The sequence below is a fragment of the Parazoarcus communis SWub3 = DSM 12120 genome, from assembly GCF_003226565.1.
GTDB lineage: Bacteria > Pseudomonadota > Gammaproteobacteria > Burkholderiales > Rhodocyclaceae > Parazoarcus > Parazoarcus communis.
This window is the reverse complement of the sequence record NZ_QKOE01000006.1, coordinates 1-112,033: the sequence shown is the minus strand read 5'-3', so window position 1 is coordinate 112,033 and position 112,033 is coordinate 1. Positions and strand designations below refer to the sequence as shown.

Sequence of the window (112,033 nt, the reverse complement as noted above, 5' to 3'; positions counted from 1 at the left end):
CTTGCCATGACAGCCACTGGTGCGCCGGTTTGCCAGCCATGAACATGCAGATAATTGGCGACGCTTCCGATGGCATCCAGCGGCGAACTGTCAAAATCGATCTTGCCGTCGGCGTCAAAATCCACTGCGTAGTGCCGCACGCTGCTGGGCAGGAACTGCGGAAAACCCAGTGCGCCCGCGTAAGAGCCCAGGTAGCTCTCGGGGGGGCGGTTCTGTTCGCGTGCGAGCAGGAACAAATTTTCCAGTTCGCGTCGGAACAGTTCGGCGCGCGGCGGATAGTCGAAGGCGAGAGTGGTCAGTGCCGAGAGCGTTTCGAAGTTGCCGGTATGGCGGCCATATACGGTTTCGACGCCAATGATGGCCACGATCACTTCGGCGGGTACGCCGTAACGCTCTTCGGCCATCTTCAGGATAGGGGCATACTCCGACCAGAAAGCCAGGCCGCCCTCAATGCGTGTCTTGTCCAGGAAGCGCGCCCGGTACCGTTGCCAGGAGCGCACGCCTGGCGTGCTGGGCGGGCGGATCAGACTGATGACGCGCGGTTCGTGGCGAGCACGGCTGAGGCTGTCGAGTAGCAGGGCGTGATCAAGGTTGTGGCGTGTCGCAATGTCCTCGACGAAAGTCCGCACCTCCTCGCGGTCGACGAAGCTGGCCGATGCGCTGGGTATGGTGGCCAGCGCAAACAGGGCGATGGAGGTGAGGGTCAGGATCTGGCGGGTCGGCAAAGTCATCGAAGGTTCAGCTTCCGGATACGTCGTTTCAGTTCAAGCACCTCATGTACGGGTGCAGGTGGTCGGTAGCGCAATGCGGCATAGCGGCTGGTGATTTCCTGCAATGCGCTGGCATCAAGCGGACGGGCACGGGCCAGGCGAGCACCGTAATCCAGCGGCCCCTCTGCAGGATGGCGCTCCAGGCCCACGTGCGCAAGTTTGCGTGAAAAGGCGGCCCAGGCTTTGTCCAGTGCATCCGCAGGGTTGCGGTAATGCATGGCCCAGGCGAGCAGCGCTGCCATCACCACCAGGACGGCCAGCATCATGCCACCGATCAAGACCTGCCAGTGGGGGGTGTCGAGGCCGAGTTCGGACAGCAACTCGAGCTGACGTGCCTGATTGTAGCCAAGAACCCACTGATTCCAGTGATTCGATGCCGCGTCCCATTGATGGCGAAGCGTACGCAACCAGGCCATTTCCGGGCGCATCAGCAGTGGCAGTGCCTCACCCGCGGGCAGGGCGGCGGACAGCCCGGATTCGATACGCTGGGGGGCGGCGAGCGCGGTCGGGTCGACCCGGACCCAGCCTCGACCGTCCAGCCAGACCTCGGCCCAGGCGTGGGCATCGGACTGGCGGACCACCAGACTGCCATCAACCGGGTTGATCTCGCCGCCCTGGTAGCCGGTGACCACGCGCGCCGGAACACCTGCTGCACGCATCAGGAAGACGAAGGCCGACGAGAAGTGTTCGCAGAATCCCCGTTGGGCCACGAACAGGAAGGTATCTACGCTATCCTCGCGCATCAATGGCGGACGCAGGGTGTAACGCAACTCGCTCTGACGCAGGTAATCGATGACGCGTTCGAGCAAGATTGCCGGTGTCGGCGTGTCGGCACTCAATTCGGCAACCAGTTGTCTGCTCCGCGGGTTGCCATCCGCCGGCAGGCGCCGGGCGCTATCGAGCACCCGGGATGATTCGTCGACACCGACCGGGGTTTCGGGGTAGGCGTTGAGTTCGAACCGGCTGCGGGTGCGCACGGGTTGTACGCTCAGCGCCTGATAGTCACTACCAAAGCGTATGCCATCGACTGGTCCGCCTGCGAAATCCATTGCCAGCAGCCAGTGCTGGTTATGCGCTTCCAGCGTCAACTGGTAGCGCAACTGGGGCCCCGCAGGGGTGTAGTAGGGGTGCTCAGCCCGCTCGTGACGGCTGGCGCGCCAGGTGCTGCCGTCGAAATGTGTCAGTACCGGCCCCCGCCAGTAGCGCAGGTGGGGGGGCGGTGGAGCCTCTTCGAATGCTGCCCGAAAGGCGATCTCGCTTGATTGGCTGAGCTCGGCAATGGAACCGGGGCTCATGCTGTCGGATAGGCCGGTGACTGCACGGTGTGCATCGGCGGGCAGGCCCCACAACGGACCCTGTACTCTTGGAAACAGCACGAACAGGGTCAGCATGAAAGGCAGGCCCTGCACGAGCAGCAGAGCGCTGGTGCGCAGGCGTTCGCGCTGGCTGGCATGCGGATCGGTGAGTGCGAGCAGGCTGCCGATGGACAGCAGGCAGGCGCCAAGCGCAAGTAGTGCAAATAGGGGGGATTGATTCTCCAGGAACACCGCGAGCTGGAGGAAGAAGCACAGCAGGACGGCAGCGTGGATATCGCGCATGGTGCGCGTTTCCAGCAATTTCAGGCCAAGCAGGATGGCGAGCAGGGCGACGCCCGGATCCTTGCCAAAAAAATGACCAAACTCGAATCGGACGGCGATGCCCGCGGCGAGCGCAAGCATCAGCACAAGCCACTTGCTGGTGGCCATGCGTCCTCGCCATAGCAGCGATGCGCGCCAGCCGAGCAGGCCGAATGCCAGCACCGCAACCCAAGTGGGGAGCGTGTCGACATGGGGGGCCAGGGTCAGCGCTGCTGCACCGAGCAACCAGCTGCCTTGATCCCTGCGCAGGCTGTCTGTCGCTGTGTCAGGGTGCATGGCGTGCGCCTTCAGCAGGGGAGGCGAACAGGGCCAGTGCGCGCAGGCAGCGATGCAGGTGCGTCGTGCCGTGTGCAGCCGGGATGTTCTGCATCGGCAGGCGCAAGGCGTAGCGTGCGCCGGACTGCTCGGCGGCCAGCAGCCACGCGCTCAGTCGTGACAAACGGGCTTCATCGTCCAGGTGGTCCGGTGTGGCCTGCCAGTCGAGCTCGACCTCACCACCCTCGACGGCGGCGAACTGCTTGGTCATCAGTGGCCCACCACGGGCATAGGCCTTCCACGCCAGATGGCGGGGAGAGTCTGATTGCTGATGACTGCGCAGTCCGGTGAAATCGTCATCACCCCCACCCGTGCTGCGCATTCCAGTGCTGCTGTTGCCCGCTGGGCGCGCAGGGAGAGGAGGCGGTGTCGGCTCTGGAGCAGGATAGACGATGGTTTCGATGGCAGGGATGAAGACACTCCATGCCCGGATCAATCCGAGGGGCCAGGTGGTTTCGATCCGGGTGCGGCCGAGCGGCAGGACGCCGCGTTGGTGGGTGGGCAGTGTCAAGCTGACTTCGGAGCTCTCATCTGCGGCAAGGTCGAACAGCGTGGCGCCGTCGCGGGTGCTCAGGCGCAGCGCTGGGCGGCGGCGGTGACGTGGATTATCGACCCTTAGGTGGAATATGGCGTTCTCTCCTGCGAAAGCCGGTTCCCCACGACCTGCGCGAAGGCTGATGCCAAGCAGGTTGCGGAAGGCGTGGATGATGCTGGCGATAGCCATGCCGCCCAGCAGGAAGGTGAGTGCATAGCCCAGGCTGAGGTTGTAATTGAGTGATGCGATCAGCATCACCAGCAGGGCGAGGGCGAAGCCGTAGCCGGCACGGGTCGGTAGTACGTAAATTCGGCGCTGGCGCAGTACGATGGGCTCCGTTTCCGGGGCCCCAAGGCGGAACAGCCAGCGATCGACAGCCTGGTTCATGCGGTGGCGCAAGGTGGGACGCGGCACCATCAGCGCAAGGGTACGGACTGCAGCAGGCGCGCCAACTCGGCTGGGCCAGGGTGGCGGCCGTCCCCCGCGCGCTGTAGCCGATGAGCTGCGATGTGGGGGAATACACGCTGGATGTCCTCCGGCAGCACGTGGTCGCGCCCTTCGATCAAGGCCCAGGCACGTGCGGCGGCGAGCAGGCCAAGTCCGGCGCGTGGGCTCAGGCCGCCGAGGTATTCCCCTGCCTGGCGTGTCGCTGCGAGCAGATCCTGTACATAGTCAATCAGGCGTTCAGCGATCAGCAGGGATTGTGCCTCTTCCTGAAGGGCAAGCAGGTCATCCGGGGTGATCACCGGTGGTTGATGTTCGATGATTTCCCGTCGGGCCTTACCCATCAGTAACGCGCGCTCGGCGCTGCGGTCGGGGTAGCCGAGCTGGATGCGCATCAGGAAGCGGTCGAGCTGGCTTTCGGGTAACGGAAAGGTGCCGATCTGCGACGACGGGTTCTGCGTTGCCATGACGAAGAAAGGTTCGGGCAGGGGCATGGTGCTGCCGTCGGCGGTGATCTGCCGCTCCTCCATGGCTTCAAGCAGCGCGCTCTGGGTCTTGGGTGTGGCACGATTGACTTCGTCAGCCAGAATCAGTTGCGCGAACACCGGTCCGGGGTGGAAACGAAAGTGACTGGTATCCCGATCGAAGATCGACACGCCGACGATGTCGGCGGGCAGCAGGTCGCTGGTGAACTGGATGCGCTGGAAGTGCAGGCCGATCAGGCGCGCCAGGGCGTGGGCCAGGGTGGTCTTGCCGACACCGGGAACGTCCTCTATCAGCAGATGACCGCGCGCGATCAGACAGGAGAGTGCGAGTTGAAGTTCGTGGGTCTTCCCCAGAATGATCTGGCTGGCGGCCTCTAGAAGCCGGTTTGCAGGGCGCTGGGGCATGTTGGCTCGTACTGTGAAATTGGACGGGAAGCGGTGATAATAGACGACAAAGATCGCGAGCCCGTACCATGGGCCATCACCGCAGGGCTGTTTGAAACAGTCCGCAACAGAAAGTTCGCCCTTATCGGGAGAGGAGGGGTATGACGACAACGGCATTCATCACGCACCGCGATTGCTGGTTGCACGACATGGGAGCACACCATCCGGAGTGTCCCGACCGGCTGGCTGCGATCAACGATCGCCTGATTGCGGCAGGGCTGGACCTGTATCTGTCTTTCTACGACGCGCCGCTGGCGACTGCCGAGCAGGTGGTGCGTGCACATGCCCAGAGCTACTTTGACGAGTTGCAGGCCAGTGTGCCCGAGCACGGCATCCGTCACCTCGACCCTGACACCGCGATGAGCCCCAATACCATGAAGGCGGCCTTGCGCTCGGCTGGTGCCGGGGTGCTGGCTACCGATCTGGTGCTCAAGGGCGAGGTCGAGAACGCTTTCTGTGCCGTCCGCCCGCCCGGTCATCATGCCGAGCATGGCAAGGCCATGGGGTTCTGCTTCATCAACAACGTTGCGGTTGCGGCCCGCCATGCCACTGAAGTGCACGGTCTGGAGCGGGTGGCGATCATTGATTTCGATGTCCATCACGGCAACGGTACCGAGGACATCTTCCGCAATGATCCGCGGGTGATGATGGCCAGCATCTTCCAGCATCCCTTCTATCCCTATAGTGGTGCAGACAACCCGCCTGCGCACATGTGCAATGTGCCGGTGCCCGCCGGCACCCGGGGCGATGCGTTCCGCCAGGTGGTCAGCGATATCTGGATTCCGAACCTGCGTAATCACAATCCGCAGGCCATCTTCATTTCGGCCGGGTTCGATGCCCACTACGAGGATGACATGGGCTCACTGGGTCTGGTCGAGTCCGACTACATCTGGGTGACCCAGCAGATCAAGGCGCTGGCCGAAGACTGCGGTCACAAGCGGATTGTCTCGATCCTCGAGGGGGGGTACTCGCTCAGTTCGCTGGCGCGGTCGGTGGTTTCGCACATCAAGGCGCTGGCTGACCTTTGAGCCTGCGCAGTTCTGTCCCGCCGATCTGCGCGCGGGACTAGCCGACTGGCGACGATCGGTTAGAATCGTGTTTTTATCGTTTTGGCCATAGCCATGATTACCGGATCGATTGTCGCCATCGTCACGCCGATGCATGAAGACGGCAGCCTTGATTTTGAACGCCTGCGCAGCCTGGTGGACTGGCATGTCGCCGAAGGCACTGACGGCATCGTCGTGGTGGGTACCACCGGTGAGTCGCCTACCGTCAATGTCGATGAACACTGCGAACTGATCCGGGTGTGTGTCGAGCACGCTGCCGGACGCATCCCGGTCATCGCCGGCACCGGGGCAAACTCGACTGCCGAGGCGGTGGCCTTGGCTCGTTTTGCGCAGAAGGCAGGGGCCACTGCCCATCTGTCGGTGGTGCCGTATTACAACCGGCCCACTCAGGAAGGGCTGTACCAGCACTTCCGCACCATCGCCGAGGCGGTGGAGTTGCCGCTGATCCTGTACAACGTGCCGGGGCGTACGGTGGCAGACCTGTCCAACGACACCACCCTGCGGCTGGCTCAGATCCCCAACATCATCGGTGTCAAGGATGCGACCGGCAGCATTGATCGTGCCTGCGACCTGATCGAGCGCGCACCGAAGGACTTTGCCCTGTATAGCGGTGATGACATGACGGTGGCTGCTTTCCTGCTACTTGGCGGGCACGGCACGATCTCAGTCACTGCCAACGTTGCGCCGCGTGCCATGCACGACATGTGCGCTGCCGCACTGTCGGGGGATGCCCGCACGGCACGTGAGATCAACGCGCGTCTGGTTGGTCTGCACCGGCAGTTGTTCTGCGAAGCCAACCCGATTCCGGTGAAGTGGGCAGTGGCGCAGATGGGGCTGATTGGCGGTGCGCTCCGGTTGCCGCTGACGCCCTTGGCCGAGGCCTGTCACGAACGTGTTCGTCTCGCCATGCGTCAGGCTGGCATCAATATCTGATCCGTTTTTCCCCTCAGGAACCTCATGAATCGCTCCCTGCGCACTTCCGCTTCCCTGCTTGCCGTGTCGCTGACGTTGGCCGGCTGCTCGGGTTCATTGCTTGAATCAAAGCGTATCGACTACAAGAGTGCCCGTCAGGTCGCTCCGCTGGAAATCCCGCCTGATCTCACCGCTCCGACGCGTGACGATCGCTTTGCCGTGCCGGACGTGTCGCCGCGTGGCGTGGCGACCTATTCGGCCTATAACGCCGATCGCGCGGGACAGCCGGCGGCAGGCGCTGCCAACACGGTGATGCCACAACCCGAGAACATGCGTATCGAGCGTGCAGGCACCCAGCGCTGGCTGGTGGTGCCGGGTAATGTGGAAACCCTGTGGCCGCAGGTCAAGGATTTCTGGTTGGAGCTTGGCTTCATCCTCAATATCGACAGCCCCGAGATCGGTGTGCTGGAAACCGACTGGGCTGAGGATAGAGCCAAGATCCAGCAGGATTTCGTGCGTTCGGCACTGGGTCGGGTGTTCGATGGTCTGTTTTCCACGCCGGAGCGCGACAAGTTCCGCACCCGACTGGAAGTGGGGCGTGACGGCACGGTCGAGATCTACATCAGCCATCGCGGCATGATGGAGATCTACCCCACCGAGGCCAAGGATTCCACCATCTGGCAACCGCGTCCGGCTGATCCCGAACTCGAGGCCGAGATGCTGCGTCGGCTGATGATTCGCCTTGGGGCTGACGAAGCGCGCGCGCAGGCTGCACTGGTCAGTGCTCCGCCTGCTGGCGAGCGCGCCAAGGTCACTGCCACCGAGGGGGGCGAGGTGGCGCTGCAGGTTGACGAAGCCTTTGATCGCGCCTGGCGGCGTGTCGGTCTGGCGCTCGATCGTATCGGCTTCACCGTTGAGGATCGTGATCGCACTCAGGGACTTTACTTCGTTCGCTATGTTGATCCGGATGTCGACAACAACAGCAAGAAGAGTGAAGGCTTTTTGTCCAAGCTGGCCTTCTGGCGCAGCAGTGACAAGCCTGCCGAGTCCGGCGGCGAGTATCGTCTGAGCCTGAAGGGGCAGGGCAATGCGACCACAGTAACCGTGTTGACGCGCGAAGGCGGTGTGGACAAATCCGAGACTGCACGCCGCATGCTGGGTCTGCTGCAGCAGGAATTGCGCTGAACCACAGGTTCCCGTCTGTCGTGGATGGGCGGGACTAAACAACAACGCCGGCCCCTGGAGGCCGGCGTTGTTGTTTGAAACGTGGTACTGCGTGTTTCAGCTTACTTCTGGACGGCGTCCTTGGCGGCTTCTGCGCCTTCCTTGACAGCGTCAGCAGCGGCAGCAGCACCTTCCTTGGCAGCTTCGACGGTTGCATCCGCAGCTTGCTTGGCGGCGTCAACCGCTGCATCAGCGGCTTGCTTGGCTGCATCGACAGCGTCAGCAGCGCCTTCCTTGGCAGCATCGACCGCAGCGGCGGCTTCTTCCTTGGCGGCTTCGGCAGGCGTGGGCTCTGCCGGGGTTGCGGCCGGTGCCGCTTGTTGTTCGACAGGGGCAGGTGCCTGGGCCGGAGCAGCAACTTCTTCCTTTTTGCCGCAAGCGGACACGGCGACGGCGAGCAGGGCAGCAACGAGGATGGAATGCTTCATTTCCAGAGTTCCTTTATTTATTGGAGTGAGGACAGCACTTGACCGGCATGATGCTATGAAGGATCACTACCGGAGGCAGCCGAATGCTACCACGCCAGCGCCGGACGGGTTCGCCAAAATGGTGCATGGCAAAAACTGCTCACAATTCGGATGGAGGCTTCAGCCGGGGCGCTCCGAGTGCGGGATAGGCGCAAACGCCAGCTGACGTCACGCTGCCGAATGGGTATTCGAAGTCGATGAAGCAAGCGCTTGGCGCATGGTTGAGCGGCTGGATGCGTTACGCGCTCGGTGGCAGCATGTGGGCGCGTCGTTCAGAGTCCCAGTGGTGCTCCCGTCGGGCCGGGCATTGCGCCTGGCCAGAGTGTCTCGAATTGTGCTTCGCACACTGCGCCTGCCTGTCCGCCGGGGGCCAGACGCTTGCCGCGCGGGCGCTCGTGATGAAAGCGGATCAGCAACTGTGAGTCGGCGATGCAGAATGAGGTGTCGGGGGGGGTCTGGCCTTCGGCAACACATTTGATGTCGATCCGGTGGCCGAAGCGGGAGAGCAGAGTCATGAGTCGTGGACTATGGTGTGCCAACCGGTCACCGTCGCGCAGCAGGACCCGGATGGCGTCCGGGCGGGCAGCGCGCTGCAGGAAGGCTGTCAGGCAGTCGATGCCTTGCGGGCTTTCCAGCCCGGATTCGGCAAGGTCGGTATCCAGAATCAGCAACCTTGATTGCGCGGCGTCGATCAGTTCCAGCACGGCGGCTTGCCAGTCCGCCCGGCTGTCGATCGCGCGCTCCATACTGTCTTCCATTTCGTCTGCTCACTCCTGCAGGTGGATGAAGCCATCCTCGTACCACTGATAGAACTGCTCAACCAAGGCTGGCGACAGGACGGCGTTTGCATCCAGGCGGCGTTGATGTGCCAATGCTGACAGGGTTGGGATGTCTGCCTCGTCGGGGCAGAGAGGCTCGCCATTAAGATGAAAGCCCGCTTCAGACCAGAGGAGCAAGGTGCGTGCATCCAGCGTACAGCCCTTGTTGCCCAGTGCGCGGGTAAAAGCCTTCTGCGTCAGCGGCGCTTCAGGTGACTCAAAAAAGACATGCGCCTTGGGCTCGGTCAGGTAGGTGCCAAGAAAATCGGCGATGTCACGCCGGGTCCAGCGGATGCCGGCCAGCATGCGTTCGACCTGGTCGATCATCGCGGGGCCGATCTCCGCCGAGTTGTCCTGCAGCGCGAGCTCAGGGTCGGCGTACATGCCCTCGAGCTGGATGCGCTCCTGCAACCATTCCAGAAAGCTGACACCAAGCTCCTGGGCGGTGGGCGAACGGAAGCCGATGGAATATGTTGTACATTCGCCGATCGCGATGCCGTTGTGCGCCCAGTGAGGGGGCAGGTACAGCATGTCACCCGGCTCCAGCACCCAATCATGGGTCGGGGTAAAGTGCTTCAGAATGCGCAACGGGGCATCCTCGACCAGGCTGCGGTCGGTCTGGTCGGCGATCTGCCAGCGGCGCTGGCCGATGCCCTGCAGCAGGAATACATCGTAGTTGTCGAAATGCGGCCCAACGCCGCCACCATCGACCGCATAGCTGACCATCAGGTCGTCCAGGCGCGCTTGCGGGATGAAGTCAAACTGATGCAGCAGGGCGTCGCCTGCCGGCACCCACAGGTTCAGCCCCTGCACCAGCACCGTCCAAGGCTGGCGTTTGCCGCGCAGCCGGCCGCGCGTCTGCGGGCCGCGTTCCAGCGTCCAGCTGCTGCCGGGCGTGTCGGCCTGGTAGCGTATGTGGCGTGACTCCACATCCGGATCGCAGGCAAGGTCGAACAGCTCGTCACGCGACACCACACCGGTAAAGCCCGGTACAGCCTGGCGGACAAGCAGGGGTTTTTTCTGCCAGTACTCTTCGAGAAACTGGCGGGGGCTCATGCCCCCAAGCAGGGTCGTCATCATGAGGCGCATTATAGATGGGCTGAGCACGGGCGCAGCAGTGCTTGTCGCGTCGTCATCCTGGTTGCGATGGAGGCGCATCGAACGGTGTCAAGTTTGCGGGTACGACCGGTGGCAGGGCAGAACCGCACGGCCTTTCGGTTAGAATCGCGGCTCTTTTAGCCCCGCTTCCGTATCATGCCCATCGCAGTCATCGAGTCGCTTGACCATGAAGGTCGCGGCGTCGCCCGGGTCGACGGCAAGGCCGTCTTCATCGAAGGCGGTTTGCCGGGCGAGACCGTCGAATACACCGTCTATCGCCAGCGGCCCACCTATGAGCAGGCAGAGGCAGTGCGTGTCCTGCGACCGAGCGCACAGCGAGTCAACCCGCGGTGTTCGTCGTTCGGGACCTGTGGCGGCTGTTCCATGCAGCATCTCGATGCCGATGCTCAGGCGGCGGCCAAGCAGCGCGTGCTGGAAGAGGCGCTCAAGCGCGTCGGTAAGGTCCGGCCCGAGATGATCTACCCCGCGATCCACGGCCCGGCATGGGGTTATCGCTATCGTGCGCGCATCGGCGTGCGCATGGTGCCGAGCAAAGGGGGCGTATTGATCGGCTTTCACGAGCGGCGCTCGAGTTATATTGCAGACATCCAGTCCTGCTCAGTGTTGCCACCGCATGTCTCCGCCATGCTGCCACGCCTGCACGAGCTGATCGGTGCCCTGTCGATCCCCGATCGCCTGCCGCAGATCGAGATTGCGGTCAGCGAGCACACCACGGTGCTGGTGTTCCGCAACCTGTTGGCCTTCAGCAAGGCCGATGCTGCCCTGCTGGAGAGCTTTGCCGAAGCCGAGTCGGTACAGGTATGGCAGCAACAAGGTGGGCCGGAGACTGCGCGCCTGATGTTTCCGCGCAAGGCCCCGGGCCTGGCATACACGCTGCCCGAGTTCGGCGTCAGCCTCGACTTCCTGCCGACCGATTTCACCCAGGTCAACGTACACATCAACCGCTTGTTGATCCGGCGTTCGATGCAATTGCTCGATCCACAACCGGGTGAGCGCATCGCAGACCTGTTCTGCGGTCTGGGCAACTTCAGCTTGCCGATTGCCCGCCGCGGCGCCCAGGTGATTGGTGTCGAAGGTAGCGACACGCTGGTCGCCCGCGCGCTCGACAACGCCCGTCGTAACGGGTTGGCGCAGCTGACTGCGTTTCACGCTGCCAATCTGTTCGACACTACGGAAGACAGCCTGGCCGCGCTCGGCCCTCTGGACAAGTTGCTGATCGACCCGCCGCGTGAGGGCGCCATCGCGGTGGTCAAGGCCATCAGCGAGCAACAGCGCCCGCGGCGCATTGTTTACGTGTCCTGCAATCCAGCGACACTGGCGCGGGACGCAGCCGTGCTGGTTCACGACAAAGGCTACGTGCTGCGCGGCGCCGGCATCGCCAACATGTTCCCGCAGACCTCGCATGTCGAATCCATTGCGCTGTTCGAGCAAGCGTGAAGCAAGCATGCTGAGAAGACAGCACATCCGGTGATATACTGCGCGCCTTCCGTAACGTGACCAAGAGGGTTTGCGTTGCGGCAGTCGTGGTAAGTGCAGGAGGTGTGGCAGAGTGGTCGATTGCACCGGTCTTGAAAACCGGCAACGGGCAACCGTTCGTGAGTTCGAATCTCACCGCCTCCGCCAATGGCTACTAGGTGGCTGATGTCGTAAGAAGAACCGGCCAAAGGCCGGTTTTTTTGTGCGTGGGTTCTTCTGATTACCGCTCTTTTCTGCGGGCTGAGTCTGGTATCGTCAGGTGATTCTGAAAATCTTTGAGTACCAGTAACAGGTTGAACGGGGATCAGGATTTCGGTCGGGACGCGCGCAACGACTTCTAGTCGAATGACGGCTTTGCCTTCTGCCCGGATGCCCATGCAGGCTTGTTCGAGGTAGGGGCACGCGTTGACGACGTGCTCTTTCTGGTGCCGGCGCAGGTATGCTTTCCGACGTTCGCCCAGTTGCTGTGTGGGCTAATTGGTGCGCAGGTACAGTTCCCTTGCTTCCATGTTCAACCGTCTCCCGGCCTCCAAGACGCTGATCTGCGTCGACAGCAAAAGAAATTCTCGAAGTCTGCTTTGAGTTTCATTCCCGTCCAACTCGCGCTGAGCGGCTCGGGGTTGGGGGTGGGGAAGTTTGGGCACAAGCTGCTGTTCGGGTTGAGGACACACCCCGTCGGACAAAACCCCGGTCAGGGGCTGCGTCAAGCTTGCTCTGCTCTGAACTGCGGTTTTCAGACTGGCTTCCAGGGTTGGCGTTAGTTCGGACCGTTTAAGGCTCTCTATCAAAGCTAAATGGCAACTCGGGATGATTGTGAAATCCGGCTCCATCATCTCCTGCCCTCTGCAACCTGAACGGCATACGGGATTCACCTCGATGTGCTTCGTTTCCAACGATGACCTCCTTGCTAACGAGGGGGGGTAGTTCCTCGTGTCGCCAGGGGGAAATTTACGGTGTCGCCTGACACACGTCCTTGAACGCCAGGCTTGTCGTCTTGATTCCTTCGTGGCTTCCTGGCCCGTAACGGGCCTGATCGCGCAGCGGTCGATGTAATAGAGGGTGCGGGCCAATACCCCTCCGGGGCCGCGCAATGGGGCTTGATCGTGTCTCGGGGCGTGCACCAAGAGGCGTCAGTAGAATTCGCCTCGATGCTGCCCGCGCAAAGTGCATGTTGGGCGTTCTGGCCGTCCGGTCAAGCTTTGACGGGCACGTGGCCAGCGATCGTAGGGAGGCAGCGCACGGTCCATCAGTCCTGCTTCGTGACTTCCAGCTTTTTCAGGTCAAATCCTTTCTGCCGTAACCTGGTCAAGAGTGTGTTGTAGCTGACGGGATCGACTTCGGGTGTCCGGGAGAGAATCCAGAGGTAGTCCCGGTCGGGTTCGCTCACTGCGACCAACTGGTAGTCGTCATCGAGTTCAACGACCCAGTAGTCACCCCACACGAATGGCAGGAACGACAGCCATGCGGGGGCGAATCGGACCTCCAGCTTGGGTGAGGTACTGGCGCCGATCTGTCTGGCTTCCCCAATCGCTTCACTCAGCGTGCTCTCCGTGGTCTGACAGCGGTTGACGACCCTCACACGTCCATCGTTCATCAGGCTGTAGTCCGCCTTGACGTTTCCGGAGCATTTCTTTTGAAACCAGTTGGGATACTTTGCGATTTCGTACCAGGTGCCCATGTAGCGGGCGACATCCAGGGCAGGAATCGTTTCCAAGGGGCGAGTCGAGGCGTCGCGCTGCGCGGTGCTGTCGCTGGCGAAGGCGGTCAGGGCGCTGATGCAGAACAGGGTTGCAAGCAGATTATTCCGTATCACTGGGTTTCTCGATAGAAGCGTGATCGTGCTGGGGCAGCAAGGTACGGCGTATTGTCGTCAATAATCGAGAACGTGAGTAGTCTGGAACAGAATGGGATCAACGTCGGAGATCACGTGGAGCTTGAGGTTCTTGGCAAGCGGGTAAGCGCCAGGATTGCGGCTGGACCTCGATACAAGCTTACTGACTTGCTGGCCGGAGTGCCGGATGGGCTGCCCCATTTAGAGGGGTGGGAGGAGATGCGGTGCGTCGGGTTGGAAAGAAATAGAATTGTCGTTCAGCAGGCAGGGGGGCGGAAATGTCTTTCTTGGCAGGCGGCTTGGACGGTTCGAACTCAGGCCGGCCCCGTCGGTATCGACGGGGTTTGGTTTGGCCGCGACAAGGCAGGGGCCGGCTTCGATGAGCGTAAGGTAGTGGTAGAAAGTCGGTTTTCCTGAATATTCATGAAGTGCTAAAAAGGTGCTGGAGCAATCGCCGGTGCCGGTGCTGCTCGTGCCATGATCTGGTCGTGGCAGTGGTGCTTGCCAGCGAGTGTGAGTGTCGCCGGCTGCATCGCTTTATGGCGCACGCAGTGGTGTGCGGTCTTTGTTCTTCCGGAGAATTGTGATGGCGGGTGCTAGTCTGCTGACCTTGCTCGACGATATTGCCACCGTTCTTGACGATGTGGCGCTGATGACCAAGGTGGCTGCCAAGAAAAGTGCTGCGGTGGCCGATGACGTCGCCGCCATGACCAAGCTGGCAACAAAAAAGACGGCCGGTGTCCTCGGCGACGATCTGGCACTGAATGCCCAGCAGGTCACTGGTGTGCAGGCAGACCGCGAATTGCCGGTGGTGTGGGCGGTGGCCAAGGGCTCCTTGATAAACAAGATGATTCTGGTGCCTGCCGCGCTGGCCATCAGCTTCTTCCTGCCCTGGCTGATTACGCCGCTATTGATGTTGGGCGGTGCCTTTCTGTGTTACGAAGGCGTGGAGAAGCTGGCCCACAAATTTCTGCACAGTGCCAGTGACGATGCTGCCGTCCACGCGGCGCATACCACGGCGAATGCCGATGCGACGCGTGACATGGTGACGTTCGAGCAGGACAAGATCAAGGGCGCGATCCGTACCGATTTCATCCTGTCGGCGGAAATCATCGTCATCGCTCTGGGAACGGTCGCCAGCGCGCCCTTACTGCAGCAGGTCGCCGTGCTGGTGGGTATTGCCTTGCTGATGACCGTGGGGGTGTATGGTCTGGTTGCCGGTATCGTCAAGCTCGATGATCTAGGCCTGTGGCTCAACGGTAAGCGCAGTGCAGTGGCGCAGGCCTGCGGGCGAGGTCTGCTGGTGGCCACACCGTGGCTGATGCGCTTTCTCTCGGTGGCCGGTACTGCAGCCATGTTCTTGGTTGGTGGTGGCATTCTGGTGCATGGGGTGCCGTTCCTGCATCACGCCGTTGAAGCTGTCGGGGCTGCGGCAGCAGTGGGTTCCTTTGCCGGACTGTGGTCGGCGGTGACCACCAATGGTCTCAACGGGCTGGCGGGCATTGTCACCGGCGCAGTGCTGCTGGCGGTAGTGACGCCGCTGCTCAAATGGCGTGCCGGTAAGGCGTGACGAGTTGTTCTTCGTATTGCTGTGGCATGTGGGGGAGGGCTAGGCAGACTGCTCGCCTGTGCAGTGCTGCTTCCACTCCGCCACACCCAATGCCATCCTGTCGCCGACCAGGTAGAAGTCACCGACGGGAACGATGTTGATGAGCGGCCCGGTGTGGATGCCGGCAAGGATGCACGGTACGTAGATGCCGCCTGCGAAACAGAGCATACGAGGGTAAACAGACCGCCTGCCAGATTCAGCCAACCGGATGGCGCTTGACGTGACCAGAGGGCGACGCCGAACAGGGCCAGGGGGTAAGGTAGAAGGCGCAGGTTGGCAGCGCGGGCGCATTCGGCGGCCACCGTCGGTTGCTCGGCAGGAATGAAACTTATCAGACCATGCGTACCCCAAGCGGCGAGAGCAACACCGATGGCGCCGAACAGACTGACCGGTTTGATCCAGGTACGGAACAGGGCATGTCCGAAATTTTGTGTAAAGCAGCCATTGATCAACATGCTGCCGATAGTTAGCTTTGGCCGAGCAGCCGCCATACGCTGCAGGCACCAAGTAGTATCTTGGTGCTTCTGAGGTGCTCCGCATGGTTTGGCAATGCCGTCGGCCAGTGGTCCAGTAAAGGCCCGCCAGTCTTGGTGATCAGGCCTTGAGTCGGTGTTTGATGCGTCGGCAGGTTCCCCCGTCAGGTGTCGAAGCCCCTTAGCAGTTGTGCCGGAGACACGCGCAACTGGCGGATCAGATGCCGGGCCCCGAGGCTCAGGGCAGTAGTACTCACCATGATCGCCACCAGGCCGCCACTCCACCAGGCGTGACCAAGATCCAGCTCGAGGCGGTACTGCAGCAGCAGGCTTGCCAGGGCACTGCCGATAGTGGCTGCGAACACGGCTGTGACCCCTGCCAGAAGCAGGTGCTCGATATACAAGGCGCGTTGGATTGCAGCAACGCGCGCCCCTAGCGTATGCAGGACGGTGGCCAGATAGATTTGCCGTACCCGACTCGCTGCAATGACGCTGACCAGCACCAACAGACTGGCCAGCAGCGTGATGGCGCCTACTGCCGTCAGTGCGGCTGCCGCACGGGTCAGGATGGCCCGTGCCTCGTCAAGAATTGTGGAGGTTCGCACGGTCACCACGTTGGGCTGGACGGCGGCAATCCGGTTTTGTGTGGTGGCGGCGTCGGAGCCATCCATATAGGCCATGCCGACGTAGCGACTGATGAAGGGGTCGAGCACGCCGTCCGAGAAAATCGCCTCAAGCCACAGACGGGACTGGAGGCGTTTCTGTGCATAGATTGCTGCCAATTCGGCGGTGACGCTGTGGCCCAGTATTTCGAACGTCAGCGTATCTCCAATCTGCAGCCCCAACTGGTCTGCCTCACGATCCTCCATCGCGACCCGCGCAGGTCCCTGATAGTCTGCTGGCCACCACGTGCCACGCGTCACGACGACCTGGTCAAAGTTGTTCTGCAGGGTGCTCATCTTGTGCTCGTCACGCGCTTCGATCTGGCGCTCGAGATCGGCACTGTCACGAAGCGATTCGTTGCCGACTTCGACGAGCCTGCCGAGCACCAGCGGCGCGAGATCCAGCTGGGTGAGACTGGGTGCCCCCCCGACCACCGCCTCGAAGTCTGCTTTCTGTGTGGCGCCGATGTCGTAAAAAACCAGTGCCGGGGCACGCTGGGGTACGGTTTCCTCAATGGTCAGCAGCAGTGTGTGGACGACCAGGGTCGAGGCAACCAGCAAGGTGAGCGCTGAACCGAGCGACAGCAGGGTGGGGCGCAGTGCGGAGTCGGGGCGATAGAGGCCCGACAAGGCGATACGCAACGCAAACTGGCCGGCGATGCGGGGGTGTTCGGCGACACGGCGGGCGATTGTGCGTAAGGTGCGTACCAGCACTTCCAGGCTGCCCATGACCAGTAGCAGCGCCAGGATGAAAGCCAGCCCGAAGACCCGGTCCGGCATCACTGCCAGCAACAGGGCCGCGACGATGAGCGCACAGAAGAAGGTCACCCAGCGGGCCTTGGCGGGCACATGGGTCGCCGCACCCATCGCGCCCCGGAACAGCGTGGCCGGATTGACCGTCAGCGCGCGCCCGAGTGCGGGCAGGGCAAACAGCAGCGCGATGGCGACGCCACAGACCCAAGCCAGCGCGAGTGGCGCGACCAGCAGTGCCCCGTCGGAGGCGACGGGCAGCCGGTCACTGACCAATGCGGTCCCGACCAGCGCAAATCCGCCGCCCAGTACGGCGCCTGCCAGCGACGAAGCGCCCGCCAGGATCAAGATCTGCAGTAGATAGACGCTTGCGAGCCGGCCATCGCGCAGTCCGATGGCACGCAGGGTGGCCAGCGTACCGAGTTTGCCTTGCAGATAGGCCTGAACACTGTTGAACACGCCCATGCCACCAATGAAGAGCGCGCTGAAGCCGATCAGCAGCACACCCGAGCCAATCTGCCCCAAAACCTCACCCAGTCGCGCATTGCGCTCAATGAAGGTACGCAGTTCGGCCTCGTGGTCTGGATACGCTGCCATGAACGCCTCACGCCATGCCTGAGGTTCGAGGTCGGTGCGCACACGATATCGATACACCGGCCGGCTACCCGGTTGCAGCAGGGCGGTCTCGCTCAGCGCCGCGGCAGAAATGAGCACCGGCGGCCCACTCCAGTCGGCACGCAGACTACGGTCTGGCTGGCGCACGGTGAGGGCGCGCACGTCGAGTTCGATCTCGCCCAGTGTGATCCGGTCACCGACCGTCAGGCTCAGGCGCTCGGACAACACCGGATCCAGCACGATACCGTGCCGACCATTGAGGACCGAGGTGGCCTGGGCGAGCGGCTGCGGAGGATCGAGCGTCAGCGTACCGTAGAGTGGATAGCGCTCGTCGACGCTCTGGAGCTCGACCAGATGGGTGTCACCAGCGGCGGTCATCAACATCGTGCGAAACTCGATCAGTCTCGAGACCGTGCCGTTGGCCGCGATCCAGGCTTGCACCTCATCGGTCAGTGGTGCCCGCGTGCGAACTTCCAGGTCGCCTCCGAACAGCGTACGTGTATCGGCCAGCAGGCTGGCGCTGACCTGGCGGTACAGGCCACCGCTTGCCGCAATCAGGGCTACCCCCAGCATCAGACAGACGCAGAACACCCAGAGTGTTCGTCCGCTGCCACGCAGATCCCGCCAGGCAAGCCTAAGCAGGCTGCGCATGCGTATCGTCCGATTCAAACTGCATTTCGGTGAGCGCTCCACCGGAAAGGCGCAAGACCCGGTCACAACGTCGAGCAAAAGCCATGTCGTGCGTCACCAGAATGAGCGTGGTACCGGTCTGGGCGTTCAGGTCCAGAAGCAGTTCGCCAATGGCTGCACCGGTGCGATCGTCCAGGTTGCCCGTGGGCTCATCGGCCAGCACCAGCTTGGGCTCGTGCACCAGTGCGCGGGCAATCGCCACGCGTTGTTGCTCACCGCCGGACAACTGCCCTGGATAATGATCCAGCCGGGCGCCGAGTCCCACCTTGTCGAGCAGCACCCGTGCCCGCGCACGCGCATCACGGCATCCGGCGATCTCCAGCGGAAGTGCGGCATTGTCGAGTGCGGTCAGGCTGGGCACCAGGTGGAACGACTGGAAGACAATACCCATGCAGTCACGGCGCAGATCTGCAAGCTGGTCGCGATCGAGTTCGCCAAGTGATCGATCGTCGAAGCGTACGGAACCCGCGGCCGGCCGTTCGAGCCCCGCCAGCAGTAACAGCAGCGAGGTCTTGCCGGTCCCGGATGGGCCGGCAATCGCCACCCGTTCGCCGGCCGTGATCTCCAGGTTGACCTCGTGCAGGATATCAATACGGCTCTCACCCAGCATGTAGTGCATGCTGAGTTGATTCAAACGGATCATGGCTGAACGTGTGTCGTGGCGGAGTGGAGAAGACTGCTGGATCCGGTTGAAGTTCTGATTGTCCGGGGTGAGCGATCACGGATACGGTAATAGATTTCTATGCAGGCCCCACGTTGTGTGGGCTCGGCGCTGGATGTCTCGGTCCGGCCAGTGGCGGCCGGGTCGGTTCCTATCTGCAAATTCCGTACAGGCTCCGGCGCCACCCTCATCGCCGATGATCTGTTCATCAACTGTGACGACCGTCGCACGGCTGCTGGCCTGAATGTGCTGGGGCGGCAGTGCTCCACACCCCCCATCCTATTGTCCCAGCGCTGGAGAAGCATCACTTCGTCTCTGCCCATGGGGCCAAACAGATCAGTGTTGTCTGGGTAAGGTCAGGCGGACGTGCAGCCCACCGCTTGGTGCACTTTGGAGTTCGAGGCGGCCTTGGTACAGCCCGGCGAGTTCGTCAACAATGGCGAGTCCGAGGCCGGAGCCGGTGATTCTCTCGTCGCCGCGCTGACCTCGCTGCAGCAGAAGGTCGCGCTGACCGGCCGGAATGCCGGGGCCGTCGTCGGCGATGTCCAGGAACACATGCTCCGCGTCTGCGCAAATCGCGACACGTATTTCGGCTCTGGCCCATTTACCGGCATTGTCGAGCAGATTGCCGAGCATTTCCTGAAGATCCTGGGCTTCCCCCCGGAAAAGCAGTTCACGGTCTTCGTCGCTGGGTGCAAAACCGAAGCGACGTTCGGGGTGGATACGTTGCATGACGCGGATCAGCCCTTCGACCACCGGGGCAACCTGACAGCGTAGCCCCTTATCCTGGGCAGCGGCGGCGACTCGGGCCAGCGCCAGGTGACGGTCTATCTGCTGGCGGGCGCTGACGACCTGGGTACGCACCAGTTCGGCGAACGGGCCTTGCTCTTCGGCGGCTGCGTTGGCCATGACCGCCAGCGGAGTCTTGACCGCATGGGCAAGGTTGCCGGCCTGGTGACGGGCACGGGCAACGAAATCCGCCTTGCGAGTCAGGACGGCATTCAATTCGTCGACCACCGGCTGGATTTCACTTGGGTGATCCTGGCCCAGCGTCGCCCGCCGGCCGTCGCGCAGTCGCGATAACTCGTTGCGCAGGCGCTTGAGCGGACGCAGGCCGGCCACAACCTGGAATCCGGCCGCGCTCATCAGGCCGGTTGCAAGCAGGGTCAGTGTGCCGATCAGCAAGGTGCGGAAGCGATCCACGGGCTCGGAAAGCAGGCGTTCATCCACCGCGACGATCAGACGCCAGGCCTGCTCCGGATGTTCTGCTGGCCGCATGGCCTGTTCGAGCATGCGCAATGCTTCCCCGTCCGGGCCGGTGACGCGATGGGTGTGGCGCTCGCCATCGGCCAGCCTGTCGCCGGGTACTTTTAGTTGGGCATCCCATAGAGAACGGGAACGCAGGATGATCACGCCACGGCTGTCGGAAGTCATGCGCTCGACTTGCCAGTAGAGGCCCGAGTAGGGGCGCTCAAGGCGGGGGTCGCTGAGTGGTCGGGCAAGTACGGGATTGCCGCCGGTATCGGTTTCGAGGTTGGCGGCCAGTTGGGCAAGATGCATGCTCAACTCGTTGTCGAACTGATGTGACAGGTGTTGTTCGAACATGCTTTGCAACATCCAGCCGGCAATGCCGACGGTGGCCGCCACCCAGATCAGCGTGCCAGCCAGCAGGCGCAAACGCAGCGATGTGCTGCCTGCCTTCATGAGGGCTGACCCAGGCGATAACCGAATCCGCGCACCGTTTCGATCATCCCGGCTGGCAGTTTCTTGCGTAGCCGGCCAACGAAGACTTCGATGGTGTTGGAGTCGCGGTCACTATCGTGTGGGTAGATGTGCTCGGACAGTTCGCTGCGCGAGACCACCTCGCCGCGTCGCTGCATGAGGTAGGCCAGCACCTTGAATTCGTGGCTGGTCAGCGACAGGCTCTGGCCATCGATAGCCGCTTCTGCCCGCCGGATATCCAGGCGCAAGGCGCCGCAAACCAGTTCATTGGAAGCCTGACCGGCGCTGCGCCGGATGAGCGCGCGCAACCTGGCCAGCAGTTCTTCCATGTGGAAAGGTTTGACCAGGTAATCGTCGGCACCGGCGTCGATACCGGCTACCCGCTCATGCCAGTCGCCGCGCGCGGTCAGGATCAGTACCGGCATGTTGCGCCTGCTCGCCCGCCAGCGGCCCAGAACCGAAAGCCCGTCGAGTTGCGGGAGTCCAAGGTCGAGGATCACCGCATCAAAATCATTTTCCATCCCCAGATGCAGGGCGTCGATGCCGTTGACCGCGATGTCGACGATATAGCCTTCGGACTTCAGCTTGCGGGTGATCTGGAGATTCAGCGTTGGCTCGTCCTCGACCAGCAGGATACGCATCAATTGTCCCTCCCAAGCTGCCTGCCATGCCGCCCCTTGATTTCCAGCACCCGGCCGTCGCGCGCGTCGATGATCAGTTTGTTGATGCCGCCATCGCGGCGCAGCATCTTCACTTCGTAGATCCAGCGCTGGTCTTCCTGCTCCAGTTCGACTTCAAGCACCTGGCCGTGATGTTCGCGTTCGATGCGCTCCAGCACCTGGCGCAGCGACAGGATCTCGCCGGCCTCCAACGCCCGCCGGGCGATCTCGTGATCCTGACGGCTGTCGGCCTGAACCGGCGCAATGCCGATGCAGGCCGACAGCAGGATCACGCGGAGCAGTCGCAACAACATCATCGATCTATTGACGACCGCGGCCGGGACCCATGCCCTGGCCACCGCCATTCGTTCCTGGCCCCATACCGCCACGCGGGCCGGCAGAGGGCCTTTGTTCGGGCGGTGTCGCCGGCAGGGTGACGCCCCGCTCCTGCGCGCGTTGCACCATCTGTTCATGATGTCTGGCGCGTACGGCGGCGCGTTCCTCTTCGGTGCGGGCGGCACGCATGGCGTTGCGGTGCTCGATACGCTCCTGCTCGGTCATCAACTGGCTGCCAAAGATCGGTTCGCCGACGGGGTCGGCCGCAAACGTCCCGCCTGAGCCCAGGAGCAGGCCAGCGGCGACGAGACTGATCAGCAATTTTCTTCGGGACATGATGGACTCCTTCATGAATTGAATGATGTCACAGGCTTGTTCCCTCCCTGGTTTCTGTTTTACGCCGGTTGACCTGAACAGGAGATGAATCCGGGCTTCAGGTTCTGTTCAGGCGTGCGGCGGCATAGTTCGCTTCATCGCTGATCTGGAAACCATCCGCCATGAAACTCCGTCTCGCCCTTTCCTGTATTGCGCTCTCGTCGTACTCACTGCTGACCAGTGCCGGCCCGCTCGAGCAACAACTGGCCGCCTACGCCACTGAAGCCAAAACGGCCAATCCGGCGTTTGCCGGCTTTTCTGCAGCCCGCGGTGAACAGTTGCATATCACCCGCTTTGGCCTGGGAAAGCCGGAGACGCCTGCCTGCACCACCTGTCACGGCAACGATCCCCGAACATCGGGCAAGACGCTGACCGGCAAGCACATCGACCCGGTGGCGCTGTCGGTTTCTCCCGGGCGTTATGCCGATCCGGCCAAGGTCGAGAAGTGGTTCAGGCGCAACTGCAACGAGGTGCTCGGCCGCGAATGCACCCCGCTCGAGAAGGGCGACTGGCTGGCATTTGTCGGCAGTCGCTGAAACTGACCGGAGGAAACGAACATGAAATTCCCGACCCGACCCGTGGTCCTCGGCTTGCTCGCCCTCGGCTTCTCGGCCCTGATCCTTAGCCGGGCCCAGGCCGGCGGCGGTCACTACTATCCGCCGGTCGCCGATTCGGTGGTCAAGGAAGAATGCGGTAGCTGCCACCTGGCTTTCCCCCCATCGATGCTGCCGGCTTCTTCATGGAAACGCATGATGGGCGAGCTCGACAAGCATTTTGGTGACGACGCATCTGTCGATCCCGAAGCCGCCCGCAAGATCACCGCCTACCTCGTGGCCAATGCCGGTGATACCGGCGGTCAGCGCTACGGCGGCAAGTTGCTGCGTGGCGTTGATCCGGCCACTGCGCCGCAGCGCATCACGACCTTGCCCAAATGGGTGCGCGAGCATCGCGAAGTGCAGGATTGGGAATGGCGGCACAAGGATGTCCGCAGCAAGGCCAACTGCACCGCCTGCCACGCTGACGCCGAGCTTGGCTACTACGAGGATTGAACATATTTTCACGGAGTTGGCACCATGACTTACTTGCGCCGGATGTCTTTCTTTGCCGTGGTCGTTGGCGTGCTGGCCCTGGCCTGGGGCTGGAGTGTGCAGCAGATGCCGGCCTCGCTGGCACATCCGCTGTGGATCGCGCGGCAGGAGGCGATGTATCTGAGTGGCCTGATGTCGATCGGCCTGATGTCGCTGGCGATGTATCTGGCGACCCGGCCGCTCTGGCTGGAGGGGGCGTTCGGCGGCATGGACCGCATCTATCGCGCCCACAAGTGGGCGGGCATCCTCGGTGGCAGTTTTGCGATCCTGCACTGGCTGGTCGAGATGTCCGACGACATTCTCAAATCGACCATCGGTCGCGCCGGTCGGGTGCCGAAGGAAGAAGCTGCTGGCCTGCTTGGTAGCATGCGGGGTCTGGCCGAGGACATGGGGGAGTGGGGCTACTACCTTCTACTGGCGCTGCTGGCGATTACCCTGTGGCGGCGCTTTCCGTATCGCCCCTGGCGTTTCCTGCACCGGGCAATGCCGGTGATCTACCTGGTGCTGGCGTTTCATTCCGTTCTTCTGGCGCCGCGTGACTACTGGACGCAGCCGGTGGGTTGGGTGCTCGCTGGGCTGATCGTGGCCGGTGTCCATGGTGCAATGCGGGCCTTGCGCGGCACGATCGGGCAGGCCCGACGGGGGCGCGGCGAAATCCTGGCAGTGGCGCAGCCGGCCCCCGATATCGTCGCGGTTTCCTGCCGTGTGCCGGCTGGTTGGATGGGCCATCAGCCCGGGCAGTTCGCACTGGTGACCTTCGATCCGGCCGAGGGCGCACATCCTTTCACCATCGCCAGCGCAGACCATGGCGACCAGACCATCGAGTTCCGCATCAAGGCGCTTGGCGACCATACCCGGCAACTTCCCGTGCTGCTGCGACCCGGTCAACAAGTCGATATCGAGGGGCCGTATGGGCGCTTCGAACTTGGTCGCATCAATCGTCGGGTGCGCCAATTCTGGGTGGCAGGCGGCATCGGGGTGACACCTTTCCTGGCCTGGCTGAACGCCTTGCAGGGTCATCCGGACGAGACGCCGGAGGCGGACTTGCATTACTGCACAAGGGATCGAGAGAGAGATCCTTTCGTGACCGAACTGAGGCTGTTGTGTGAGCCACTGCCCAAAGTCCGCCTGCATGTGCACGGCGCATTACAGGGTGAGAAACTCGATGCAGCTACCGTGCTTCAGTGTGCGTCAGCGGCGCAAGCGGGCGAGGTGTGGTTCTGTGGTCCTCGTGGATTGGCCCAGACCTTGCAGCAGGGTTTGAAGAATATGGGACGACGACGGATGGGGTTTCATCAGGAGGCGTTCGAGATGCGCTGAATGCAAACCTGAAGATGTCTGATCGCGGCTTCAGTCCCCGGACACCGGCACGGGCTCACACCCTCAGCATCACCATCTTCAGCGGCGGCTTCCCATCCGGGCTGGGGAAGTCCGCCTCAGGTGCAATCCACTCCACGTCCTGCACCGTACGTCCCGCCTTGCTGGCACTGCGCTGCAGTTGTGCGAGCCAGGCTTCACGGTCCACCTGAGCGACGTTGTTGCAGCACACCAGGGTGCCGCCCTCAGCGGTGGCGAGCAGGGCGGGTTTGAACAGGGCGGGGTAGTCGTTGATCAGGTCGACCACGCCGAAGGGGCTGCGGGCGTAGCGTGGCGGATCGAGGAAGACCATGTCGAACTGCTGCGGCGCCAGTTCGGGAAACGGGGGCATGCGTTTGCCGCGCACGACCTTGGGCTGACCGATGCCCGCGTATTGACGCAGGGCGGCGAAGGCGTCGGATTTGATGAAGCGTACCCGGATGGGCAGCGCATTGAGTTTGGCATTGTCCTTGCCGACCGCGAGGCTGGATTCGGCAAAATCGACGTTGACCACGTGGCGGGCACCGGCCGCTGCGGCAGCGATGCCGACGCCGCAGGTGTAGGCGAAAACATTGAGCAAGGATTTGCCGGCGATCTCCTGCATGACCCGGCGGCGGCCGGCGCGCAGGTCGAGGAACAGCCATGGGTCCTGGCCGGCGTGTCGGGCCTGGAACTGGTAGCGCACACCCAGCTCAGAAAACTCGCGTGGGGTTTCTGCAATGATCTGCTGTTCGCTGGTGAGCGGGTTGAGCACGCGTGAGTTCGATTTGCTGCGATCGTTCCAGATCAGTGGCAGGCCGGGCAGGGCCTCGGCGTAGAAGGCTTCGAGCGCGGACAGCTCGTCGGTCTCAAGTGGCCGATGAAAGGTCTGCACCAACAGCAGGTCGCCATAGCGATCCACCGTCAGCCCGGGCAAGCCCTCCACACTGCCGTGAAACAGCCGGTAGGCATCGGTCTGTTCGGCCGCCAGTCGTGCGATCAGGGGGGCTCGGGCTTCGAAGCTGGCACGCAGGGCGTCGGACAGGGGCATGGTCATGTTCGGGTCGTTGTGGCGCGCGGCCGTTGGGCGGCGAGCCGGGGGCAGGGGGCAGGGGGCAGGGGGCGCAAGTATGCACCACTGTGCGTCTGGCTGCGTTGTTCATGTGCCGAGGTGGGCGCCGCCCTGGCGGACCTCGGCGATGGTTGAAGCCGGCGAGGGGTCAGCTGCGTACCATGCCGATGACCTGATTCATGTCCAGCGTGGCGGCTTTCTGCTGGATCTCGGGCAGGTAGCGGCCCTGCATCTCCTTGGCCGGGCCGAGCAGGCCGTTGAAGGTGTCCTTGAGCAGGGCGGTGCTCATCTGGCGGCCGCCAGCGTAGTAACGCCGCGCGAGCTGGCCAAGCGCATAGGTGGTGGCAAACGAGAACGCCATGCTGGTGGCGGAGCGCCCCACGGCCTTGCCCAGACCGCCGCCAATGCTGCCAAGCAGGCCACCCAGCAGTTTGCGTCCGAACTGTTCCAGATACTGCGAGGTCATGCCGACGCCAACCGTGGCGAGCAACTCGCGGATGTGCCCCTGGTCCAGTTCATAGCCCTGGGTCTTGCCGATGCCGTAAACCATCTTGATCTGCAGCGGAATGATGGCCATGGATGCCCAGGACTGCGGCAACAGTTCCAGCGCACCGCACAGGATGGCGTAGTTGAGGATGCTGCGATCCGCGGCCTTGTCGTCCGTGACCGGGGAGGATCCGCTTGCGGGCGCTGCGGGCGCTGCGGGCGCTGCGGGCGGAACCGGGACCGCGAGCGTCGGCGCCGTGTTTGCGGCGGCGGCCGGTGCGGCGATGTCTGTGAGTTCCGCGATCTGGCCCGCCTCGCGTTCGACTGTGGCAGTGTCCTGGCGGGTGAGCCCCAGGGTGGCTGAGAGTGTGTCGAGGAAGCGACGCTCGGGTTCGCTCAGGGTGCCATCAGCGTCGCACACGCAGACGGCCATTTCGTAAGCGAGTTGGCGATGAGCCGCGTCGCTCAGTGCGGCGCTTGCCGAGGCGAGGTCGACGCGCTTGAGCAGCACCTGTTGGTACAGCCCCGGCAGGCTGGACAAGCCGGATTCGCCGCCAAGCGACTCCGCAATCTGGCGCAGGTGTTCGCGCTCGCGTTCGTCGTTGGCGCCGTCGGCGAAGGCCGCGAGCAGGCCAATGGTCAGGATGGCTTGTTGTTGTTGAGGTGTCATGCTGAGTGGCTCCCTGTATGCCGTGTTGAGGTGTTTCGTCTGAGTTCAGCGCAATAGACCCTCACACCGCACCAAAGGTTTGCATTGTTTCAGCACTTCGGATCGCAAGTTGTAACAAGACCGATGGGCGGTGCCTGCTGCGAACGCTTGCGCAGAAAGCGCTGGCTCTCCTCGACAACCGCGTCGATCGTGCCCTGGTAGCGCGCGACCACCGTTCTGGCGTCCTCCCGTCCCAGTGCTTGATCCTGCGCATTGTTGCTCAGGTAGCGGAAATAGTCGGAGCCGGTGAAGGGAAAGGTGATCTTGTAGTGTTCGTCGAAGACGGCCATGTAGTCATAGCCGCCGGTAACGAAATAGGGCATGGGGGTGAACAGGTCGGTGGCCGAACTATAGCTCAGGGGGGGCTGCGTCACCCCGAGCCGGGTCAGCAGGGTGGGAGAAATCTGCAGGTGCGAAGTCCGATGCTGAACGACTTTTGCCGCCTGACCAGGCATCCATAACACCAGGGGGACACGGATCTGCTCCTCGGGAAATACCTTGTCGCGGCCGTGCCCCCAGTGCCCCTTCTCCATGAATTCCTCCCCGTGATCGCCCGTAAACAGCACGATGGTGTTGTCCAGCATGTTGTGCTGTTTCAGATAGTCGAGCAGGCGACCGACTTCGTTGTCGACGTGGTGTGCGGCGTTGATGTAACGGGCATGAATGCGGTCGATATTGGTCTGAAGGTTCATCCGCAGGTAATCGAGTTCGGGTTCGAAGTCCGGCCGGATCACGGCTTCGGGCGGAAAGGTGTAGGGCGCATGGGTGGACTCGAAGAACATGAAGCCGTAGAAGGGGCGTTGCGGATCACGCTGGTCGAGTTTGTCGATCAGGTCGCTGATGTTCTGGCGATCGCGTCGCCAGGGCTCTCCTTGCTGCAGTTCCTGCATGTATTGTTCGGGCACATCGGTGAACACGGTGTGGCGCAGTTCCGGATAGTCGAAGCTCTGGCTGGTATGCAGGGCCAGTTGATAGTCCCTGTCGCGCAGGAAGTTCATCAGCGCGGGGGCCACCCGCTGGCGCTCGAAGCTGTACCAGTAGGGCGCGTACAGGCCGTAGAACATCGAGAACAGGCCCATGCGGGTGCGGTTGCCGCCACTGTAGTGCTGGTCGAAGCGAAGCGCCTGTTGAGAGAAGGCCCACAGATTGGGCGTGATTTCGGGATTCAGCAGATCCCAGCGAAAGGATTCGCCCACCAGCATGATCACGTTCGGATAGTGGTCCAGGGCTTTCGCTTCGAGGTGCCGGCCCGGGTAAGCGATTTCACCGCTGGCAATGCGTCGCTCGGTCAGTGCGGTGCGTTCGATGCCCAGTCGGTTGAAGGTGCCGCTGGCCGTGGTGTTGAAGCGGAAAGGGATGACATCGGAAGCCTGCAGGTAGCCTTCCTGCCCGGTATGGACGCTATAGGCGTGACCGATCTCTCCGACGCACAGGCCAATGATCAGCGTGATGGCAGCGTAGCGCACCGAGCGAGCGGAGACTGCCGATCGTCCGGTGGCGTGGTGAAGGTAGTGCAGCCCCCACAGCGTCAGCGCATTGGCCACGAGGAAGGCCCCCACCTGCAGGGCGACGGTCAGCATGGTCGAATGGGTGGCGCCAAGTGCATCGATGCCGCCACGGGTGCTCACCAGGTTCCATACGAAGCCGTTCAGGTGGTAGTCGTACAGCGTATAGACACGGTAGTCCGCATAGAGCGCAATCAGGACGAGCGAACCGCCCAGATAGGCAAGGGGATACAGGATTCGAGCCTCCGGATACCGAAGGCCGGGGACCAGCGTGTTGATCCGCTGTACCGCCCAGGTCAGCCCGACGGGAATCAGCGTGTAGAGCGCGGCATGGCTTGCCGAGGCGGCAATGAGCAGTAGTTTGAGGATGGCCGAGTCGGTATCGGCAAACCCCCAGAACAGGCTGATCATTGCAAAGACCGCCAGGTAGAGCACGACGAAGTAACTGCGCAGTACCGTTGCGGTCATGGTGTCGGGGCGGTGGTGTTGGGCGGGCATGTGATGTCCTGTGTTCGGTCGGCGGTGTTGACGCGGGTGTCCTGAAGGTGGCTCGCGATGGCGTCGCGTGGCCGTCCTACCGTGGGTCGTGCATTGCGTGATGGTGTGCCTGGGTCAGCACGCGCCAGGCAGCGTCGTCAAAGACTTGCTGGTGACGCTGTAGCTGTGTGAGGTCGCGTCGGGCCGCCGCGCTGCGCGTCAGGCGGCGGCGCATCTTCTCGAGGTCGAGCAGGGCGACGTCGGGTTGGGTGCCGGTCCAGCGCACCATGATGTGCTTGTCGTACAGGCAGCCATGCTGCAGGCGGGCGCGGTGCAGGGCGCCTAATGCCTGGCCGACTGCCTGCGCCAGCATGAGCGCGTTCTCCTGCTCCAGCCGGGTCTGGGCCGACAAGGGTTCGTATCCGTCCAGCGCCCGGGTGACGAGGATGGCTTCGTGCTCGTTACCTGAAACACGGTGGCCCAGAAACAGGACTTCCGGAACGTGCACACCGAGTTTGCGCACGACACGCAGGAAATGGCCTTCACGGCAGGCGGTGGGCCAGCCAAAGGGGTGAGTGAGGCTGTGGCACAGGTGATTGTGCTGGCGCTTGACGTAGCACGTGATGTTGCCGGATCGAGCACGGAACACACCGCTCCATCCCTGGCGCCGGATATTGGGCGGTTCGACCCAGTCTCCGGTCACTGACCACCAGTGCGGGAGGAGGGCGGCGTGCCGTGTGGCATCTAGGGATAGGTAGCCGCTTGCATCGCTCATCGGTCACCCCTGCGCAACACATATACCCGCCACATCGCATAAAGGGGCAGGAAGTCGAAGTGACCCAGGATGGTGAAGCCGGCGCCGGCAAATTCGCTTTCGATCTGATGGGCTGGAATGACGAAGCGGTTCTGTAGTCCGCGGCCCAGATGGCGATCGCGTTCGGCCTCCAGGCGGCGGCGCTTCCAGGCCTTGTAATTGCCATCGACCCACAGCGACAGGATCACGGTGTCGCGGGTGACGCGGTGGAATTCCCGTAACATCGGCATGCGGTGTGCGGACTCTCCAATGTGATGCATCAAGCGCATGCAGAAGATGCTGTCTACCGAACGGTCGGGAAGGTCGATGGCAAAGGCCGAGGTCTGGAAGGTCCTGACTCTGGCGACAATGTCGGACGGTTGGGAGGCGCGAGCCGTGGCCAACATGTCCGCCGAGTTGTCTGCTGCCAGAATCACCCGGTTGGGTTGCTCCGCCAGCAAGGGCCAGAAGCGTCCCGCGCCGCAGGGCAGATCGAGTACCAGCGTCGGCTCCCCTGCCAGCCGCAGGGCCTTGCGTGCCAGCTGCAGATCGCGCTGGTGTGACAGGCGGCGGGCGAGCCCGTCGCGGTGCTTGTCCAAATAGGCCTGGGCGTGCGTCTGGGTGTACTTGTCCGAGAACGGCAGCTGGATCGGGGGTTGCGACACGGTCTGACTCCGAAGGGTTTCGAAGCCTTGAGTCTGAGCCGGTCGGCGTGATCCCGATGTTGGCGATTTGTCAAAATTGCGTCAAATCGAGGAGACCCGCAGACGTCAGTGCAGGAAGATGCGGAAGTTGCATCCGCCGCCGTCGGCCTCGGTCAGCTGAATCTGCCAGCCTTGTTGTGCGCAGATGCGTTGGACCAATGACAGACCGATACCGATTCCATCGCCCCGGGTCTGGTCGCCGCGGACAAAGGGGCTGAAGACACTCAGGCGTTGGGCTTCGGGGATCCCCGCGCCGGTGTCGATGACGCGAAAGCCGTCGTGTAACAGCTCCAGTCGAACCGAGCCACTGTCGGTGTAGTGCAGCGCATTGCGCAACAGATTGGAGAGCACCGCGCGCAACATGGGGGTCGGGTAGCGTCGGGCATCGTCGTCGATTGGGGTGAAATCAAGCTGCAGCCCGCGCTTGATGGCTTCCGGACGCCAGCGTCGGAGCTGCTCTTCGGCTATCTCGATCAGGCTGCTTGACGATGCCTGATGACCTGCACTACCGGTGCCGCGGGTAAGCCACAGAAAGGTTTCAACCAACTCGCGCATTTCATCTGCTGCATGCTGGATACGCTCGAGTTGCACGCGCTCGCGGGCGGTCGGGGGCAGGGTTTCGAGCAGCAGCTCGCATGTGCTGGCGATGACCATCAAGGGGGTGCGCAACTCGTGGCTAACATCGCTGGTGAACAGGCGCTCCCGGTCGAGTGCCTGGCGTAACTGGTTCAGCGTATTGTCGAACGCCAGCGCAAGCTGGCCGACCTCGTTGGCGGGATAGTCTGCGGCAAGCGGTGGCGCCAGCGGTAGCAGCTGGTCCCGGTGCTGGACCTGGCCTGCCAGCCGGATGACTGGCGCAATGACCCGGTGTGCGGTGCCGGTGCCGATCAGGAAGGCCGCCAGTACGCTCAGCACGAAACCGGTACTTGCAGCGATATAGAGCATGTCTTCACGCTGCTCGAACTCGATCTGGTCCAGCACCAGGATGTAGCGTTGATCGTCGACGTCGCGGACCAGGACATGCCAGTCGACGCCATCGAACTCGATCTCGCGAAAACCCGGGGCCAGCCCCCGCAGCCAGGTGGGCAGCATGCTGTCGTCGCCGCCCGTACTGCGGAACAGGCTCAGCTCAGGCCCCAGGTAGGGCGGCGTATCGAGCAGTGCCGTCGAGACGATCACGTCGAGCTGGCGGTTCATTCCCTCGGCGACCAGCTGGATTTCCGATTGGTTGATGAATACCACGATCGCCACTGCAAACAGCCCGGCGACGACCGCCGTCAGCAGGGTGAAGGCAGCGACGATGCGATGTGACAGGCTGTTAGTGCTCACTGGCGCTTGCGGAAAGGCGGAAACCGACACCGTGAACGGTGTGCAGCAAAGGGGTGGAGAAAGGTTTGTCGAGTTGCTGGCGCAGCGCATGGATGTGGCTGCGTAGGCTGTCGCTATCGGGCGGGGCATCGCCCCACAGTGCCGACTCGAGGACTTCACGACGGACGACTGCCGGGCTTTTCTGCATCAGTACGGCCAGCAGTTTGAGCGCAATCGGCCCAAGATGCAGCAGGCGCCCCTCGCGGGTGACCTCGAGCGTGTCGAGGTCGTAGCTCAGGTCTGCCACCTGCAGCAGGCGGCGGCCACCACCGCGACTGCGCTTGAGCACGGCCTCGATCCGCGCAGCGAGTTCGGACAAGGCAAAAGGTTTGGTCAGATAGTCGTCGGCACCGGCGCGAAAGCCGGTGAGGCGGTCGTCGAGCGCATCGCGTGCGGTCAGCATGATGACCGGCGTGTCGCTGCGCTCGCTTTCGCGAAGGCGTTGGCACAGGCTGAACCCATCCATGCCGGGCAGCATGACGTCGAGCACGATGAGGTCGTAATGATTGACGGCGGCAAGATGCAGGCCACTGAGGCCGTCTTCGGCACAGTCGGTCTGATAGCCCTTGAGTTCCAGGTAATCGGCCAGATTGGCGAGGATGTCGCGATTGTCCTCGATCAGCAGCAGGCGCATCGATTGATCCGGTAGGTTTGCAAGAGGTCCTTCAATGGCGGCAGGCCGATGATCATCCCGGATGGCCGTACGCCTGTGCGCATGAGAATAGGCGGTGTGCTGTGAAGCCGATGTGAAAACGGCCCGAAGCGGGCCGTGTGAAACGTCTATTCCTGCCCGGGTGGGGCGCCGGGCGGGGTGTCGGTGCTTGAGCGGGCCTCGACCCGGCGTCGGCGTTCCAGCCAGCGCATCACATAGATGACGTAGCCCGACAGCGCATACACCACGAACAGCGCAAACAGCACGCCGGGCGGGTAGCTGGATACCAGTGCAAAGGCCAGCACCAGGGCGATGACGACGATGAAGGGTACGCTCTTGCGCAGGTTGATGCTCTTGCCGCTCCAGAACAGCACATTGCTGACCATGGAAATACCGGCAAAGATGGTCAGGATGCAGGCATACCAGGCGACATCCTCACCGGCGATGCCGTTGTCGATGACGACCCACACCAGGCCAGCGATCAGTGCCGCGGCCGCTGGGCTGGGCAAGCCCTGGAAGTAGCGTTTGTCCACGACTTCGATATTGGTGTTGAAGCGCGCCAGTCGCAGCGCCGCGCCCGCGCAGTAGATGAAGGCGGCAATCCAGCCGAGTTTGCCCATGTCCTTGAGCGCCCATTCATACACCACCAGCGCTGGGGCGGCACCAAAGGAGACCATGTCGGACAGGGAGTCGTATTCGGCACCGAACTCGCTCTGGGTGTGGGTCAGACGGGCAATGCGGCCGTCCAGTCCGTCCAGCACCATGGCAACGAAGATGGCCACGGCGGCCACTTCAAAGCGCTGGTTCATTGCCTGCACGATGGCATAGAAGCCGGCAAACAGCGCCGCAGTGGTAAACAGGTTGGGCAGGATGTAGATGCCGCGGCGACGCTTTTCAGGAGTAATCAGGGGCATGCGTTCGGGTTGGTCCACGATGTAGGGGGCAACGGAGCAATGGCAGGATTCTAGCAGTCCGTCGCGGACTCGATACTGGCGATTGTCACAAGTGGAAAGGAGGATGTCGGCGATACGGTGCTCAGAAACGACAAAGGCCAGGACGTGTGTTCAACGTCCTGGCCTTTCAGATTGCCGAGTCGAGACTTAGTTCTTCGACTTGTCGACCAGTGCCTTGGCCTTGATCCACGGCATCATGTCGCGCAGCTGACCACCGACCTGCTCGATCGGGTGTTCGGCGTTCAGGCGACGACGCGCGGTCATGCTCGGGTAGTTGGTCTTGCCTTCCTGGATGAACATCTTGGCGTATTCACCGGTCTGGATGCGCTTCAGGGCGTTGCGCATGGCCACACGGGACTGCTCGTTGATGACTTCGGGGCCGGTCACGTACTCGCCATACTCCGCGTTGTTGGAGATGGAGTAGTTCATGTTGGCGATGCCGCCTTCGTACATCAGGTCGACGATCAGCTTGAGTTCGTGCAGGCACTCGAAGTAGGCCATCTCGGGCGCGTAGCCGGCTTCGGTCAGGGTTTCGAAACCCATCTTGACCAGTTCGACGGCGCCGCCGCACAGCACGGCCTGTTCGCCGAAGAGATCGGTCTCGGTCTCTTCCTTGAAGTTGGTCTCGATCACGCCGCCCTTGGTGCCGCCGTTGGCAGCTGCGTACGACAGGGCGATGTCCTTGGCCTTGCCGGACTTGTCCTGGTACACCGCGATCAGGGAGGGCACGCCGCCGCCACGCAGGTATTCGGAACGCACGGTGTGGCCGGGGCCCTTGGGGGCGACCATGATCACGTCCAGATCTTCACGCGGCACGACCTGGTTGTAGTGCACGTTGAAGCCGTGGGCGAAAGCCAGGGTTGCGCCCTTCTTGATGTTGGGCTCGACGTTTTCCTTGTACACCTGCGGGATGTTTTCGTCCGGCAGCAGGATCATGACGAGGTCTGCAGCCTTGACCGCCTTGTCGATTTCCTCGACCTTCAGGCCGGCAGCCTTGGCCTTGTCCCACGACGGGCCACCCTTGCGCACGGCGACGGTGACCTTGACGCCGGAATCGTTCAGGTTCTGGGCGTGGGCGTGGCCCTGCGAGCCATAGCCGACGATGGTGACCTTCTTGCCCTTGATCAGGGAGAGGTCGGCGTCCTTGTCGTAATAAACTTTCATGTTTTTCCTTTCAGATATCAAGGGCAGTCAATGCGGGCGGCCGACATGATAAACGTGGGTCGGCCGACTGCAAAACGGGGGAGGGTTCAGAGCTTGAGCACGCGGTCGCCACGGCCGATGCCGCAGACGCCGGATCGTACGGTCTCGAGGATCAGTCCGGTATCGATGGCGCCGATGAAGGCGTCGAGCTTGGATTGGTTCCCGGTCAGTTCGATGACGTAGGAGGTGTCGGTGACGTCGATGATGCGGGCACGGAAGATGTCGGCGGTACGCTTGATTTCCTCGCGGTCCTTGCCGGTGGCGCGCAGCTTGATCAGCATCAGCTCACGCTCGATGTGTGCGGCTTCGGAGATGTCGACCACCTTGACCACTTCGACCAGCTTGTTCAGCTGTTTGGTGATCTGCTCGATGATTTCGTCCGAGCCGGTGGTGACGATGGTCATGCGCGACATCGACGCGTCTTCGGTGGGGGCGACGGTCAGCGACTCGATGTTGTAGCCGCGGGCGGAGAACAGGCCGGAGACGCGTGACAGGGCGCCGGCTTCGTTTTCGATCAGCAGGGAAATGACGTGACGCATGATGAGTTCGGTCCTGGAGTCAGATGAGGGACAAGGCGGCGCCGATCACAGGTCTTCGGCAGACAGGATCATCTCGGTGAGACCCTTGCCGCCCTGGACCATGGGATACACGTTTTCCGTCTGGTCGACCTGGAAGTCGAGGAACACGAGATCGTTCTTGTGCGTGGTGAAGGCTTCGCGCAGTGCGCCTTCGACGTCTGCCGGCTTGTCCACGCGGATGCCCACATGGCCGTAGGACTCTGCCAGCTTGGCGAAGTCGGGCAGCGAGTCCATGTAGGATTCCGAGTAACGCTGACCGTGGAACAGTTGCTGCCACTGGCGCACCATGCCGAGGTAGCGGTTGTTGAGGTTGCAGATCTTGATCGGCAGACGGAACTGCTTGCAGGTGGAGAGTTCCTGGATGTTCATCTGGATCGAGGCTTCCCCGGTAACGCAGGCAACCTGCTTGCCCGGATGTGCCAGCTGGGCGCCCATGGCGTAGGGCATGCCCACGCCCATGGTGCCAAGGCCACCGGAGTTGAGCCAGCGCCGCGGCTTGTCGAAGCGGTAGTACTGTGCGGCCCACATCTGGTGCTGGCCGACGTCTGAGGTCACGATGGCGTCGCCGCCGGTGACTTCCCACAGCTTCTGGATGACGAATTGCGGCTTGATGATGGTGTCGGAGTTCCTGTACTCCATGCACTTGCGGCTGCGCCAGTCCTCGATCTGCTTCCACCAGGCCGCAAGCGCGTCCGGGTTGGGGCGGGCTTCGCCGGCTTCGAGCTGGCGGATCATCTCGTCGAGCACGTCCTTGACGTCTCCGACGATGGGTACATCCACCTTGACGCGCTTGGAGATCGACGACGGGTCAATGTCCACATGGATGATCTTGCGCGGCTCTTCGGCAAAATTGGCCGGGTCGCCGATGACGCGGTCGTCAAAACGGGCGCCAACGGCCAGCAACACGTCGGAATAGTGCATCGACATGTTGGCTTCGTAGGTGCCGTGCATGCCGGGCATGCCGAGGTACTGGCGATCGCTCGCCGGATAGGCGCCAAGGCCCATCAGCGTGTTGGTGATCGGGTAGCCGAGCAGGCGGGTCAGCTTGGTCAGGCGGTCGGCCGCGTCGGCCAGAATCACGCCGCCGCCGGTGTAGATCATCGGCCGCTTGGCTTCGAGCAGCAACTGCACGGCCTTCTTGATCTGCCCCTGGTGACCCTTGACCACCGGGTTGTAGGAACGCATCGAGATGTCCTGCGGGTACTCGAATTCGCACTTGGCGAAGGTGATGTCCTTGGGGATATCGACCAGCACCGGGCCGGGGCGACCGGTCTGCGCCAGGTAGAAGGCCTTCTTGATGGTCGTGGCAATGTCGCGAACATCGCGCACCAGGAAGTTGTGCTTCACACAGGGGCGGGTGATGCCGACGGTGTCGACCTCCTGGAAGGCGTCCTGGCCGATGGCGGCGGTAGGTACCTGGCCGGAAATGATGACCATCGGGATCGAGTCACAGAAGGCGGTGGCAATGCCGGTGACTGCGTTGGTGGCGCCGGGGCCCGACGTGACAAGCGCGACGCCGACCTTTTGCGTGCTGCGGGCAAAGCCATCTGCCGCGTGTACCGCGGCCTGTTCGTGACGGACGAGGATGTGGCGGACCTGTTCCTGCTGGAACAGTGCGTCATAGATGTACAGCACGGCACCGCCAGGATAGCCGAACACATATTCGACCTTTTCTTCCTGCAGGCACCTGATTACAATTTCCGCACCGGTCAGCACCATCGCAAACTCGCCCTGTATGTCGTTCGAAGAAACGGAGAACAGTACATTTTGGGTGGCGTTTGGTCAAGGCTGCCAGAAATATCAGGGCCTTGCCGGTTGGTGGGCCAGGCCGCCGGCAACAGATGAATGCATCGTCTGTCTGCCGGTTTGCCGTCCTTTTTCGATGCGGTTTCCGGCATCAACCGTTTCTTCCGCAGTCGCCTCCAGATCGCGCCAGAGGGCTTGCAGCAAGCCTTTGGTGTGGAGGGCACGCGGGTCATTTGGGTAAAGCGCAACTCGATGAGTCGATCAAGAAAGCGTCCGGTCGCTGACGCCGGCACGGCTAGCGCCGAAGCCGGTCGCAGCCGGACTGTGGTGGAGCTGGCCGGTTTGCGTCGGCGACTGGCCAGCATGTTGTATGAGTCCATGCTGCTGATGGGGGTGCTGGCGCTGACCTTTCTGGTGCCTTACCTGATGCTTGGTGTCGGGCTGGGCATTGCGCCGCCCGGCTGGTTGGCCTGGCTGCACATCTTTCTGGTGCTGGGTTTCTATTTTGTCTGGTACTGGCGGCGCAATGGCCAGACGCTAGCCATGCAGACCTGGCGACTCAAGGTGGTCGATGCGGGGACCGGACTCAACCCCGATGCGAAGCGGGCATGGTTGCGTTACGTCTTCTGCTGGCCTTCGTTGCTGTGCTTTGGTGCCGGTCTGATCTGGGCTGTGTTCGATCGCGATCGCCAGTTCCTGCACGATCGTCTGGCCGGCACCCGGGTGGTGCTGTTACCAGGTCAACCGAACAAATAAGGGAACAGGCGCCGGCGTTCGTCGGCGTTCAGTGATTCCATGCGTGCGATGTTGCGTGCCGGGATGCCGTCCGGGTCGGGGTAGTGCGCCAGCGCCTGCTCCAGGCTGTCTTCGCGGATCAGGTGCAGCAGTGGCCAAGGCGAGCGGTTGGTGAGATTGCCGGCGTCGTCGGGATCGGTGTCGGCAAATTGATAATGAGGGTGGAAGCTCGCAACCTGGAATTCGCCCTCCCAGCCGAACTGTTGCAACCACAGGTCCACCAGATCAAAGAACTGGTTGTAGTCGTCGAAATCCTCGAGCATGTCGGGAATGGCGATGACGGTGGTTTCCAGTTCGCTGACCGGGGTGTCGGACAGGCGCTCGAGTTCGGTCTGCATGTCTTCCAGCAAACCTTCTTCGGTGGTGGCATGGCTGATGGTGAGGCGGATGCGCCGCTCGGCACGCGGGCGTGAGGCGAACGGACACAGGTTGAGGCCGATGACGACATCGTCCAGCCACTGGCCGACGCTGGCCAGGATTTCTTCGTCCATCTTGATGAGCTCCGCAAAGGTTTGAACAGGTGGGTCAGTAGTGAAGCAGGCGCAGTGCGTGGTCGCGCACTGCGTCATTCAGGTCGGGGCGCAGACAGTCGAATTCGATCAGCCCGGGCCAGTGTTCGCGAAACTGGCGCTGCCAGGTCAGCTGGCGCTTGGCAAGCTGGCGGGTGGCGGCAACCCCCTTGAAGCGCAGGGTGTCCAGGTTGCCATCCCCCTCCAGGTACTCCCAGGCCTGGCGGTAGCCGACGCAACGCATCGACGGCATATCCGGGTGCAGCGCGTAGCGTCGGCGCAGGCCGGCGACCTCATCGACCAGGCCGGCGGCCAGCATGGCGTCGAAGCGGTCGGCGATCCGCGCATGCAGCACGCTGCGATCACTGGGCGCAAGCGCAATCGGATGCAGGGTGAAGGGGGGGGGCGCCATCTCCCGTCGGGCATAGCTCTCGGCCAGCGGCCGGCCGGTGATCAACACGATCTCCAGCGCTCGCTGGATGCGTTGGGCGTCGCCGGGCTCGAGGCGTGCCGCCGCATCGGGGTCAAGCTGTGCAAGCCGCGCATGGACTGCTGGCCAGCCTTCGGTAAGTGCTTGCCGGTCAATGTCGCGGCGGATGTCGGTGTCCGCCAGCGGCAGGTCGGACAGCCCATCGCGTAACGCCTTGAAATACAACATGGTGCCGCCCGCCAGTAACGGCAGATGACCACGCTGGTGGATCTCGTTCATCAGACGCAGCGCATCTTCGCGGAAACGTGCGGCCGAGTAGTTCTCCTCCGGGCTGATGATGTCGATCAGGTGATGCGGGCAGCTTGCCAGTTCGTCCGCGCTGGGCTTGGCGGTGCCAATGTTCATGTCGCGATAGACCAGTGCCGAGTCGACACTGATGATCTCGATCGGTAGCGCCTGCGCCAGTGCCAGCGCACAGGCTGTCTTGCCGCTGGCGGTGGGGCCGAGCAGCAGCAGGGCGGGGGGCATCGAAGCAGTCATTCTGTCCATGCAGGCTCTCTTGGGGTCGGCATTATCCCTGCGCGGGCGTCTTGATGGAACAGTGACGTAGCGCCCGGCAAATGTTGATGTCATCATTCGTGCTTTGCCGACAGGTGTCCGGATGAGACGTTTGCCCCTTTGGGTTTCCCGCCTGTGCTTGATCGTCCTTGTCGCTTTCGGTGCGTTCGATGGGCTTGTACAGGCTTCACCGCCGCTGGCCGTCATGCTTGCCGGGCGTTATCACGAGGGCGTCGATCCACGGGCCTACTGGGTCAGCGAGAAGCTGGATGGCGTGAGAGCGTTGTGGGACGGTAGCCGCCTGCGGTTTCGCAGTGGTCAGGAGATTGCCGCGCCCGAATGGTTCGTCGCAGGTTTACCCGCGGAGGCGCTCGATGGCGAGTTGTGGCTGGGGCGGAAGCGTTTCGAAGAGCTGGTTGGCATCGTCCGGACCCGTATCCCGGATGATGCCGCGTGGCGGGAGGTGCGCTACATGGTGTTCGATCTGCCGGACCACCCGGGAACATTCGACGAGCGCGTCGCGGCGATGCGCCTGAAGGTGCCGCAACTCGCCTCGCCCTGGGTGCAGACCGTGGTGCAGTACCGGGTTAAGGACGCGGCCGCCTTGCACCAGCGACTTGATGCGGTACTGGCCGAGGGGGGCGAAGGTCTGATGCTGCACAGGGGCGACGCCCGCCGCATCGCCGGCCGCAGTGATGCGCTGCTGAAGTACGTGCCCTGGCTGGATGACGAGGCGCGGGTGGTGCGCTGGATCGAAGGCAAGGGCAAGTATGCGGGCATGCTCGGCGCGCTCGAGGTCGAGTCTGCCGATGGCCGGCGCTTTCGCATCGGTACCGGCTTTACCGATGCGCAGCGTCGCCAGCCTCCGCCCTTGGATAGCCTGGTGACCTATCGCTACCGCGAACTGACGCGCAGGGGATTGCCTCGCTTTCCGACTTTCGTCCGCGAGCGGCTGTTGCCCTAGGAGACTGTCAGGCTTGAGGCCGATCTGCTGCGCCAGTGGGAGAAACGGTCCATATCCGCCCGTTTTTTCGTTGCATAGAATGACTATGCGCCTCAAAAACGGCCGAATCTGTCCTCGTTTTCCCCCTCGGCTCGCTACGATCGCTCAAGCCTGACAGCCTCCTAGGAGCCTGTCAGGCTTGACTTGCGACCGGCAAACTTGTGTTCGTACATCGCGCGGTCTGCGGCTTTGAGCAAGTCGTTGGCGTTGTCGCCATCTTCCGGAAAAATGGCCTGGCCGATGGCGCCGCCGGTGCCGACCCCTTCTTGTCCCTCCGGGGTGATTACCTGTAGCGGCTGGCACAGGACCTCCTCGATCTGACGACGGATGTGTACCACCGCCTCGCGGCTGGCAACCTGATCGAGCAGGATGACGAATTCGTCGCCGGCATAGCGGGCCACCAGGTCACCGCCGCGCACATTGATGCGCAGGCGCTCGGCGACTTCCTGCAGCGCAAGGTCGCCGGCATCGTGACCATAGGTGTCGTTGATGGCCTTGAACCGATTGAGGTCGATGAAGAGGACGGCAAGCCGGGCGTTGCGTCGATCCTTGCGTGCCAGATCGATACGCTTGTTCAGTTGCTGCAGGAACGCCTCGCGATTGGCCAGACCGGTGAGCTTGTCGGTACGCAGTTGGGTCTGCATCGCTTCGAAACTGCGCGCGAGTTGTCCGATCTCATCGCTGCGATCTACGCCGACTGGGACGTCAAAGTCGCCTGCGCCAACGCGACGCACGGCTTCCGAGATACGTCGCAGATCGCCCGCCACCCAGCCCAGGATGCGCAGACCGATGACGATCGCCAGCGCGACCGCCACGGCGGCAAGCATGACTGTACGGGTAACGTTTTCGGTTACGCCGGCCATGAAGTCGCTGGTGGGCATGGCCACCACGGTGATCCAGTCGATGCCTGCAGTGTCGCGGATGCGGTCGAAGGCGACGTGAATCTCCTGTCCTGCCTCGTCAGAGAAGGTCATGACCCGGGGGAGTGCAGTGGCCTCGGGTGCGCCCAGACGGTCCTGAACCAGGCGGTAGGCGGCACGCAGCAAGGTGTGATCGCTGTCGGCAGCCTTGAGGCGCGCACTGCCACCATCGGGCAGACTGGCCATGTTGGGGCTGGCCGAGGAGGCAATCAGGTTGCCGTCCTGCTCGATGATGAAGGCGATGCCATTGGGCGAGACTTCGAGCCGCCCGACGAAGTCGTTGAGCGCGCGTAGCGAGACGTCGGTCGCGACCACTCCTTCAAACGCGCCAGAGGCGGCAAGCACACGGCGGGCCCGGGTGGCGACCAGTTCGCGGGTGCCGAAGTCGATATACACCGAGGTCCAGGTGTGGCCGGTCACACGCTTGCCGTCCTGATACCAGGGGCGGGTACGCGGGTCGAACAGCTTGGTTTCGCGGCGTTCGAACTGGAGTGGGCCGTCGATACCGCTGAATCGGTAGATGGCGCGGTGCTCGTCGGATTTCAGCTTCATCCGGAGCTCGGCGTCTTGTAACGAGTGGCGGTAAAGCCCCAGGCCCTGGCCCGCTTCGTTGCCGTAGTACACATAGTTGTTCGGATCGATGTGCAGCGAGGTGGCGATCCAGAATCGGGTGCGAAGGTCATGAAACTCGGACTCGATGGCGGTTGGTGCGGGCATGCCGTCAGGAAAGGCGGATTCGAGCACCGCGCCGGAGCCGATGATGTGCCGGTCTACGGCCTGGGCGATACGGCCCACTGTCTCCAGCAGCAGGTGTTCCGACACCGTATACACCGCACGACTGCCTGCCGAGTACGACAGCGTACCGACTGCCACTGCCAGCGCGATCACCAGAATGACATAAGGAACGATCAGCACAAGCTTGAGTGACAGCGGGTGGGATGCGCGCGCAGCGGGGATTGCGGGGTCTGTGCTCATGCCGGGCTTTCCGCAGAGGTCGATGAAGCGGCGATTTTGCGTGCCCGGGCATGCCGGCGCAATGGTTTCATGCGACTTGGTGGTGTTGCAGTGATACTTGCCAGGGAGATGGCGATCGATCTATCCCCCACTTTCTGCAACATGACGACGCTGCGTATCCAGCAACTGGATTGTCGGTGCGATGTCACGTTCAGACGGTATCATGTCGGCCGTCAGGTCGATCTGCATCCAACTCTCGTCAAGGATTGTTTTTGTGAAGATTTTTTCGCCGCTGTACGCACGTGCCATGCTGTGGGCGCGTCATCGCCATGCGCCCTGGTATCTGGGAGGATTGAGTTTTGCCGAGTCCTCGTTCTTTCCGATTCCGCCCGATGTGATGCTGGCGCCGATGAGCCTGGCCAACCCCCGCCGTGCCATGTGGTTTGCCTTGCTGACGACGCTGACCTCGGTGGCAGGCGGCTTGTTCGGCTATCTGATCGGTGCCTATGCCTTCGATGCGATCGAACCCTGGTTGCGTGAGAGCCGCTATTGGGGTGCCTACGAGCAGGCTGTGGCGTGGTTTGGTGAATGGGGTTTCTGGGCGGTGTTCGTGGCCGGGTTCTCGCCCATTCCGTACAAGGTGTTCACCATCGCTGCTGGCGCATTGTCGATGGCCTTGCTGCCGTTTACGTTGGCTTCGCTGGTTGGACGTGGGGCACGGTTCTTTCTGGTTGCCGGCCTGATGGCCTGGGGGGGGGCCCGGATGGAAGCGGTGCTGCATCGTTATATCGATCGCCTGGGGTGGGCAACGGTGGCAGCGGTCGTGCTGGGTGTGCTGGTCTATCGCGCCTGAGCGAGCAGCCGTATCTTGACGATTGGGCGCCGTGCGTCGGCGGCGCCCAGGCGATCTGCGCTTGCTTCACTGGCCGCGCATGAAGAAGCGATCGAGTTCGTTCAGGCTCAGCTGTGTCCACGTCGGCCGGCCGTGGTTGCATTGGTCGGAGCGTTCGGTCGCCTCCATGTCGCGCAGCAGCGCGTTCATTTCCGGTAGGGTCAGTTGGCGGTTGGCCCGCACCGCGCCGTGGCAGGCCATGGTGGCGAGCAGTTCGTTGCGGCGGGCGGTGACCACCTCAGAGGCGGGAAATTCGCGCAACTCGCCAAGCAGTTGCCGGATCAGTTCGGCGACCGGCGCATTGGCCAGCAGCGCCGGCACACTGCGCACGGCCAGCTCCTGCGGGCCGGCCGCCGACACCTCGAAGCCCATCGCGGTGAGGATGTCCTGACACTCGTCGGCAACGGCCATGTCCTTGGCGCTGACCGAAAACACCGCAGGAATCAGCAGGCGTTGCACCGCAGGTCGACCGTCGAGTACGGTCTTGAGCTTCTCGTAAAGGATGCGTTCATGCGCAGCATGCATGTCGACCAGTACCAGGCCTCTGGCATTCTGGGCCAGGATGTAGATGCCGTGCAGTTGTCCCAGCGCGTAGCCCAGCGGAGCACCGCCCTCGGCTTGGGTGAGCGACGCAGGCATTGCGTCAGGCGGGTTGTGTGCGGGCTCGACGGGCTGCGGGGTGTTGAATGCGGCCGGGCTGGGCGTGGGGCGGGCGCTGGCCGCGAAATCGAGATAGTGCCGGCTGGCGGACTCCATCGCCAGGGTGCCCTGCCGTGGTGATGACAAAGCCGATTCTGCTGGCCGTGAGTAGTGAGCAGCGCGTATCGCCAAGGGGTCGGCCTGTGGTGTGGCAGGCTGGGCAGGCGCAGGGTGGGTGCTTTCCGTGTCGGCAGATCGGGTTGCGCCGGATTCGGCCAGTGCACGACTGACTGCGTGAAAGACAAACTGGTGTACCGCCCGTGCGTCGCGAAAACGGACTTCGATCTTGGCGGGGTGGACGTTGACGTCTACGCCGGCGGGGTCGAGTTGCAGGAACAGCACGTAGGCGGGGTGTCGGCTGCCATGCAGGATGTCGGTGTAGGCCTGGCGCACCGCGTGGGTCAGCAACTTGTCCCGCACGTAGCGGCCATTGACGAAAAAGTACTGTGCGTCCCGGCTGCTGCGCGAGTAGGCCGGCATCGAAGCGAAACCAGCCAGCGCCAGGATGCCACCGTCGGCCCGCACCTCGCGCGCATGCTCAAGAAAATCGTCCCCCATCAGGGCACCGACACGACGGATGGGCTCGGATGGGGGCAGGCGATGGGACACCCGGCCGTTGTGCGACAGCTGAAGGCCGATCTCGGGGTGGGCCAGTGCAATGCGGCGGAACATCTCGTCGCAATGGGCGTATTCGGTCGCCTCCGACTTCAGGAACTTGCGTCGCGCCGGGGTGTTGTAATACAGGTCGGCAACGTCGATGACGGTGCCTTGGTTCAAGGCCGCAGGACTGAGTTCCCCCGTGTCGCCATCGATCCGCCAGGCGTGGCCTGCGCCCTCGGCCCGGCTGGTGATGGTGGTACGCGTCACCGCCGCAATGGCGGCCAGCGCCTCGCCACGAAAACCCATGGTGCCGACGCGCTCGAGGTCGTCCAGGCTGGCGATCTTGCTGGTGGCATGACGCTCCAGCGCAAGGGCCAGCTCTTCACGGGCAATACCGCAACCATCGTCGGTGACGCGGATGCGGCGTACCCCGCCTTGTTCGAGTTGCACTTCGATGGCGCGTGAGCCCGCATCCACGGCGTTTTCGAGGACCTCCTTCAGCACCGATGCCGGGCGTTCCACCACTTCGCCGGCAGCGATCTGATTGACAAGGAGGTCCGACAAGCGATGGATGGAGGCCATGGTGGAGGGTGTGGGATTGAAGCGGCGGATTATACGGTGCGGTGGCGAGATATCCGACCGGAGGGCACGGTTTGCGCCCGATGGCTTCCGATCCGGTATGATGACGGCGGCGATCGGGCAGAGCATGCTGCGGCCTGCCCATGAACGTGACCGGAGGTGCGATGGCTGTTACGTGGCGTCATGTGCGGCTGGGCGTCCTGGCGGGGCTGATTGCTTCGCTGCTGGCGTGCTCTTCGCCTGGAACCGGGCCCAAGGCGGGTCGCCTTGCGGGATTCATTCCCCAGCATCTGGTCAAGTCCGACCTGAACCGGTTTGCCGAGCTTCATCAGCAGCGGATTTTCGTCAGCTTGCGACGGCTTGCCGAGAAGCTTTACAAGCGCAACCCTGCAGAATTGCGTAAATCAGGGGCGGGCGGGGTGGAGCAGGCGGTCGCGGAGATCTTCGACACTCATCATGGATGGCGCCTTGAAGCCCTGGGATACAGGCGTGACCTGGATGCCCTGGTGATTGCCTTGCATCCCGAGTATCGCGGTGACCGGGTCAGGGCATACGTCGTGGGGCTGGCCAGCATGGTGCAGACCGCGCTGGGCGATCGTGAGGAGTTCTTTCTGCTGGATGATCTGGACGCACAGCACATCTACAATGCGGCCCGCAATGTCGAGATTGCGGCGTGGAAGCTGGGTAGTGCGCGGGATGCTGCCGGAAACCTGCTGCTGCTGTCCAACGAGATGGGCGCAGTCAATAATCTCAGTTTCGAGCGCGAGTTCGGGCGCGTGATCGGTTTGCTCGAGACGCTGTCCGATGTGGTTGAGGAAAAAACCGAACGCTCGGTTACGCGTGTGGTCCAGAACCTGGCGACTGCGGTCTTTTTGCCGGTCTATTGACCGATCCGCATTGCGGAGTGGGTCAGTCATTCAAATTCAGGAATCATGAAGTCTATTGTTCTACTCGTTTCCGGTCGTGGCAGTAACATGGAAGCCATTGTCCGGGCGGCGATTCCCTCGGTCAGGGTTGCGGCAGTCATCAGCAACCGTCCCGACGCAAGCGGGCTTGTCTTCGCGCGTGCCCATGGCATCGCGACCGAGGTTGTCGATCACAAGGCGTTTGCCGACCGTGCCACCTTCGACGCCGAGCTGGCGCGCGTGATCGACGCCCATGCGCCGGATCTGGTCGTGCTGGCGGGTTTCATGCGCGTGCTGACCGATGCGTTCGTACGACGTTACGAGGGGCGTCTGCTCAATATCCATCCGTCCTTGCTGCCGGCCTTTCCCGGCCTGCATACCCACCGGCGTGCGCTGGAGGCGGGTGTCAAGGTGCATGGTGCGACGGTGCATTTCGTGACCCCCGAACTGGATTGCGGGCCCATCGTCATCCAGGCGGTGGTGCCGGTGCAGGCCGAAGACGATGAGGCAAGCCTGGCCGCACGGGTGCTGGCACAGGAACATCGCATCTATCCCCAGGCCGTACAGTGGTTTGTCGAGGGGCGTATTGCCGTCGGCGACGATGGTCGGGTACGCATTGCCGATACGATTGCGCCGGACAAGGGGATCACCGTGCCACCACTCGAAAGCGCGGTAGCTTGAGGCCGGTACGGTGATCGAGCGCGGTGCCATCGCAGCCCTGGGCCTGTCGATACTGGCCCACGTTGCATTGCTTGGTGCTGATCCGTTCGAGGTGCGCGCTGTCGGCCCGGCGGTTGCAGCCGAGCGCGCGCCGCCGATGGTGTTGGTCGATATCTCCGCGTTCCGGCCGCCGCCGCTCGAGCCGCAAGCTGTCCCCGCTGTTGCCGAGGCGCCGGAGCCTGTGGCACCAGTGCCAGTCGTCAAGCCGAAGCCTGTGCCGCAGCCCAGGCCGGCACCCCTGGCTGCGCTCAGCGCCGAACGCCTGCCTGTGGTCGAGGAGACCGTCGTCGATGCGCTTGCTGCCGACGCCGTGCCGGATGACGAGGTGCGGACGCACGCGGACCCGCTGCCGGAGATGCTTGCGGCGGCAGGTGCCGGTCTCCTGCCGCAGCCCCAGGGCGAGGTGTTCTCCATCGATGGCTGGCCGACGCATGGGGCGATCGTGTTCCGGGTGTTTCTCGGTGACAAGGGCTTGCAGGTCGGCGAGGCACGGCACGAGTGGTCGCACGATGGCAGCCGTTACAGCATGCAGGTGGTGCTGGAAACGACGGGTGTTGCTGCCTTGCTCAAGGGCTTTCACTACGTCCAGCGCAGCGAGGGGCAGATCATGCCCGAAGGTCTGAGGCCGGATCTGTTTTCCGTCACTCAGCGCGGCAAGGCGCAGGAAGTTGCCGATTTTGACTGGGTTGCCAACCGGGTCAGCATTCGTCGCGGAGATCGGGAGCGTCGTGCAGCAGCGTTGCAGGCCGGCGACCAGGATGTGCTCAGCCTGTGGCATCAGATCGGCATCGTGGGTACCGCAGGTTTGCCGCGTACCCTGCTGGTGGTCAGCAACAAGGATGCCGAGTCTGCTCTGCTTGAAGCGGTGGGAGAGGAGGGACTGCGTCTGCCGATTGGTCGCCTTGAAACACTGAGGCTTCGGGCTCAGGCAGAAGATGGCAAGCTGACCATCGATATCTGGCTCGCGCGCAACTACGGCATGTTGCCAGTGCGTATCCGAATGGTCGATGACAAGGGTGAAGTCCTCGACCAGCAAGCGGTGCAACTGCGACTGGCGCCACCCGACACGACCCCGGGCGAGCCGGCGCCGCGTGCGGAAATGATTGAACTCAAGGAGGAAGTGCCAGCGTTTCCGGTGGCCGACCTCTATATCAACTGAACGGACATCATGCAGAAAACAGTCAAGACTGCCGAGGGTAACTCTCGTGCACTTTTCATTCAGACCACCCAGGTACTGGGCAATGTACTGACGTTCGACCACCCGGCCGATGCGGTGTTGTCCCGGCACTTTCGTGACAACCGCGAACTCGGGCAGCGTGATCGCGCTTTCATTGCCGAGACGGTCTACGGCATCGTCCGGCGCTTGCGCTGGCTGCGTCGTCTGGCCGGTGCCGGCGCAACGCCACGGCAATTGCTGCTGGCCTGGCTGGCTCGCGGTGAAGGTTGGCCGATGCGCCAGTTCGAAGGGCTCGCATCGGCCACCGAACGTGACTGGATCGAGACGATCAAGTCTGCAACGCTGGACGAAGGCAGTGTGGCCGAACGCGCCGATATGCCCGACTGGTTGGTTGAGCGGCTGTTGGCCCAGCATGACGAGTCCTCGCTGATCAAGCTCGCACAGAGCCTGAACCGGCCGGCGCCGCTCGATCTGCGGGTCAACCTTTTGAAGGCTGATCGAGATGTGGTGCTGGCGCGCCTGCGTGAGGAAGGGTTGGCTGCCGAGTCCTGCAGGTTGTCACCGCAGGGCATTCGACTGGGCGGCAAGCCGGCGCTGCAAAAGCACCCTTTGTTCCTGGATGGCAGCTTCGAGGTACAGGACGAAGGCAGTCAGTTGCTGGGACTGCTGGTTCAGCCCAAGCGGGGCGAGTTGGTTGTGGATTTCTGCGCTGGCGCAGGTGGCAAGACCTTGCAGCTGGGGGCGATGATGCGTTCCACCGGGCGCCTCTACGCATTCGATGTGTCGGAAAAACGCTTGGCCAAACTCAAGCCGAGGATGGCGCGGGCTGGGTTGTCCAACGTGCATCCGGTGCTGATCGCGCATGAGAACGATGCCAAGGTGAAGCGCCTTGCAGGCAAGGCGGACCGTGTGCTGGTGGATGCGCCCTGCAGTGGGTTGGGCACCTTGCGCCGCAACCCCGACCTCAAGTGGCGGCAGAGCGATGCCGCGGTTGATGAGATGGTGGTCAAGCAAGGCGCTATCCTTGCTGCGGCCGCGCGACTGGTCAGGCCAGGTGGCCGTCTGGTGTATGCGACCTGCAGCCTGCTGGCGGAAGAGAACGATGCGGTGGTGGATGCCTTTCTTGCGGCCCAACCCGGGTTCCGTGCGGTTTCGGCCGAGTCGGTGCTTGAAGCGCAAGGGGTGACGCTGACAACGGGTGAACGGCTGCGCCTGTCGCCGGATGCGCATGATACCGATGGCTTCTTTGCCGCCGTGCTGGAGCGGGTTGCCAGTGCCTGACGGCCTGCGCACGGCGCTGGCGTCGGTCATGCTGTGTTTGGCTGCTGCACCGGCGCTGGCGGGCCAGCGTTTTACCGCGCAAGGCGAGGTCGAACTGGCGTTCTCGCCATGGGACAAGCCGGAAGCCCTGTTGCTGGGCGTGGTGGCCGGCGCGCGCAAGACATTGCATGTGCAGGCTTATGCGTTTACCAGCCGGCGTTTTGCCGATGCCCTGATTGCGGCGCATCGGCGCGGCGTCAAGGTGGAAGTGCTGGCCGATGCGCAGATGAACCGCCGCGAAAAGGGTAATGCCGTGCCGCAGTTGTTGGCCGCTGGTGTGCCGGTGGCATTTGAGACACGCTATCGTGCGGCGCATAACAAGGTGGTGGTGGCGGATGCGGAGGGGCCCGGTTGTGCGGTGGTGACCGGCTCGTACAACTTCACCTGGTCTGCCGAGAACCGCAATGCCGAGAACCTGCTGGTGTTAAGGGATCACTGCCCGCTGGCCCGCAGTTACCGGGATAACTGGAAACGTCATCGGGCACAGGCGACCCCAGTGACCCGGCTGCCGTGGAAGCCTTGATCCAAACCTATTGCGGACGGCAATGTCTGAAGGCGGAAGCGTGCTTCTTGCGCAAGCGTGCCTAGCGTACAATCGTCACGTAGCAAGTCTCTCTTGTAGAAGGATTTTTTAGAATGTATTCCGGTTTGTTCGAGCTCCCTTGGTGGGGCTATGTTGTGGTCGCGCTGGTGCTGACGCATATCACCATCGCCTCGGTCACCATCTTCCTGCATCGTCATCAGGCGCACCGTGCGCTTGAGCTCCATGCGATTCCGAGCCATTTCTTCCGTTTCTGGTTGTGGCTGACCACCGGCATGGTCACCCGCGAATGGGCTGCCATTCATCGCAAGCATCACGCCAAGTGCGAGACCGAGGAGGATCCGCACAGCCCGCAGACGCGTGGCATCCGCAAGGTCTTGTTCGAGGGGGCGGAGCTCTACCGTGCCGAGGCGAACAACCCGGAAACCATCCAGCGCTACGGCCATGGCACGCCGGATGACTGGCTTGAGCGTCACGTGTATCGGCGTTCAGTGTGGGGTGTGTCCTTGATGCTGATCATCAACATCGTTGCGTTTGGGCCGATCGGGCTGACGATCTGGGCTGTTCAAATGATGTGGATTCCGATCTGGGCCGCCGGTGTTGTGAATGGCCTGGGACATTACGTCGGCTACCGGAACTTTGACTGCACCGATGCATCGACCAACCTGTTCCCCTGGGGGATCCTGATTGGCGGTGAGGAGTTGCACAATAACCATCACAGTTTTGCGACCTCGGCCAAACTGTCGGCCAAGTGGTACGAATTCGACATCGGCTGGATGTATATCCGCATGCTCGAGATCATGGGTCTGGCCAAGGCCAAGAAGGTGATTCCGATGCCGAAATTTGGCGAGGCCAAGCGCGAGGCGGATCTCGATACGTTGCAGGCTGTCATCACGCATCGCTATGATGTGATGACGCACTACATGCGCTCGCTCAAGCAGACCTGCAGCGAGGAGATCGAGCGCCTGCGTGCACAGCATTCGGCGCGTTTTGACAGCAGTGCCTTGCGACGTTGGGTGCTGTCGGGCGAGGAGCGCCATCTGTGTGCCGAGCAGAAACTGCAGCTTGAACAAATCGTCCGTGACAGCAAGGCGCTGGCAACCGTCATGGCGATGCGCGAAGAGTTGACCGCGCTCTGGGCGCGCTCCACGGCAAGCAAGGAACAACTGCTCAAGCAACTGCACGACTGGATCGAGCGTGCCGAGCAGAGCGGCATCCAGCAGTTGCAGGAGTTTTCGCTGCGCTTGCGCCGTTACGCCGTCTGAGTCGTGAATACCGGGCCGGTTCGATTAGCCGGCCCGGTATTCACGCGGTCGGGCGTTCGGCGTCAGCCCAGCAATTGGGGGTTTCGTACAGGCGGACCCGTTCCAGCCGAAGCTGGTTATGGTAGATGTCCTGGTAGGCTGCATCGAGGATCCGGAAGGCGGCTTCGGCGAGATTCTCTGCCGTGGGTACAACATCAATCACCACCGTCTTGTGGCCAGGTAGCGTAGCCAGGAAGTTCACGATGGCCGTATCACCGCGATACACCAGAAATGCGTGATCCCATGGGTCGACCACCTTCTCCTTGGCAATACGCTTGACGTCGGCAAAGTCCATCACCATACCATTGACCGCCTGACCGTCGGCCTTGATGATTTCTCCGGACAGGGTGACCTCCAGAACATAGCGATGGCCGTGCAGGTGTCTGCACTGGCTGGCATGATCGGGGATGCGGTGACCGGCATCGAATTCCAGGCGTCGCGTGATGCGCATGGCTAACCTCGGTTTCAGGGCGGCGGATTATAGCACTGGCGGCCGGGTTGAACGTGTAGCGCCCGCGTCCAAGCTACTGAGTGGACAATGATTTCGACAATTCCCTTGCTGACGATCAGCAATCACGATCGCGACCTTGCAGGCTTGACCTACGTCTATCCGGTACTGTCCAGACGGGCGGGCGGTGTATCGGTAGGTATCAACCTGAATCCAAACAATGCCTGCAACTGGCATTGTGCGTATTGCCAGGTGCCTGGGTTGGTACGTGGCAAGGCGCCAGTGATCGATCTCGCCGTGCTCGAGGCTGAGCTGAGCGGGTTTCTGTCGGCCCTGGTAAGGGGTGACTGGTTGGCGGTCAATGCGCCCGAAGGCATGCGTCAGATCCGTGACATCGCCTTCTCTGGCAATGGTGAGCCGACCAGTGCAGAGGCCTTCACTGCTGCCATTGACGTGGTGGTGCGCCTGCGTGCGGCTTTCGGACTCGACGATGTTCCTCTGCGCTTGATCACCAATGGCAGCCTGATGGCCCAGGCCCGAGTGCAGGCGGGGCTCGACCGCCTCGCGGCGGCAGGTGGCGAAGTGTGGTTCAAGGTTGATGCCGGTGAGGCAGCGGCGATCGAGCGGATCAATGGCGTCAGCCTCGATCCCCAGGCGTTGTCGCGGCATCTGTCGATATGTGCCGCACATTGTCCGACCTGGGTGCAGACCTGCATGTTCCGTTGGGATGGCGAGGTGCCAAGTGCCGCCTTTATTGACGCCTACCTCGAGGTGTTGCTCGGTGCAGGTCCTGAGAGGCTGCAGGGTGTGCTCCTGTATGGCATCGCGCGACCTTCGATGCAGGTCGGAGCCTCTCATCTCAGTCCCTTGTCTGCGGTGGAGCTTGAGCAGATTGCGGACCGCATCAAGCAAAAAGGGCTGACGGTTCGCGTCAGCCCTTGATCTCGAGTTGCGCCCGGCGCGCGGGCGCGAGACTCAGGCCCCTTTCTTCTTGGCCTTGGCTTCTTTCTTGAGCGTCTTGTACAGCTCAGGATTGGTGGACTTCAGGTATTCGGCCACATCCACGTCGTCCTTGCGCACCTTGTTGATGTCGATCTGTTCGACGTGAACCAGGCGGAGCAGGGCCTGCACCGGACGGGGGATGTTGCGACCGCTTTCGTAGCGGGAGCCGCCACTCTGGGTTACGCCGATCTTGGACCAGAACTGGGACTGGTTCATCCCCAGCTTGCGGCGGATCTCGCGTACATCGAGGCTATCGGAGTTCTTCATGATCGTGTCCTGTGTCGAGTTGTCAGACGATTATTGAGACTGACTTTAAGTGTAGTTGGTTCCTACAACTTAAGTTGTAGGGTGACTTAAGTATAGATCACTATTTAATGAATATACAACGGTGATAAATCACGAATCGGGGTTAACCACAACAACTAGGTCATCTTCACAACGAAATTGTTGTAGTCCTGCAATTTCTCCCCACTTTCTATAGAATCTCGCGCTTTATCCACAAGTACTTGGATACGACGATGGCACTGATAGTTCAGAAGTATGGCGGCACCTCGATGGGCAGCCCTGAGCGCATCAAGAATGTCGCCAGAAGGGTGGCGAGATTCCGGGCGGAGGGGCATCAGGTCGTGGTGGTGGTGTCGGCCATGAGCGGTGAGACCAACCGTCTCATCGCTCTGGCCAAGGAAGTGGCGTCCAGCCCCGATCCGCGGGAGCTCGATGTGGTCATTTCCACTGGCGAACAGGTGACGATCGGCCTGCTGTCGATGGCGCTGCAGGATGAGGGGCTGAAGGCTCGCTCCTACACGGGGGCGCAGGTGCGCATCCTGACTGATGATGCGCACACCAAGGCGCGCATCCTGAATATCGACGAAGCACCGATCCGCAAGGATCTGGACGAGGGAAAAGTCGTCGTTGTCGCCGGTTTCCAGGGCGTAGACGAGCACGGCAACATCACCACGCTGGGGCGTGGCGGTTCGGACACCACGGGCGTGGCGCTGGCCGCTGCCTTGAAGGCGGACGAGTGCCAGATCTACACCGATGTGGATGGCGTCTATACCACCGATCCGCGCATCGTCCCTGAGGCCCGCAAGCTGGACACCATCACCTTCGAGGAAATGCTCGAGATGGCCAGCCTCGGCTCCAAGGTGCTGCAGATTCGTTCGGTCGAGTTTGCCGGCAAGTACAAGGTCAAGCTGCGCGTCCTCTCGAGCTTCCAGGATGGAGGCGAGGGCACGCTCATCACCGTTGAGGAAGACAACAACATGGAACAACCCGTCATCTCCGGCATCGCCTTCAACCGCGACGAAGCCAAGCTCACCGTGCTCGGCGTGCCCGACAAGCCCGGTATCGCCTATCAGATCCTCGGTCCGGTTGCAGATGCCAACATCGACGTGGACATGATCATCCAGAATGTAGGTCACGACGGCACGACCGATTTTTCCTTCACGGTCAGCCGTGGCGACCTCGACAAGGCGACCAAGGTGCTCGAAGGCGTGCAGGCGCATATCGGGGCACGCTCCGTTGCAGCGGACAAGACCATGTGCAAGGTCTCGATCGTCGGTGTCGGCATGCGCTCGCATCCGGGGGTTGCATCCAAGATGTTCCGTACGCTGGCTGAAGAAGGCATCAACATTCAGATGATCTCCACCTCGGAGATCAAGATCTCGGTAGCAATCGACGAAAAGTACCTCGAACTCGCCGTGCGTGTGCTGCACAAGGCCTTTGGCCTGGAACAGGCGGCCTGAGCGATAAAATCGTTCGATTGAGTTTGACCACGGGGCGCGGAGTCGATATAGTGCCGCCTTCGTGACGGAGACGTGGCCGAGAGGTCGAAGGCACTCCCCTGCTAAGGGAGCAGACGGGCAAAACCTGTCTCAAGGGTTCGAATCCCTTCGTCTCCGCCAATAGCTTCAGCAAAAAGCGCCTCCAGGGGCGCTTTTTTGTTGCCCGTACTACTCAGGCATGCCGGTGAGTTGCTGACAGCCCCTGAATCAAGAGTCGAAATCTGCCATGCCGCTACCCAGCTACAACCCTGCAGACTACGAAGCCCAGCTTGAGGCCAAACTTTTGCGTTACCGCGACGATTTTGCCGGGTTTGGCCTGCCCGAGGTCGAGGTGTTCCGCTCCGAGCCCTTGCATTATCGTTTGCGTGCCGAGTTCCGGATGTGGCACGAGGGGACGCGGGTGGATTATGCGATGTTCGACTCGGACGACCCCAAGGTGCCGGTGATCATTGATGATTTTCCGCCCGCTGCCGATCCAATCCGCCTGCTGATGCCGCGCCTGCGCGAGGCCTTGATGGGCTGCGAGGTGCTCAAGCGCAAGATCTTCCAGGTTGAGTTTCTGGCCACGCTCAGTGGTGACTGTCTGGTGAGTCTGGTGTATCACCGGCCGCTCGATGCCGACTGGGAGGTGGCGGCGCGTGCGCTGGGGCAGGCGCTTCGGGTGAGGGTGATCGGACGCAGCCGCAAGCAGAAGATCGTGCTCGAGCGCGACTGGGTGCAGGAGTCATTCGAGCTGGATGGCCGTACCTTGCAGTACAAGCAGGTCGAGGGCAGCTTTACCCAGCCCAACGGCGGCGTCAATCGGCAGATGCTGGGGTGGGCGCGTGCGCGCGCTGCGGTGCTGGGTGGTGGGCGTCCGGCGGGGCAGCGTGGGGATCTGCTCGAACTGTACTGTGGCAATGGCAACTTTACCGTCGCGCTGGCACCTCAGTTCGACCGCGTGCTGGCCACCGAGATGAGCAAGACCTCGGTTTACGCCGCGCATGACAATCTGGCTGCCAATGGTATCGACAATGTCACCATGGTGCGGATGGCGAGTGAGGAGATCAGCGATGCCCTGGCCGGCGGACGTGAGTACCGGCGGATGAAGGGGGTGGAGTTGGCCAGCTACCGCTTTGGCACCTTGTTCGTCGACCCGCCGCGCAGCGGGTTGGACGACGCGACGCTGGCGCTGGCCAGGGGCTTCGACCATATCCTTTATATCTCCTGCAACCCGCAGACCCTGCGCGACAACGTGGCCGCCTTGTCCGCCACCCATGCCATTTCTGCAGCGGCGGCATTTGACCAGTTTCCCTACACCCATCATTTGGAGTGCGGGCTGGTGCTGACGCGGCGTTGAGAGGCCGGTGATGAGTGCGCTGGTCCAGTTGCATCGCGATATCGACGACCGTGTGGCCTCCATCCGCGATGGACATCCCGACTGGCCCTGTGCCAAGGGCTGTGCCAGCTGCTGCCATCAGCTGGCCAATGTGCCGCAACTGAGCGAGGCGGAGTGGGCTTTGCTGCGCGAAGGGTTGGCGGCGCTGCCGGCTGTTCAGTTGCAGCAGATCCGCGCCGGGGTGGCGGCGCTGGCCTTGCAGACGGAAAAGCCTTATCGCTGCCCGATGCTCGATGTGCCCAGCGGGGCATGCAGGGTGTATCTGCAACGGCCGGTGGCGTGCCGCAGCTATGGTTTTTATGTACAGCGCGCGCTGGGGCTGTATTGTGATGAAATCCGGCAGGGCGTCGACCAGGGCGGGCTGGATGATGTGGTCTGGGGCAACCATGACGCGGTCGATCAGCAAGTGCGCGCGCTGGGCGTATGCCGCCCGCTGACCGACTGGTTCGAGCGCTGGCCCGGGTAGGGGCTGATCAGGGTGAGGTGATTGGGCTGGCGCGGTTGTGCGTGCGTCGCCGTGCGTTTCCAGCCTTGCCAGGGGTTTGTGGTCCTTGCTCACACCCGCTCGAACTGCGTCAGCCGGACATCCACCGTGACGGTCAGTGCCGTCAGGGCTGCTGCCCGGGCGCGACCCTCGGCCGTGGCGCGGTGAAGGTGTGGCGTCATGGCCAGCAGGTCGGCGATCTGCTCGGTGCTGTGCAGCGCCAGTTCGAAACGGACCGTGTCCGTCGCGTGGTGTGCGAAGCCGTCGGGCAAGGCTGATTCCTTTGTGCGCTCGGGCTTCAGGCTGGGGTAGATCAGTGCGCGCAGTTCGCGCAGGTGGTCGGGGCCGGCATCCACCTGCAGCAGCCGGCCACCTCGCTTCAGCACACGTGCGAACTCGCTGTAGACGGGGAAGCCGAACAGACACAGAACCCGGTCCAGCGTTGCCGACACGACCGGAAGATTGGCATTGCTGCCGACCACCCAGCCGGGGCGGCGGTCCTGCCGGGCAGCGGCGATCACCGCCCATTTCGAGATGTCCAGGCCCAGGATCTCCAGGGTTTGTGTCGCGCCTGCGGCCTCGGCAAGCTGACGCAGGTAGTAGCCTTCTCCGCAGCCGGCATCCAGGCAACTCAGCACGCCATCGTCGGGCAGCCCCTTCAGGCTGGCATGCGCGAGCGCGGTGGCAATTGGCGCGTATGCGCCTCCGTTCAGGAAACGTCGCCGTGCGGCAACCATGTCCTTGCTGTCGCCGGGGTCGCGCGAGCGCTTTTGTTGAACGGGCAGCAGGTGGACATAACCCTGGCTGGCAAGATCGAAACTATGGCCGACCGGACAGCACAGGCTGCTGCCCTTGGGCTGGAGGCGGCCGCCGTCGAGCGGGCAGCGCAGGTGCTGGAAGGGGAGGATGGGCATCAGTCTATCCGCTTAGAACGGCAGGCCAAGGAAGTGATAGTCGCCGCCATGCTGGCGGTTGTCGATGCGGCGCAGGACGTCCGGGTCGATCGAGGTGTCTTCGGGTGACAGCAAGCCGCACTGGCGAAGTGCGCCGCGAACGTCGATGCTGTGCCCAAGGTACTGCATGACGACCCGCGCGCAGGCCGGTTCGCGTCGGTCGGAGGCCGATACGCCGATCTTGAGACCGGTCAGGTTGTTGACCCGGCTTTTGTAGGTCGGATACAGGATGGTCTGGGTGAGCTCATTGCCGGTCAGCGACTCGTAGTCGAGCAGGAAGATGCGTTCATTCAGGTGCAGCGCCATTCCCAGGTAGCGGCAGCGAAAGCCACTGGTGCGCTGCCCGAGATGCGACAGGCGCTCGATACGTCGGTAACGCACGCCGTCGTCCCGCTGCTGCAGATAGAACAGGCTGCGCAGCACGCTGCCGGGAAAGGCCATCGAGTAGTAGTACTCGAAGTAGAAGCCCAGGTATTTGTCCAGGCTGCTGCGCGTCTGCTGCTGCAGGCGTTCGAGGTGGGCGATGTAGCCTTTGCCGTCGGCGGCCGGTGCCGGTGCACGCGTAGCGGGGCGCACACTGAGGATCTGCGTGAAGCGGGTGTGCGGCAGCACGATTTCGTGCGGCTCGACGCCGAAGAAGTCGCAGATGCGCTGCAGGGTATGGGCCGACGGGCGGGTGGCGCCACTGAGATACTTGTTGAACTGCGGACGGTTGATGCCCAGCTTGCGGCAGACCTGCGCAATCGAGGGGTGATAACTGCACGCCAGGCGCAGGTTGCGGCACAGATCGTCCAGCCTCGTGTCGTCTCCGTCGAAGGCTGATTCCATGGTCTGTGGTCCTGGGTGTCCCAGCTGTGCCGGGGTTGCAAGAATGAGAAGTGGCGCAGGGCGTGATGCATGAAGATGGCGCTTGATGGCGCAAGTGTAGCATCAGTATGCGCCACTCTGGTTCTGCCTGCGTAATTGCTCGATTCCGGTTTGGCGTCTTTAATATTTACAAGACATGACAAACCCGGGAGCGGCGGCAGGCGGCTCCCCTGCGGCCAGCTGTCGGCCGCCGACAACATAGGGACAGACTATGCGCGTTCGCCCGCACTACGCCTCTCGCAGCCGTATCGGCATCATCACCGGATCCGGACCCGAGGCCGGCGTCGATCTGTGGAGCAAGATACTGCGGGCCAACCGCCAGTGGTTTGGTGAAGACTACCGGGGCGATCTCGATGCGCCCGAGGTGGTGATTTTTTCGGTGCCCGAACTCGGCTTGTCGATGGAGCTGGCAGCCAACGATGCCCAGGTATGGCAAGCCATGCAGCGCACCGCGACGGCGCTCGCCGAACAGGTGGATTACTACGGCATTGCCTGCAACACGCTCAATCATTACGCCGACCGGCTCGCCGCGCTGGGGCTGCCGGCGCAACTGGTGTCGGTGGCCGACGTCGTGCGCGATTTTCTGGCCGATCAGGGGATTGCACGGGTGGCCCTGCTGGGCGCCCGCCCGGTGATGGACATGGGGCCGTGGTCGGCCTACCGCAGTCTGCCCCAGTATGCGGATATCGAGTTACCGGCAGATCTCGATGCCCTGCATCAGGTGATTTATGACGTGAAGCAACGCGGTGGCGATGCGCCCGACGTTGTCGCCCGTTTCGATGCGGTGTTGGGTAGCCTGCGTGCCGATGTGGCGCTGCTGGCCTGTACCGAGTTGCCCTTGATCCCCTGTCGCCGCGACATCCCGCGTGCGATCGACGTCACTGATCTGCTGGCCTCGGCGCTGGCTCGGCTGTCGCTGACGCCGCGGCCGTCCCGTGCAGGAGCGGGCGCATGACGCCGCGCATCTGCATCCTGTACACCGGCGGCACTTTTGGCATGAAGCCGTCGGCTGCAGGCTATGCGCCGGACGGCGGGCTGGAAGCGGCCCTGGCCACGACCTTGCCGGCGGCTGGCAAGGACGGCATGCCGGCCTGGGATCTGGTGGAGTATGACCGTCTGATCGACAGTGCTGAGGCCCAGCCCGCTGATTGGCACACGATTGCGGCGGATATTGCCGCACGTTATGCCGACTACGATGGGTTTGTCGTCATCCACGGTACCGACACCATGGCTTACACCGCGTCGGCGCTGTCGTTTGCATTGCAGGGACTGCGCAAGCCGGTGATCGTCACCGGTTCGCAGATCCCCTTGTGCGAGCCGCGTAACGATGCGCGCAACAACCTGACCAGCGCCTTATTGATCGCTGCGCGTTACCCGGTGCCCGAGGTCGGCTTGTTCTTCCACGACCGCTTGCTGCGCGGCAACCGCGCGACCAAGGTCGCCAGCGCCGATTTCGCAGCCTTTGATTCGCCCAACCATGCTGCGCTGGCCCGCGTCGGCATCAATATCGATATCAACGCTGCGGCCGTGCTGCCAATGCCTCGCGCAGAGCATTTCCAGGTGGTCGAGCCGGGCATGCAGGAGGTTGCGGTGCTGCGTCTCTACCCCGGGCTGTCGTCCGCGCGTCTGCAACACCTGTTGGCGCCACCGTTGGCAGGGCTGGTGCTGCAAACCTATGGCGCAGGTAACGGGCCGGTGGCCATGCCGGGTTTTCTGGATGCGCTTGCCGCGGCCAGTGCGCGCGGCACCGTCATCGTCAACCTGACCCAATGTCAGCGCGGTGGTGTGGATCAGGCCAAGTACGCGACCGGGTCGGCGCTGGCCGGCGCCGGGGTTGTGGGTGGTGGCGATCTGACCGTGGAAGCCGCAGTGACCAAGCTGCATCACCTGATTTCCTGTGGGCTGGAGCCGGATGCGGTGCGCCGCCAGATGCCCCTGCCCCTGTGTGGAGAGTGCTCGGAGCCTGCCTGAGCCCGCTGCCGCAGCCCAGCGTTGCGGCAGTGGCCCGTCAAGGGTGCAGGTTGTTCAACCCCGGTGGCGGGGCTGGCTTGATGCCGGTGCTGCCGTGACAGACCCTCATCGCATGAACAGCCTGGACACAAGGGTTGGCGGCGGTGCAGGACAGACAAAACAGCAAAATGGAGTGGCAGATGGAGTACATCACCAAGTTCTTTACCGTGCTCGAAGACCTGACCTGGGGGTGGTCATTGATCCCCATCCTGGTCATCTTCGGGGTGTTCATGACCATCGTTACCGGCTTTGTCCAGTTCCAGTTCTTTGGCCGCATGTTCCGCGTGCTGTTGCCCAAGTACCAGCATGCCGACCCCAACCAGATCAGCGCGCGTCAGGCCCTGCTGATCTCGGTTGGCGGGCGTGTTGGCGGTGGCAATATTGCCGGTGTGGCCGTAGCGATCACGCTGGGCGGGCCAGGGGCGGTGTTCTGGATGTGGGCGATTGCGCTGGTCGGCATGGCAACCAGTCTGGTGGAGTGTACGCTGGCCCAGGTGTACAAACGCAGGGCGGCGGACGGCACCTTCCGCGGCGGGCCGGCAAGTTATATCCGCCATGGCCTGGGTGATCAGTACCGCTGGCTGGGGGTGGTCTACGCGGTGTGCCTCATTGGTTCCTTTGCCTTTGGCTTCAATGCCTTCCAGGGCAACACCATTGCCGGGGCGGTCAATGACAGCCTGGGGGTCGATCGCCTGATTACCGGTGTCCTGCTGGCAGTCATCACGGGTTTCATCATCTACGGAGGGATCAAGCGCATCGCCAAGGCGGCCGATGTGGTGGTTCCGGTGATGGCGCTGACCTACATCGGCATTGCCCTGCTGATCATCGTCATGAACATCGGCGAGTTGCCGCGCGTGCTGGGTTCGATCTTTGCCAATGCCTTCGGGCTGGAAGAGGCGGTCGGTGGCGGCATGGGTGCGGCGCTGGCGCAAGGACTGCGACGCGGACTGTTCTCGAACGAGGCTGGCCTGGGGTCGGCACCGAACGTTGCAGCGACGGCCGACGTGCATCACCCGGTCAGCCAGGGTATCACGCAGGCTTTGTCCGTGTTCATCGACACCATGCTGGTATGTTCGGCAACCGCCTTCGTGATCCTGCTCGGCGGGGTGTATGTGCCGGGTGCCGAAGGGGTCAGTGGCGTGGTGCTGACCCAGCAGTCCCTGGTCTATCACCTTGGTAGCTGGACGCAGTACTACCTGACCTTTGCCGTGTTCCTGTTCGCGTTCAGCTCGATCATGTACAACTACTACCTGGGTGAGACTGCACTGGTCGAACTGGTGGAGAGCCCTGCCGCGGTGCACATCCTGCGTTGGTTGGTGATTGGCGTGGTGCTGTTGGGGGCGAGTGCGCCGGGCGCAACTTCGGTGTTCTTCTTCTCCGATCCGTTGATGGGCTTGTTGGCCCTGGTCAACCTGCTGGCCATCCTGATGTTGTTTCCGGTGGCGATGCGGGTGCTGAACGACTATCGCAGCCAGTTGAAGGCGGGCAATGAGCGGCCGGAGTTCGAGGCCTCGCGGTTTGCCGATCTGGATCTGGATCGCAAGGCCTGGAAGTGAACTGCTGAAATCCGCAGCTGACTGAGGTCAATACGCGATAACAGGGCCTGTCGTCGGGTGTTGAGCTGACGACAGGCCCGATTTTTTATATCGGGCGCTTCCGGACCAGGCGGGGCTCACCATATGGGATCGATGGCGACCAGTACGCGGGGCAGGCTGCCCGCCTCGGGCAAGGGCGAACGGTGGATGACGCCCCTCCCGGCATTACCTTGCCAGGCGCTGCCCTTGAGCAGGGCGACATCGAACGGCGCAACGCGTTCGACCGTGGTCGAAGCGCCATACAAACCGGAAATCGCATCGGGTAGCCCGTTGGCGCCCGGACCGAGTTTGCTGCGGTCCACCTTATCGTCGTCGATCCATTCCGTTCCCGGACCGCGGTAGGTACAGAGCAGGCGGATACCAACGCGGTCGACATGCAGGCGGGGGCACATGGCGCCGCGGATGACCTCCAGTCGAACGCCAAGTTGATCGCAGCCGAGCAGGTCCCCCAGCAACTCGCTCAGTATGCCAATGTCGGCAGCCAGGGCTTCCCGTCCGGCACCGGCGGGAAGGGAAGACAGATCGAGATGCTCACCTGGCGTACAGCTCCGGCGCAAGCCGCTACCCAGATTGTCGTGCTCGGCGTCAAGGTATTGTTCGATGGCGGGGTTGCCGGGGCGGTGCCATAACGCGAGCTGGACCGATGGGTCGAAGATGCGAAGCAAGGTCGCTACCTGGTCACTGCGGTGGGTGTGGGCTCCGCTCTGTGTGAGGGCGATCGGGCGGTATCGTGTTGTTGAATCAAGGGGCATCAGATCTTCCTCCGGCGCGGGGAAACCGACATGAGGGAAACGGTCGGGTCATGGGAGGTAGATTTTATTTGCAGTTCTGTTGCAATAGCAATGATGTTGCGAAATGATGTTGTCGGAGGCTCGGCCTGTTTTTGCGATGGCGTCCTTTCATTTCATGGCCGACTGCGCCTGCAGTATCTGCGCCAGGTTCAACTCGATCCAGTCGGCGAGTCCGATCACACGTTGGGCCACTTCCTGTCCCATCGGGGTCAGCGAATACTCGACATGGGGCGGTACCACCGGGTAGGACACCCGCAGCACGAAGCCGTCTCCCTCCAGCCACTGCAGCGTCTGCGCAAGCATCTTTTCGCTGACGCCGCCGATCTTGCGTCGCAGATCGCTGAAGCGCTGAGTCCCGTCCCGCAGCGCCAGCAGCACCAGCACGCCCCAGCGGCTGGTGACGTGCTTCAGGACTTCGCGTGAGGGGCAGCGCTCGGCGAACAGGTCACCGCGGCCGGTCTGTGCCATCACCTGAGTGAGCGTGGTGGCGGAGCGAGTGAAATAGGGGGACATAAGCTAACCTTTTGGTGCGTACTTACAAAAAGTTAGTATAGGCGATAGGCTGTGATCTCTCCATCGCAACCTTCCAACTTAAAGGGAGTTCACATCATGATCGTCGTTACCGGCGCTTCCGGCCAGCTTGGCCGCCTTGTCATCCAGTCCTTGTTGAGCCGGATGCCTGCCACACAGATCGTCGCTGCTGTGCGTCGACCCGAGAGCGTGGCCGATCTGGCTGCGTTGGGGGTCGTCGTCCGTCAGGCCGACTACACCCAACCGGCTTCGCTCGATGCCGCTTTCAAGGGCGCGGAGAAAATCCTGCTGGTGTCTTCCAGCGAAGTCGGTCAGCGCTCGGTTCAGCACCGCAATGTCATTGATGCGGCCCGACGCGCGGGGGTTGCGCTGCTGGCCTACACCAGCCTGCTGCATGCCGACACCTCGCCCTTGGCCTTGCGTGAGGAACACCTTGAGACCGAAGCCTGGTTGCAGTCGTCCGGTGTGCCCGCCGTCGTGCTGCGCAACGGCTGGTATACCGAAAACTACCTGGCCAGTGTGCCGCCAGCGCTGGCTCACGGTGCATTCATTGGTTGTGCCGGGGACGGGCGAATTGCGTCTGCCGCGCGTGCCGACTATGCCGAAGCTGCCGCAGTGGTACTGACTACGCCGGGGCAGGCCGGCAAGGTGTATGAACTGGCGGGCGATGAGGCCTATACGTTGAGCGAGTTTGCCGCCGAGTTGAGTCGGCAGTCGGGCAAGGCGATTCCCTACGTGGATCTGGACGAGGCCGGGTTCAAGGCGGCATTGCTGGATGCAGGCCTGCCGGCGCCGCTGGCCGAATTGCTGGCCAACTCGGACCGTGGTGCATCGCAGGGCGGCTTGTTTGATGATCAGTGTCAGCTGAGCCAGTTGATCGGTCGTCCGACGACCGGCCTGGCGGCACTGATGGCCGCTGCGCTGGAGTAGTACGGTAGTGACTCCACCCGGCCTGCCAGATTGAAGATGACCCTTGTCAGGGCGTGATGGTGATTGCCGGGCCGGTCAGGCCAGGGGGCCGGGTTGCAGCAGGCCAGGGCTCAGGCCTCGTCGGGGCTGTCCAGCATGGCGAACTGCGCCCGCAGGTCGTCCACCACAGCGGGCTCGCCCCGTAGTTTGAAGTAGGCGCCGGCTTCGTCGGCGCGCTCGTCGATGACCTCGCAACTGGCGTAGATGTCCTTGCGCCGTTGCTGGGCCGACCACGGCAGGAACAGCTCGGCTTCGATCAGATCGCGCTGGAAGAAAGTGACGATGGTCTGGCGCAGACGGGCGACTTCGTCCGGGCGGCGGGCGCTCATGACGACACAGTCGGGGTATTGCGCCTTCAGCATGGCTTCGCACTCGGCCTGGGCGGCTTCGTCCCCGACATGGTCGATCTTGTTGAATACGCGGATGCGCGGGATGTCGTCGGCGCCGATCTCGGCCAGCACCTCGTCGGTGACCTTGAGCTGACGCTCGAAACCAGGGTCGCTGGCATCGATGACATGCAGCAGCAGGGCGGCGTCCAGGGCTTCGTCCAGGGTGGATTTGAACGAGGCGACCAGGCCGTGGGGCAGGTTCTTGATGAAGCCCACCGTGTCGCTGACCAGTACGCGCGGCACGCTTTCCGGATACAGGGTGCGTACCGTGGTGTCCAGGGTGGCGAACAACTTGTTGGCCACCAGGACCTCGCTACCGGTCAGCGCGCGCATCAGTGTGGATTTGCCGGCATTGGTGTAGCCGACCAGGGCCACACTGGCCTGACTCTGACGCGACTGGCGGCGTGCACGCTGGGTCTTGCGCTCGGCTTCCATGGCAAGGATTTCCAGCTGCAGTTCGGCGATGCGGTCGCGGATCTTGCGGCGGTCGAGTTCGGTGTGTGATTCACCTGAACCGCGTCCGCCCACGCCACTGCGCTGCCGTCCCTGTGGGCCAGCCAGCTTGGCCGCTTCGCGCAGGCGTGGCGCCATGTAGCCAAGGCGGGCGATCTCGACCTGGGCCTTGGCCGCGCGCGAGCGCGCGTTGCGGTGGAAGATCTCGAGGATGACCATGGTGCGGTCCATGACCTCGCAGCCGGTTTCCTTCTCCAGATTGCGCGCCTGGGATGGCGAGATCTCGTGATCGACGAGAAGGAAGTCGATCGGTCCGGGCAGATGCGACACCCTGCGGGCAGCAGGGTCCTCGCCGTCAAAAGCGGTTTCGTGATCGACGAAAAGACGGATCTCCTCGCGCTTGCCCACACCCAGATAGGCGGTGGTGTCGAAACCGCTGCGCTTCTGCACGAAGGTGTGTACCACGGTGATGCCCAGGGTCTTGGCCAGCTCGCGCAGTTCGGTCAGTGAGGCGTCGAACTCAAGGTCGCTGACATTGGGCAGTTGAACTGCCGCGACTACGGCGTACTGGGGTTTTTCCTGCAGATATCTGGGCATGCGTGGGTGTGCTGTGTGGGGCGAAGCCCGCGAGTGTACCTGTCCGCGCGAATGTTGCAGCAGTATTTGTCACCGCACCCGCTCCTTGTCCGGAGCGAAGCATCCGGCGTGGGGTCAGCATGTGCCTTGCACGGAAAAAGTGCGGTGACGATGACGGTGCTCAGCCCAGTTGCAACCACACCCGGCCGTCGTCGATGCGGACCGGATAGCGGCGGATGTCCTCGGTCAGCGGGGCGCACAGGGCCTTGCCGGTGCACACGTCGAACTTGCCCTGGTGCAGCGGGCATTCGATCTCGCGGCCGTCGAGAAAGCCGTCGCTCATCCGTGCCTTGCCGTGGGTACAGAGGTTGTCGGTGGCAAAGATGTCGCCCTCCACCTCATAGAGTGCAATGTCGCGGCCCGCCACCACCAGGCCGATCACATCACCCTCAGGCACTTCGCTGCGGTCGATCACCGCAATCCACGATTCGGTCATGTCATGTTCCTCAGATCGGGTAAATGATGGAGTTGGCGATCATCTCGGTGTCGTAGACGCACAGCCGCGAGCGCAGCTTGAGACCCTCGGGCGTGCGCACGATCTCGTCATGGTAGTAGCCGGCGTTGTACACCGTTGATTCGCCATCGAGCTTGGTGCGGATGACCACATAGTTGGCCTCGGAGACGATGCGCTCGCCGTAGAGGTCGCGCGCGACCGAGATCACCCGCGGGGTTCCCACCACATGGCGCTGGTAGTAGGGGTCGTGATACATGGTTTCCTTCACCCCATAGACGCGGTCGCGGATCATGGCCTTGCTTTCCAGCGCGAGCAGGCACAGTGGCAGGCCGCTGTCGTGGTTCTCGCGCGGCTGCAGGCGGTAACAGCCGTCTTCGATGAAAAACTCGGGCCATTTTTCCCATTCTGCCGAGTCGCACACCATGGCGTAGTCGCTGTACAGGTTCAGCAGCTCGAAATAGGTCTTGAAGTCGATCATGTTCATTCCCCCATCACTTTGCGCCAATAGGCATACATGCCGCGGATCAGCGTTTCGGTCACCATGTGGTCGGTGTCGCCGATGTCGTGTCCGCCCATCTCGATCACCGAACGGTGGGCGGGCTTCTGTTCGAAGCCTTCCTGCGACCATTCGATGACTTCGCCATCGTCGGCGGACACGAAGCCTGCCGGACCGAACAGATTGGCCTGGATCAGGCGGCGCTGCTCCATCTCGGGACTGTCGTCCTCGAAACCAAAATGGGTCCACACAAAGTCGAAGGAGCCATGGCCATTGGGCTGGATGTGCCGGGTCGACACGCTGTTGACCTGCTGCTGGATGATCACGCTGGGAAAGATCGTCGTCATGACCGCAGTGGGCCCCCCCCACCAGGGTTCGGGCACGATGTCGAGCAGGCGCGGGTCATTGACCTGCATGGCCTCCTTGAAACTATCGACGCCGCCGACAACGTCCTCGTTCTTGCCGCCCTGGCCGCGGGTGGAGATCATCGCTGCGTGGCGGAAATGCGCATCCATCTTCAGTTCTGACTTGTTGTCCGCCCGCCATAGGCCGAAGGTGGAGAACCAGGTGTGAAGCAGGCCAGGGTGGTAGGGATCCTTGATGTTCTCCTGCATCAGCTTCCAGTTTCCCGGAATGCGCTGGCGCCGATAGCCCAGCACCTTGAGCTTGCGACCGTTGAACACGCGGTCGAAATAGAACAGGATGGTCGGGCCGAGAAAGTCCTCCAGCGACTCGACCTCATGATCGAAGGACGCGAATACCACACCCCCGCGGGTGGCGACCTTGAGCCGGGTCAGGCCGTGATCCTCAAGTTTGAAATCCTTGGGCATGCCGCCGTTGTCCTTGCCGTCCTGCTTGACCCCGCGGCGGAAGGGCACCCCTTGCAGATCGCCCTTCAGGCTGTAGTTCCACTGATGGTAGGGGCAGAAGAAATCCTTGCGCTTGCCGTGGCGTTCACGGCAGAAGCGCAGGCCGCGATGCGCACAGAGGTTCTCCACCACATTGATGCTGCCATCGGTGTCGCGCACCATGATGACCGAGCGCTCGCCGATCACGGTGCGACGGAAATCGCCTGGCTGCGGAATCTCCGCCTCAAGACCGACGTAGCACCAGTGGCCGTTGTAGAACAGCCGGTCCAGCTCCTTGCGGTGCAGATCATCACGGGTGTAGGCCCAGAAGGGGATGCGGCTATTGCCTTCCGCGGGCCACTCGGGGGGCTGCGGAAACACGGTGTGGGTGGTGTTCATGGGCGGGTCTCCTCGTTATGGGGTGCGGCTGGGTCGTGCAGGCAGGCTGTTCAGTTGGCACTTGGGTAAAAGGCGTCGGCGTGGATGTGGCTGGAGTCGATGCCGAGGCGGGCCACCAGCAGGTTCAGGGCTTCCACCATGACCGGTGCGCCGCACAGGTAGGCTCGCCAGCCCGCCAAGCCGCGGATGTCGTGTTCGATCGCGTCGGTCACCAGGCCGCGGCGCAGGCCGGGCGCGACCTCGCCGTTGGCAACCACGATGTGGACGTGCAGGTTGGCATGCGCGTCCGCCAGCGCACGGAGGCGGTCGGTGTCGTACAGATCGGCCATGCTGCGCACGCCGAAGTACAGTTCGATGGGGTTGCGCATGCCGGCCTCAAGCGCGCCGCGAACAATGGAGAGCACTGGCGCGATGCCCGTGCCACCGCCCACGCAGAGTATCGACCCCGCGTGTTTCTGGCGCAGATAGGCGGTGCCGAGCGGACCGCTGATGCGCAGACTGGCGCCAGGCTGCAGGTCGCGGAATACATGTCCGCTGACCCGGCCACCGGCAACCAGGCGGATCTGGAACTCCATCTCTTCGTCCTGCGGCAGTCCGGCCATTGAGTATGGGCGGACAAGGTCCGGCGCGAACTGCACCATCGCGTACTGCCCGGGCGAAAAGGCCAGTGGCTTGGCCAACTGAACCCGCAAGCGGCGGATGTCGTGGGTGGGCGATTCGATCGCGGTGACCGTGCCTTTGATGATGCGCGCCGGATGCACCACGATTTCATCCGCTTCCGGAATCTCGATCGTGCAGCTGTCATCGAGCACCGCCTGACAGGCGAGCACGTAGCGCTCACCGTGGTTCAGCGGCCGGCCGGATTCCGGTCCGTGATCAATCACGCTGCCGGCAATCACCCGGCAGCGGCAGGTGCCGCAGCGTCCGGACAGGCAGCTGTAGGACACCGGTACGGCGTGCTCGCGCAGGATGTCGAGCAGGTTCTGTCCGCTCTGAAAGGGCAGGCGAAGCTTGTTGGGGTGTACGACCAGTTCCATGATGATCCCGTGCTGCGGTGCTTATCGAACAGGGGCAAATCATGGGCAAGAAACTTTTATCAATCCATAAAGCAAATCTAATCAGTAAAATCATGGCTGTGAATATCAGGAGTGCCCGATGGACTTGCGACAGATCGATCTCAACCTGCTGGTGATCTTCAATCAGTTGCTGATCGATCACCGGGTCTCCGCCGTCGCCGAGCACCTGAACCTGACCCAGCCGGCAGTCAGCAATGCGCTCAAGCGTTTGCGCGTGGTGCTTGACGACGAGTTGTTCCTGCGCACTGCGCGTGGCATGGAGCCCACCCCCTACGCACAGCAACTGGCCGAACCGGTGGCCTACGCGCTGAGCACGCTGCACAGCGCCTTGAATCAGCGCGTCACATTCGATCCGTCGACCAGCCAGCGCACTTTCAGCATCGCGATGACCGACATCGGTGAAATCTACTTCATGCCGACGCTGATGGATGCGTTGGTCGAGCGCGCGCCCGGGGTCAAGATCAGCACCGTCCGCAATACCGCAGGCAGCCTGCGTGAGGACATGGAGTCGGGGGGCGTCGATCTGGCGATCGGGCTGTTGCCGAACCTGCAGGCGGGCTTCTTCCAGCGCCGCCTGTTCGAGCAGCGCTACGTCTGCCTTTACCGCAAGGGGCACCCCCGCGCGGGCAGTCCGGTCAGCCTGGAAACCTTCTGCGCGCTGGAACACCTGGTGGTAGTGGCGACCCACACCGGCCACGGCGAGGTCGATGCCATCCTCGAGCGTGCCGGCATCGTGCGTAACGTCCGCCTCAAGGTGCCGCATTTCACCGCGGTTGGCCACATCCTCGCCAATACCGACCTGATCGCCACTGTGCCCGAGCGCCTCGCTCGTCGTTGTGTCGCCCCCTTCGGGCTGGAGATCTCGCCTCACCCCGCAACATTGCCATCCATCGCCATTCACCTGTTCTGGCACGGCAAGGCCCACCGCGATCCGGCCAATCGCTGGCTGCGTCAGCAGGTGGTCGAGCTGTTTGCCGAGTAGCCGTGGCGAGCGGTGCGTCCGTGTGGGTCATGCGGTATGGCGCGGAGAATGGTCGGACGGTGCCTCCCGCAGCAAACGCAGACCGTTCGCGACCACGATCAGGCTGGCGCCGACGTCGGCGAACACGGCCATCCACATGGTGCCGAGGCCAGCCAGTGTCAGTGCGAGGAAGATGGCCTTGATGCCGAGCGCGAGGGCGATGTTCTGCACCAGCAACTGGTGGGTGCGGCGCGACAGACGGACGAACTGCGGCAGCTTGCGCAGGTCGTCGTCCATCAGCGCAACGTCGGCGGTCTCGATTGCGGTGCCGGTGCCGGCTGCGCCCATGGCAAAACCGATGTCGGCGCGGGCGAGCGCGGGGGCGTCGTTGATGCCGTCGCCAACCATGCCGACCACTGCGCCACTGGCGTTGAGGGCGTCCACCCGGGCCAGCTTGTGTTCCGGCAACAGGTCGCCATGGGCTTCGTCCATGCCGACTTCGGAGGCGATTGCGCGGACGGTCTGGGGGTTGTCGCCGGACAGCATCACGGTACGGATACCGAGGGCGTGCAGTTCGGCGATGGCAGCCCGGCTGCTGTCCTTCAAGGTGTCGGCAACCGCAAATACCGCGTGTGCGCCGTCTTCACCGGCCAGCACCACCACGGTCTTGCCCTGCGTCTCGAGCGCGGCCAGACGGGCTTCCAGGGTGTCGCTGCACAAACCGCGCTCATGAATGAGGCGATGGTTGCCAAGCAGCCAGCTTGCTCCGTCGATCACGCCGCTTACCCCGCGCCCAGGCAGGGCTTCGAATTGGCTGGCGGGCAAGGGGGCCAGGCCGTCGGTGTTTGCGGCCGAGGCGATGGCACGCGACACCGGGTGGTCCGAGTGGCTGGCCAGCGTGGCGGCCAGGCTGCGGGCGCGGGTATCGTCGAGCCCGGACAGCATGATGAAGTCCGTCTGCACCGGTTGGCCCCGGGTCAGCGTGCCGGTCTTGTCCAGTGCGATCCAGTTCAGTTCGCGGCCACGCTCGAGGTGGATGCCGCCCTTTACCAGAATGCCACGGCGGGCAGCAGCGGCCAGGCCGCTGACGATGGTGACCGGGGTCGAGATGACCAGCGCACAGGGGCAGGCAATCACCAGCAAGACCAGGGCCTTGTAGATCCACGCCAGCCATTCACCGCCCAGCGTCAATGGAGGCAGTACCGCGACCGCGAGCGCGATGGCCAGCACCACCGGGGTATAAATGCGGGCGAAGGCATCGACAAAACGCTGGGTGGGCGCGCGCGCGCCCTGGGCCGCCTCGATGGCGTGGATGATGCGGGCCAGCGTACTGTGATCGGCACGGGCGGTCACCAGGTACTCGAACGCGCCGGTTTCGTTGATGGTGCCGGCAAACACCGGATCGCCTGGCACCTTGTCCACCGGTAGGCTCTCACCGGTGATGGGGGCCTGGTTGAGGGTCGAACGTCCGCTCACTATCTCGCCATCGAGTGCGATGCGTTCGCCCGGACGGACCCGTACGCGCGCGCCGATATCAATCTCGCGGGCCGCCAACACCTGCCAACGGCCATCCGGCATCCGCACCGTTGCCTGTTCCGGCGCAAGTTGCATCAGCCCGCTGATCGCCTTGCGTGCGCGATCCAGCGAGCGTGCCTCGATCCGCTCGGCGAGGGTGAACAGCACCATCACCATGGCCGCTTCCGGCCATTGGCCAATGAACAGGGCGCCGGTCACCGCGATGCTCATCAGGGCGTTGATGTTGAAGTTGCGATGGCGTATCGCGATCCAGCCCTTGCGGAAGGTCGATGTGCCGCAGATCAGTATCGCCAGCAGGGCGAGTGCTGCTGCCAGCCAGGCTGGCGCGGCCAGCCAGTGTGCCGCCTCGGACGCGAGTGCGGCGACGCCGGCGAGTGCCAGCGGCCACCACGACTGGGACTGTGTTGCGACAGGGGCTCCGGTGGTGTCGGCGCCGATGGGTTCTGCGCTCAGGTCGAGTCCGCGAATGGCGTCGAGTATTGCGGCCAGGCGAGCGGGCTGATGATTGACGATGAGGATGCGTTGCATCAGGTTGAAGTCCAGATGGCCGACGCCGTCCATCCCGGTCAGCCGGCTGCGCAACAGGTTCTCCTCGGTCGGGCAGTCCATCTGCAGGATGCGGATGTGGCTTTGCACTTCGCCGTTGGCTGGCGGAACGGTGGCCTCGCGTCCTGGCGTGGTGGTCTCTGCGGGTCCGCAACACGTGTTGCCGCCGCAGCAGGAGGCTGGTTCGGGTCCGCTCATGGGCACGGGTGGAAGGTGTCTGGTGGTGCGGGCTTGTGCGGTGCCGTCAGGGCCGCCATGGTCATGTGCGGCGTGTTCGTGTTCGGTCTGTCCGCAGCAGGCGGACGCGTGGTGATGGCCTTGCACTGGGCGATAGTGAGGCGATGCAGGGGGCGGGCTGGCGGCGCGCATGACAGGCTCCTGTAGTTCCTGTGGCTATTCGACGCCCTGTAGCTACTATAGAGTCAACCCCCTTGATGGAAGGAGCGTGATGATGAAGATCGGTGATCTGGCACGTGCTGCGCGATGCACGGTGGAGACCGTGCGCTACTACGAACGTGAGGGCCTGCTGGCCGCGCCGATGCGTACATCGGGCAACTTCCGCGACTACGGAGAGGCGCACCTCGAGCGCCTGCGCCTGATCCGTAACTGCCGAGCGCTTGACATGAGCCACGACGAGATTCGCAGCCTGCTGGCCCTGGCCGATCAGCCCGCGGCGGGGTGTGGTGCGGTCAATGCGGTGTTCGATGCGCACATTGCCCATGTCGATGAGCGTATCCGTGAGCTTGAGCAACTTCGCGCCACACTGACGGGTTTGCGCGAGCGTTGCCAGCGCGAGCAGGCGGTGGGCGACTGCGGCATCCTGCAGGGCATTGCTGAAATGGAGAATCTGCCGCGGGCGGAGCGGCACACCCACCTGGGGTGAGCGCGCCGCACGCGGTGTCACGTCGTGATCAGAACGTCACCTTGATCCCCGCAGTCAGGTTGCGTCCCGCCAGTGGGGCGGCATGCTTGATGAACGAGGTGTGGGCGTAGGCAAGCTCGTCACCCAGGTTGGTTGCCTTCACGTAGAACTGCCAGGGCAGGCCGCCAAGGCGGGTGTCGTAGACCGCGCTGAGGTTTACCATGTTGTAGCCCGGGGTGCTGGTTTCGAACTCGGCGACCTGATCCTGCCGGCCAACGCGATACCACTCCAGCTCGCCACGCCAGCCCTGCCACTTGGCGTCCACCCGCAGGCCGAAGCGATGTGCCGGAATACGGGGCAGGTCGCGGTCGCCGTCACCGTTGCGCAGACGTGCCTGCACGTAGTCACCGAACAGCGTCAGGCCGAAGATCGGGCTGAGCTGTTGGCGGATCTGCCCTTCGATGCCGGTGAAGCGTGCGTCGCGCTGGGCGTATTCGATGAGCTGGAAATCGTCCACCGCGTCCAGGGTGTGGGCGTAGATGTAGTCCGATACCTGGTTGTGGAACACGCCGACACTGAAGGTGGTGGCGCCGCGAAGCTTCTTGAGGCTGACATCGATGTTGTGCGAGGTTTCGGGATCGAGTGCGGCATTGCCACGTTCGATGGTACGAGTGGCCGCATGCAGGCCGTCGGCGTAGAGCTCTTCGGCGGTGGGCAGGCGTTGGGCGCGTGACAGGGACAGTCCCAGTGCGTAGTCGGGGGCAAAGTTCCACACTGCCCCAGCAGACACCGAGTTGCCGCGATGGCTGCGGTCGGGCAGGTCGGCAGCATCGACCGAGATCCGTTGCCATTCGTGACGCAGGCCGGCTTCGAAACGCCAGTCGCCATGCCGGTACTCCTCGATCAGGAATACCGCATGCTTGCGGGTGAGGGTGGGTTGGACATAGGCCTCTTCACCGAGGGCGCTGAAGTCGCGTCGGTTGGTCTGCAGTCCCACCACACCGCGCCAGCCGGCCAGTGGGTGGTGCTCGGCCTCGATCCGGGCGTCGTGAGCCTTGTTGCGGAAGCGGGTGGCAACCTCGCCGCCCTCGATTTCGTCGTGCTTGTAGTCGGTATGGCTGGCACGCAGGCGCAGGCTGGCGATGCCGGCTACCGGCTCGAACAATTCGCCGCGCAGGTCCCAGCGTTCGCTATCCATCTTCACATAAGGTACGGACGCCTCCTCGTGATCATGATCATGGTCGTCATCGTCGCCATGCGTGCCGCAGTGGATGTGATCGCCATGGGTATGGCATTCGCCCAGCTCATGGCTGTGTCCGGGCAAGCCATATTCGTTTTGCTGGCGGGTGTAGGCGAGACCAAGGTAGCCACGCTCGCCCACCCAGGACACGCCCAGGCTGCCGGTTTCGGTTTCGTTGTAGCTGCCGTCCACCCGGCGCCCATCGTCCCAGCCGCGACCGACACGGTAGTCGCGCGCATCGCGCTTCAGCCCTTCGGCATGCAAGGCAAAGTTGCCTGCGCCTGCGGTCAGCTCGAAGGCTGCAGCCCCTTCCTTTGCCGCGGTATTGCCGCGCAACTCGATGCTGCCTTCGACGCCGCGGCTGGGCACGGCGGTGGGAATCTTGCGGTCGAGCAGATTGACCACGCCACCGATGGAACCACCGCCATAGGCCAGCGCGGAGGGGCCGCGCAATACCTCGATCTGGGTGGCCAGCATCGGCTCGATCGCCACTGCATGGTCAGGGCTGAGGGTGGAGGCGTCCGAGATCTCCGACCCATCGCTCAGCAGCTTGACCCGAGGGCCATCCATGCCGCGGATGATCGGTCGGCTGGCGCCGGCACCAAAGTGAGAGGTGCTGATGCCCGGCTCGCGGGCGAGGGTTTCGCCTAGCGTCGCATCGCGCTGCAGCAGCAGGGTGTCGCCGGTCAGCACGCTGGCGGGCGTACTCATGGCACTACCGCTCAGGGACAAGGCGCTGGCGGAAACGGTAACGGCGCCAAGCTCGGCTTCGGAAGCCTGGCTGGCAGGCGCATCGGCGGCCATTAGCGGCGCGCTGCTGCCGAAGGCGAGGAGAAGGTAGAGCGAGACGGGCGTAAGTCGATGAAGCATGTCGAATCCAGAAAACAGGTAAGGCCGGAATGCACCGGGACGTCGTGCCCTGAACGTTTCGGGCACGAAAGACTTGCCATCAGCCGTGCTGCGGAGGGCACGGTCTGTAGCAACGCAGAAACAGCAGGAGGTGCGTTGTCAGGCGACGGGCGGCGCGCGGCAGCGCGGGCGGGCGCAGTGGTGGGCAAGTGAGGCCGTCGCAGTGGCGTACGGTGCCGCGATGCGGGATGCTGGCTGCGTAGGGGTCGGTGATTGAAGCCAGAGGGAAACGTCAACCAGTTGCAGGGCCAGGCAGTGCAGGCAAGGGGCGTGGTGGTCGTCAGTCGGAACCTTGTCAGGGTGAGTGGATCCGGATGGCAGGTGAGGATGTGCGGAAGGGAGATGGGAGAGCGGATGCAGTGTGCTTGTGAGTTGGGCACAGAGCGCCGCGACAATGATCAGCACCATCCGTATGGTGGATAGTGCGTGATGCCTGCGGGGTGTTGCGAGCGGCGAACTGATGCCCGCGGCTTGCCGCGTGCTGGAAGGCGCTCTCGAGTTGGAATGAATGCTGATCACAGCGCCATTCTAGAGTGATGGCGGATCTATTGCAATAAAGTTGCGTTAAATGATGAAAATTATCCCCAAAAGCAGGAAAACCCGCGTCGTTCTGGCGTACTGCAACGATGTCGGAATAATTTACATTCTTGGGTTAATTGATAGTCATTAATATATTGCATTGTATTGAATAGTAAAGCTTAAATGAATATGGCAAGGTAATTGCTATATGCTTGCTCACATGGATACAAACATGTGTTTTCAATGTGGAGAGCAATATGACTGTGGTAACAAAAGGCGTGAAGGCCCTGGTGTGTGCAGGATTGGTGTGCGCGATGTCAAGCCCGTTGATGGCGTCTGCAGCATTGGTGGTTACGACCACCAATGATGTAAGTCAGCTGTCGGGTGCGCTGTTTGCTGCAAATTCGGGCGTCAACCTGATCTCCTCGCAGCTGACCTTGGGTGCGCCCAATCAGCAGGGCACCTATTCCGGCTTCAGCCTTGCGCCCAGCTCCGGCTCTACGCCGACTTTGCAGTTGCAGGACGGCGTGGTGCTGACGACGGGGGGGAACGCGGCGGTTCCCCTGACCAACACCACCAACAGCTATTCGACGACGGTGAACGGTGCCGGCTTTGCGCCGCTGTCGACGCTGTCGGGCCAGAATACCAATGACGCAAACGTGCTGAGCTTCACCTTCACGCTGGAGGCCGGACTCAATGCGGTGTCCATGCAGTTCGTTTTTGCGACCGATGAGTTTCCGACCCAAACGGTGACCGACATCTTCGGTTTCTTCGTTGATGGTGTGAACTACGCCCAGTTTCCCAGCGGCGAACTGATCAGCAACACCCCGGGCAATCCGACCAACTTCATCCCGAACCCGGTCGGCGAGGGACTTTACGACATCGAGTGGAACGGCTTGACCCAGGTGTTCACCGTTACCGGCCTGGTGGATCCCTCACGCTCTGAACATACCTTGCAGATCGCGATTGCCGACACCTCCGATCGCATCTACGACAGTGCGGTGTATATCGCCGGCCTCAAGGGTGTGGCCTCCACGGGTGGTGGTATTGGCGACCCGATCGACGTCCCCGAGCCGGGTTCCATGGCACTGCTCGGGCTTGGCCTGCTCGGTCTGATGGCAAGTCGCTATCGCCGCGCAGCATAATTGCTGCTGTACGCCGTCAGCCCCGCGCGCTTCTCACTCGTGTGGGGAGGTTGCGCAGGCGCTGACGGTGTGGTGAAGGTCTGATCGGTGCCCTTCCTGATCCTCCTGCAGGCGCAGGTATCTGGGGTGTTCGCCGAGATTGCGGCTGACGGGGATTGACAAGCTGGCGGCGGGTCACGACGATAGTCGCACTCCGACTTCGCGCATCCGCTCCTTTCCAATGACCGGGCCACGTCTTCTTCTCGTGCTGTGGCTGACCATCTTGCTGCCTGGGTTTGCGGTCGCAAACGAGTTGCTGTCGGGCACCTTGCGCAAGCATCAGAGCATCATGCTGCTGATCGAGCCCGCCAGTGGCCGCATCGTCGACGCCAACGAAGCGGCTGCGCGGTTTTACGGGCAACCGATCGAATCCCTGCGCGGGATGGTGATCCAGGATCTCAATGTGCTAGGTCCGGCAGAAATCGCTGCCGAACGCGCTTTGGCCGCAGCCGAGCAACGCAACTTTTTCGTGTTCCCCCATCGGGTGGCGGACGGGTCGATCCGCACTGTCGAAGTGTTCTCCTCGCCAATCCAGCTTGACGGGCGTGGTCCCATGCTGCTTTCGGTTATTCGCGACGTGACCGGCAAGGAAATGGCGCAAGGGGACATGCTGGCCTATCAGCAGCGACTTGAAGATCTGGTTGCCCAGCGCACGGCGGACATCAGTCGCATCAACGAGCAGCGCAATCGGCAACTCGTCTATGGTTTGCTGGCGCAGGGCGCGGTGATCGTGCTGCTGCTGGTGGTGATGGTCAGCCGTCGCCGTCTGTTGCTGAGGAATCGTGAGGCGCTTGAGCAGCTTGGTGCCGTGTCGCGTTACTCGCGGGCCTTGATCGAGGCAAGCCTCGACCCGCTGGTGACGATCTCGCCGGACGGGCGTATCACCGATGTGAATCTGGCGACCGAGACTGCCACCGGAATGCCGCGCGACAAGCTCATTGGCAGCGATTTCTCCGATTATTTCACCGATCCGGACAAGGCGCGTGAAGGTTATCGGGCGGTGTTTGCCAAGGGGCAGGTCATCGATTATCCGCTGGAGATCCGCCATGTTTCCGGCCAGGGGATGAACGTGCTGTACAACGCCAGCCTGTATCGCGACGACGACGGCAGGGTGGTCGGCGTGTTTGCCGCGGCGCGCGATGTGACTGCCCGCAAGCAAGCCGAGGAGGCTCTGGCGGCCTACCAGGCGCAACTGGAGGATCTGGTCGATCAGCGTACCACGCAGCTGACACGGGTGCGTGAGCAGTTGCTGCAATCCGAAAAGCTGGCCTCCATCGGCCAGCTTGCGGCCGGTGTAGCGCACGAGATCAACAATCCGGTGGGTTACGTCAGTTCCAACCTGAACACGCTCAAGGGCTATGTGGATGAGCTGGTCCGGCTGCTGGGCGATTACCGGTCGCTGGTCGCGGCAGCCGATGGTCCGGCCGCTGCACAAATCGAGCAGCGCTGGCGCCAGCTCGATGTCGATTTCCTGCAGCGCGATCTGGTCGAGTTGTTACATGAGTCGTCCGAGGGGCTTGCCCGTATTCGCAAGATCGTGCAGGACCTGAAAGACTTTTCACGCGTGGATCGTGAGCCTGTTTTTGCCATGGCCGATCTTCACGACTGCATCGAATCCAGCCTCAACGTTGCGGCCAACGAGATCAAGTACAAGGCCGACGTGGTGCGTGAATACGGCGACTTGCCGCAGATCGAGTGTGTGGCTTCGCAACTGGCACAGGTGTGCCTGAATCTGGTGGTGAATGCCGCCCAGGCCATGGGGGAACAGCGTGGGCAGATTACCGTGCGTACAGGGTGTGCCGATGACAAAGTGTGGCTGAGTATCTCCGACACCGGCTGCGGCATGTCGGACGCGGTGATTGCCCGCGTGTTCGACCCCTTTTTTACGACCAAGGAGGTGGGCAAGGGGACCGGGCTGGGTTTGTCGATTTCCTTTGGCATCATCGAGCAGCATCACGGCAGCATCGAGGTTGATAGTCGGGAAGGGGTGGGCACCACCTTCCGTATCACCCTGCCGATGCATCAGCCTGCCCACGTCAAGCGTGTGGCGTCCGCTCCATCAGTGCCCGCTCGATGAAGTTTCTGGGTACGCGCGGGCGCGGTACCTTGCCTGCAAACCAGCTGCGTACGTCCTGATCCAGGCCGATACCGTGCATGTAGTTGTACAGTGCCTTGGTCAGTGCCTTGCCCAGCGCATCGTGATCCACCCCGGTGGGGTCGATGAAGCCGATGTCGTTGCGTGCAAAACCACCTGGCGGCAGCGGCACCAGGCGAACGCCATATTCCTGCGGATTGAGCCCCACCGGAGAATGTACGGTACAGGCAAAACGATGGAAGAAGCCCGACTGGATGCAGCCGGCTTCAAACAGCTGACGCACGTACTCCAGCGCATCTACCGTGTCGTGCACCGTCTGGGTGGGAAAACCGTACATCAGGTAGGCATGCACCAGTACGCCGGCCTCGGCAAATGCATGGGTGACGCGGGCGACCTGATCGACGGATACCCCTTTTTTCATCAACTTGAGCAGGCGGTCGGAGGCGACTTCCAGGCCGCCCGAGATCGCGATGCAGCCGCTGTCCGCCAACAGTTGGCACAGTTCGGGGGTAAAGGACTTCTCGAAGCGGATGTTGCCCCACCAGGATATCGACACCCCGCGACGCAACAGCTCTTCGGCCAGGGCCCGCAGTGCCTTGGGCGGTGCCGCTTCGTCGACAAAGTGGAAGCCGGTTTGCCCCGTTTCGGCAATGATGGCCTCGATCCGGTCCACCAGCAGACTGGCCGGGGCACCGTCGTAGCGGCCGATGTAATCCAGGCTGACGTCGCAGAAGCTGCACTTCTTCCAGTAGCAGCCATGGGCAATGGTGAGCTTGTTCCAGCGTCCGTCGGACCATAGCCGGTGCATCGGGTTGAGCATGTCGAGCAAGGAAAGGTAGCGATCGATCGGCAAGCCGTCCCAGGTGGGGGTCCCCACCTCGGCAAAGGGGATGTCGGGCTCCACCAGATTCACATAACGCACCGTGCCGCTGTCGGCCTCGCGCATGAAGGTGCGGACCAACCGCTTGTATGAGCGCTTGCCTTGCAAGTGCTCGAGCAGGGCCAGTAAGGGGCGCTCGCCATCGTCCAGGGTGACGAAGTCGAAGTAGTCGAACACCCTGGCTTCGCTCAACTCGCGCAGTTCGGTGTTTACATAGCCGCCGCCCAGAACAGTGATGATGCGGGGGGCGTGCGCCTTGATCGTCTGTGCGATGCGGAAGGCCGCATACACCGCGCCGGGAAAGGGAACCGATAGCAGCACAACCATTCGCGACTGCCCGTCTTGAGTTTGATCGGTCATGGTGGAGATGGCGGGCTCCTCCCCCGTTTGCCGACCCGGCTCGAGACGATCGTTCAAGTCCGCCAACATCCCGGGCATGTGTTGTGCCAGGGTCTGCAGCGTCAGCCGGTGTAGCGTGGCATCCACCAGATTGTGTGGCGTGGCCAGTGCCTGGGCGAGCGGTTCGAAGGTCGGTTGGCTGAGTGCCAGCGATTCGGCATATCGTACAAATTCGAAGCGTGGGTCGATGGCCTCACGCAGTACGTCGGCCAGGTCGTCCAGGTAAAGAGTCGCCAGGTGGCGGGCCTTGTCCTGGGCTCCGAGCGCACCAAAGGCCCAGGCCAGGGGGTCGCCGCCATCCGGGTCGTAGTAGACCTCCAGACTGTCGAAGCGTGGCCCCTCTGGAAGGAAGGTCCGGCTGCAGATGCGATGCGCCAGCGTGGGGTCGCGCCCCTGCAGGAAGCTGATGGTCGGACCGATGGTGTGCAGATAGCGATCGAAGTGGGTCAGGAAACCGTCCACCATCGGCGTGCGTGCGCGTGCAGGCAATCGTGCAGCCTGGTCGCGGATGGCGCACAGCCCTTCGCGCGAGAACAGCGCGAGTACCAGCGCCAGCGCCAGGTCTGCCTGTACCGCATCGACGCCGCGGCTGCGCAGGAAGCCTGTGAGGTAGGCGGTGGAGGGGTATGGCGTATTGAGCTGGGTCATCGGCGGGATGATCGACAGCACGCGCAAGGTAGGTGAGGACATCGGCGGGGGAGCAGCCTGGGAAGCGGCGAGTAAAGCCCGCTTTCTACCATGAAACCCGGTATCTGCGCGCCGCTATGCCGGCAGGCAATAGCAGCCATTCGAAATAGTGCCTTTCGGCGGTGCGGGGGCGGCGGCAGAATGCCATGTTTGCGTCATTGCGTTCGCGCCCCGCTACCCATGTCCTCTCCGCTGGTGGTTCTTTTCCTGTCCCTGCTGCTTGGCGTCCAGCCAATCACCACCGACCTCTACCTGCCGGCCCTGCCGGCGATTACTGAAGGCTTTGGTGCATCCATGGCGCAGGCGCAGCTGACCTTGTCCGGTTTGCTGCTGGCCTTCGGCATCTCTCAACTGGTGTGGGGGCCGATATCGGACCGTTTCGGCCGCCGGCCGGTCTTGCTGGTCGGGTTGGGCGCGTATGTGCTGTCAGCGATTGGCAGTGCCTTCGCGTCATCGATGGAGTTGCTCATCCTGTGGCGCATCGTGCAGGGAACAGCAATGGGGGCGGCGGTGATGTGCGCGCGTGCCCTGGTTCGTGACCTGTACGCGCCAGAGGCCGGTGCGCGGGCCATGAGCAAGGGCCTGTCGGGTCTCGGGGTGATTGCCTGCCTGAGCACGCCGCTGGGCGGACTGGTATCCGACCTGTTTGGCTGGCGCATGGCCTTGCTGCTGCTGGCGTTGTTCGGCGCAGTCACGCTCGGCCTGGTAGTAATGCGCTTTGAGGAGACCGTGCGCCAGCCTAATCCACGCGCTCTGGCTCCCGCCATCCTGCTGCGGACCTGGGGGGGCATTCTGCGTCATCCGACTTTCTGGGCCTTCGCCTTGCTGGCGACGATGACCTATGGTGGGTTGTTTACCTTCCTTGCGGCATCGTCCTTTGTCTTCATCAAGCTGATGGGCTTGTCCAAGACGGTCTATGGGGCACTGATGTTCTCGATGTCAGGCGCCTATCTGATTGGCACCGTGCTGTGTCGTCGCCTGCTCAAGCGCTACGGCGTTCATCGTACGGTGGCCATTGGCGGTGCGTTCTCACTGGTAGGCGGTACCGTGCTGGGCGTGCTTGCGCTGGCGGGGGTGTTCAGTGTGTGGGCCATCATGGTGCCGGTGTATCTGTTCATGCTGGGTCATGGGATTCATCAGCCGTGTGGTCAGAGCGGTGCGGTGGGGCCGTTTCCGCAGGCCGCCGGTGCAGCGTCGGCGCTGTCCGGCTTCTTGATGATGTTGTCGGCATTCGGTATGGGACACTGGCTGGGCATCAGCATGGATGGCAGCGTGTTTCCGCTGACCAACGGCATCTGGTTCTGGGGCGTGATGACCGCCGCCGTGGCCTGGGGGCTGGTGTGGCGGGTGCGGCCGAGCCAGACCGCCTCCTAAGCAATGCCGTACCGCCGCAGGCGGTTGGCGATGGCCGTGTGCGATGTGCCCAGCCGTTTCGCCAGGCGACGACTTGATGGATATTCGCGGTAAAGGCGTTGCAGAAGATTGCGTTCGAAGTCGGCGACGGCCTGGTCCAGGCTGACGATGTCGCCAGCTTCGGCGGGGTGGGTGGGGGTGGCCTCCTGGGCCAGCTCCAGGTCTTCGACATGAATGATGTTGCGTTCGGTCATCGTCACTGCGCGGAAGATCACGTTCTGCAGCTGGCGGATGTTGCCCACCCAGGGGTTGCCCAGCATGGCCGCGCTGGCTGCCGGTGAAAGCCGCATGGGCGCGCGCGAGGCCTGGGTGCAGGCGCGGCTGAGAAAGAATTGGGCCAGCGGCAGGATGTCACCCGGGCGTTCGCGCAAGGGCGGTACCTGCAGGTTCAGCACATTCAGGCGAAACAGCAGGTCCTGCCGGAAGTGGCCGCTGCTGACCATGTCTTCAAGCGCGCGGTGGGTTGCGCTGATGATGCGCACATTCACTTTCAGTTCGCGGTCTCCGCCCACCCGGCGGAAGCTGCCATCGTTGAGGAAGCGCAGCAACTTGGCCTGAAGATAGGGTGACATCTCGCCAATTTCGTCCAGAAACACGGTGCCGCCGTCGGCCAGCTCCAGCAGGCCGGGCTTGCCGCCACGCAAGGCGCCGGTAAAGGCCCCCGCGGCATAGCCGAAGAGTTCGCTTTCGGCCAGGTTTTCCGGCAGCGCGGCGCAGTTCAGCGCAAAGAAGGGTTGCCCCCGACGGTTGCTGCCGGCGTGGCAGGCATGGGCGAGCAGTTCCTTGCCGGTACCGGTTTCGCCTGTGATCAGCAGCGGGGCATCCACCATCGCCATGCGCGCCGCACGCTGCTTGAGCTGCACGATCTCGGGTGAGCTGCCCAATATGGTGTCGAAGCCGCCGGCGTCGTAGTTCTGCAGCGCGCTCATGCGCTCGCCGATGCGGCTGGGGGTGTGCAGGGTCATGACCGCACCGGCAACGCGACCGCCGATCTCGTGCAGCGGGATGGTTTCCAGCAGGTAAGGCTCACGCTGGATGGTGACTTCGCAGACTGGCAGGTGATAGCCGCTGTCGATCAACTGGCGCAGCAGTTCGGGCTTGCCGGTCAGGTTCTGTATCGAACTGCCGATCAGGTTGCTCTCGCTCAGGCCGCTGGCAGCGACGGTTGCACTGTTGGCAACGACAATGGTGCCGGCCTCATCGATGGCAAAGATCGGATCGGGTTGGGAGGCGAGCAGGGCATCCAGGTAAAGGCGGCGTTGAGCGCCCGGCAGCATGCCGACGGGTTCGACCGTCAGCACACCATCCACCTGCATCAACTGGGCTCGCAACGCATCCAGGCCGCCCTGATCCAGAGCCGGCGCCTCGATGAAGATATGCGGCGGGTCTACCTCGACCGCGGTCACGTTGAGACTGCGCCGGGCTAGCTCCGCCAGCACCTCCTGTGCAATGCCGACCCGGTCGGCAAAAAACACGTCGATACGCATGTCTTAAGCCTGTATTGAAAACGTTACGCTGTATTGAAATCGATACGGTACTAATAAGCAACTGAAAAATAATATTTATTTGATTAATCAAAAGTTTGTTCCGGATGCGGTGTATCGAATTCGTTACGGTTGCATCTGTCGTGGCTCAAGGGTGTAATGTAAGCATCTGTTTTTAAATGATTATAAGGCCTGGCATGGGAATCGCTATGACGCTCTCCAGTACCGCATCCATCCGCGTCATCCAGGAGATTTCACATGCATGTCCTCGTTCTCGGCAGTGGCGTCATTGGCACCACCATCGCCTACTACCTTGCCAGGGCAGGGCACCAGGTCACGGTCGTCGATCGTCAACCCGGCCCGGCGCTGGAAACCAGCTTCGCCAATGCCGGCGAGGTGTCGCCCGGGTATTCTGCACCCTGGGCAGGGCCCGGTGTGCCGCTCAAGGCGATCAAGTGGATGCTGATGCATCACAGCCCGCTGGTGATCAAGCCCATGCTGGATCCGGCCATGTGGCGCTGGGGGCTGGCGATGCTGCGCAACTGCACCGAATCCGCCTATCAGATCAACAAGAGCCGCATGGTCCGCTTGGCCGAGTACAGCCGCGACTGCCTGAAGCAGCTGCGGGCCGAAACCGGCATTGACTACGACGAGCGCAGCCAGGGCACCTTGCAGCTGTTCCGTACCCAGCAACAGCTCGACGGCGTCGGCAAGGATGTCGAGATCCTCAAGTCGTCCGGCGTGCCCTTCCAGGTGCTCGATCGGGCCGGCTACCTGGAATACGAACCTGCGCTGGCCGCGGTGAAAGACAAGTTTGTCGGCGGCCTGCGCCTGCCTGGCGACGAGACCGGCGACTGCTTCAAGTTCACCCAGAACCTGGCGCGCATGGCCGAGGCGCTGGGGGTCGAGTTCCGCTTCGGCACCGCCATCAGCGGCATCGAGCAGCAGGGCGGACGTATCACGGGGGTCCGCACCCAGGCCGGCACTCTGACCGCCGATCACTATGTGCTTGCGCTGGGCAGCTACTCCACGCAGTTGCTCAAGCCGCTGGGAATTGATGTGCCGGTGTACCCGGTCAAGGGCTATTCGATCACCGTGCCGATCACCGATCCGGCGATGGCGCCTGAGTCCACCATCATGGACGAGACCCACAAGGTGGCCGTTACCCGCCTCGGTGACCGTATCCGGGTCGGCGGTACCGCGCAGCTGTCGGGCTTTGACCTGAATCTGGACGAGAATCGGCGCAAGACGCTGGAGTTTGTGGTCGGCGACCTCTTTCCGCAGGGGGGCGACCTTGCCCGGGCCGAGTTCTGGACCGGCCTGCGACCGATGACACCGGATGGCACACCCATCATCGGCGGCACCCGCTATGCCAATCTGACCCTGAGCACCGGCCACGGCACCCTGGGTTGGACGATGGCCGCCGGCACCGGACGAGTTGTGGCCGACATGCTGTCCGGAAAGACGCCGGAGATCCGCATCGACGACCTCAGTGTTGCCCGCTACGGCTGACCCCGGCTTCGACATACATCCCCTAAAGAAACACCCATCCATCACCAAGGAGACACCCCCATGCACGTCATCAGCACCCCCAACGCCCCCGCAGCCATCGGACCCTATGCCCAGGCCATCGTGACCGATGGCTGGGTGTTCACCTCTGGTCAGATTCCGCTGACTGCCGAAGGGATGCTGGCTGGTACCGACATCGAGACCCAGACCGAACAGGTGTTCGACAATCTGGCTGCCGTGCTCTCGGCGGCGGGCGCCTCGCTGGATCAGGTCGTCAAGAGCACGGTGTTCGTGCAGGATCTGAACGACTTCGCCCGCCTGAATGCGGTGTATGCACGTCGCTTCGGCAGCCACACGCCGGCACGTTCCACGGTGCAAGTCGCGCGTCTGCCGCGTGATGTGCTGGTCGAGATCGAATTCGTCGCTCGTCGCGCGGCCTGAGCATCCATCGGGGAGACGGGATCATGGAAGCACTGACGCAGATCATCACCGCGATCAACGACATTGTGTGGGGGCCGCCAATGCTGGTGGCCATTCTGGGAACCGGCCTGTTCCTGCAGTTGCGCCTGAGGCTCATGCCGATCACCCGGATCGTGGCCGGTTTTGTCATGGTCTGGCGTGGCCGCAAGGCGGCACCGGACGCACCGGGCGAGATCACGCCCTATGCCGCACTGATGACGGCGCTGGCCGCTACCGTAGGCACCGGCAATATTGCCGGCGTGGCAACCGCCATCGCCATTGGTGGTCCGGGGGCCATGTTCTGGATGTGGATGACCGCGCTGGTCGGCATGGCCACCAAGTACGCCGAGGTGCTGCTGGCGGTGCATTTCCGCGAGACCGATGACCGCGGCGAACAGGTTGGTGGGCCGATGTATGCGATCAAGAATGGTCTGGGTCGCAACTGGCGCTGGCTGGGCGCTGCCTTTGCCATTTTCGGCGGTCTGGCCGGCTTTGGCATTGGCAACATGGTGCAGTCCAACAGCATTGCCGGGGCGCTGGATGCCGCCTTTGGCGTCAATCCCTGGGTGTCCGGAGTGGTCATGGCGGTGTGCACCGGCTTCGTGCTGCTGGGGGGTGTCAAGCGCATTGGCGCGGTGGCAGAAAAACTGGTGCCTTTCATGTGCGTCGGCTACATCGTGGCCTCGCTGATCGTGCTCGGTATTTACGCCGACCAGGTTCCCGCTGCCTTTGCACTGATCATCGAAAGTGCATTCAGCCCGGTCGCAGCCACAGGGGGCTTCGCCGGCGCGGCGGTGATGATGGCGATCCGCTACGGTGTGGCCCGTGGCATCTTCTCCAACGAGGCGGGCCTGGGTACTGCAGGTATCGCCCAGGCGGCCGGTCAGTCCAGGAATCCGGTTGAGTCCGGCCTGGTCGGAATGATGGGCACCTTCATCGACACCATCGTCGTGTGCACCATGACGGGCCTGGTGCTGATCGTCACCGGCGTCTGGAACAACGGCCTGAAGGGGGCGGCGCTCAGCGCTGCCGGCTTCGATGCGGCCTTTCAGGGCTTTGGCGGGCAGTTTCTGGCAGTCGCGATCACCGTGTTCGCCTTCACCACCATATTGGGCTGGGCGTACTACGGCGAAAAGTGCTGGGCCTATCTGCTGGGGACGTCGGTGGAAGTCCCCTATCGTGCAGTGTGGACGGTGTTCGTACTGGTCGGTGCGGTGACTCACCTTGACTTCGTCTGGCTGGTGGCCGACACGCTCAATGCCTTCATGGCCCTGCCCAACCTGATTTCGCTCATCCTGCTGTCGCCAGTCGTCGTCCGTCTGACCCAGGCGTACTGGGATCAGCACGAGCACAAGCGCAGCAGGGGTTGAAGGACGCCGGCGCGGGGACCCGCGCCGGCATGGATCACCATAGAGAATCAGTGATGGATCAGAATACGTTTTCGACTTTCGGTGCCCGGCTCACCATTGATCTTGATGCCTTGTGCGACAACTGGCGCAGCCTGCGCGCCAGACTGTCCCGCGGGCAGTGTGCGGCCGTGGTCAAGGCCGATGCCTATGGCCTGGGGGCGGCTCAGGTTGCCCCTGCGTTGTATCGCGCGGGCTGCCGCCATTTCTTTGTCGCACATCTCAACGAAGGCATTGCGCTGCGTCCGGTACTGCCGGTCGATGCCACCCTCTACATCCTGCATGGCATTCATCCCGGGGCCGAGGCCGAGTGCCTTCACCACCGGCTGGTGCCGGTACTCAACAGTGTGCCGCAGATCGAGGCCTGGCAGGCGCTGGCGCTTGCCGGTAACCAGCCACTGCCTGCCGTGCTGCAGGTGGATACCGGCATGGCGCGGCTGGGGCTGGATGCCGAAGATTTCGCGCGATGGGTGCCGGCCGGACTCATCGGGCTTGACCTGCACTTCGTGATGAGCCATCTGGTCAGTGCCGAAGCCCTGCATAGCCCGTTCAACCGCTTGCAGCTTGATCGCTTCCGCGCCATGTTGACGCATCTGCCGGGTGTCCGTGCCAGCCTGGCCAATTCGTCCGGCATCTTTCTGGGCGCTGACTATCACTTCGACCTGGTCCGCCCGGGGGCCGCGCTCTACGGCGTTGCACCGGTTGCCGGTCAGACCAACCCCATGCGGCAGGTCATCCATCTGCAGGCCAAGGTCCTGCAGACCCGCAGCATTGCGGCAGGAACACCGGTTGGCTATTCGCACACCTGGACCGCCTCGCGTCCCTCACGCATTGCGACTGTCGCGGTGGGCTATGCCGACGGCTATCTGCGCAGCCTGAGCAACCGCGGTGCCGCGCGTGTAGACGGCGTCAGCCTGCCGGTCATCGGCAATGTATCGATGGATACGCTCATCATCGACATCACCGCGCTGCCCGAAGGACGCATCCGCGAGGGCGACCTGCTCGACCTGGCAGACCCCACTCATGGTGTTGATGCGGTGGCCGCGCATGCCGGCACGATTGCATATGAAATCCTCACCAGTCTGGGGCAGCGTTATGCGCGGCACTATGTGGGTGGAGAGGCCGGCTGAGCGGGCATCCATGTTTCCGGGCTGCTATCGGGGCCAGGGTCATGATGTTGACGATGCGGGTGTCGCTGCGCTGCCCGCCAGAATGCCTCCGTCGATGTTCAGTTCCGCGCCGGTCATGTAGCCAGTTTCGTCCGAGGCCAGCAGCACGGCAAGCGCGGCGACTTCCTCCGGGCGGCCGAAACGGCGCAAAGGGCAATCCTGCACGAATTCGCGCATCCTCAGTTCGCGTTCAGGCCCGTCGCCCAGCAGGGGTTCCCACATCGGGGTCAGGATGGCGGCGGGATGAATCGAGTTGCAGCGAATCGGCAAGTGCTGCTCCGCGCAATACAGTGCAACAGTCTTGGTATGGTTGCGCACTGCGGCCTTCGATGAGGCATAGGCCGCTGCGCCCGGAATACCGACGAGGCCAGAGCGTGACGACATATTGATGATTGAACCGACGCATCCGGCCTTGCGCATCGCCTGGATAGCATGCTTGCAGCCAAGAAAGACACCGTCCAGATTCGTCCGATGCACCGCATGCCAGTCATCCAGCGAGACATGTTCCGGGTCATGCACAAGCTGGCCATGCTCGAAACCGGTGATTCCCGCATTGTTGACGAGCACATTCAGGCCACCTCGTTCATCCAGCACGCGCGCCATGGCAGCTTGCCAATCCGCCTCCTCGCGCACATCAAGGTGGATGTAAGGCGCCCGTCCACCCAAAGCCCCTGCCGTCACTTGCCCTGTTGTATCGTCGATATCGGTCAGATAGACAAAGGCGCCGTTGTCGACAAATGCGGCAGCGATCGCCGCCCCGATACCACGCGCAGCACCCGTCACCAGTGCCGTCTTGCCTTCAAGTCGTTTCATCCTGATGCTCCATTCATGAATCGCTTGCCGGTGTGTGGGCAGCGACATCGTCATGTCCCATGTCGAACATCTGCGCGCACACAAGCCATCTTGCCCAAGGCTCGCCGCGCAGCGCTATACTATGCATCTCGTCTGCGTGATGAAGCCGCTTACGCTGACTGAAACCCCCTGACTGAAACCCCATTTCAAAGGCTCAGTATGTTGGAGAGTGTAGCAATCCGATAACGCAGTCCTGACGTTCCGGACTGTTTGTTATCGCCATGCAAAAAGCGTTGCGGCCCCCTTGCAGGGCGGTCGCTGTCTTGCATTTGATTGCTTTCAGACGCTCCAACATGAACCTTTCAAGGCCAGAGCAGAGGACCTTGCACGTCCTCGCAAAAGGCGGTCGCATCGTGCACCAGCGCGATGACAAGGGCCGCATCTCCTCCGTCGATTGTTACACCCGCGAAGGCTTCGTACTGTCGGACTGCACGTTTGCCGTGTTCCGGAAACTGCGTGGCAAGCGCCTTATCCGCTCAGTAAACGGCCAGCCTTACCAGATCAGCGCCACCGGCCTTCGCGCGGTTCGTCCGCAACTCGACAACCAATAAACCCACGCGACGGACGCCACCACCCGCTGGCCGTCCGTCCTCACGCTTTTGGACAGACACATGAACAACACAAGCGAAACCATGGCAGACCGCAATGCCACCTTTTATCAGGGGATCGACGGCTTGAAGGTCAAGGTCCGGCCTGAAACCCAAGGTGACTACCGAACCGTCGAAGTGCTCACCCGCGACGCCTTCTGGAACCTGTACCGGCCGGGCTGCGACGAGCACTACACCACGCACCTGATCCGCAACCATGAAGACTTTCTGCCAGACCTGACCTTCGTGGCCGAGGTGGACGGGCAGATTGTCGGCAGCATCATGTACGCCCGCTCATGGGTGATCAGCGAGCACGGCGACCGGGTCGAGACCGCCACCTTCGGGCCGTTGTGCGTTCACCCGGCCTGGCAGCGACGGGGCATCGGTACTGCGTTGATCAATCACACCCGGGCGCTGGCGACACAAAAGGGGTACCCGGCCATCCTCATCATGGGAGACCCGCACAACTACTGCAAACACGGCTTCAAGACGGGTAGGGACGTGGGCGTCAGCGCCATGAACGGCAGCTATCCCCTCGGCTTGCTGGTGCTGGCCTTGCGCCCGGGCTTTTTCGCCATGTGCCCGTGCTGGACCTTCCAGACCAGCAAGGTGTATGAATTTGACGCCGCCGAGGTGGAGGCCTACGACGCGAACTTCCCACCCAAAGAGAAGAAGCATCACTACTCGCAGGATCTGTTTTCGATGTTGGTGCGGGCAGTGGTGACGTGAGCATCACGGCGGATACGGCCGTGACTGCGTCGCTCTGAAACCTCACGAGCGACCTGCCGGCGCCTACGGGCGAGGGTAGGTCGTTAGTGAGGATGTGCCTGTACAGCAAAGTGAGCCCCGTGCCTGACATCCTGGGAGGAAAGCCGTGACATCAGGTGATGACCGGGCTTGCCCGCCAGTTGCTCGATGTGCTGCCTTTTCGTTCGTCCAGCGGCATCGAAAGCACACAGGGCGGGTTACAGGCCTTGAGTCTGTGATGGTGCGTCTGACATGCCCAAAGAGTTCAGAACCGAAGCGGTCAAGCAGGTGATCGAATGAGGCATGGAGTCACCGAAGTGACGGTCTTCCTGCCGTTTCAAACGTCCCGGCCTCCCCCAATCCCACCCTCCCAGGCAATCACCCCCGATACCGCCAGCTCCACCTCATCGCAGTTCGCCCCCGGTCCGCTGCGGTCGATGACGACGAAGTCGCTGATTGCCTCCAGCGCCAGCAGCGGATGGTGCCAGGTGCCGGTGGCGTAGTTGACGCCTTGGCCGGGCTGAGCAAGGAAGACTTTGATGTCCTTGACTGTGGGAGGCTTGCCGGCGGGGGCGACGACGACCAGGTAGGGGTGCCCCGACATGGGGATGAAGGCCTGAGAGCCTTTGGGGTGGCGCTCCATCATCTGCACTGAAAACGGCAGGGTACGTGGCTGGCCGCGGAAGATCGACACGATGGCGCGGCCGTCGGCGCCGGGGTCGATATAGGCGAGGTCGTGGAAGCGCTCGGTGTTGCCACCGTTGATGGTGAAGTGGTGGGCGCTGTCGCTGGCCTCGATGACGTCGCCGTAGGGGGCAAAGGCCTCGCGGGTGAGGGCCTGGATCTTCAGCGGTACGGCAGTGTGCGTGGTCATGAGAGGTGTCGTGGAGGGCAGCGTGGGTTCCCACCGGGACGGGGTGGGAACCGCGGGTTGTTTTATCAGGCTCTGGCCTTGCCCCACAGACGCAGGCGCGACACGCCGCCGTCCGGGAAGATGTTGAAGCGGACGTGGGTGATGGGGCCGAGTTGGGCCAGTTGGTCGGTGAAGGTGTGGATGGCGTCCATCTGCAGGTTCTGTTCGGGCAGGAGGGTTTGCCAGAACATCGACTCGGTGGTGATGGATCGGTCGGTGCCGCCGTTGACGAATGCCGCCTGTACCGAGCAGCGGTCGGGGAAGTTGCCCTTGAAGTAGGCGGTGTCCACTTCGATCTTTTCAACCGTGCCGGGCACGCCAAGCTCAATCACGCACCAGTCGTTGCCAGGTTCACGGCGGCGGCGGGTTTCCCAGCCGTCGCCCATGTTCATGCCGCGACCGGGCAACAGCAGGGCGGAGACCGATGATCCAAAGCTGGCGTCGTTCCACGATACGGCGCGGCCGCCGTTTTCCATGGCGATCAGGTCGATCAGTTGGTCGGTGCTGGAGCGGGTGGCTGCGTTGCCAACTGGGCGGCCATAGACGCGCAGGCGGGCGATGCCTCCATCCGGAAACATGTTGACGCGCAGATGCGTCCAGGCGTTGGTGCTGGCGCACGTTACCAGGTGATGGCTGTTGGGGCCCATTGGGGTGGCGGGCAGGATTTCAGTCCAGCTGGCGGCCAGCAGGGCGCCGACGTCGTCGGTGTCCGATACGCAGGCTTCGATCGAGACGGCCGGTGGATAGTTGCCGGTGAAGTGCGAGGTGTCGATGTCGAAGCCGCGGATCTGACCGCGGGCGCCCAGCTTGACCAGTGCCCAGTCATGACCCGCGACCCGTTTGCGGCGCGACTCCCAGCCATCCATCCATTTTCCATTGGTGTCGAACTTCCCTGGCACGAACTGGGCGGGTTCGGGGTTGAGCATGCGCCCGACTTCTGCAAAGAAGTCGTCGGATGCGGCCAGTGCCCGGGCGCCCAGGCGTGGATTGGCCAGATCGACTGAACGCAGTGCCCATTCGGGCAGGTCTGCAGGGGGGGCAAAGACGGGGGCGCCGGGGGTGTGACTGGCCATGGGATCTCCTGGAGAGCGTGTGTTGGTTTCAAAAGTGTAATCGATATCCTTAAATATCGTATACAAAGAAAGAGGGGGTTGTCGGGGGGGTCATGTGAGCCCCCTCATGCCAAGCCGGCTTGAAGGTTAGGGTTACTTCAAGGTGGGAATGGAATGCACTTAAGCGGTGCGCTTGATGTCTTTTTGGTGCATGGATAGGGTCTTATCAAGTACAAAATATTTTCATATTGTGTACAAAAATATGTTTAATATTGCGAAAAAGCGGATTGCCGAGGTGTGCGGAGCACGCCGACCGATTGGGGGGAGGAAATGACTCGAAAGCGTTCGTCGATCGATCTGGGGCCGATGCAGGCCGAAGAGGGGATGTCGGGTTCCGGCCGGGATGAGGCGATCTACCGCAATCTGTACCTGGCGATTGTCGAGAACCACCTCGAGCCGGGTACCAAACTGCCCGAAGACACGCTGGCCGAGGCCTTTGCCGTCAGCCGCACGAGCATCCGCAAGGTTCTGCAGCGCCTGGCCTATGAGCGTCTGGTGGATATCCGCCTAAACCGCGGTGCCACGGTGGCCCAGCCCACGGTGAAGGAGGCGCGCGACATCTTTGCGGCGCGGCGCATCGTCGAGTGTGGCGTGATCCCCCAGGTGGTGGCCAAGGCCACGCCGGCGCGGCTCGATGCACTACGCGACATCGTGCGGCGCGAGCACGAGGCCGAGGCCCGCAGAGATCGGCGTGAAGCCATCTTTCTGTCCGGCGAGTTTCATGTCGAACTGGCGCGCATTGCCGACAACGAAACGATAGCCGAGTTGCTCACTGGTCTGGTATCGCGCTCTTCACTGGTGATTGCGACCTACGGGGCGCCGATGGCTGGCAGTTGCCGTCATTCCGAACATCACGATGTGATTGACCTGATCGCCAGTGGCGATGTCGAGGGTGCGCGCGCGTGGATGGAGCGCCATCTGAAGGATGTCGAGCGCAGCGTGGTGCTGGTCGAGGAAACACCTTCGGCGCCCGATCTGCGCAAGATTCTCGATGAGGTTGCGCGTCGTCACCGCAGCGACCGCTAGGCCCAACAACCCACCCGCCGCGGCCAGTGATGTTGCGGCTATCCGGAGAGATGCATGCATATTCGTCTGATCAACCCCAATACCACGGCGTCGATGACCGAAAAGATCGGTGCGGCCGGGCTCAAGGTGGCCGCGGCCGGCACGGTGGTGTCGGCGACCAATCCCGATGCAGGGCCGGTGTCGATCGAGAGCCATTTCGACGAGGCGATCAGCGCTGTCGGCGTGCTGGAGGAAATCCGCCGGGGTGAGCAGGAAGGCGTCGATGCCTATGTGATTGCCTGCTTTGGCGATCCGGGCCTGCTCGCTGCGCGCGAACTGACCGCGGCACCGGTCATCGGTATTGCCGAGGCAGCGTTTCATCTTGCCACCCTGATCAGTACCCGCTTTTCGGTGGTGACCACGCTGGGACGGACCTGCATCATTGCCGAACACCTGCTGCAGAGCTACGGCTTTGCCCATCATTGCCGCAAGGTTCGCGCGGCCGAGATTCCGGTGCTGGATCTTGAAGACGACGGTGCCTGCGCGCTGGGCCGCATTGTCGATGAGTGCCGTCGTGCCCGAGACGAGGACGGCGTGGGTTCGATCGTGCTGGGTTGCGGCGGTATGGCCGATCTGACCGACGAGATCCGTGAGGCGGTGGGCCTGCCCATCATCGAAGGAGTGACCGCGGCGGTCAAGCTGGCTGAATCGCTGGTCAGCCTGCGCCTGGGCACCAGCAAGCACGGCGATCTGGCTTTCCCGCGACCCAAGCCTTTTACCGGACGCTTTGCGTATCTCGGCAACTGATTTTCTTCAACCCTGAGTCCAAGCCCAAGCGTTTTACCCCCAATCCCATTCACCCTTGGCGCGCCGGGATTCGCTGTACCCGGCAATCTACATGAGCGGCCGTTGAGTCGCCTGTCCAGCATATCTGGAGGAGTACATAAAATGACAAGCAAGACAGCAACGCTGGCGCCTGCCGGCCTTAACGCATCGAGTGTCGCAGGTGCCGATGGCCATTCCAAGGCGATCGGTGAGGAGTCCCTGACCCCGCAGCAGACGCGGATCATGGGCAGGTGGTCATATCTGCTGGCCTGGTTTGGCGGATGCGTGTCGATCGGCACCTTTGCAATGGGGTCGAGCATTGTCGGTACGCTGAACCTGCTGCAGGCCACGGTGGCGATTGCCATCGGCTGCTTCGTGATCGGCGTTGCGCTGACCTTGAACGGTGCGGCCGGCTACAAGTACGGCATCCCCTTCGTGGTGCAGGCACGCGGGGCCTTCGGCTTTGCGGGCACCAAGTTTCCCGGCTTGGTGCGGGCGGTGCCGGCCATTGTCTGGTATGGCTTCCAGAGCTGGGTGGGGGCTGGGGCGCTGAACATGGTGTCGGTGTCGCTGTTCGGATTCGACAACCTGGTGTTCTGGTTCATCGTGTTTCAGTTGCTGCAGATCGGCCTGTCCGTGCTGGGGTTCCAGGGTATCAAATGGCTGGAGAACATCGGCAGCGGTTTCATCCTGGTGTCGCTGACCTATATGTTCTTCAGCGTCATCGACAAATACGGCGATGTGATCAGCGAGCGCCTGGTCAATATCGAGGGTACCTGGGGCATGCCGTTCTGGGGGGCGACCATGCTCTTCCTCGGCATCTACAGCACCATGATGCTCAATGTCAGCGACTACTCGCGCGAACTGGAGCGCGGCGTCAAGCGTGGTCCGCTGACCACGATCTACGCGATGTCCATCCTGCCTTGCACGCTGTTCATGGGTCTGATCGGGCTGATGGTGTCGGGTGCGACCGGCATCGCCGATCCGGTGCAGGTGTTCTCCAGTGCAGTGGATAACAAGCCGTTGCTGATTGCCACCTTGCTCTTCATCACCTTTGCCCAGGTCACCACCAATGTGCTCAACAACGTGGTGCCCCCAACCTACGTGCTGATGGATGTGTTCAAGCTGTCTTTTCGCAGTGCGGCGATCATCGTTGGCCTGCTGGCGTTCGGCACCTTCCCGTGGGAACTGATCAAGGACGAATCCGCCGCCGGCCTGCAGATCTTCGTGCAGACCTACTCGGCCTTTCTTGGTCCGATCTTCGCAGTGCTGGTGGTGGATTACTACTTCATTCGCGGTCGCAACCTGGATCTTGGCAAGCTTTATGACGAAAACGGCCCCTATCGCGGCGTCAATTGGGCGGGCATTGTGGCCTCGCTGGTGGGTGCGGCAGTTGCGCTCAGCTTCTCTGCGGTATCGTGGTATGCCAGCTTGATCCCCGCCGGACTCACCTACTGGCTGCTGATGAAGAACTGGGGTGCCTGCCGGCGCTTCCTCGATAAGTAATGGTCTCCAGCGGCGGGGCGCATGCGCACTCGCCGCAGGCACGGGTGCAATACCGAATTCACTGTCGCAATCAACATGTCTTCCATCTATCCGCGTGACCTGATCGGCTACGGCCGCAATCCGCCGCAAGCCAACTGGCCCGGTCGTGCCCGCATTGCGGTGCAGTTCGTACTCAACTATGAAGAAGGGGGCGAGAACTGCGTACTGCATGGCGACGCCGGCAGCGAGCAGTTCCTGTCCGAGTTGTTCAACCCGCCCAGCTTCCCGGACCGCCATCTGTCGATGGAAGGCGTCTACGAGTACGGTTCGCGCGTGGCCGTGTGGCGCTTCCTGCGCGAGTTCGAACGTCGCGGCCTGCCGATGACGATCTTCGGCATCTCGATGGCGCTCGAACGCCACCCCGAAGTCACCGCCGCCTTCCGCGAACTGGGGCACGAGATTGCCTGCCACGGCTGGCGCTGGATTCACTACCAGGGCATGGACGAAGCGACCGAGCGCGAACACATGCGCATCGGCATGGAGATCATCGAGCGCCTGACCGGCGAGCGCCCGCTGGGCTGGTACACCGGCCGCGACTCGCCCAACACCCGCCGTCTGGTCGCCGACTACGGGGGCTTTTTGTACGACTCGGACTACTACGGCGACGACCTGCCATTCTGGACCGAGGTGCAGAAGACCGATGGCCAGCGCGTGCCGCACCTGATCGTGCCGTACACGCTGGACACCAACGACATGCGCTTTGCCCTGCCACAGGGCTTCTCGCACGGCGACGAGTTCTTCGAGTATCTGCGCGATGCGTTCGATGTGATGTATGCCGAGGGTGAGGATCGCCCGGCAATGATGAGCATCGGCATGCACTGCCGCCTGCTCGGACGTCCTGGCCGCTTCCGCGCACTTCAACGTTTTCTCGACCATATCGAGAAGCATGACCGGGTGTGGGTGTGCCGCAGGGTGGATATTGCCCGCCACTGGATCGCGCATCACCCCTATCAGGCCGCCCAGGTTTAGCCACATACGCGGGGTTCGCCCACCGGCAAGGCCGGTCCGGCGGACCTGCGTTGAGCGGTTTGCTTACCGTCTCGTGCCATGGTGACATCGAATGCCTGCCACATTGCTGGTATGCTTAAGCCCATTCGAATATTTTTGCATCGATACGCTTGGGCTGATCCATGATGAAAACCACCGCTGCCTGGCAGGCGCTGACTGAATACCGCCTATCGTTTGGCGACACCCGGATGTGTGAGCTGTTCGCCACCGAGCCGGACCGGTTCGAGCGCCTGTCGCTACGTGCAGCGGGGCTGTTTCTTGATTACTCCAAAAACCGCATCGACGACCGCGGCCTCGGCTTGCTGGGCAATCTTGCACGTGAGCGGGGGGTGGAGCAGGCGCGTGCGGCCATGTTTGGCGGCCAGCGCATCAACACCACCGAAAATCGTGCGGTGCTGCATGTGGCGCTGCGTAATCGTGGTGAGCAGGCGATGGAGGTCGACGGCCAGGACGTGATGCCGGCGGTACGTGAGGTGCTGGCCCGTATGGGCAGTTTTGTCGAGGCGGTGCGCGAAGGGGCGTGGCGCGGGTATGCCGGCGAGACCATCACCGACGTGGTCAACATCGGCATCGGTGGCTCCGACCTGGGGCCGGCAATGGTGTGTCAGGCGCTGCAGGGATGCGCCCATCCGCGGCTGACGATGCACTTTGTCTCCAATATCGATGGCGATCACCTGGCGGGGGTGCTGGGCAGGGTCGATCCGGCACGTACCTTGTTCGTGATTGCCTCGAAAACCTTCACCACCATCGAAACCATGACCAATGCGGCCAGTGCGCGCAGCTGGTTTCTGGCCAATGGCGGCAGCGAAGCGGCCATTGCCCGGCATTTCGTTGCGGTGTCGACCAATGCCGAACGTGTGGCCGATTTTGGGATCGATCTGGCGAACATGTTCGGCTTCTGGGACTGGGTAGGGGGGCGTTACTCCTTGTGGTCGGCAGTGGGGTTGCCGATTGCGCTGCAGGTGGGTTTTGCTGGCTTCGAGGCCTTGCTGCAGGGCGCGCACGACATGGACCGCCACTTCGTCGACGCACCGCTCGAAGCCAACATGCCGGTCATCCTGGCCATGCTGGGGGTGTGGTATCGCGGCTTCTGCGGTGCGGGCAGCCTGTCGGTGGCGCCCTACGCGCAGGCACTGGCACGCTTGCCGGCCTATCTGCAGCAACTTGAAATGGAGAGCAACGGCAAGTCGGTGACGTGCTCGGGTGCGCCGGTCACCACCCCGACCTGCCCGGTGATCTGGGGCGAGCCCGGTACCAATGGGCAGCATGCCTTCTTCCAGTTGCTTCACCAGGGCACTGACCTGATTCCCGTCGATTTCATCGTGCCCTTGCGTGCCGGTCATGGTTTGCCGGGACATCACCGTCTGTTGCTGGCCAATTGCATTGCGCAGAGCAAGGCGCTGATGGTGGGCAAGTGCGCGGATGAGGTGCGTGCCGAACTCGGTGCGAGCGGCCTGTCGGGCGAGGCGCTGGAGGCGCTGGTGCCACACCGGGTGTTTCCCGGCAACCGCCCGAGCAACACCCTGCTGTTGCCGGATCTGTCGCCGCGCTCCATTGGTGCGCTGATCGCGCTGTACGAGCATAAGGTGTTCGTGCAAAGCGTGATCTGGGACATCAACGCCTTTGACCAGTGGGGTGTGGAACTCGGCAAGCAGATTGCCAGCCGCATCGGTGCCGAACTTGCAGGTGAGGCGGAGGGTCAGCACGACGCCTCGTCGCAAGGCCTGATCGCGCTTGCGCGACAGGCCCTCAACGGTCAGGACTGACTCGCGCGTGCCCGATCAGCGTCCGGCGGCAAGGTCGCGCGCCAGGATGCGCGCGGCGCCCGTCAGAGCGGGGTAGGGGGCGTTGATCACATAGGTGGGAATCGCGGCCAGATAGGCTGAAAACCGGCCCTTGCGTTCGAAACGCGCGCGAAATGGCGACTGTGCAAAGAATCCGCCCAGCTGCGGCACGATTCCGCCGCCGATGTAGATCCCGCCACGTGCCCCCAGCGTTAGCGCCAGATCTGCGGCCACCGTGCCCAGAAAGGCGCAAAAATGCTCCAGCGCGGCCCGGCATAACGCAGATGTGCCGTTCAGGCCCAGGTGACTGATTTCGGTTGCCGTGATGGCGTCGCTGTACTCGCCACGCAGCGTGCCCAACGCCTGATACAAGCTGATCAGCCCCGGGCCGGACACTACCCGTTCGGCCGAAACATGCGGATGAGTGCGCGCCAGCAGGGCGAGTAGCGCGGCCTCCTCGGCATTCGATGCCGCGAGCGTGACGTGGCCACCTTCGCCCTCGATCACCGCGTGGTCTGTCCCGCAAGGTATCAGTCCGGACACCCCCAGGCCGGTGCCGGCACCAACCAGGCCGATGGCTCGGCCGGGTTCAGGCTTTCCGCCGCCGATCTGCTGCAGGTTGCTGGGGGGTAATGCTGGCAGGGCCATTGCCAGCGCAGCGAAATCGTTGACCACACGTAGGTGATCGAAATCCAGTGCTTCACGCAACTGGGCAATGGAAAACGCCCAAGCATGGTTGGTCATGCGTACCGCATCACCATCGACCGGATTGGCAATGCCCAGCGCACCCCAGCGCGGACGGGGGGCGCCCGTCTGGTCGAGATAGTGTCCAATGGCCGCATCCAGGCCCGGGAAGCGCGCACAAGGGTAGGCGGCAATGGCCTCGGGTGTGCCGCCCGGAGCGCGGATCAGGGCAAAACGCGCGTTGGTGCCGCCGATGTCGCCAACCAACTGTGGATAGGCGTTGGCCGGCGGCACCGAGGGTGGAAGGGGCAGGGTGGGGGGGGGGATGGTGGGCATGGCAGTGGGCAAGGTTTTGTGCCGGACGCTGGTTCGATGTGGGGGCGGGGGGCGTCCCCTTGCCGTATGACGGCAACTCAAGTTCTTGGCGCAAGCAGCCGTAATCAAGACCACAATATAGCCAAATTGTGTCTTGTCCGGTCCAATGCGTGTCCTGATCCTCGTCATCCTGTCGCTGTTCGCCACCTTGCCCGCACAGGCGCAGGACGCGCCCGCCGCGGCGCCTGCTGCTGAGGCTGGGGCGGACCGCGCCTGGCGGGACACCACCGGCTACCGCTTTCCGGCGATTGCCAAAACCGTCGCCGACATGCAGAACCTGGCCTATGCGATGACCCTGCGTGACTACTGCGCGGATGCACGCGTTCCCGACGACTTCGTGCGCGAGCGCCTGGCGCGATTCAGCCGGATGACCGGGCGCGAAGAAAGCTGCCAGACCCTGCTCGATTATTGACCCTCAAAGCGGCTCACGCCGGTTTCTCCTCCGGCCGCATTCGGCGTGATTTCCAGTTGCCGAGGGGGTGTCCGCATGTTGCGCCAACGCGGCATTTTGTACGCTGGCGTATCCAGCACCGTCCGTGAGACATGGCGATGCAACTCTCCGTGCCTGCGGATAAATCCGGCTTACATCGCCTTGTTTCAATCCTCTCCATGCCCCCTGGCGTGGGGCGCTTGCTCAAGGAGTACCGAAATGAAGATCTGGATGAAAGCCGCTGTTGCCACCCTCGTTCTTGCCATGCATGCCTGGGGAGCCACTGCCGTGCTGGCCGGTCCTTGCCAGCCGTCGGTGGCAGAGGTCCGTGTCGGGCCTTTGCAGACGCTGTGGCCTGATGTTGAACGTATTATGGAAATCCAGGCTATTCTCCATACCCTTTGACTTGGTCGCTGTCGTCCGGGGGATACCGGGGCATGCCGTTGCACGGTTTTGACAGGTCAGGGCGTCGTGGCCCTGAGCGGCTCAGCTGCGGAAGATGAAATACACCGCCCCCACCATGCACAAGCCCGCCCACAGGTAGTCCAGCTTCAGCGGTTGTTTCATGTAGAGCACGACGAAGGGGATGAATACCAGCAGGGTGATCACCTCCTGCATGATCTTCAACTGGGCCAGGTTCAGCTCGGTGGCGCCGATGCGGTTGGCAGGCACCTGCAGCAGGTACTCGAACAGGGCAATCCCCCAACTGACCAGCGCAGCCACATACCATGCCTTTGACTGCATGTTCTTCAGGTGGCCGTACCAGGCGAAGGTCATGAAGATGTTGGAGGCGGTCAGCAATACCGCAGTTTGCAGCCAGATCGGGATGCTCTGGAAGGTGGCGATCGGGGCGCTGAGCCAGGCGGGCATGAAGGGCTCCTGAAAGGTCAGGAAGGAAGGCGTCGGTGAATGGAATCAGAAGACCGGGTCAGAGGCGTGCGATGGCTTGGTCGGTCATGGCTGGCAGCAAGGCATGGGCGGGCCCGATGCCGGGAATCGTCAGCTCGGGGGCAAGCTCCAGCAGCGGGTGCAGCACGAAGGCGCGCAGGTGCATCCGCGGATGGGGGACGATGAGTCCGGGCGTATCGATACAGGCATCACCGTAAAGCAACAGGTCCAGATCCATGGTGCGCGGTGCCTGATGGTAGTCGCGCGTGCGGCCACCCGCATGCTCGATGGCCAGCAGGGCTGCAAGCAGGTCCTGAGGCGGCAGCGCGGTGTCGATGGCGATGACGGCGTTGATGTAATCGGGTTGATCGTCGCCGACGCCGACGGGGGCGGTACGATAGCAGGACGAACAACCGGCCACCTGGGTGGCGGGCAGGGCGTCGAGTGCTGCGCGTGCCTGGGCGAATGCCGTCAGCGGCTCACCCAGATTGGCCCCGAAGGCGACATAGGCGCGTACTGCGGCGCTCATTCTGCGTTGGCGTCAGAGGTGGCGATGCTGGCCTCGGTATTGGTGCCTGCCGGCTTGCGGCGCTTGCGCCTGCGCTTCTTGGCGGCGGGCGCTGCCTCGCTGCTGGTCGGGGCGTCGCGCAGCAGGGCATCGCGTTGTTCGTGGCCAGCGTGGGCGAAACGGTCCCACCAGTCGGGAATGTCCATCGAAATCTCGCCCGACTGCGCCCGCAGGCGCAGGAAGTCCCAGCCCGCACGGTAGCGGGGCTGTTCGATCAGGCGATACGGGGTCTTGCCGACCCGCTTGTCGAAGCGCGGCTGCAGTGCCCAGATGTCCTTGATGTCGCCGGCAATGCGGCGGGTGATGGCAAGCTTGCGCGCCTGGCTGTCGAGCACTTCGTCCATGGCTTCGAACAGCGCGGGTTGCGGGTACTCGCCCTTGGCCTTGCGTGCTTCCCAGTTTTTCAGCACTTCGTGCCACAGCAGGGTGGCAAACAGGAAACCGGGCGAGACCGACTTGTCCTGACGCACGCGCTCGTCGGTGTTCTCCAGCGACAACCAGACGAAGCGCTCGCCCATCGGTTGCTCCAGGATCACGTCCAGCAACGGCAGCAAGCCGTGATGCAGGCCTTCTTCGCGCAACTGGGTGAGGCATTTGACTGCGTAGCCGGAGAACAGCAGCTTGAGCATCTCGTCAAACAGGCGTGCGGCGGGTACGTTTTCCAGCAGCACTGCCATCTCGCGGATGGGCGTACGTGCCGCGGGGTCGATCGACAGGCCCAGCTTTGCACCCAGGCGCACTGCACGCAGCATGCGTACCGGATCTTCGCGGTAGCGGGTGCGCGGGTCGCCGATCATGCGCAGGGTTTTCTGCTTCAGGTCGGCGACACCGTGGTGGTAGTCGACGATGACTTCCTGAGTCGGGTCGTAGTACAGCGCGTTGACGGTAAAGTCGCGACGGGTGGCGTCTTCGGCCTGCGAGCCGTAGACGTTGTCGTGCAGCACCCGGCCGTGCTCGTCGGTTTCGGCGTCCTGGCTGGCGCGGAAGGTGGAGACCTCGATCGTCTCCGGGCCGCTCATCACATGGACGATCTTGAACCGGCGGCCGATGATGCGCGAGCGGCGGAACAGTGCGCGTACCTGCTCTGGCGTGGCACTGGTGGCGACGTCGTAGTCCTTGGGGGGGTGACCGATCAGCAGGTCGCGTACTGCGCCACCGACGACGTAAGCCTTGTGGCCGCCTTCCTGAAGGACGGCACAGACCTTGCGTGCTGCAGGTGAGAGTTGTTCGCGGCGAATGCCGTGCTGCTCGACCGGAATCAGGGCGGGTTCGGTTTGGACGGGGGTGGCAGCGCGGGTGAAAACCTTGCGCAGCAGCTTTCGGATCATCGAATCTTCAGTTTTTCGTATCAGTCAAGCCCGCAATCATAACCGATGCGCGGAGTTGCCATTCGTCTGCATCGATATAAGCCAACAGGAGACACAACATGAACCACAAGAGATCACGATTTTCGTTGCGCAGATGGCACCTTGCGCTGGCTTTGTGTGCGGCTTTGCCAGGTGCAGCCAGTGCGCTCGATGACAACGAACTGACCGACCTTGTCAATCAGCCCAGTATTGCGCTGTACAAGGCCTATGCCGAGTTCAAGATGGCCAATTACGACGACGCGCGCCGCATCTGGCAGGCGCTGGCGGCACAGGGGGTGGCCGAGTCCTGGTTCAATCTGGGCATCCTGGCCGAGGACGGGCTGGGCGAGGCACAGGACATCGGCGAGGCACTGCAGCGTTATGAGCGCGGTGCCCGCGGCGGGTCTTCGAAGGCACAGTACCGGCTGGGTCTGCTTTATCTGGAGGGCAGGGTGGTTGCGGCTGATCGTACTCGGGCGGCGCAGTGGTTCGAAGCCGCAGCGGCCGCGGGCGACCACGATGCCGCGCGGCAGTTGCAGGCGTTGGCGAGCGGGGCCGACGCCGATCCCTATCTGCGGGCGCGAGCCGATGAATCCGCTGGCCGCTCGGCCGAGGCAGTGGAGGCTTACCGGCGCTTGTCGGATGCGGGCAACCTGCGCGCCCGTACCCGGCTGGCGTGGATGCTGGAAGCAGGCCGTGGCGTGAGGCGCGATCTGGCTCAGGCCGCCGATCTGTTCGAGTCCGCCGCACAAGGCGGCGATGCCGAGGCACAGTATGCCTTGTCGGTCATGCTGCGTACGGGTGCGGGCCGGCCCATGGATGAGGCTGCCGCCCAGCGCTGGCTGATGCGTGCGGCCGAGGGCGGCTATCCAGAGGCGGTCGCGGTGCTGCGTGACCGCATGCCACGCTGAAGGCCGGCCGCCCGGTGCCGCGCTCAGCGTAGTGAGATGACCGGCCAGCCGCGCTTTACGGCGTGTGCGCGCAAGGTATCGTCGGGATCGACCGCGACGGGCTTATCGACCTTCTGCATCAGCGGCAGGTCGTTATGCGAGTCGCTATAGAACCAGCTCTGTTCGAAACTGCCGAAATACAACCCGAGTGATTCCAGCCAGGCTTCCACACGCTCGATCTTGCCGCCCTTGAACGCCGGTGTGCCGCGTGGCTTTCCGGTAAAGGCGCCATCCTGCTGCGCGGGGATGGTGGCGATCAGGTGCGGAATGCCGAATTCGCGCACGATCGGGCCGGTCACGAAACTGTTGGTGGCGGTGACGACTGCGACGATGGCGCCGCGCTCGAGATGCTGATTGACCAGTGCCCGGGCCTGGGCAGTGATCATTGGCCGGATGCTGTCCTGCAGGAATTCACGATGCCAGGCGTCGAGTTCGGCACGGCTGTGACGGGCCAGCGGGGCAAGCTGGAAATCGAGGAATTCGAAGATATCCAGGGTGCCTGCCTTGTACTGCTCGTAGAAGGCAATGTTCTTCGCTTCCTGCACTTCGCGGTCGAGCACGCCTTTGCTGATCAGGAACTGGGCCCAGGCAAAGTCGGAGTCGCCGGCCAGCAGCGTGTTGTCGAGGTCAAAAAGGACGAGATCCATGCGGGTTCGGTCTATCCAGGCAGTAAGGGTTGAGTGGTGGGGAGGGGCGATGTTCAGATCGCCAGTCCGCGCTGCATCATCTCGCGCAGCAGCGGCAGGGTGATGGGCCGCTTCTGTTCGAGCGACGCGGCATCGAGTGCGTCGAACGCGGCCAGCAGGCTGGGCAGGTCTCGGCGGCCGTGGCGCAACAGAAAGTCGCGTACCTCGTCGGCCAGACGCAGGCCGCGGCGCTCGGCCAGGGTGGCGAGGATGGCCGCGCGCGAATCGTCGTCCAGGGCCTGCACTTCGTAGATCAGGCACTGGCCGATGCGGGTACGCAGATCCTCGCGCAAGCTCAGCCCCAGGGGTGCGACCGGGCCCGCGAGCAGCAGTGACTGGCCGTTGAGGCGAGCGCGGTTGAAGGCATTGAACACGGCGATCTGGGCGGCCGGCGACAGCTGATCGGCATCGTCTATGGCCAGCAGTGCTGCTTCGGTTTCGGGCAGCGTGTCCTGAATCGACGCAGCGTTCAGATAGTGCGCAGGGCGCCCACCGGCTTCGGCCCGGGCCGTGGTGGCTTGCAGCAGGTGGCTGCGGCCATTGCCACTCTCGCCCCACAGGTAAAGATGAGGGGCGGGCAGGGCGCGACGGTCGGTCGCAAGCAGCGACAGGCTGGCGACCAGTTCGGCATTGCCGCCAGCGACAAAGTTGTCCAGCGTGGGCGGCGCGTCGGCGCGGATGTCCAGGGTCAGTTGTTTCATCATTTCGACGACCCTTGTTCGCCCAGGTAAAGTTTGCTGGAAAACCAGGCGCTACTGACCTGGCGCAGGCCGACCAGCAGGGCGGCACTGACCGGCAGTGCCACCAGCACGCCGACAAAACCGAAGAGTTGGCCGAAGGCCATCAGTGCAAAGATGACTGCCAGCGGGTGCAGGCCGATGCGCTCGCCCACCAGGTACGGCGTCAGCAGGAAGCTCTCGATCAACTGACCCAGCCCATAGACCACTGCCACGCCGATCAGCGGCGTCATGCCGTCACCCTGCAGCAACGCAGCCAGAACGGCCAGCAGCAGGCCGCCGCCGAAGCCAACGTAGGGGATGAACACCAGCAGACCGGTGATGACCCCGACCGGCAGGGCGAAATTGAGTCCTGCAATCGACAGGCCGATTGCGTAGAACACCGCCAGCAGCAGCATGACCGACAATTGTCCGCGCAGGAACTCGGACAGGACCTGATCGACTTCGCCCAGCGTCTTTGTCGTGCGTTCCAGCCATGGCCGGGGTACGGCCATCTGCAAGCTCTTGATCAGGCGCGGCCATTCCTGCAGCAGGTAGAACATCACCACCGGAATCAGGAACAAATTGGCCAGAAAACCCATGAAGGCGAGCCCACCGGTCTTGAGATGGCCGAGCAGGATGGGAACCACGTCCTGGGCGCTGTCCCAGTGTTGGCTCATCCAGTCGCGGAACTGGCTGGCCTCGAGCTGGAACTCGACACCCAGCCGGGCAGCCAGCAGGGGGCTGACGCTATGGTTGAACAGTTCGACCAGGTCGGGCAGGCGGCGCGCCAGCGTCATGGCCTCGCGGTACAGCATGGGCAGCAGCACCAGAATGAGGGTGATCAGGATCAGACCCATGCTCGAGATCACCAGCAGCACCGCTGCTGCGCGCGGCAGGCGGCGCGCCACCAGCCAATTGACGGCCGGGTCGCAGATATAGGCGAACACCGCAGCGACCACAAAAGGCGTCAGGATGGGCGAAAGCAGCCAGAACAGGCCGATCAGCGCCAATGCGACACCGGCCCAGGCAGCTGTTTGCAGACGGTCGGCGCGGGAAGCGTTCATTTCAAGTAAAATCGCGAGCCTGTTGCGGACAAACGTTGTCCGTGAAACCCGTAAATGTAGCCACTTGGTGTTGCCGCCTCAAGCGCAATGCAATGCCAGGCGGCTGGAAACCGCATTCAGTACTGCCAGAGGAACGACCTTGAGCGCCCAGAAACCCTCCCTTTCCTATCGTGACGCCGGTGTCGACATCGAGGCCGGCGACGCCCTGGTCGACCGCATCAAACCCTTCGCCAAGCGCACCATGCGCCCCGAAGTGCTGGGTGGCATCGGCGGTTTCGGCGCCCTGTTCGAGCTGTCGAAAAAGTTCAAGGAGCCGGTGCTGGTGTCCGGCACCGATGGCGTCGGTACCAAGCTCAAGCTGGCCTTCCACCTGAACAAGCATGACACGGTTGGGCAGGATCTGGTGGCAATGAGCGTCAACGACATTCTGGTGCAGGGTGCCGAGCCACTGTTTTTCCTCGATTACTTTGCCTGCGGCAAGCTTGATGTCGATACCGCCGCTGATGTGGTCAAGGGGATTGCGCAAGGCTGCGAGCTTGCGGGTTGTGCGCTGATCGGTGGCGAAACTGCCGAAATGCCCAGCATGTACCCCGACGGTGAGTACGATCTGGCCGGTTTTGCCGTGGGTGCGGTGGAAAAGGCCGACATCATCGACGGCAGCAAGATCGTGCCGGGCGACGTCGTGCTGGGGCTGGCTTCCAGCGGTGCGCATTCCAATGGCTATTCGCTGGTGCGCAAGATCATTGAGCTTGCCCAGCCCGACCTTGACGCCGATTTCCACGGCCGTCCGCTGCGCGACGTCGTCATGGAGCCGACCCGTATCTATGTCAAGCCGCTGCTTGCGCTGATGCAGTCCATGCCGGGCGTGGTCAAGGGTATGGCTCACATCACCGGTGGCGGCATCACCGAAAACGTGCCGCGCATCCTGCGCGACGAGCTGACTGCCCGCATCGAGGCCAGCAGCTGGACCTTGCCGCCCTTGTTCCAGTGGCTGCAGCAGGCTGGCAATGTCGATGCACAGGAAATGTACCGAGTGTTCAACTGCGGCATCGGCATGGTCGTGGTGGTTGCCGCCGACGTCGCTGACGCGGTTGCGGCCCAGCTGAGCGCCGCGGGTGAGACGGTGTATCGCATCGGCACCATCGACAGTCGCAAGGACGGTGAGGCGCAGACCATCGTCGCCTGACCCCGGCCAGGGTGACGGCTCCGGCTGGTCGCTGTGCAGAACCCGGTTACGTGCCGGGTTTTGCGTTTCTGGAGGGCCTGCATGACCTATCGCCTTGCCGCCGATGCGGTGCTGGTGCTTCACCTTGCCTTCATCCTGTTCGTACTGGCAGGTGGCTTGCCGGTCTTGCGCTGGCCGCGCGTGGCCTTCGCCCACCTGCCAGCCGCGGCCTGGGGCATCCACATCGAGCTCAGCGGCGGCTTGTGTCCGCTGACGCCGCTGGAAAACACGCTACGTGCTCGGGCCGGTCAGGCGGGCTACGAGGGCAGTTTCATCGAGCACTATCTACTACCCGTCATCTATCCCGACGGATTGACACGTGAGCTGCAGCTTGCATTGGCGGGTACCGTCGTGGTGGTCAATGTGGCGGTCTACTCCTGGGTGTTGTGGCGTCGAGGCAAGGCACCCTCCCGCTGAATCACCGGTTCGGCATGCCGTGCCATCGTCATGTATCATGCCCTTCTGGATGCAGCACGTTGGCGTCGGTCACCGCAGGAGTCCCCCATGCCATTTCCGATCGAAGAGCGCATGGCGCTGATGCGCCTCAAGGGCGTCGGCCCCACCGTGATTGCCCGGCTGGAGCAGATGGGCTACGAGTCGATCGTCCATCTTCGAGGGGCCAGCACGATGGACATCGTGACCCGGGCATCCGAGCTGGTCGGCTCCAGTTGCTGGAAGAACAGCCCGCAGGCGCGTGCCGCGATCCGTGCGGTGATCGATCTGGCAGATCAATGGGAGGCAGGGCAGGACTGATCCCTCGCATGTTGCATGGTGTCGTGCCGCCAGCTTCAGAGGGCGGAGCCGGTCCCAAAAAATGCCAATGCTGCAGTGCCTGCGGGGTATCATCAGCACCATTGCCGGTCGCGCACTGCGCCGGCCATCGAGAGAGGGCGTTCCGGTATGCCGTTTCCACTCGAGATGTGTTTTCCTCGCAGGCAGGGTGTGTGGCCTGTACTGCTGTTCTCCGGCCTGAGTGTGCTGCCGCTTGAGTCGCAGGCGTGTGACGGGCCTCGGGATGTGCGTGAGGCCGATCTGGCGACCATCCAGGCTTTCGTCCGCGACAGCGGGCGCTCCGTGCTGACTTTTGTCGGTTATTCCGGCGCGGGTTACGAAGACGCTGCTGCCATGCTGCAACAGGCCGAGGTCATCCTTGCGGCAGAAGCCCCCGAAGCAACGCTGATCAACATCGGCGCTACTGCGGAGGGCATTGGTGCGGTCTATCAGCTTGCCAAACGCCGCGGCTTCTCCACCTTGGGCATCGTGTCTACGCTGGCCCGTGACGAGCGCGTCGCCTTGTCGCCCTGCGTTGACCATGTGTTTTACGTGCCGGATGGAAGCTGGGGTGGCCGATTGGCCGACACTGGTGTGCTGTCACCCACGTCTGCTGCGATTGTGGCGGTCAGCCGGGCGATGGTCGGTATTGGTGGGGGAGACATTGCCCGTGACGAGATGCTGGCGGCACGTGCGTTGGGCAAGCCGGTACGGTTTTTTGCCGCGGACCTGAACCATGCTCAGGCGCGGGCCAGGGCCCGGGCGGGGGGGATGGCAGAGCCGCTGGATTTTCGTGGATCGGCCGAGCCGGCAATATTGTTTTCCAGAGAGTAGTGTCTTGCGCAAGCGTACCGGAATCCCGTTGAACCTGTTCATTGCCCTGTTGTGCGGGCTGGGTGTGGCCGGACTCTGGTTGGTGACGCTGCAACGCGTCGTGTTCGAGCGTGAGCAGTCCATCGCTGCGGCGATGAAGTCCAACACCCACCTGGCGATTGCCTACGAGCAACAGGTATTCCGCACGCTGAAGGCTGCCGAGCAGGTTGCTGCCTTCGTCCGTGAGCAGTATCTGCAGAAAGGGCCGGACATTGATCTGTGGCGCTGGGTCGAACGACAGACGATCCGCGAATCGATGTTCACCATCGTCAGTGTGGTGGATGAAACCGGCCAGATCGTCAGCAGCAGTCAGCCGACGGGCCGGGTGAATTACACCGATCGCGAGTTCTTCCAGGCGCACCGGACGGCCGGGGAGGATGTCCTGTTCGTCAGCCGCCCGGTACTGGGCCGTGTTTCCGGACGCTGGCAGATCCCGATGTCGTTGCGCATATCGCGCCCGGACGGCGGTTTTGGCGGCGTGGTGGTGATGTCGGTGGATCCGGCCAACTTCACCGCGTTTGACCGCCATGCCGACCTCGGTGGGCAGGGCTTGCTGGAGCTCACCGGGCTCGATGGTGCGGTGCGCGCACGCAAGCTTGGTGGCGCAGACAGCTTTGGCATGGACGCGCGCAGTCTGGCGTGGTTCCGGCTGCAACCGACATCGCCGGAAGGAGAGCTCATCGACCATCGCAGTCTGGAGGACGGCGTCGAGCGCATCATCAGCTATCGCCGGATGGCAGGCTATCCGTTGATGGTGGTTGTCGGTACGGCGTATGCCGAAGAACTGGCGCTGGTCTCCCAACGGCGCGGATCCTACCTGGTGATGGCGGGTAGCGCGACCGCCGTCCTGGTGTTGTTTGCCAGTCTGCTGATGCTGGTACTGGCCCGTCAGCGTACGGCCGCAGATGCCTTGCGCGCCAGCGAGGCAGTGTTCCGTGCAACCTTTCACCAGGCCGCGATGGGGATTGCCCATATCGCACCGGATGGACGCATCCTGGGGGCGAATGAAAAGTACTGCCAGATGCTGGGTTATGACGGCGACGAATTGCGCGAGCGTAGCGTATTTGAACTGAGCGATGCGGACAGCCAGGACGAGATCCGGCAGTTTCTCGCCAGCCGCCTGGCGGAACACTCGCCACTGGCCGCGCCGGAGATCGAAAAAACCTACCGGCGCAAGGACGGCAGTACGCTATGGGTCTGCGAGGCACTCAGTGTGGTGACGGATGCGGATGGCAAGGCGGAGTTCCTGGTGGCGGTGGCGCAGGACATTACCGCGCGCAAGGCGCTGGAGGCACGGCTGTCGCACGCCGCCCTGCATGACGGACTGACCGGTCTGCCCAATCGCGTGATGTTTCTCGACCGTCTTGACCGGGTGCTGGAATCCGCCCGCCGGCACGGTGACCTGGCCGCAGTGTTGTATATCGACCTGGATGGCTTCAAGGCGGTCAACGACAGCCGTGGCCACGCCGCGGGCGATGCCCTGTTGCAGCAGGTGGCCCGTCGGCTGGAGGGCTGCGTTCGGGCGGAGGACACCGTGGCTCGACTGGGGGGCGACGAGTTTGGCATCGTGCTCGCGGCGCTGGCCAGAACCCAGGATTGCGAGGCCGTCGGTCGCAAGATCATCCAGGCGCTGGCGCGGCCTTTCCTGCTGGATGAAAGCGAAGTCTGCATCTCGGCCAGTGTTGGCGCAGTGGCGTATCCCGCCCATGGCGAAGATACCCGTTCATTGCTGGTGAACGCAGATACCGCCATGTACGTTGCCAAGCATGCCGGGAAGAACAGGTTCAGCTGGGGTGGAAGACCGGCAGCATAGCGTGCATCCGCCCCAGACCAAGGTGCAGAACGTGCCCAGTCAGGGCGAGTACAGGCCGGGCGGGCTTGTCCTGCCTGGCCGCCCCGCGTACCCTCGGCGGGTCATTCGACCGGCGCAAAACCATAGTAGGAACCGTAGGCCGAGGGTGCCGGTTCGTAGGCAGCGACCTTGATCGCATCGGTGACGCTGACCATGTCGGTAAAGCCGTCGATGCCCCGTTCATCCCCAAGCCACTTTGCCTCGATCTCCCGCTCAGACAGTCCGGTGAGCTTCAGGTTGTGGTCAAGGCGCGCCGAGCGGTATTCGAAAGCGGTATCGTGGGCGATGAACAGCGTGTGCGGGCAGGCGGTGATGCGGGTTTCGTCGTCGGGGTCGGCACCCATGACGCGCACGCCGCAGAATGGACAATGGACCGGAGTGTAGTAGAAGGTCTTGAGTTCAGTTCGCTGGATGAGCTGGGACACGGGGTTTTCCTTGGTCGACAGGGATGATCGGGCGTGCACGGACGGCACGCGGGAAAAGTGCGGGCGGTGCGTCGTGCTTTCTGAAGCTTCTCAGTGAGGACGAATGCTGCCACGCGGCTTTTGAGCGCAAGGCGGGCGCTTGCGAAGCCCAAAAGCAAAAGGCCCGACAGGGGTCGGGCCTTGAGATGACCTGCGCCGGAGGCGCGAGGTCGAACTACAACTTACTCGGCGCGAATGTTCGACGCTTGCAGGCCCTTGGGGCCATTGGTCACGTCAAAGCTGACGCGCTGGCCTTCGGCGAGGCTCTTGAAGCCCTGGCCCTGGATTGCGGAAAAGTGCGCGAAAAGGTCATCGCCACCTGCTTCCGGGGTGATGAAGCCGAAGCCCTTGGCGTCGTTGAACCATTTAACTGTACCTGCTGCCATGTCTTGAATCTCCTGAAAATGGGGAAAGCCCCCTGAATGGGGCGAGTATCAAGACGGCGAGGTATGACTTGGGGGAATACGACCGAAAAATCGGATACGCCTACAAACAAACTACACGACTTGAATATCGCTGACGTGCAGTATGGGGGAAGCCCGGCAATAACGATAGCTTTATTTTTGATTATTTTACGCAGCACGATTTGTCAGTCGGCTTTGCCCGTGGTGCGCGCCTCCAGTTCCCGCGCCAGAATCCAGCCCGCAGCCTCCAGCATCACGACCGAAAGCCCCGGTGCAACCAACAGCCCCAGCCCCGGCACGAACTTCGACAGCTCCTTGGCGACGGTCTTGACCGGTTGTTGCAGCATGCTGTTCTTCATCGAGGCGATCGCCATCGCTTTTGCCGCTTCCTGGGTAATGCTGCCGCCGAACACGCCACACAGGCTCATCGCCATCGAGCTCATCGTCACCATGTCGGTGGCGAAGCCCAGGCCCGGCACCGGTACCGCATTGCCGGCAGCGGCTGCGGCTGCGTGGCTGTGGATGATGTTGCGGCACTTTTTCAACTGGTCTTCTGTCATCGGGACTCCGGGCGCTTACCGTTTCAATGAGCAGGACTTGCACAGCTGGCTGCATGCAGGGGCCTGTACGGTTGGGAGCACGTCGCTTCGTGAAGGTTCTTCGGCGCCCGGAATGTTGGCACGTTCGCGAGCTTCAGGGCAACCGGAGCCTGTGTTGGCGGGGTTGTCACCCCGCCCTTGGCCCGGCATGCCGGTAGCCCGCATTGACAAGGTAGATCAGCGGAGGACTTCACATGCATACGTTTCATCTGGGCATCGATGTGGCCAAGGCCAAGCTCGACTGCGCCTTGCGTACGCCCGCAGG

At 62.8% G+C, this 112,033-nt stretch carries 107 protein-coding genes and 2 tRNA genes (1 of these 109 cut by a window edge); 51 read left to right on the top strand and 58 right to left on the bottom strand.

Annotated elements, in window-relative coordinates; translation table 11 throughout:
* The 4 genes in view from mltB to DNK49_RS10610 are tightly spaced (at most 29 nt apart) and all read right to left on the bottom strand, a layout consistent with a single transcriptional unit that may run on beyond the window.
* Nucleotides 1-731: the 5' portion of a lytic murein transglycosylase B gene (mltB, locus tag DNK49_RS10625; protein WP_110524331.1), read on the bottom strand. Its footprint begins 292 nt before the window's first position; the window shows 731 of its 1,023 coding nt (coding positions 1-731); it begins with the start codon at nt 729-731; its stop codon lies off the left edge, out of view.
* Entirely contained in the window at nt 728-2,683 is a 1,956-nt protein-coding gene (locus DNK49_RS10620) for a transglutaminase TgpA family protein (protein WP_110524330.1), read from the bottom strand. The genes mltB and DNK49_RS10620 overlap by 4 nt, the downstream gene beginning before the upstream one ends.
* Entirely contained in the window at nt 2,673-3,644 is a 972-nt protein-coding gene (locus tag DNK49_RS10615) for a DUF58 domain-containing protein (RefSeq protein ID WP_110524590.1), read from the bottom strand. The genes DNK49_RS10620 and DNK49_RS10615 overlap by 11 nt, the downstream gene beginning before the upstream one ends.
* 29 nt (nt 3,645-3,673) lie before the next feature.
* Nucleotides 3,674-4,591, bottom strand: coding sequence for an AAA family ATPase (locus tag DNK49_RS10610; RefSeq protein WP_110524329.1), 918 nt, complete (start codon nt 4,589-4,591; stop codon nt 3,674-3,676).
* 140 nt (nt 4,592-4,731) lie between these two features.
* Between DNK49_RS10610 and DNK49_RS10605 the strand changes: the two genes are divergently transcribed.
* From DNK49_RS10605 to bamC, 3 genes are all read left to right on the top strand, one after another.
* Nucleotides 4,732-5,658 (top strand): histone deacetylase family protein, encoded by a 927-nt coding sequence (locus DNK49_RS10605; RefSeq protein ID WP_110524328.1) that lies wholly within the window; start codon nt 4,732-4,734, stop codon nt 5,656-5,658.
* Between the two features lie 93 nt (nt 5,659-5,751).
* Entirely contained in the window at nt 5,752-6,630 is an 879-nt protein-coding gene (dapA, locus tag DNK49_RS10600; protein ID WP_110524327.1) for a 4-hydroxy-tetrahydrodipicolinate synthase, read from the top strand.
* Nucleotides 6,631-6,654: 24 nt separating this feature from the next.
* Entirely contained in the window at nt 6,655-7,794 is a 1,140-nt protein-coding gene (gene bamC / locus DNK49_RS10595) for an outer membrane protein assembly factor BamC (RefSeq protein WP_110524326.1), read from the top strand.
* Nucleotides 7,795-7,895: 101 nt separating this feature from the next.
* Here bamC and DNK49_RS10590 read toward each other — a convergent pair whose 3' ends face one another.
* From DNK49_RS10590 to DNK49_RS10580, 3 genes are all read right to left on the bottom strand, one after another.
* Nucleotides 7,896-8,261 (bottom strand): hypothetical protein, encoded by a 366-nt coding sequence (locus tag DNK49_RS10590; RefSeq protein ID WP_110524325.1) that lies wholly within the window; start codon nt 8,259-8,261, stop codon nt 7,896-7,898.
* Nucleotides 8,262-8,572: 311 nt separating this feature from the next.
* Nucleotides 8,573-9,058 (bottom strand): DUF7931 domain-containing protein, encoded by a 486-nt coding sequence (locus tag DNK49_RS10585; protein WP_110524324.1) that lies wholly within the window; start codon nt 9,056-9,058, stop codon nt 8,573-8,575.
* A 9-nt stretch (nt 9,059-9,067) separates the two neighbouring features.
* Complete coding sequence (locus DNK49_RS10580; RefSeq protein WP_110524588.1) at nt 9,068-10,198, bottom strand: cupin domain-containing protein; 1,131 nt, start codon at nt 10,196-10,198, stop codon at nt 9,068-9,070.
* A gap of 174 nt (nt 10,199-10,372) precedes the next feature.
* Between DNK49_RS10580 and rlmD the strand changes: the two genes are divergently transcribed.
* Both rlmD and DNK49_RS10570 read left to right on the top strand, forming a co-directional pair.
* Entirely contained in the window at nt 10,373-11,674 is a 1,302-nt protein-coding gene (gene rlmD / locus DNK49_RS10575) for a 23S rRNA (uracil(1939)-C(5))-methyltransferase RlmD (protein ID WP_110524323.1), read from the top strand.
* Between the two features lie 98 nt (nt 11,675-11,772).
* Nucleotides 11,773-11,860, top strand: a tRNA-Ser gene (locus tag DNK49_RS10570).
* 1,099 nt (nt 11,861-12,959) lie between these two features.
* Here the strand turns inward: DNK49_RS10570 and DNK49_RS10560 are convergent.
* On the bottom strand, nt 12,960-13,526 hold the full coding sequence (locus DNK49_RS10560; RefSeq protein ID WP_341538205.1) for a lipocalin family protein: 567 nt from the start codon (nt 13,524-13,526) through the stop codon (nt 12,960-12,962).
* A gap of 604 nt (nt 13,527-14,130) precedes the next feature.
* On the opposite strand from DNK49_RS10560, the gene DNK49_RS10550 reads away from it, so the two are divergent.
* Nucleotides 14,131-15,114, top strand: a complete 984-nt coding sequence (locus DNK49_RS10550) for a DUF808 domain-containing protein (protein WP_110524321.1) — start codon at nt 14,131-14,133, stop codon at nt 15,112-15,114.
* A 39-nt stretch (nt 15,115-15,153) separates the two neighbouring features.
* Here the strand turns inward: DNK49_RS10550 and DNK49_RS24605 are convergent, their stop codons facing one another.
* The 7 genes from DNK49_RS24605 to DNK49_RS10510 form a co-directional block, all read right to left on the bottom strand.
* Entirely contained in the window at nt 15,154-15,321 is a 168-nt protein-coding gene (locus DNK49_RS24605) for a hypothetical protein (protein WP_243632312.1), read from the bottom strand.
* Nucleotides 15,322-15,790: 469 nt separating this feature from the next.
* On the bottom strand, nt 15,791-18,304 hold the full coding sequence (locus DNK49_RS10540; RefSeq protein ID WP_110524320.1) for an ABC transporter permease: 2,514 nt from the start codon (nt 18,302-18,304) through the stop codon (nt 15,791-15,793).
* Nucleotides 18,288-18,986, bottom strand: a complete 699-nt coding sequence (locus DNK49_RS10535; protein WP_110524319.1) for an ABC transporter ATP-binding protein — start codon at nt 18,984-18,986, stop codon at nt 18,288-18,290. Before DNK49_RS10535 ends, DNK49_RS10540 begins: the two co-directional genes overlap by 17 nt.
* A 354-nt stretch (nt 18,987-19,340) precedes the next feature.
* Entirely contained in the window at nt 19,341-20,708 is a 1,368-nt protein-coding gene (locus DNK49_RS10525) for a sensor histidine kinase (protein ID WP_110524317.1), read from the bottom strand.
* Nucleotides 20,705-21,367: a response regulator transcription factor gene (locus DNK49_RS10520; RefSeq protein ID WP_110524316.1), complete on the bottom strand. Its 663-nt coding sequence runs from the start codon at nt 21,365-21,367 to the stop codon at nt 20,705-20,707. Before DNK49_RS10520 ends, DNK49_RS10525 begins: the two co-directional genes overlap by 4 nt.
* A complete protein-coding gene (locus tag DNK49_RS10515) occupies nt 21,367-21,702 on the bottom strand; it encodes a PepSY domain-containing protein (RefSeq protein WP_110524315.1) in 336 nt (111 codons plus the stop codon). The genes DNK49_RS10520 and DNK49_RS10515 overlap by 1 nt, the downstream gene beginning before the upstream one ends.
* 4 nt (nt 21,703-21,706) lie before the next feature.
* Complete coding sequence (locus tag DNK49_RS10510) at nt 21,707-22,057, bottom strand: hypothetical protein (protein WP_243632311.1); 351 nt, start codon at nt 22,055-22,057, stop codon at nt 21,707-21,709.
* A 161-nt stretch (nt 22,058-22,218) separates the two neighbouring features.
* On the opposite strand from DNK49_RS10510, the gene DNK49_RS10505 reads away from it, so the two are divergent.
* Genes DNK49_RS10505 through DNK49_RS10495 form a run of 3 tightly spaced genes read left to right on the top strand, consistent with a single transcriptional unit; the run spans nt 22,219 to nt 24,504 of the window.
* Entirely contained in the window at nt 22,219-22,632 is a 414-nt protein-coding gene (locus DNK49_RS10505; RefSeq protein WP_110524313.1) for a DUF1924 domain-containing protein, read from the top strand.
* A 21-nt stretch (nt 22,633-22,653) separates the two neighbouring features.
* Nucleotides 22,654-23,145: a diheme cytochrome c gene (locus tag DNK49_RS10500; protein WP_110524312.1), complete on the top strand. Its 492-nt coding sequence runs from the start codon at nt 22,654-22,656 to the stop codon at nt 23,143-23,145.
* A 24-nt stretch (nt 23,146-23,169) separates the two neighbouring features.
* Nucleotides 23,170-24,504, top strand: a complete 1,335-nt coding sequence (locus tag DNK49_RS10495) for a ferredoxin reductase family protein (RefSeq protein ID WP_243632310.1) — start codon at nt 23,170-23,172, stop codon at nt 24,502-24,504.
* A 55-nt stretch (nt 24,505-24,559) separates the two neighbouring features.
* Here DNK49_RS10495 and DNK49_RS10490 read toward each other — a convergent pair whose 3' ends face one another.
* From DNK49_RS10490 to DNK49_RS10440, 11 genes are all read right to left on the bottom strand, one after another.
* The gene (locus tag DNK49_RS10490; RefSeq protein WP_110524311.1) at nt 24,560-25,576 is read right to left on the bottom strand and encodes a class I SAM-dependent rRNA methyltransferase; all 1,017 of its coding nucleotides are present in this window, start codon (nt 25,574-25,576) and stop codon (nt 24,560-24,562) included.
* 163 nt (nt 25,577-25,739) lie between these two features.
* Nucleotides 25,740-26,747 carry a DUF533 domain-containing protein gene (locus DNK49_RS10485; protein ID WP_110524310.1) on the bottom strand — a complete coding sequence of 336 codons (1,008 nt, stop codon included), beginning with the start codon at nt 26,745-26,747 and terminating at the stop codon, nt 25,740-25,742.
* Between the two features lie 89 nt (nt 26,748-26,836).
* The gene (locus DNK49_RS10480) at nt 26,837-28,789 is read right to left on the bottom strand and encodes a sulfatase-like hydrolase/transferase (RefSeq protein ID WP_243632309.1); all 1,953 of its coding nucleotides are present in this window, start codon (nt 28,787-28,789) and stop codon (nt 26,837-26,839) included.
* A gap of 76 nt (nt 28,790-28,865) precedes the next feature.
* A complete protein-coding gene (locus tag DNK49_RS10475; RefSeq protein WP_110524309.1) occupies nt 28,866-29,543 on the bottom strand; it encodes a lipopolysaccharide kinase InaA family protein in 678 nt (225 codons plus the stop codon).
* Complete coding sequence (locus DNK49_RS10470) at nt 29,540-30,226, bottom strand: class I SAM-dependent methyltransferase (protein ID WP_110524308.1); 687 nt, start codon at nt 30,224-30,226, stop codon at nt 29,540-29,542. The genes DNK49_RS10475 and DNK49_RS10470 overlap by 4 nt, the downstream gene beginning before the upstream one ends.
* A gap of 105 nt (nt 30,227-30,331) precedes the next feature.
* The gene (locus DNK49_RS10465) at nt 30,332-31,594 is read right to left on the bottom strand and encodes a sensor histidine kinase (protein WP_243632308.1); all 1,263 of its coding nucleotides are present in this window, start codon (nt 31,592-31,594) and stop codon (nt 30,332-30,334) included.
* Nucleotides 31,584-32,267 (bottom strand): response regulator transcription factor, encoded by a 684-nt coding sequence (locus DNK49_RS10460; protein WP_110524306.1) that lies wholly within the window; start codon nt 32,265-32,267, stop codon nt 31,584-31,586. Before DNK49_RS10460 ends, DNK49_RS10465 begins: the two co-directional genes overlap by 11 nt.
* Before the next feature lie 146 nt (nt 32,268-32,413).
* Nucleotides 32,414-33,199 carry a CDP-diacylglycerol--serine O-phosphatidyltransferase gene (gene pssA / locus DNK49_RS10455; protein ID WP_110524305.1) on the bottom strand — a complete coding sequence of 262 codons (786 nt, stop codon included), beginning with the start codon at nt 33,197-33,199 and terminating at the stop codon, nt 32,414-32,416.
* 186 nt (nt 33,200-33,385) lie between these two features.
* Nucleotides 33,386-34,402, bottom strand: coding sequence for a ketol-acid reductoisomerase (gene ilvC / locus DNK49_RS10450; RefSeq protein WP_110524304.1), 1,017 nt, complete (start codon nt 34,400-34,402; stop codon nt 33,386-33,388).
* A gap of 86 nt (nt 34,403-34,488) precedes the next feature.
* Nucleotides 34,489-34,980: an acetolactate synthase small subunit gene (gene ilvN / locus DNK49_RS10445; RefSeq protein ID WP_110524303.1), complete on the bottom strand. Its 492-nt coding sequence runs from the start codon at nt 34,978-34,980 to the stop codon at nt 34,489-34,491.
* 45 nt (nt 34,981-35,025) lie between these two features.
* Nucleotides 35,026-36,738 (bottom strand): acetolactate synthase 3 catalytic subunit, encoded by a 1,713-nt coding sequence (locus DNK49_RS10440; RefSeq protein WP_110524302.1) that lies wholly within the window; start codon nt 36,736-36,738, stop codon nt 35,026-35,028.
* Between the two features lie 279 nt (nt 36,739-37,017).
* Here DNK49_RS10440 and DNK49_RS10435 point away from each other — a divergent pair, with 279 nt between their 5' ends.
* A complete protein-coding gene (locus DNK49_RS10435; RefSeq protein WP_110524579.1) occupies nt 37,018-37,521 on the top strand; it encodes an RDD family protein in 504 nt (167 codons plus the stop codon).
* On the opposite strand, the gene DNK49_RS10430 is transcribed toward DNK49_RS10435, so the two are convergent.
* Nucleotides 37,506-38,051, bottom strand: a complete 546-nt coding sequence (locus DNK49_RS10430; protein ID WP_110524301.1) for a DUF1415 domain-containing protein — start codon at nt 38,049-38,051, stop codon at nt 37,506-37,508. The genes DNK49_RS10435 and DNK49_RS10430 overlap by 16 nt on opposite strands.
* Nucleotides 38,052-38,085: 34 nt before the next feature.
* Nucleotides 38,086-39,048 carry a tRNA (adenosine(37)-N6)-dimethylallyltransferase MiaA gene (gene miaA / locus DNK49_RS10425; protein WP_243632307.1) on the bottom strand — a complete coding sequence of 321 codons (963 nt, stop codon included), beginning with the start codon at nt 39,046-39,048 and terminating at the stop codon, nt 38,086-38,088.
* A 112-nt stretch (nt 39,049-39,160) separates the two neighbouring features.
* On the opposite strand from miaA, the gene DNK49_RS10420 reads away from it, so the two are divergent.
* Nucleotides 39,161-40,021 carry a DNA ligase gene (locus DNK49_RS10420; protein ID WP_110524299.1) on the top strand — a complete coding sequence of 287 codons (861 nt, stop codon included), beginning with the start codon at nt 39,161-39,163 and terminating at the stop codon, nt 40,019-40,021.
* A 161-nt stretch (nt 40,022-40,182) separates the two neighbouring features.
* On the opposite strand, the gene DNK49_RS10415 is transcribed toward DNK49_RS10420, so the two are convergent.
* A complete protein-coding gene (locus DNK49_RS10415) occupies nt 40,183-41,955 on the bottom strand; it encodes a sensor domain-containing diguanylate cyclase (RefSeq protein ID WP_110524298.1) in 1,773 nt (590 codons plus the stop codon).
* 253 nt (nt 41,956-42,208) lie between these two features.
* Between DNK49_RS10415 and DNK49_RS10410 the strand changes: the two genes are divergently transcribed.
* On the top strand, nt 42,209-42,787 hold the full coding sequence (locus DNK49_RS10410) for a YqaA family protein (RefSeq protein WP_110524297.1): 579 nt from the start codon (nt 42,209-42,211) through the stop codon (nt 42,785-42,787).
* Nucleotides 42,788-42,853: 66 nt separating this feature from the next.
* Here DNK49_RS10410 and mutL read toward each other — a convergent pair whose 3' ends face one another.
* On the bottom strand, nt 42,854-44,707 hold the full coding sequence (mutL, locus tag DNK49_RS10405) for a DNA mismatch repair endonuclease MutL (RefSeq protein ID WP_110524296.1): 1,854 nt from the start codon (nt 44,705-44,707) through the stop codon (nt 42,854-42,856).
* A gap of 161 nt (nt 44,708-44,868) precedes the next feature.
* Here mutL and DNK49_RS10400 point away from each other — a divergent pair, with 161 nt between their 5' ends.
* From DNK49_RS10400 to DNK49_RS10375, 6 genes are all read left to right on the top strand, one after another.
* Nucleotides 44,869-45,591, top strand: coding sequence for a hypothetical protein (locus tag DNK49_RS10400; protein ID WP_110524295.1), 723 nt, complete (start codon nt 44,869-44,871; stop codon nt 45,589-45,591).
* A 45-nt stretch (nt 45,592-45,636) separates the two neighbouring features.
* Nucleotides 45,637-46,290, top strand: a complete 654-nt coding sequence (purN, locus tag DNK49_RS10395) for a phosphoribosylglycinamide formyltransferase (protein WP_110524294.1) — start codon at nt 45,637-45,639, stop codon at nt 46,288-46,290.
* A 10-nt stretch (nt 46,291-46,300) separates the two neighbouring features.
* Nucleotides 46,301-47,488 (top strand): DUF3108 domain-containing protein, encoded by a 1,188-nt coding sequence (locus DNK49_RS10390; RefSeq protein WP_110524293.1) that lies wholly within the window; start codon nt 46,301-46,303, stop codon nt 47,486-47,488.
* A 9-nt stretch (nt 47,489-47,497) separates the two neighbouring features.
* Nucleotides 47,498-48,787 (top strand): RsmB/NOP family class I SAM-dependent RNA methyltransferase, encoded by a 1,290-nt coding sequence (locus DNK49_RS10385; RefSeq protein ID WP_110524292.1) that lies wholly within the window; start codon nt 47,498-47,500, stop codon nt 48,785-48,787.
* Between the two features lie 28 nt (nt 48,788-48,815).
* Entirely contained in the window at nt 48,816-49,349 is a 534-nt protein-coding gene (locus tag DNK49_RS10380) for a phospholipase D family nuclease (RefSeq protein WP_243632323.1), read from the top strand.
* A gap of 113 nt (nt 49,350-49,462) precedes the next feature.
* A complete protein-coding gene (locus tag DNK49_RS10375) occupies nt 49,463-50,632 on the top strand; it encodes a DesA family fatty acid desaturase (RefSeq protein ID WP_110524290.1) in 1,170 nt (389 codons plus the stop codon).
* 40 nt (nt 50,633-50,672) lie between these two features.
* Here DNK49_RS10375 and queD read toward each other — a convergent pair whose 3' ends face one another.
* A complete protein-coding gene (queD, locus tag DNK49_RS10370) occupies nt 50,673-51,122 on the bottom strand; it encodes a 6-carboxytetrahydropterin synthase QueD (protein ID WP_110524289.1) in 450 nt (149 codons plus the stop codon).
* An 87-nt stretch (nt 51,123-51,209) separates the two neighbouring features.
* Between queD and DNK49_RS10365 the strand changes: the two genes are divergently transcribed.
* Nucleotides 51,210-52,061 carry a radical SAM protein gene (locus tag DNK49_RS10365; protein ID WP_110524288.1) on the top strand — a complete coding sequence of 284 codons (852 nt, stop codon included), beginning with the start codon at nt 51,210-51,212 and terminating at the stop codon, nt 52,059-52,061.
* Between the two features lie 33 nt (nt 52,062-52,094).
* On the opposite strand, the gene DNK49_RS10360 is transcribed toward DNK49_RS10365, so the two are convergent.
* Nucleotides 52,095-52,388, bottom strand: a complete 294-nt coding sequence (locus DNK49_RS10360) for a helix-turn-helix domain-containing protein (RefSeq protein ID WP_110524287.1) — start codon at nt 52,386-52,388, stop codon at nt 52,095-52,097.
* A gap of 251 nt (nt 52,389-52,639) precedes the next feature.
* Between DNK49_RS10360 and DNK49_RS10355 the strand changes: the two genes are divergently transcribed.
* The 4 genes from DNK49_RS10355 (at nt 52,640) to DNK49_RS10340 (ending at nt 55,749) form a co-directional block, all read left to right on the top strand.
* Entirely contained in the window at nt 52,640-53,866 is a 1,227-nt protein-coding gene (locus DNK49_RS10355; RefSeq protein ID WP_110524286.1) for an aspartate kinase, read from the top strand.
* A gap of 66 nt (nt 53,867-53,932) precedes the next feature.
* Nucleotides 53,933-54,025, top strand: a tRNA-Ser gene (locus DNK49_RS10350).
* A gap of 106 nt (nt 54,026-54,131) precedes the next feature.
* Nucleotides 54,132-55,244 carry a tRNA (uridine(54)-C5)-methyltransferase TrmA gene (gene trmA, locus DNK49_RS10345; RefSeq protein WP_110524285.1) on the top strand — a complete coding sequence of 371 codons (1,113 nt, stop codon included), beginning with the start codon at nt 54,132-54,134 and terminating at the stop codon, nt 55,242-55,244.
* Nucleotides 55,245-55,254: 10 nt separating this feature from the next.
* Complete coding sequence (locus DNK49_RS10340) at nt 55,255-55,749, top strand: YkgJ family cysteine cluster protein (protein ID WP_110524284.1); 495 nt, start codon at nt 55,255-55,257, stop codon at nt 55,747-55,749.
* An 89-nt stretch (nt 55,750-55,838) separates the two neighbouring features.
* On the opposite strand, the gene DNK49_RS10335 is transcribed toward DNK49_RS10340, so the two are convergent.
* A complete protein-coding gene (locus DNK49_RS10335; protein ID WP_110524283.1) occupies nt 55,839-56,681 on the bottom strand; it encodes a putative RNA methyltransferase in 843 nt (280 codons plus the stop codon).
* Between the two features lie 12 nt (nt 56,682-56,693).
* On the bottom strand, nt 56,694-57,548 hold the full coding sequence (locus DNK49_RS10330) for a helix-turn-helix domain-containing protein (protein ID WP_110524282.1): 855 nt from the start codon (nt 57,546-57,548) through the stop codon (nt 56,694-56,696).
* Between the two features lie 250 nt (nt 57,549-57,798).
* Here DNK49_RS10330 and DNK49_RS10325 point away from each other — a divergent pair, with 250 nt between their 5' ends.
* The 3 genes from DNK49_RS10325 to DNK49_RS10315 all read left to right on the top strand — a co-directional run bounded on the left by DNK49_RS10325 (nt 57,799) and on the right by DNK49_RS10315 (nt 61,153).
* Entirely contained in the window at nt 57,799-58,542 is a 744-nt protein-coding gene (locus DNK49_RS10325; protein ID WP_110524281.1) for an aspartate/glutamate racemase family protein, read from the top strand.
* Nucleotides 58,539-59,558, top strand: a complete 1,020-nt coding sequence (gene ansA, locus DNK49_RS10320; protein WP_110524280.1) for an asparaginase — start codon at nt 58,539-58,541, stop codon at nt 59,556-59,558. Before DNK49_RS10325 ends, ansA begins: the two co-directional genes overlap by 4 nt.
* 179 nt (nt 59,559-59,737) lie before the next feature.
* The gene (locus DNK49_RS10315; RefSeq protein WP_110524279.1) at nt 59,738-61,153 is read left to right on the top strand and encodes an alanine/glycine:cation symporter family protein; all 1,416 of its coding nucleotides are present in this window, start codon (nt 59,738-59,740) and stop codon (nt 61,151-61,153) included.
* Between the two features lie 116 nt (nt 61,154-61,269).
* Here the strand turns inward: DNK49_RS10315 and DNK49_RS10310 are convergent, their stop codons facing one another.
* Complete coding sequence (locus tag DNK49_RS10310; RefSeq protein WP_110524278.1) at nt 61,270-61,944, bottom strand: DUF1826 domain-containing protein; 675 nt, start codon at nt 61,942-61,944, stop codon at nt 61,270-61,272.
* 147 nt (nt 61,945-62,091) lie between these two features.
* Nucleotides 62,092-62,496, bottom strand: a complete 405-nt coding sequence (locus DNK49_RS10305; RefSeq protein ID WP_110524277.1) for a winged helix-turn-helix transcriptional regulator — start codon at nt 62,494-62,496, stop codon at nt 62,092-62,094.
* A gap of 96 nt (nt 62,497-62,592) precedes the next feature.
* Between DNK49_RS10305 and DNK49_RS10300 the strand changes: the two genes are divergently transcribed.
* Nucleotides 62,593-63,444, top strand: coding sequence for an SDR family oxidoreductase (locus DNK49_RS10300; RefSeq protein ID WP_110524276.1), 852 nt, complete (start codon nt 62,593-62,595; stop codon nt 63,442-63,444).
* Between the two features lie 110 nt (nt 63,445-63,554).
* Here DNK49_RS10300 and hflX read toward each other — a convergent pair whose 3' ends face one another.
* From hflX to DNK49_RS10275, 5 genes are all read right to left on the bottom strand, one after another.
* Complete coding sequence (gene hflX / locus DNK49_RS10295) at nt 63,555-64,922, bottom strand: GTPase HflX (RefSeq protein WP_110524275.1); 1,368 nt, start codon at nt 64,920-64,922, stop codon at nt 63,555-63,557.
* 160 nt (nt 64,923-65,082) lie between these two features.
* Nucleotides 65,083-65,397: a non-heme iron oxygenase ferredoxin subunit gene (locus DNK49_RS10290; protein ID WP_110524274.1), complete on the bottom strand. Its 315-nt coding sequence runs from the start codon at nt 65,395-65,397 to the stop codon at nt 65,083-65,085.
* Between the two features lie 10 nt (nt 65,398-65,407).
* Nucleotides 65,408-65,893, bottom strand: a complete 486-nt coding sequence (locus tag DNK49_RS10285) for an aromatic-ring-hydroxylating dioxygenase subunit beta (protein WP_110524273.1) — start codon at nt 65,891-65,893, stop codon at nt 65,408-65,410.
* 2 nt (nt 65,894-65,895) lie between these two features.
* On the bottom strand, nt 65,896-67,158 hold the full coding sequence (locus DNK49_RS10280; RefSeq protein WP_110524272.1) for an aromatic ring-hydroxylating dioxygenase subunit alpha: 1,263 nt from the start codon (nt 67,156-67,158) through the stop codon (nt 65,896-65,898).
* A gap of 50 nt (nt 67,159-67,208) precedes the next feature.
* On the bottom strand, nt 67,209-68,195 hold the full coding sequence (locus DNK49_RS10275) for a 2Fe-2S iron-sulfur cluster-binding protein (protein ID WP_110524271.1): 987 nt from the start codon (nt 68,193-68,195) through the stop codon (nt 67,209-67,211).
* Nucleotides 68,196-68,313: 118 nt separating this feature from the next.
* On the opposite strand from DNK49_RS10275, the gene DNK49_RS10270 reads away from it, so the two are divergent.
* Entirely contained in the window at nt 68,314-69,216 is a 903-nt protein-coding gene (locus DNK49_RS10270; protein ID WP_110524270.1) for a LysR family transcriptional regulator, read from the top strand.
* A gap of 27 nt (nt 69,217-69,243) precedes the next feature.
* On the opposite strand, the gene DNK49_RS10265 is transcribed toward DNK49_RS10270, so the two are convergent.
* Nucleotides 69,244-71,646 (bottom strand): heavy metal translocating P-type ATPase, encoded by a 2,403-nt coding sequence (locus DNK49_RS10265; RefSeq protein ID WP_110524269.1) that lies wholly within the window; start codon nt 71,644-71,646, stop codon nt 69,244-69,246.
* Between the two features lie 79 nt (nt 71,647-71,725).
* Here DNK49_RS10265 and cadR point away from each other — a divergent pair, with 79 nt between their 5' ends.
* Nucleotides 71,726-72,160 (top strand): Cd(II)/Pb(II)-responsive transcriptional regulator, encoded by a 435-nt coding sequence (gene cadR, locus DNK49_RS10260; protein ID WP_438616909.1) that lies wholly within the window; start codon nt 71,726-71,728, stop codon nt 72,158-72,160.
* A 28-nt stretch (nt 72,161-72,188) separates the two neighbouring features.
* Here the strand turns inward: cadR and DNK49_RS10255 are convergent, their stop codons facing one another.
* Nucleotides 72,189-74,249 carry a TonB-dependent receptor domain-containing protein gene (locus DNK49_RS10255; RefSeq protein ID WP_110524267.1) on the bottom strand — a complete coding sequence of 687 codons (2,061 nt, stop codon included), beginning with the start codon at nt 74,247-74,249 and terminating at the stop codon, nt 72,189-72,191.
* A gap of 815 nt (nt 74,250-75,064) precedes the next feature.
* Here DNK49_RS10255 and DNK49_RS10250 point away from each other — a divergent pair.
* Together DNK49_RS10250 and DNK49_RS24970 are read left to right on the top strand one after the other, a co-directional pair.
* A complete protein-coding gene (locus tag DNK49_RS10250; protein WP_110524266.1) occupies nt 75,065-75,952 on the top strand; it encodes a choice-of-anchor L family PEP-CTERM protein in 888 nt (295 codons plus the stop codon).
* A 220-nt stretch (nt 75,953-76,172) separates the two neighbouring features.
* Nucleotides 76,173-78,068, top strand: a complete 1,896-nt coding sequence (locus DNK49_RS24970; RefSeq protein WP_110524265.1) for a PAS domain S-box protein — start codon at nt 76,173-76,175, stop codon at nt 78,066-78,068.
* Here DNK49_RS24970 and DNK49_RS10240 read toward each other — a convergent pair.
* Nucleotides 78,028-80,055, bottom strand: coding sequence for a B12-binding domain-containing radical SAM protein (locus tag DNK49_RS10240; RefSeq protein ID WP_110524264.1), 2,028 nt, complete (start codon nt 80,053-80,055; stop codon nt 78,028-78,030). The genes DNK49_RS24970 and DNK49_RS10240 overlap by 41 nt on opposite strands.
* Before the next feature lie 177 nt (nt 80,056-80,232).
* On the opposite strand from DNK49_RS10240, the gene DNK49_RS10235 reads away from it, so the two are divergent.
* Nucleotides 80,233-81,426 carry a multidrug effflux MFS transporter gene (locus DNK49_RS10235; RefSeq protein WP_110524263.1) on the top strand — a complete coding sequence of 398 codons (1,194 nt, stop codon included), beginning with the start codon at nt 80,233-80,235 and terminating at the stop codon, nt 81,424-81,426.
* Here DNK49_RS10235 and DNK49_RS10230 read toward each other — a convergent pair.
* Nucleotides 81,423-82,952 carry a sigma-54-dependent transcriptional regulator gene (locus DNK49_RS10230; RefSeq protein WP_110524262.1) on the bottom strand — a complete coding sequence of 510 codons (1,530 nt, stop codon included), beginning with the start codon at nt 82,950-82,952 and terminating at the stop codon, nt 81,423-81,425. The two genes, DNK49_RS10235 and DNK49_RS10230, sit on opposite strands and share 4 nt — an antisense overlap.
* A gap of 255 nt (nt 82,953-83,207) precedes the next feature.
* Here DNK49_RS10230 and DNK49_RS10225 point away from each other — a divergent pair, with 255 nt between their 5' ends.
* Genes DNK49_RS10225 through alr form a run of 4 tightly spaced genes read left to right on the top strand, consistent with a single transcriptional unit; the run spans nt 83,208 to nt 87,453 of the window.
* Nucleotides 83,208-84,461, top strand: coding sequence for a D-amino acid dehydrogenase (locus DNK49_RS10225; protein WP_110524261.1), 1,254 nt, complete (start codon nt 83,208-83,210; stop codon nt 84,459-84,461).
* Between the two features lie 60 nt (nt 84,462-84,521).
* Nucleotides 84,522-84,899 (top strand): RidA family protein, encoded by a 378-nt coding sequence (locus DNK49_RS10220; RefSeq protein ID WP_110524260.1) that lies wholly within the window; start codon nt 84,522-84,524, stop codon nt 84,897-84,899.
* 23 nt (nt 84,900-84,922) lie between these two features.
* Entirely contained in the window at nt 84,923-86,287 is a 1,365-nt protein-coding gene (locus tag DNK49_RS10215) for an alanine/glycine:cation symporter family protein (protein ID WP_110524259.1), read from the top strand.
* Between the two features lie 53 nt (nt 86,288-86,340).
* Nucleotides 86,341-87,453 carry an alanine racemase gene (gene alr / locus DNK49_RS10210; RefSeq protein ID WP_110524258.1) on the top strand — a complete coding sequence of 371 codons (1,113 nt, stop codon included), beginning with the start codon at nt 86,341-86,343 and terminating at the stop codon, nt 87,451-87,453.
* Between the two features lie 39 nt (nt 87,454-87,492).
* Here the strand turns inward: alr and DNK49_RS10205 are convergent, their stop codons facing one another.
* Nucleotides 87,493-88,305: an SDR family oxidoreductase gene (locus tag DNK49_RS10205; protein WP_110524257.1), complete on the bottom strand. Its 813-nt coding sequence runs from the start codon at nt 88,303-88,305 to the stop codon at nt 87,493-87,495.
* Nucleotides 88,306-88,637: 332 nt separating this feature from the next.
* On the opposite strand from DNK49_RS10205, the gene DNK49_RS10200 reads away from it, so the two are divergent.
* Together DNK49_RS10200 and DNK49_RS10195 are read left to right on the top strand one after the other, a co-directional pair.
* A complete protein-coding gene (locus DNK49_RS10200) occupies nt 88,638-88,895 on the top strand; it encodes a YjhX family toxin (protein ID WP_110524256.1) in 258 nt (85 codons plus the stop codon).
* Nucleotides 88,896-88,955: 60 nt separating this feature from the next.
* On the top strand, nt 88,956-89,660 hold the full coding sequence (locus tag DNK49_RS10195) for a GNAT family N-acetyltransferase (RefSeq protein WP_207806947.1): 705 nt from the start codon (nt 88,956-88,958) through the stop codon (nt 89,658-89,660).
* A 355-nt stretch (nt 89,661-90,015) separates the two neighbouring features.
* On the opposite strand, the gene DNK49_RS10190 is transcribed toward DNK49_RS10195, so the two are convergent.
* Nucleotides 90,016-90,552 (bottom strand): ureidoglycolate lyase, encoded by a 537-nt coding sequence (locus tag DNK49_RS10190; protein ID WP_110524255.1) that lies wholly within the window; start codon nt 90,550-90,552, stop codon nt 90,016-90,018.
* Between the two features lie 65 nt (nt 90,553-90,617).
* Nucleotides 90,618-91,664 carry an allantoicase gene (gene alc / locus DNK49_RS10185; protein ID WP_110524254.1) on the bottom strand — a complete coding sequence of 349 codons (1,047 nt, stop codon included), beginning with the start codon at nt 91,662-91,664 and terminating at the stop codon, nt 90,618-90,620.
* Between the two features lie 309 nt (nt 91,665-91,973).
* Here alc and DNK49_RS10180 point away from each other — a divergent pair, with 309 nt between their 5' ends.
* The 5 genes from DNK49_RS10180 (at nt 91,974) to pgi (ending at nt 97,852) form a co-directional block, all read left to right on the top strand.
* Nucleotides 91,974-92,729: a GntR family transcriptional regulator gene (locus tag DNK49_RS10180; protein ID WP_110524253.1), complete on the top strand. Its 756-nt coding sequence runs from the start codon at nt 91,974-91,976 to the stop codon at nt 92,727-92,729.
* A 54-nt stretch (nt 92,730-92,783) separates the two neighbouring features.
* Nucleotides 92,784-93,515, top strand: coding sequence for an aspartate/glutamate racemase family protein (locus DNK49_RS10175; protein WP_110524252.1), 732 nt, complete (start codon nt 92,784-92,786; stop codon nt 93,513-93,515).
* A 141-nt stretch (nt 93,516-93,656) separates the two neighbouring features.
* The gene (locus tag DNK49_RS10170; protein WP_243632305.1) at nt 93,657-95,039 is read left to right on the top strand and encodes an NCS1 family transporter; all 1,383 of its coding nucleotides are present in this window, start codon (nt 93,657-93,659) and stop codon (nt 95,037-95,039) included.
* A gap of 75 nt (nt 95,040-95,114) precedes the next feature.
* Nucleotides 95,115-96,047: an allantoinase PuuE gene (gene puuE / locus DNK49_RS10165; RefSeq protein WP_110524251.1), complete on the top strand. Its 933-nt coding sequence runs from the start codon at nt 95,115-95,117 to the stop codon at nt 96,045-96,047.
* A 161-nt stretch (nt 96,048-96,208) separates the two neighbouring features.
* Nucleotides 96,209-97,852 (top strand): glucose-6-phosphate isomerase, encoded by a 1,644-nt coding sequence (gene pgi, locus DNK49_RS10160; protein ID WP_207806946.1) that lies wholly within the window; start codon nt 96,209-96,211, stop codon nt 97,850-97,852.
* Nucleotides 97,853-97,867: 15 nt separating this feature from the next.
* Here the strand turns inward: pgi and DNK49_RS10155 are convergent, their stop codons facing one another.
* Nucleotides 97,868-98,890, bottom strand: a complete 1,023-nt coding sequence (locus DNK49_RS10155) for a glucokinase (RefSeq protein WP_110524249.1) — start codon at nt 98,888-98,890, stop codon at nt 97,868-97,870.
* A gap of 145 nt (nt 98,891-99,035) precedes the next feature.
* On the opposite strand from DNK49_RS10155, the gene DNK49_RS10150 reads away from it, so the two are divergent.
* Entirely contained in the window at nt 99,036-99,341 is a 306-nt protein-coding gene (locus tag DNK49_RS10150) for a hypothetical protein (protein ID WP_110524248.1), read from the top strand.
* 237 nt (nt 99,342-99,578) lie between these two features.
* Nucleotides 99,579-99,764 carry a hypothetical protein gene (locus tag DNK49_RS10145; RefSeq protein ID WP_110524247.1) on the top strand — a complete coding sequence of 62 codons (186 nt, stop codon included), beginning with the start codon at nt 99,579-99,581 and terminating at the stop codon, nt 99,762-99,764.
* A gap of 81 nt (nt 99,765-99,845) precedes the next feature.
* On the opposite strand, the gene DNK49_RS10140 is transcribed toward DNK49_RS10145, so the two are convergent.
* The 3 genes from DNK49_RS10140 to pcnB are packed head-to-tail and all read right to left on the bottom strand — an operon-like array spanning nt 99,846 to nt 102,143.
* The gene (locus DNK49_RS10140; protein WP_110524246.1) at nt 99,846-100,229 is read right to left on the bottom strand and encodes a DMT family protein; all 384 of its coding nucleotides are present in this window, start codon (nt 100,227-100,229) and stop codon (nt 99,846-99,848) included.
* Nucleotides 100,230-100,287: 58 nt separating this feature from the next.
* On the bottom strand, nt 100,288-100,776 hold the full coding sequence (gene folK / locus DNK49_RS10135) for a 2-amino-4-hydroxy-6-hydroxymethyldihydropteridine diphosphokinase (protein ID WP_110524245.1): 489 nt from the start codon (nt 100,774-100,776) through the stop codon (nt 100,288-100,290).
* Complete coding sequence (gene pcnB, locus DNK49_RS10130; protein ID WP_110524244.1) at nt 100,773-102,143, bottom strand: polynucleotide adenylyltransferase PcnB; 1,371 nt, start codon at nt 102,141-102,143, stop codon at nt 100,773-100,775. The genes folK and pcnB overlap by 4 nt, the downstream gene beginning before the upstream one ends.
* Nucleotides 102,144-102,241: 98 nt before the next feature.
* Here pcnB and DNK49_RS10125 point away from each other — a divergent pair, with 98 nt between their 5' ends.
* Nucleotides 102,242-103,072 carry a tetratricopeptide repeat protein gene (locus tag DNK49_RS10125; protein ID WP_110524243.1) on the top strand — a complete coding sequence of 277 codons (831 nt, stop codon included), beginning with the start codon at nt 102,242-102,244 and terminating at the stop codon, nt 103,070-103,072.
* 23 nt (nt 103,073-103,095) lie between these two features.
* Here the strand turns inward: DNK49_RS10125 and DNK49_RS10120 are convergent, their stop codons facing one another.
* The 3 genes from DNK49_RS10120 to DNK49_RS10110 are packed head-to-tail and all read right to left on the bottom strand — an operon-like array spanning nt 103,096 to nt 105,580.
* Nucleotides 103,096-103,758, bottom strand: coding sequence for a histidinol-phosphatase (locus DNK49_RS10120; RefSeq protein WP_110524242.1), 663 nt, complete (start codon nt 103,756-103,758; stop codon nt 103,096-103,098).
* A gap of 53 nt (nt 103,759-103,811) precedes the next feature.
* The gene (gene hda / locus DNK49_RS10115; protein ID WP_110524241.1) at nt 103,812-104,498 is read right to left on the bottom strand and encodes a DnaA regulatory inactivator Hda; all 687 of its coding nucleotides are present in this window, start codon (nt 104,496-104,498) and stop codon (nt 103,812-103,814) included.
* Nucleotides 104,498-105,580: an AI-2E family transporter gene (locus DNK49_RS10110; RefSeq protein WP_110524240.1), complete on the bottom strand. Its 1,083-nt coding sequence runs from the start codon at nt 105,578-105,580 to the stop codon at nt 104,498-104,500. Before DNK49_RS10110 ends, hda begins: the two co-directional genes overlap by 1 nt.
* A 139-nt stretch (nt 105,581-105,719) precedes the next feature.
* Here DNK49_RS10110 and purM point away from each other — a divergent pair, with 139 nt between their 5' ends.
* The 5 genes from purM to DNK49_RS10085 all read left to right on the top strand — a co-directional run bounded on the left by purM (nt 105,720) and on the right by DNK49_RS10085 (nt 110,262).
* Nucleotides 105,720-106,766 (top strand): phosphoribosylformylglycinamidine cyclo-ligase, encoded by a 1,047-nt coding sequence (gene purM, locus DNK49_RS10105; protein WP_110524239.1) that lies wholly within the window; start codon nt 105,720-105,722, stop codon nt 106,764-106,766.
* An 81-nt stretch (nt 106,767-106,847) separates the two neighbouring features.
* Nucleotides 106,848-107,222 (top strand): DUF2784 domain-containing protein, encoded by a 375-nt coding sequence (locus DNK49_RS10100; RefSeq protein WP_110524238.1) that lies wholly within the window; start codon nt 106,848-106,850, stop codon nt 107,220-107,222.
* 87 nt (nt 107,223-107,309) lie between these two features.
* On the top strand, nt 107,310-107,558 hold the full coding sequence (locus DNK49_RS10095) for a helix-hairpin-helix domain-containing protein (protein ID WP_110524237.1): 249 nt from the start codon (nt 107,310-107,312) through the stop codon (nt 107,556-107,558).
* A 189-nt stretch (nt 107,559-107,747) separates the two neighbouring features.
* Nucleotides 107,748-108,410: a hypothetical protein gene (locus tag DNK49_RS10090; RefSeq protein WP_165843302.1), complete on the top strand. Its 663-nt coding sequence runs from the start codon at nt 107,748-107,750 to the stop codon at nt 108,408-108,410.
* Between the two features lie 4 nt (nt 108,411-108,414).
* Complete coding sequence (locus tag DNK49_RS10085; protein WP_243632304.1) at nt 108,415-110,262, top strand: sensor domain-containing diguanylate cyclase; 1,848 nt, start codon at nt 108,415-108,417, stop codon at nt 110,260-110,262.
* Between the two features lie 101 nt (nt 110,263-110,363).
* On the opposite strand, the gene DNK49_RS10080 is transcribed toward DNK49_RS10085, so the two are convergent.
* The 3 genes from DNK49_RS10080 to DNK49_RS10070 form a co-directional block, all read right to left on the bottom strand.
* A complete protein-coding gene (locus DNK49_RS10080; protein ID WP_110524234.1) occupies nt 110,364-110,726 on the bottom strand; it encodes a baculoviral IAP repeat-containing protein in 363 nt (120 codons plus the stop codon).
* A 221-nt stretch (nt 110,727-110,947) separates the two neighbouring features.
* Complete coding sequence (locus tag DNK49_RS10075) at nt 110,948-111,151, bottom strand: cold-shock protein (RefSeq protein WP_110524233.1); 204 nt, start codon at nt 111,149-111,151, stop codon at nt 110,948-110,950.
* 203 nt (nt 111,152-111,354) lie between these two features.
* Entirely contained in the window at nt 111,355-111,729 is a 375-nt protein-coding gene (locus DNK49_RS10070; RefSeq protein ID WP_110524232.1) for a hypothetical protein, read from the bottom strand.
* Nucleotides 111,730-112,033: the final 304 nt, after the last annotated feature.

Bases quoted from the DNA above. Each gene is read 5' to 3' on its own strand.
- DNK49_RS10195 (WP_207806947.1), top strand. From the start codon at position 88,956: ATGAACAACACAAGCGAAACCATGGCAGACCGCAATGCCACCTTTTAT.
- DNK49_RS10510 (WP_243632311.1), bottom strand. From the start codon at position 22,057: ATGTCCCGAAGAAAATTGCTGATCAGTCTCGTCGCCGCTGGCCTGCTC.
- DNK49_RS10070 (WP_110524232.1), bottom strand. From the start codon at position 111,729: ATGACAGAAGACCAGTTGAAAAAGTGCCGCAACATCATCCACAGCCAC.
- DNK49_RS10240 (WP_110524264.1), bottom strand. From the start codon at position 80,055: ATGTCCTCACCTACCTTGCGCGTGCTGTCGATCATCCCGCCGATGACC.
- DNK49_RS10420 (WP_110524299.1), top strand. From the start codon at position 39,161: ATGAGACGTTTGCCCCTTTGGGTTTCCCGCCTGTGCTTGATCGTCCTT.
- DNK49_RS10495 (WP_243632310.1), top strand. From the start codon at position 23,170: ATGACTTACTTGCGCCGGATGTCTTTCTTTGCCGTGGTCGTTGGCGTG.
- DNK49_RS10180 (WP_110524253.1), top strand. From the start codon at position 91,974: ATGACTCGAAAGCGTTCGTCGATCGATCTGGGGCCGATGCAGGCCGAA.
- cadR (WP_438616909.1), top strand. From the start codon at position 71,726: ATGATGAAGATCGGTGATCTGGCACGTGCTGCGCGATGCACGGTGGAG.
- DNK49_RS10330 (WP_110524282.1), bottom strand. From the start codon at position 57,548: ATGGAATCAGCCTTCGACGGAGACGACACGAGGCTGGACGATCTGTGC.
- DNK49_RS10075 (WP_110524233.1), bottom strand. From the start codon at position 111,151: ATGGCAGCAGGTACAGTTAAATGGTTCAACGACGCCAAGGGCTTCGGC.
- DNK49_RS10385 (WP_110524292.1), top strand. From the start codon at position 47,498: ATGCAGAAAACAGTCAAGACTGCCGAGGGTAACTCTCGTGCACTTTTC.
- DNK49_RS10440 (WP_110524302.1), bottom strand. From the start codon at position 36,738: ATGGTGCTGACCGGTGCGGAAATTGTAATCAGGTGCCTGCAGGAAGAA.
- DNK49_RS24605 (WP_243632312.1), bottom strand. From the start codon at position 15,321: ATGCTCTGTTTCGCAGGCGGCATCTACGTACCGTGCATCCTTGCCGGC.
- alc (WP_110524254.1), bottom strand. From the start codon at position 91,664: ATGGCCAGTCACACCCCCGGCGCCCCCGTCTTTGCCCCCCCTGCAGAC.
- DNK49_RS10300 (WP_110524276.1), top strand. From the start codon at position 62,593: ATGATCGTCGTTACCGGCGCTTCCGGCCAGCTTGGCCGCCTTGTCATC.
- DNK49_RS10335 (WP_110524283.1), bottom strand. From the start codon at position 56,681: ATGCCCATCCTCCCCTTCCAGCACCTGCGCTGCCCGCTCGACGGCGGC.
- dapA (WP_110524327.1), top strand. From the start codon at position 5,752: ATGATTACCGGATCGATTGTCGCCATCGTCACGCCGATGCATGAAGAC.
- DNK49_RS10270 (WP_110524270.1), top strand. From the start codon at position 68,314: ATGGACTTGCGACAGATCGATCTCAACCTGCTGGTGATCTTCAATCAG.
- DNK49_RS10380 (WP_243632323.1), top strand. From the start codon at position 48,816: ATGCTGTGTTTGGCTGCTGCACCGGCGCTGGCGGGCCAGCGTTTTACC.
- DNK49_RS10250 (WP_110524266.1), top strand. From the start codon at position 75,065: ATGACTGTGGTAACAAAAGGCGTGAAGGCCCTGGTGTGTGCAGGATTG.
- DNK49_RS10125 (WP_110524243.1), top strand. From the start codon at position 102,242: ATGAACCACAAGAGATCACGATTTTCGTTGCGCAGATGGCACCTTGCG.
- DNK49_RS10340 (WP_110524284.1), top strand. From the start codon at position 55,255: ATGAGTGCGCTGGTCCAGTTGCATCGCGATATCGACGACCGTGTGGCC.
- DNK49_RS10205 (WP_110524257.1), bottom strand. From the start codon at position 88,305: ATGAAACGACTTGAAGGCAAGACGGCACTGGTGACGGGTGCTGCGCGT.
- DNK49_RS10325 (WP_110524281.1), top strand. From the start codon at position 57,799: ATGCGCGTTCGCCCGCACTACGCCTCTCGCAGCCGTATCGGCATCATC.
- miaA (WP_243632307.1), bottom strand. From the start codon at position 39,048: ATGGACAGAATGACTGCTTCGATGCCCCCCGCCCTGCTGCTGCTCGGC.
- DNK49_RS10285 (WP_110524273.1), bottom strand. From the start codon at position 65,893: ATGATCGACTTCAAGACCTATTTCGAGCTGCTGAACCTGTACAGCGAC.
- queD (WP_110524289.1), bottom strand. From the start codon at position 51,122: ATGCGCATCACGCGACGCCTGGAATTCGATGCCGGTCACCGCATCCCC.
- bamC (WP_110524326.1), top strand. From the start codon at position 6,655: ATGAATCGCTCCCTGCGCACTTCCGCTTCCCTGCTTGCCGTGTCGCTG.
- trmA (WP_110524285.1), top strand. From the start codon at position 54,132: ATGCCGCTACCCAGCTACAACCCTGCAGACTACGAAGCCCAGCTTGAG.
- DNK49_RS10140 (WP_110524246.1), bottom strand. From the start codon at position 100,229: ATGCCCGCCTGGCTCAGCGCCCCGATCGCCACCTTCCAGAGCATCCCG.
- DNK49_RS24970 (WP_110524265.1), top strand. From the start codon at position 76,173: ATGACCGGGCCACGTCTTCTTCTCGTGCTGTGGCTGACCATCTTGCTG.
- DNK49_RS10310 (WP_110524278.1), bottom strand. From the start codon at position 61,944: ATGCCCCTTGATTCAACAACACGATACCGCCCGATCGCCCTCACACAG.
- DNK49_RS10225 (WP_110524261.1), top strand. From the start codon at position 83,208: ATGCATGTCCTCGTTCTCGGCAGTGGCGTCATTGGCACCACCATCGCC.
- DNK49_RS10170 (WP_243632305.1), top strand. From the start codon at position 93,657: ATGACAAGCAAGACAGCAACGCTGGCGCCTGCCGGCCTTAACGCATCG.
- rlmD (WP_110524323.1), top strand. From the start codon at position 10,373: ATGCCCATCGCAGTCATCGAGTCGCTTGACCATGAAGGTCGCGGCGTC.
- pgi (WP_207806946.1), top strand. From the start codon at position 96,209: ATGATGAAAACCACCGCTGCCTGGCAGGCGCTGACTGAATACCGCCTA.
- DNK49_RS10095 (WP_110524237.1), top strand. From the start codon at position 107,310: ATGCCATTTCCGATCGAAGAGCGCATGGCGCTGATGCGCCTCAAGGGC.
- DNK49_RS10610 (WP_110524329.1), bottom strand. From the start codon at position 4,591: ATGCCCCAGCGCCCTGCAAACCGGCTTCTAGAGGCCGCCAGCCAGATC.
- DNK49_RS10155 (WP_110524249.1), bottom strand. From the start codon at position 98,890: ATGCCCACCATCCCCCCCCCCACCCTGCCCCTTCCACCCTCGGTGCCG.
- DNK49_RS10145 (WP_110524247.1), top strand. From the start codon at position 99,579: ATGAAGATCTGGATGAAAGCCGCTGTTGCCACCCTCGTTCTTGCCATG.
- DNK49_RS10355 (WP_110524286.1), top strand. From the start codon at position 52,640: ATGGCACTGATAGTTCAGAAGTATGGCGGCACCTCGATGGGCAGCCCT.
- puuE (WP_110524251.1), top strand. From the start codon at position 95,115: ATGTCTTCCATCTATCCGCGTGACCTGATCGGCTACGGCCGCAATCCG.
- DNK49_RS10360 (WP_110524287.1), bottom strand. From the start codon at position 52,388: ATGAAGAACTCCGATAGCCTCGATGTACGCGAGATCCGCCGCAAGCTG.
- DNK49_RS10100 (WP_110524238.1), top strand. From the start codon at position 106,848: ATGACCTATCGCCTTGCCGCCGATGCGGTGCTGGTGCTTCACCTTGCC.
- pcnB (WP_110524244.1), bottom strand. From the start codon at position 102,143: ATGATCCGAAAGCTGCTGCGCAAGGTTTTCACCCGCGCTGCCACCCCC.
- DNK49_RS10540 (WP_110524320.1), bottom strand. From the start codon at position 18,304: ATGCGCAGCCTGCTTAGGCTTGCCTGGCGGGATCTGCGTGGCAGCGGA.
- purN (WP_110524294.1), top strand. From the start codon at position 45,637: ATGAAGTCTATTGTTCTACTCGTTTCCGGTCGTGGCAGTAACATGGAA.
- DNK49_RS10615 (WP_110524590.1), bottom strand. From the start codon at position 3,644: ATGAACCAGGCTGTCGATCGCTGGCTGTTCCGCCTTGGGGCCCCGGAA.
- DNK49_RS10515 (WP_110524315.1), bottom strand. From the start codon at position 21,702: ATGATGTTGTTGCGACTGCTCCGCGTGATCCTGCTGTCGGCCTGCATC.
- DNK49_RS10375 (WP_110524290.1), top strand. From the start codon at position 49,463: ATGTATTCCGGTTTGTTCGAGCTCCCTTGGTGGGGCTATGTTGTGGTC.
- DNK49_RS10605 (WP_110524328.1), top strand. From the start codon at position 4,732: ATGACGACAACGGCATTCATCACGCACCGCGATTGCTGGTTGCACGAC.
- DNK49_RS10430 (WP_110524301.1), bottom strand. From the start codon at position 38,051: ATGGACGAAGAAATCCTGGCCAGCGTCGGCCAGTGGCTGGACGATGTC.
- DNK49_RS10290 (WP_110524274.1), bottom strand. From the start codon at position 65,397: ATGACCGAATCGTGGATTGCGGTGATCGACCGCAGCGAAGTGCCTGAG.
- ansA (WP_110524280.1), top strand. From the start codon at position 58,539: ATGACGCCGCGCATCTGCATCCTGTACACCGGCGGCACTTTTGGCATG.
- DNK49_RS10150 (WP_110524248.1), top strand. From the start codon at position 99,036: ATGCGTGTCCTGATCCTCGTCATCCTGTCGCTGTTCGCCACCTTGCCC.
- DNK49_RS10485 (WP_110524310.1), bottom strand. From the start codon at position 26,747: ATGACACCTCAACAACAACAAGCCATCCTGACCATTGGCCTGCTCGCG.
- DNK49_RS10585 (WP_110524324.1), bottom strand. From the start codon at position 9,058: ATGGAAGACAGTATGGAGCGCGCGATCGACAGCCGGGCGGACTGGCAA.
- DNK49_RS10490 (WP_110524311.1), bottom strand. From the start codon at position 25,576: ATGACCATGCCCCTGTCCGACGCCCTGCGTGCCAGCTTCGAAGCCCGA.
- DNK49_RS10535 (WP_110524319.1), bottom strand. From the start codon at position 18,986: ATGATCCGTTTGAATCAACTCAGCATGCACTACATGCTGGGTGAGAGC.
- DNK49_RS10480 (WP_243632309.1), bottom strand. From the start codon at position 28,789: ATGCCCGCCCAACACCACCGCCCCGACACCATGACCGCAACGGTACTG.
- DNK49_RS10280 (WP_110524272.1), bottom strand. From the start codon at position 67,158: ATGAACACCACCCACACCGTGTTTCCGCAGCCCCCCGAGTGGCCCGCG.
- DNK49_RS10120 (WP_110524242.1), bottom strand. From the start codon at position 103,758: ATGGATCTCGTCCTTTTTGACCTCGACAACACGCTGCTGGCCGGCGAC.
- DNK49_RS10415 (WP_110524298.1), bottom strand. From the start codon at position 41,955: ATGAGCACAGACCCCGCAATCCCCGCTGCGCGCGCATCCCACCCGCTG.
- DNK49_RS10435 (WP_110524579.1), top strand. From the start codon at position 37,018: ATGAGTCGATCAAGAAAGCGTCCGGTCGCTGACGCCGGCACGGCTAGC.
- DNK49_RS10255 (WP_110524267.1), bottom strand. From the start codon at position 74,249: ATGCTTCATCGACTTACGCCCGTCTCGCTCTACCTTCTCCTCGCCTTC.
- DNK49_RS10190 (WP_110524255.1), bottom strand. From the start codon at position 90,552: ATGACCACGCACACTGCCGTACCGCTGAAGATCCAGGCCCTCACCCGC.
- DNK49_RS10230 (WP_110524262.1), bottom strand. From the start codon at position 82,952: ATGCGTATCGACGTGTTTTTTGCCGACCGGGTCGGCATTGCACAGGAG.
- ilvN (WP_110524303.1), bottom strand. From the start codon at position 34,980: ATGCGTCACGTCATTTCCCTGCTGATCGAAAACGAAGCCGGCGCCCTG.
- DNK49_RS10315 (WP_110524279.1), top strand. From the start codon at position 59,738: ATGGAGTACATCACCAAGTTCTTTACCGTGCTCGAAGACCTGACCTGG.
- DNK49_RS10175 (WP_110524252.1), top strand. From the start codon at position 92,784: ATGCATATTCGTCTGATCAACCCCAATACCACGGCGTCGATGACCGAA.
- folK (WP_110524245.1), bottom strand. From the start codon at position 100,776: ATGAGCGCCGCAGTACGCGCCTATGTCGCCTTCGGGGCCAATCTGGGT.
- DNK49_RS10200 (WP_110524256.1), top strand. From the start codon at position 88,638: ATGAACCTTTCAAGGCCAGAGCAGAGGACCTTGCACGTCCTCGCAAAA.
- ilvC (WP_110524304.1), bottom strand. From the start codon at position 34,402: ATGAAAGTTTATTACGACAAGGACGCCGACCTCTCCCTGATCAAGGGC.
- DNK49_RS10520 (WP_110524316.1), bottom strand. From the start codon at position 21,367: ATGCGTATCCTGCTGGTCGAGGACGAGCCAACGCTGAATCTCCAGATC.
- DNK49_RS10275 (WP_110524271.1), bottom strand. From the start codon at position 68,195: ATGGAACTGGTCGTACACCCCAACAAGCTTCGCCTGCCCTTTCAGAGC.
- DNK49_RS10365 (WP_110524288.1), top strand. From the start codon at position 51,210: ATGATTTCGACAATTCCCTTGCTGACGATCAGCAATCACGATCGCGAC.
- DNK49_RS10220 (WP_110524260.1), top strand. From the start codon at position 84,522: ATGCACGTCATCAGCACCCCCAACGCCCCCGCAGCCATCGGACCCTAT.
- DNK49_RS10505 (WP_110524313.1), top strand. From the start codon at position 22,219: ATGAAACTCCGTCTCGCCCTTTCCTGTATTGCGCTCTCGTCGTACTCA.
- hflX (WP_110524275.1), bottom strand. From the start codon at position 64,922: ATGCCCAGATATCTGCAGGAAAAACCCCAGTACGCCGTAGTCGCGGCA.
- DNK49_RS10580 (WP_110524588.1), bottom strand. From the start codon at position 10,198: ATGATGACGACCCTGCTTGGGGGCATGAGCCCCCGCCAGTTTCTCGAA.
- DNK49_RS10590 (WP_110524325.1), bottom strand. From the start codon at position 8,261: ATGAAGCATTCCATCCTCGTTGCTGCCCTGCTCGCCGTCGCCGTGTCC.
- DNK49_RS10550 (WP_110524321.1), top strand. From the start codon at position 14,131: ATGGCGGGTGCTAGTCTGCTGACCTTGCTCGACGATATTGCCACCGTT.
- DNK49_RS10110 (WP_110524240.1), bottom strand. From the start codon at position 105,580: ATGAACGCTTCCCGCGCCGACCGTCTGCAAACAGCTGCCTGGGCCGGT.
- DNK49_RS10215 (WP_110524259.1), top strand. From the start codon at position 84,923: ATGGAAGCACTGACGCAGATCATCACCGCGATCAACGACATTGTGTGG.
- DNK49_RS10500 (WP_110524312.1), top strand. From the start codon at position 22,654: ATGAAATTCCCGACCCGACCCGTGGTCCTCGGCTTGCTCGCCCTCGGC.
- hda (WP_110524241.1), bottom strand. From the start codon at position 104,498: ATGAAACAACTGACCCTGGACATCCGCGCCGACGCGCCGCCCACGCTG.
- DNK49_RS10620 (WP_110524330.1), bottom strand. From the start codon at position 2,683: ATGCACCCTGACACAGCGACAGACAGCCTGCGCAGGGATCAAGGCAGC.
- DNK49_RS10460 (WP_110524306.1), bottom strand. From the start codon at position 32,267: ATGCGCCTGCTGCTGATCGAGGACAATCGCGACATCCTCGCCAATCTG.
- DNK49_RS10265 (WP_110524269.1), bottom strand. From the start codon at position 71,646: ATGCGCGCCGCCAGCCCGCCCCCTGCATCGCCTCACTATCGCCCAGTG.
- DNK49_RS10475 (WP_110524309.1), bottom strand. From the start codon at position 29,543: ATGAGCGATGCAAGCGGCTACCTATCCCTAGATGCCACACGGCACGCC.
- DNK49_RS10235 (WP_110524263.1), top strand. From the start codon at position 80,233: ATGTCCTCTCCGCTGGTGGTTCTTTTCCTGTCCCTGCTGCTTGGCGTC.
- alr (WP_110524258.1), top strand. From the start codon at position 86,341: ATGGATCAGAATACGTTTTCGACTTTCGGTGCCCGGCTCACCATTGAT.
- DNK49_RS10400 (WP_110524295.1), top strand. From the start codon at position 44,869: ATGGCTGTTACGTGGCGTCATGTGCGGCTGGGCGTCCTGGCGGGGCTG.
- DNK49_RS10525 (WP_110524317.1), bottom strand. From the start codon at position 20,708: ATGAAGGCAGGCAGCACATCGCTGCGTTTGCGCCTGCTGGCTGGCACG.
- DNK49_RS10305 (WP_110524277.1), bottom strand. From the start codon at position 62,496: ATGTCCCCCTATTTCACTCGCTCCGCCACCACGCTCACTCAGGTGATG.
- mutL (WP_110524296.1), bottom strand. From the start codon at position 44,707: ATGGCCTCCATCCATCGCTTGTCGGACCTCCTTGTCAATCAGATCGCT.
- pssA (WP_110524305.1), bottom strand. From the start codon at position 33,199: ATGCCCCTGATTACTCCTGAAAAGCGTCGCCGCGGCATCTACATCCTG.